Source organism: Persicobacter diffluens, from assembly GCF_036244895.1.
In the GTDB taxonomy this organism is placed as follows: domain Bacteria; phylum Bacteroidota; class Bacteroidia; order Cytophagales; family Cyclobacteriaceae; genus Persicobacter; species Persicobacter diffluens.
Map to the genome: position 1 here is coordinate 1,268,772 of NZ_BQKE01000002.1, position 115,343 is coordinate 1,384,114.

The following is a 115,343-nucleotide window of genomic DNA, read 5'->3' on the forward strand; positions in this document are numbered from 1 at the left end:
GAAGAGCGGGTGCTCCTGCAATGGGACAATTTCGGTTCGGATCCTGAGGATCCCGGAGCGATAGGAGTAGTGACTTTCCAATTGGAAATTCGTGCCGATGGTCGTATTTTATTCCATTACAAAGACGTAGAGACCTGGGGTGGTTTATTAATGTTTGGTTTGGAAAGCGCTGATCAGCAATACGTTTTCCATGATCCGTTAGCCATTATTCAAAGTTATTCCGGCATTACGGATGAGTCGTCTATTGCCATTATGCCACCAACAAGAGGGATTATTCCTGCCGGGGAATCCGCACAATTTGAATTGGAACTTTCGGCTGCCGATATTTTGCAAAGCGGTGAATTTGAAGATACACTTCATATTTTCACCAATAGTAATCAGCAGGCGCAAGAAAGTTTACCGATTGCCCTCAGCTATAGAGGGATGCCTGCTTTAGAAGGGCCAGCGGCGATTAACTTCGGTGAGGTGATCATTGATCAGAACCTGGTGCTTTTGGACAGTATCCAATTGTTTAATCCCGGACACGAATCTACCCTTATTACTCATATTTTTGATCAGGGACTGGAAGGCTTCCAATTGTTTGATGAAAATGGGGTTGCTTTGAATATTTTCAATGGAGAATTACAAAAGCCATTAGAAATTCCGGCTTCCAATAGTTACCAATTGAAAGTGGCAGTGGAAGTGGTGAGCACCGGCGATATCGCTGGTAAATTATCGTTCGACAGTAATGCCGGAGATTATGAGTTGGGCATTAATGCACAGGTGAAAGATTCCCCAGTTTTTGACTGGACACCGGAGGATCAGGAGTTTACCTTAACCAGCAGGGATACCCTTTCCTATGGTTTTGAAATCAAAAACCTGGGTGAAACCAAAATGACTTTTGAGGCTTTTGCGGCGGCCATTCCTACAGACACTTCTCTCCCCGAACCACAGGTGGTGGAAGAGATTGGGCGGATGCAAACGGAGAAGCCTTTGGAGGTTAAGCAGTTTAGCCAAGAGCTTAAAGAAAGTTTTGACGGTGTTTACACCCTATTTCAAGAGGCTAATCCTATGGCCTTCTCCATTAAGCTGAAGAGTCCTAAGGGTGGTTTCCAGTTGACGCATTTTAAGATGTTTAATAATTTCGTCAGGATAAAAGAGTATGCCCACATCTTCGTGTATTTCGATGGGGATACGCCAACCACTGGTACTAAAATGTATGACCAAAAGTTTGTCATTGACCGGGTTATCGAAGACGAATGGACATATTTTGAATTGGATAGGCCGCTTTACATTCCGGAAGGTCAGGAGTTTTATTTGGTATGCGTTCAGCCTGCCGGGGATTATGGAATTCCGAAGTATATAGGATATGAAACCACCATGGATTCTACCCGGACCAAAACTATGTATGAAAGCCTGAGAAGATCAGATGGAAGTTATTATTGGATTAACCCAGATCCATTTAGAAATAATCCTGGTAAAATATGGAAATTCCGTGCCGTTACTGCCGCTTCCGCCAAAGACACCTGGGTAGAATTAGACGCAGCTCAGGGCGTGATTGAAGGTGGAGCTGCACAAAAAGTGGAAGCGAAAATTATTGGGCCTAAAACCCAAAGTGGTAAGCAAACTACTTATGTGTATGTCAATACGGACGATACTTCCAACCGCAATAACCAGTTTGAAATTGTGGCCAATGTTAATGGAGCGCCGGAATTTGAGTTTGTACCGAATCAGTACGAGGATACTTTGCAGCTGCAGGAGACCGATGAGCAGATTTACAACTATCTGTTCTCAGATCCGGAGGGAGATGAGGTCACGGCCAGCTTCTTGGCAAGCAAAGAGGATATGGGCGACCTGAAAGTTCGTTTTAAACAAATAGATGGGCATACCGCTCAACTCAAAATAGAAACGGATTATGAAGACGAGGGGGTTTATACACTACCGGTAAAAATTGAAGATCCACTGGGTAACTTTACCGTGGACTCAGTGAAACTGGAAGTCACGCATAGAAACCGTGCGCCTGAACTAAATGAGGAGCACCGTGTGATTTACCTGAATCTCAAAGGAGAATCCTCGATTACGCTGTATCCGGAGGATCTGTTTGAGGATCCGGATGGAGATAGTTTCTCCCTATTGGCCGGCAACTATAATCCGGAAATCGTTGACCTGGCCTTTGGTGACCAGGTGATGGGACTTCATGCACTGCAGGAAGGAACGGCTGCTTTGATTGTGGCCGCCGATGACGGTAAAGAAGATGGATTCGTCTATGACATCATTTATGTGGTGGTCTTGAATGATCCTGATGCCGTTAATGGCAAGCCGAACGGCAATGAATTGTCGGAAATCGTGCTGCGCGATCATAATACCGATTGTGTGTTCTTCCCTAATCCGGTAACGGATCGCGAGCTGAACATCGCCTATGCGCTGGAAAACAATGGTAGCATTCAGTTTGATTTGTTCAACAGTATGGGCGGGAAAGTTTATTCTCATCGCAAAAATGTGAAAGGAAAAGGCGCCTTCCTGGAAACGCTGGAATTGGATCAACTCCAACCAGGGCTGTACATTGGGGTGTTTACCATTGACGGAACTTCAATATTAAGCCAAAAAGTACTGATTGAATAAGTCATTAATTGTCCTATAGTAGCGGGGTTTGGCATTTTGCCAAGCCCCTTTTTTAACTCCATATTATTTTTTCGAGGCAGTTTCAAATTATTTAAAATTTCAGGTAGACTGACCAAAATGAAGAGAAGAAGAAATTACACCGAAGAATCCCAAAAGTTGGCCATTGCCATAGAAATCGCTATAGAGGCTTTTCAACTCAATTGGCCCCAAAACCTGGAGCCATCGCATCAGGAAAACTTCATTTCTTGTTATGCCCAATGGAAAGCGCAGTGTTTGAATCCTCCGGTGGCGGTCAAAAATTTAAATGCACTGATGCATTTAGAGCATGATGTGTTCGCTTATTTTCAGGAAAGAACAGGAGCAGCAGTCGAATATTTTTGGAAAAAAATAAAGGAACATGCCCTGGACTATCGCCGGGAAAACAAACTGGAAAAGATTCTTCACAGAGGAAAAATCCTTGGACGGGTAGAGTTTGATTACGTCAATGAAATGATCCTGATTGCCGAGGAAATCGGCTTTACTTCTCGTCAGGAGACCAGGAAACTATCTGAGCTCCTGCAAGACTACACCAAAATGCAAACCAACAGACGAAAGCGGAAATTTTGAAACTTCCCTTGAAAATTATTCATTCAATATGCCATCATGACTATTGTACTTTGGGCGGGAAATAGCATAGACCAAATAATTCATCACAAGATGAAATGAGATTCGGTAATGGGGTATTTTTTAGCTCGTTAAGGGTGGTTTGGTGGTTTATCAAATAGCCCAGATTGGGATAGCCTTGCTTTCTCTCCTTTCTTCTGCTTTTTTGGAAAACATGGTAAATAAGCAACAAATCCTTCATTTTTTCCGCCCTGTAGCTAAACGAGGATTTAAGCATGAAAAATCCGGCTTAAGGGGGAATTAGCCGGGTGAATATATTCTTGCTTCCGGAGGATTGGTATAGCAAAATAGGCATAACTTTTGTCCCATTCTGGTATTCCTAAATTTTGAACAATTCAGTGCAATCAATTTCTACATTATACCAACAAACATTAAAATTATTTCGGCTAGAAGAGACTGATGCTCAGTGGCATACCCATCTATTTTATGCCTTAAGTCTGATTTTACCTTTTGTGATCGGCATTTACTTGCAACAGATGCAAAGCGCCATTATGGTTTTTGTGGGCATCATTACTATTTTTTTCAAGTCCATGAAAGCGCCTTTGTCAGAAAAATTACGGCAGATATTTTTTTCAGGAATTTTACTGTCCCTGTTTTTCAGCCTGGGGGTGCAGCTTGGGCCATATCAAAATGGCCTTTTTATCATTATCCCTCCCCTTATCTGGCTCATTTATAAATTGACCTCCTGGCTAAGGGTAAGCGCTCCTGCTCAGTTTTTCCTTTTCAGTATTTTCATGGTCGGTGCATACTCCCGCATTGAAGTAACCAATCAGCCACTTATATTGGCCACCATGGGCTTCATGATGGCGGGTACGCTGTTCGCTATGGTGGCGTCCAGTCTCTACCATTATTTCGCCCGCCCCAAAGTCCTGGAAAAAACAAGCCTTGCTCCCACGAGTCTTCAACATATCCTCGCCCTGGCCATTATTATTCCCCTGGCATTATTCGTTGGTAATGACATTGCGGAGACGCGCCCCTATTGGGCTCCGGTTTCCGCTTTTGCGGTTTTGGAGGGCATCGAGTTTTCACATATCTCTAAAAGAATGCTTCATCGGCTTATCGGAACGTTCATAGGCCTCTTGATCAGCCCGGCGATTCTGGATTTAATGACGGCACCGCTAATGGCCATCATTATCTTTTCTCTGGCCGTCTTTAGTCTCATTTTTTTCCTGTTTCGGAATTATATGTTGACCATGATTGTCGCTACGCCCCTCACGCTCATAATTTGTAGTGTCAGTAAAACCGCTGTTGGCCCGCTTTCTGATGCAATAGTTTGGGAAAGGTTGCTTTCTGTCATGGCCGGAAGCCTGATTGGTTGGGCAGGGGCATATTTAAGCCGAATTATTTACCGCTAGATTTAGTAATTCACCTTAACTGACTTATTGTTAGTTTGCTACACTCATGCCTGCTGATTTTTTTTATAGGCAAAATTTGGGCAAGCTTGCTTTCTCCTCATTCATCTGCTTTCCTGGAAAAAAATCGAAACAGGAAACCTTTGCTTCATTATCCGGCCTTGCAGCTAAAGGAGGATTGATGCATGAATAATCCGGCTTAACAATAGCGCTGCTATTCTTTTTCGTTACGAATTTTGGCTTTTAAAAATCCGCTTGAACCCGCTCCCAATATCATCATCCTTTCGATGGCATTAACTTATGTCAACTGAGGTTCATTAGTGGGATTTTTTTGAATGTATTCGGTTGGAGTAAGCCCGGTGTACTTTTTAAATGTTCTGTTGAAGGTAGTTTTGGAGTTAAATCCTGCCAATTCCGCCAAATGGGGAAGGGTATATTGTAAATGGTATTCCTGCTTAATCAGAGACATGGCTTCTTTCAGTCTCAATTCATTAATTATCTCATAAAAGGATTTATTTCCATAAAGGTTAAAAGCCTCTGAAACCCGCTTATAGGGCAATTGACTGGCCTCTACCAGGTCTTGCATTTTTAGGTTGTTTTTTAAATATAGTTTTTGCGTCAAAAGGAGGGTATTCAGTGTATCGAAATCGTTTTTGGTAAACTCATTATAAGCAGGTCTTTCTTTTGGGGTGGAAGTGGCAGGCGCCTTTTCTAAGGGGTTAAAAAGCGCTGGTTTTGTTACCGTAGAAATACTAAAGACCAAAGCCGTAAGGGTGAGTCCTCCATAGAAAAATTGAAACATATTCACCGGAGGTTGCAAACCAATAATTTCCAAAAATGCCCCGGAGGTTCCCAAAAGCCATAATACTATATTTATGCCAATGAAAAACTTGAGCCAATTTTCAAGGAATTTAGAGGGGGTTGAAGGGTTTTGGGATTGGTAATCCTGAATTTGATTCAAGGAAATGATGGAATAGGTCATCCATTGTAAAATGATGAAAACATTGAAAAAATTAGATAGCCAATGGTACCATTGCGGACCATTTCCATTCAGCCATTGGATTTTTTCTTCGGGATTAAACATAGATTCCGGAGCAATGGCAAGTAAATAGAGCAATGCCGGGAGGAAATGTAGAAAGTCCTTTTGCTTAATTTTTTTGAGCTGATGAAGATAAGTGTAGACGTATAAAAACATTAATGGACTAAAGCATAACACTAAAACATCCACCAATCCATATGCCGCGGGGTATTTCAGGAAAAATTCCGTGTTTTTAAAACTAAACATAAGGACGGTGAGTGACCAGGATAATACCAATACGCCCAATATTTTATTGGGGAAGAATTTTCCCGGATAAAACATCAGGTAAACGGCTAGAAAAAAGGCTAGTAGGGCTCCATTGGTTAAAATTAAGTCTGTATAATTATCCATATATTTTCATTGAATTCAATCCCCAAAAAGAACATGCATTGTTTAATGCTAAATTAATGTTTTAAGGTGATAGACTAATAAATAAAACAGGTAGCGCTCTCCCAACTTTTTGGAGTAAATAATTTCTGATTCGGATATTTATCTGAGTTAAAGACAATTTAAGACCCTATATGTCTTATTTTTAACCAGGGGCTTCTGGTTTTGAGGGTGAAAAGGGAATAAGATTTGGTTTAATGAGTGATTAAAAGGACTTTGTTCGGTCTTTGTTGGTATTCGAATTGAAATGTCATGGGTTTCACCGGATAATTGGTCAAATGGATTCTCGGCGTATTAATAGTTTTCAGCTTTTGAGAGTCGGGATTTTTTATGATCATCTATTCCCAATAATGGGGCGGCGCTTGATGATTATTGATATGATTGCAGGTTGGATTGTTGCATTAATACTGGAAATAGTTTGATTTGGGCTGCAGGTGTATGATTTGGGCCAGAATTTTTAACTAGTGTTCCGGGACAAGTCATGCCAGTAGGTGTCTGGGGGAAAAGTGCCCCAGCGGCATAAGGAAATGCTTAAAATAGCATACAAAAGTTCTGCAACATCAGATGCGGACCGTTTGGTGGGAATTAAATGACCTAAACCGAATTAATCATCGATAAATTCACTGGCCCGATTCAAGATGTTTGTAATCAGTTGTTTGTGGGTGTTTTTCTTTGGTTTTTAATAGCCCCAATTTGGCGAGCTTGTTTTCTTTCCTCTGTTTCGTTGGAAAAAACCCGAAATAGGAAAAATTCCATCACCTTTCCCGCCTATCCGCTATACGAAGATTAAAACATGCTAATTCACTTTTGCTAAATAAACCCCTATTAGGCGACCAGGAGGGCCCTATGTTAATGTTCTATTCCGGAAAAAGCACAAAAAAATCCCGCATCTGTTGGTGCGGGATTTTTTGAATCTTATGCTTTTAGACTGCTTTAGGATTCAGATTAGCTTTAATATTTTGAATTGCCTCCAGGACTTCTTTACTATTAATTTTCTTATGCAGGCCATCAATTATCGCTATGGTTCTTGTATAATTACCATTCGGAATATCTTGTTTTAATTGCTGGTAGTTTTGCTCCATGGAGAAAGCTAAGGTTTTAAATGCCTCTTGACTGAAAGCTTCTTCATGCCTCAGAAACTCTAGCATGTTTTCGTAATTGGAAATCAAGGCACTTTCATTTTGCTGAATATATTTTCTAACCGTTGCATCGTCGGGATTAACCGCCTCCTTTTTGATGAGTTGATTCCCATTTGCGAAATATACTCGTTGGGCATACAGGAGAAAGTTGGTGATTTTGGCTAACTCAAGGGGATACACGAATTTGTCCTGACTATTGCGTACATTATATTTTTCCCACAATGCCTGCGCCTGTCGAAAATACTTTTCACCCTTCTCTTGTCTGAATTGTAGGCCTAGCGCATCGTCTTCCAGAAAAGCATTAATGTTTTCAGTATTCACAAGTTTTGCAATAACTGGTGCCGTGAGGGGATCTGCATAATTCGGTAAGTCTTCCTCGAGGCTATTAAGCCCAAAGCGAATGTATTTAACAGCTGCCTCATAATCTTCGGCCTCCCATAGCGCTTTATCCATATGGTAGCGGTCGGTAAGCTTTTCGCCACAATTAGTAAGAAGGATTAATAAAGACAAAAATGGGATAAATCGTAAAATTATCATGGATTATAAATAAATATTAGTGTCTGAATATTTTTCATATTGTTGTAAAAGGCTGTCGATTTTATTCTGCCAATTTAGTTGTTCCCCAAGGAGTATGCCATGTGATGTTTGCTTGTCATACCGGGATTGTTCCTGATTAAGGTTTTCAGTATTTAATTTTTTAAGGTATTTCCAGTCAATAGATGGGGACTTTTCTAAAAGCGCTTTTCGAAGTTTTCTGGCGTAAAGTTCCGTTAAATGAAAGTGATAAAGTTCATGTGTTAAAAGCCGGTCTAAATTTGGTGAATCATATTTTGACCAGGATTGTGCAGGATAAAACTTGGCAACGACTTCAAAGTTGTCCCCGTCTTTATTCACGGTAATTTTGGAACAAATTCGAGCGCTATATTTTTGGTCTTCCGGTCGTGGGAAAGCTTTAAAGTCTTCTAAACTAATGCTTTCCCAGTCATGATGTGGAATTGGTTTTTGGTAATTTAAAAAGTTTATGTCCAATAAAATTAAATAGATTATCCCTAAAGTTGTGATTACAATCAGGCTGTACTCAGTAGCCTTCCAAATAATATTTAAGCCTAATTTATATTCTTTTCTGTATAGTATATAGCTGAGTATTAAAACCAATAGACTTATAGCACAACAGCCAAAAATAAGGGTATAAAAAGTCATGGGTTTTTAAAGGAAAATATAGAAAATAGTTTTTGAATAAATATAACCCCAATCATACTTATCGGGTGAAGGAGCAATAGATAATATAATCCACTGAATTCATAAGGGCTACTTTGATAAATCACAATATTGATCCAAAAATGAAGCAGGGTAGCAAGTAAGATAACAATGCTCCATTTATACCAATTATTTCCAATGGGGGGCAGGCTTCCTTTTCGTAATAATTTAAAAGTGAAGTAGGGGATGGCACAAGCAATGGGTACAAAAACCTGAATTTGGATCAGGGCTTGAACCGGGAAAAGGTTTACGACTTTGAATGCAAACACCTGCAGGAGGAAAAATAATAACTCCGTTGATATCTGTTCGAAAGTTGTTTCTTTTATGTCCTGAAGCACTTTTCTTTTCATGTTCAAATATAAATATAAAAGGCAAAAATTGTTTCTATTTATTTAAATTTGCGCGAAATGCAAAATATCATACAGGAACAGCTGCAAGACTTTCGGTTATGCTCAAACCTTATGCACTGCTTATCGCATGTTTCCAGAAGCACTTGTCGTTTAAAGACTTCACTGGTTGTATTTTGCAGTGTGGTGATTTTCAGTGTTTAGTGATAATGCCGCCCGGCGATGGACTGAGTGTACTCGTTTTTAAAATTTAGTGGTTGGTCTTAGTGATGGTCGTACTGCTCGCTGTTACACCAGGATTAGGCGGAATTTATCGCAATGAGAGGATCATTAGTCGTTGTGCTTCGCGCACCACGCTTCCGTGTTCAGTAATTATGTTGCTTGGGGAAACGACCAATATCACAAGCTTGTAAAATTTAATGATTGGTCTTAGTGATGCTCGCACTGCTCGCTGTAACACTAAGACCAGGCGGACCTCTTCTTGCGGCCTGATATGCCCCGAATTTTTGGGACGATCCAGGTATTTGCTATTTCCGCTTTATTTCTACCGCAATGTATGCGCTGCCTCTAAAGGCGGCGCTTTTTTTTACTTAATTATTCGATGTCCTGCTTGCTAAGGGAAAAATTTCCGCCCCTATGAGGTGGGGCTTGGGGAGTTGCAATTGCTCACGTGCAGGGATTTTTATTTTTGCGGAGGTTGGTAGTCAAAGGATTATGATCTCGACTTGGCTGTAATCTCACCGCTACGAACCAAAAATTTGGAAAATTTGTCCCTAAAACTTCAGGATAGTTGTTAATCATTAATTACCTGAGGAGCGCGTGATGTAGCGTCTCGGCTTAGGCTGAAGTTCTTTTGCACGCTATTTGATGGAAAATTTTGGATAAGCTGACCCTCAGTCTGGATTGATAATCCCTGACTCGTGTGGAACAGGTGATAAAAAGTCATTATTTCTCTGCGTATACGGTGGATATACGCAACTGTGTTTTGTTGTTGAGCAAACAAATTGGTCGCCCCCCTGAATACGCTCTCCTTGCTCAAAGTGGGAAAAGTACAATTTAGCTATTGAGCTGATGGGCGGTGGGGTTTTCGGAATTAGCGACTCCTAATTAATCCTGTTTTTCTTACCTGTATGTACTGGGAAAGCCATTAGCATGCCATCATCAATGCTAGTGGGCAGATTTTTTGCTATAGTAGAATCAGAGTGCTTGATTATTTACAATAGGTATCACCCTTTTTAATCATTAGGCAGGTTGGGGTATGTTTGAGCCTGAACATTGTGGGACTTAAAAAAGTCAAAATTTCGTGAGATCGACAATCAATATGATTATATTGGTGAATAAATAACTTATACAAATACGGTTGTGCAAATATGGGGGATATACGCAATAGGAGTTGAGTTTACACACAATCGTTGGCAGCAAGTTTAGGAACACCATGACTCTTAAGTAGATGATTAGAATCTTAATAATATTAGTTTTTTTTGTTCAAGGATTTCTGGTTGATTTAAAATCTCAATCTGATTTCCAAAATAGACATATTTATGGGCTGATTACAGATTACTATTATCTTGATATTTTACCTGATTCTCATTACTCTTTGAAAGTCGGAATGTATCTTGATAGATGCGTAAACGGTGATTACAAAATGAATGGAGATACACTTGAACTGATAAGTTTCGATTTTATTGAGACCGAATACAACTTGTCGAAAAATAAAAAGGCATTTGTTAAGAAGAGACTTTCACGATTTGTAATTAAAGATTCCTTGTTGATTCCAATAGCGTATCGAGACTTAAAGCCAAATTCTAGGACAATGCAAAAGGATTCAACGATTATTAAAGAATATATGCAAAATGATGGTCATGTTCATTTCAAACTGACACTTCGCGCAGATTCGACATTTAGATACAGGACTGGCTCTGATATGGACAGACATTCAACAAAGGGGAGGTGGAAACAAAACAATAATATGATTCAATTAATTCCTGATGATTCAGATAATCTTCTTCATTGGATTTGCACAGATTACCAACTCACAATGATTGAAAATTATTTGGTTGGGAAAAACGTTGATGAAAATGATAATATTGTCGAATATAGATACTTAATAGAATTATAACCAGCTGCCAACAATGTATAAATTTCACAGCCGAGATAGCAGAAAATTTGAAGTGTGTAGCCCGCATAAATTTTGTAACGGTTTGATAGGGAAGTGCCATGCAATCGGCTACGAAATTTATACTGAGCGTTAGTGGCAAGCCAAAAAAACAGCACTGCAAATAATTTAATCTATGATAGAGAAATTTCAACTTGAATATGATGCCTTTTTAAGGTCTTTTAAACGAAATGTTGATGTTCCACATTCTTTTTTGTTAGGAGCAGGAACATCAATAAGTTCTGGTATTCAAACTGCATATGACTGTATTTGGGAATGGAAGAAAGACATATACCTATCAAAAAACATTAATGCCGCAGATTACTATAAAAACTACAAAGATGAATCCGTACGCAAAAGTATTCAGACGTGGCTAGACAATCAAGGAGAGTACCCCTTATTAGACTCAATCGAAGAATATTCGTTTTACGCTGAGAAAGCCTACCCCATAGCTGATGATAGGCGAAAGTACTTCATGAGTTTGATTGAAAACAAGGAACCATACATTGGTTATAAATTACTTTGTTTATTAGCAGAATTTGGAATAGTAAAGTCCGTTTGGACTACAAATTTTGACGGCTTAATTGTACGCTCGGCACATCAAAATAGACTTACACCTATTGAAATAAACCTTGATAATTCAGATAGAATTTTTCGAAACCAGAGTAATAAGGAGTTACTTACGATTGCGTTACATGGTGATTATAAATTTACAAGTTTAAAAAACACAGTAAAAGAACTTGATAGTCAGAATGAAAGCTTTAAGGAACAATTAGCAAACTATCACATTGATAAAAATTTAATAGTTCTTGGGTATAGTGGCCGAGATAAATCATTAATGAATGCACTTAAAGACGCATTCACATGCAAGGGTGCAGGAAGGCTTTACTGGTGCGGGTTTGGAGACACTCCATTGCCTGAAGTAGTTGAGTTAATAGAGGTGATTTCTAAATCAGGAAGGGAAGCTTTCTATATATCAACAGATGGGTTCGACAAGACTCTAATTCATTTAGCAAAAGCGGGTTTTGAAGACAATCAAGATGTTTCTAAAATGATACAGGAGACTCTTGAGGTATCTGAAAATGAAGAATATTTCAAAACCGAATTTAGCTTAGATTTTAAGAAATCAGACAAGTATATAAAAAGTAACCTGCATCCAATTGTATTCCCAAAGGAAGTGTTTCAGTTTGAGATAGATTATAAAGATGAGAAAGCATGGAAGTACTTAAAGGCAATAACAAAAGAAAATAATATATGTGCTATTCCATTTAAGAGAAAAGTATTTGCATGTTGGCACATTAACAGATATTGGGAATATATTCAAGGATAGGATAAAATCAGATATTAAGAGAGAGCCAATTTCTAAGAATGATGTTGAGAATGTAGGTGCTTTTAAATCTCTTATGTTGCAGGCTGTATTAAAATATTTTTCAACAATAAAAGGAGTAGAAACAAACCTTAAAGATAAACTGTGGTTTACCAAATCCTTTAGCAGACAAGGTAATATTGGAATACACAAATCCATTTATCTATCTTTCTATTTTGATAAAAACTCGAAGTTTGCATATATAGCCTTAACTCCATCAATACACCTTTCCTCAAATAATGAAATATCGAAAGAACAGAGGCAAAGTATTAGCAAAAACCATTTAGAAAAGCTGTACAACAATAAATATGACGAGATTTTGCAGTCATGGAGAAATATTCTTTTTAGTCAGCAAAGAATAAAATTTGAATCCCCTGCATCATCAGGAACAGGTTTTAATTTTCTAATATCAGCTAATACTGCATTTGGAGAAATAGATGTGTTTGACCCGAACTTTAGAAAATATTCACCTCAAAATTATGACCAAAGACAAACGCAATTTAAAGGTGTACAGTTTCTAGAACCTCAATTGGTGTTTAAAAATGTTGCTACAGATGTCGATTTCAAGGATTATCATCCAATGAGAGGCCTTGTAAACAATCGACCTTACGATGTAAATTTAAATGGAGTAATTCATTCAAATGAAGTTAATTTATCTGCGATTTGTCCATCAAAATATTCTGAGAACTTTTATCGCTTCTTATCTGAATTGCAATTACAACATAAAACAGAAAATATTAATCCCGATTACCTTATTGATTATCCAGGTTTCGCTTCGGTTTTTAATATTTCATTAAACATACCTAATTATGATAATGATGAAAGGTGGCAGGACGTAAATTTCATAGCGGATTCTAAATTGGAGAATCATGAAAATGCAATTCGTTTAGCAAGGCTAATCACCTCAAAAATTGAACAAATTTCATCAAGTCAATGTAGAAGCACAGTTGTTGTTTTTATTCCTAAAGAATGGCAACCTTTTGAAAGTTACTTATATGAAGGTGAAAGTTTTGACTTACACGATTATATTAAAGCGTTTTCCGCTTCGAAAGGGATTTCAACTCAATTAATTCGTGAAGAAACATTAATTGATAAGCTTAAATGCCAAATTTACTGGTGGTTATCGTTGTCTTTTTACGTAAAATCTTTAAGAACTCCATGGATATTAAATAACCAAGAGAAAAATACAGCTTACGCTGGTATTGGTTATAGCGTGTCTAAAATTCGAGATAAATCTGAAATAGTAATTGGCTGTAGTCATATATATGATTCGAATGGTCAGGGATTAAAATACAGATTATCCAAAATAGATAATTATTTTTTAGACAAGCAAAACAACCCCTATCTATCATATAAAGATGCTTTTCAATTTGGAGTTTCAATTAGAGAACTTTTTTATCAATCATTAGATAAGTTACCAGAAAGGGTTGTAATACACAAAAGAACTAAATTTACAGAGGATGAGATTAATGGAATTAAATCAAGCTTAAACAAAGCAGGAATAAAGAAAGTCGATTTGATAGAAATAAATTACGACTATGATGCACGTTTTGTCGCTATGAATGTCTACCAAAGACAGCTTCAAGTAGATAGATTTCCTATCTCAAGAGGCACTTGTATTATAACGAATAAATACACTGCCTTATTATGGTCTCATGGTATTGTACCATCAGTTCGACAACCTAATTATAGGTTTTATTTAGGAGGTAGAAGTATTCCTGCACCTATAAAAATCACAAAACACTATGGCGATTCAAATATATCAACTATCTCAACAGAAATTCTTGGTCTAACCAAAATGAATTGGAATTCTCTTGACTTATACTCAAAACTACCATCAACCATTGATTCTTCCAATCAAATTGCTAGAATAGGTAAGTTGTTGTCTCGATTTGAAGGAAAGACTTATGATTATAGATTGTTTATATAAAGGCCAGCCACTAATAAATAGGAATACGAGCGGTCTGCAAGACCCAGCGAATATTCCCGGTTGAACTACACCCCTGAGCGCATTGAGCCCTCGAGCTGATACTATGTGTTTTGCGGTAAGTTTTACGAAGATTTCCCAAACCCTAAGCGTGGTTCGCGAAAATTAGAAGCTAAAAATCATCGCACTGGTCGTTGGTTTTCGTAATTCAAATTTCATCGCTTAGAAATCATGTTGAGCGGAAAAATGATCTAGTCCACAGGGTTTTAAGTTTTAGTGATTGGTCTTAGGTACTGTCATAAAAAGCAATTTTATTGATTGAAATATTTTAATATATTGCAAGCCTAAAGAGGAGGCTTTGCCTACCTCGCGTAGCTGTCTAATTTTAGGCAGCTACCACTGTTTTAAGCTGATTTTTTGATTGATTAGATTTGTCTCTTAGCCCATAATTATTGTCAAAATCTGTTTCATTTTTCCAGAGGGCATACATAATTCTTAACAATTTGGACTGCACAGCCACATAACCCTTCATGCTTTGTTTTGTCCTATTATGGATCCTTTCATAAAAAGGCTTGAATTGCCCCTGCTCGTAAGTTACCATATTGAAGGCCGCCATAAACATTATTCGTCGAATGTGCGCATTTCCCTTCTTGGTAATTGATGTTTTACCCTCTCTACTTCCTGACTGATTCTGGCGCACATCATATCCAGCATAACTGACCAATTGTCGTTCATTTTCTATTAGTGCGAAGCCATTAGTTTCAGCCGCCACCGTAACAGCTGTAAGCAAACCAACCCCTTTGATTGACATCATATGTCCGATTCTTTTCTTCAACTCCGGATCCTTTGCTACCGCTAAGGCTATTTCTTGTTCACATATTCTAATCTGCTCATCAAGCCCTTCAATTACTGCCTTCAGACCCTCCATCACCTTTTCAGACACAATTGCTTTGTGTTTAAGCCCTTTTAGCCTGCTTACCATCGATGTACGATCTTTTTGAAGGTCTTCCAAAAAGCGGGTTAGCTCCCTCAAAGTGTAAAAAGCCTTGCTAATGGGCTTCCATTTAGCCAAGGACTGACAAGCTCCCATGAATGCTAAACCTTTGGCATCCACCTTATCATTCTTTGTTTTAATCCCCAGGCTTTTCATATAGGCCTTTGCACGATTGGGTAAAACAATGCTCACCGGCACCTCATTATCTGAAAGAAACCAAGCCAATTTTTCATGGTAAACGCCAGTGGCTTCCATCACAAACTCCACGGGAAGATCCTCCTTCTGTTTCTTCAGACACCAATCTTTAAACTCCAAATGCCCTTTTTTACTATTGTCGAACTTACGGGAAGCGATGACCTTTGGTGTTTTGTCCAATTGACTCAAAACAAAAGCAACATCAAACTTATCTTTACTAATGTCGATGCCTACAACGTACTTGATTTTCATGGTTCCTGCGGTTTTATTAACATTTTTTTGATCCCCATCCTTCTTCGTTTTGTCTCATATTTGACGCTGGGTAGAAGCAATTAAAGCGACTCCCTTAGGTACTGTTCTAACTCTAAAGTTTGGTCAAAAAGAGGAGTTCCTACGACACTGGATTGCAACGAATCACATCCTTTGATGCGCTAGCCCCTTCCTCCTTTTTGATGATCATTACTTAATATAATAAAATTGCATTATTTTTGGCCCCCTCCATTAATTACAAAGGTATGAGTGATGCTCGCACTGCTCGCTGTAACACTAAGACCAGGCAGTCGAAAATTTGAAGCTAAAAATCATCGCACTGGTCGTTGGTTTTCGTAATTCAAATTTCATCGCTTAGAAATCATGTTGCTTGGCAAAATGACCAAGTCCACAAGCTTGTAAAATTTAGTGGTTGGTCTTAGTGATGCTCGCACTGCTCGCTGTAACACTAAGACCAGGCGGAGCCTTTCCCGATGGCTTATTTCCCCCAATAATGCTTTAGGTGAGCATTGGTGATCAATTATTGTGGGATATTTGTAGAAGGATCTCCTCAGTTAAGGTTTATCGATTACATCTAAGATCAGAATGATTTTCCAGTATCCGGAACCAAAAATCAGTCAATTTACTCACCACTGGCTGGCGAAGGGATGAAGGCAGAGGCGTCAGCCGCTTGTTTGAGCTCCTTTGGGGCAGCAGGATTTGAACCATTTTGCCGGCCATTCCGGCCCCAAAGAGCGAGTGCCGCCAGCCCGCCGAGCGTAGGCGAGGGCCCCTAATCTAAAAACCCCTGCTAAAAAAGCACAAAAAAATCCCGCACCAACAGATGCGGGATTTTCGGTTATGTTCAAATTCTCGCTTTGAGACTTACTGATTAAAGACCTGCGAAGAAATCGTTCCCTTTATCATCCACAATGATGAAAGCAGGGAAGTTCTCGATACGGATCTTACGAACCGCTTCCATTCCCAATTCCGGGAAGTCCACTACTTCTACAGACTTAATATTTTCTTTGGCCAGGATGGCCGCCGGTCCACCGATAGATCCTAAGTAGAATCCACCATGCTCCTTACAAGCATCGGTCACCTGCTGCGAACGGTTACCCTTCGCCAGCATGATCATCGATCCGCGGTGCGCCTGGAATTCGCCTACATAAGAGTCCATACGACCCGCTGTAGTGGGTCCGAAAGAACCTGAAGGCATGCCTTCCGGCGTCTTCGCAGGACCTGCATAATATACAGGGTGATTTTTGAAGTACTCCGGCATTTCCTCTCCGCGATCCAGCATCGCCTTGATCTGAGCGTGTGCAATATCACGCGCTACAATCAAAGTACCTTTTAACATCAAACGCGTTTTGATTGGGTATTTGGTCAATTCAGCCAATACCTCGTCCATCGGACGATCCAAATCGATTTCCACCGGTTTTTCCAAATGTGGAGGAGTCGCAGGCAATAGTCTGCCGGGGTTTTTCTCCAACTGCTCTACGAATAAACCTTCTGCAGTGATCTTCGCTTTAATGTTACGGTCAGCAGAACAAGAAACGCCCATTCCTACCGGACAGGAAGCCGCGTGACGTGGCAAACGAATAACGCGTACGTCATGCGTAAAATACTTACCGCCAAATTGCGCTCCAATAGCAGACTCCTGGCAAATTTCCTGGATTTTCTTTTCCCATTCCAAATCACGGAATGCGCGACCACCTTCATTACCGGAAGTAGGTAAATGGTCATAATAGCCAGTGGAAGCCAGCTTCACCGCCTTCAGGTTCGCCTCTGCAGAAGTGCCGCCAATCACAAATGCTAAGTGATAAGGAGGGCAAGCTGCCGTACCGATCGAACGGATTTTTTTATGCACAAATTCCGTTAATGACTTTTCATTCAATAGCGCCTTGGTTTCCTGAAACAAATAGGATTTGTTTGCCGATCCACCACCTTTGGCCAGGAACAAAAATTCATAGGAAGCGCCCGGCTTGCTATAAATATCGATTTGTGCAGGAAGGTTTGTGCCCGTATTTTTCTCCTCAAACATTGTCTGAGGCACCACTTGCGAATAGCGCAAATTACGCTCCGCATAGGTGTGATAAATCCCTTTGGACAATTGCTCGGCATCATCTACGCCAGTATAAACGTCCTCCCCCTTCTTACCCATCACGATGGCCGTACCGGTATCCTGACATGAAGGCAACTGCCCTTCCGCCGCAACGGTAGCGTTCTGCAATAGCGTGTAAGCCACAAAACGGTCGTTATCTGTTGCTTCCGGATCCTCCAAAATTTTCGCCACCTTCTCCAAATGCGCCTTACGCAAATAGAAAGACACATCCGCCATGGCCTCTTTCGCCAATAACTCCAATGCCTTAGGGTCTACCTTCAAAATTTTACGGCCGTCAAACTCCACGGTCGATACATAATCCTTGCTTACCAAACGGTATTCCGTATCATCTTTCTCCAATGGAAACGGCGCCTGATATTTGAAATCTGCCATCGTAATTTATCTTTTAAAAAAAATTGATGCTATCTGTCTTCGTGCGCTTGCACTTAACAAATATAATTCCCCACTGCCCGCAAAATTTATGAGCCACCTCATTAAAAAGCATGCATTTTTTATTTACAATCAGTCTAGATAGTAGTTTTTGGGGGCGCCCCGGCAAGCCGGGTCAGGCTTTCGGCAGTCGCTCTCTTCGACCTGCAGTCTGTAAACCCCACCCAGTCCCTGCCTTCCGAAGAGGAGCTCCAACAACCGGCTACGCCGCTGCCTCTATCCTTCGCCCTGTTGGACGCGAGGAGGGGGAATTTCTTATTTTGATCGTGATTTTATTATTAATATATTAATAAAAAAATTACTTTACTCTTATTAATGTGAGAAAACTGCTATTCCTTTTTCTAATCATTGTTCTACCCATGTTGAGTTGTGAAGATAATGGCCCTCAACCGGACTGTGGAACGCATAATGGGAAACAACTTTATCAGGGGCCGAGAGGTGGCTGCTATTATATAAATAGTAATAACAATAAGACCTATGTGGATCGGTCTGAGTGTGATTGTTAACGCCTGTTAGCTATGATGGAGATTTTTTCAATATTCACGGAGGTTTTAAGTTTGATACTCCGCTATCAAAAGACGGTTCTTCTTTTCGTCTTATTAGTACTTTTTGGTTTATTATATTTTTTAGAAATCAACAGGGAGTATGAAGAATCCAAAGTCAGAGAAAAAGATATTGCCTGGTGGAATATTGAAATTGGCGACAGTCTTTTTTGTAAGAGGCAGATGTATTTTGATTTTTATAAAAAAGGAAGAGAGGTGTTAAGTGAGTGGGATCAAAGGGAAATAAATTATAGGAGGGAGGATAGTTTAAACTTTATTAGGGAAAACAGCATTCATGAAAAATATTTTTTTGTAAACAGAACCTCCTTTATAGGTATTTGTATAGGCAAGGATTCTACCTTGACTAAAGAGGGGCGATTATGCTCTCATCGGTGGTTAAGAATTCTGCCTTCTAAAGAATTAATTCGGAATGCATCAAAAAGCAGTGGCGAATTATTATTGGCTAGTAATGCATGGCAAAACCGGACAAGAGGTTATAAGATTGCGGGTAACTTGAGTAAGGATTTTTATGTTAATTTTGAAGATGTTATGATGGTAAATAATGATAGTATCTTTTCCATGGATTAACAAAAATCTATAACTCTCCCGAATCAAAGACTCCTGTCTCCAATTTATTCCGGTATAGTTCTCTTTACTGAGATCACAAATAAATCTTCCTCTATTCGCCCGCAAAATCACTCCAAAGAAATAAAAAATCGAGGGGCGCAAACCCCTTGATTTAGCTTCCTGCCCGATGCGGGCGGTTTTAACCGGATCTTATTTCTTCACCATCTTCTGACTGAGCAGGCCATCTTTGCTCTGTACTTGTACAATATAAACCCCGGCGGGCAAATCGCTCAGCTCATAAACCCTTCGGTCAGTGGTCAGGGAGCGCATTAGTCTTCCGTCTAAGGAGAATATATTTAATTGTTCCACCTTTTCCTCGCCTTTGATGAATAATTGGTGAGAAAAAGGATTCGGATATAGCATCAGTTTTGCTTTTTCTGCCTCAACCTCCGTGACCAATTCATCCTCCTCTTCCACAAAATCCTGATAGTAGTATTTGAAGGAGTGATCGAGTTCCCACTGTCCCTGCTGCCATACATAATGATAGGACCACTTCAATTCCTGCTCATGATCATAATAGTCAAAGTCATCTCTTTGCATTAAATCCCATTGCCATTGTTGCTCATTCCAGTACCACTCCATATAGGAGGTGAAAACACTGGTATCAAAACGGTGGTGATCATAGGTGAAATTGTGCCTTTTCACCCCTCTCCAATCTTCTTTTTCATGATCCCAGCGGTATATGTTTCCTCCGGTTAAGTGGAAGGTTTCATCATAATAATTTTGGCGCTTGTTAATTCCTGTCCACTTTTGATTTTGACGGTCCCACTGATAACTTTCTTCATATAAAAAATCATCATTTGGTGTGACGGCAAAGGTCTCCTGGAAAGCGTTTTCCCATTGTTGTGCCTTCCCATTCCATAAGCTTCGGAGCGTAATGGTAAAGAATTGATCTATTCGATCCTGATAAGAATATTCGTATTTGCACAACGGGATGAGCTTTCCGTCAACGGCGGTATAGGAAGTATGCAATAACGGACGGTTTTGATCATCCACCACCAAACTGTCCACATCAATCAGGAAACTTTCCCGGCCCTCATATCCATATTGAGCGGTGGCAGTTCCATTGTGCGTCTCCAATTGAATCGCTTTATGGTAGATATTCCATCGGTTTTTCTTTAAATAATAGGATTCCTTAACCAAAATGGTATCGCCTACCTGATGCCTGTAAAGGATTTTTTCCTTTGGAAACCATAGGGGCTCGTCATAGGCATAGATGAGCTGTTCCCTTATTTGTTCTGACTTATAAACATTGGTGGTTCGAAGCTCGCCCAAAAAGCGTTGGTCTTCGGTGTTCCACCCCCAGTGTTCCCATTTCATGAGTTTGCCATCAGCCCTATACTTTTTATAACTTTTGTTTTCTCCCTTCCATGCCTGATCATCTTTAAGAAAATACCGCTCCTCTAATATACCTCCATCCAGATATTCGTTTATTTGCTTAAATCCTGCGGTGGTATCGCCAGCCAGGTTATATTCAAGAGAGCGCCAAAAAAGCGTCCTGTCTTCTTCATCTTTTTCATTTAAAAGCTCAGCACTTAAAGTCCAGCTTTCTTTTGCATTGTTCCAGTCAAAAGTCTCCAGCTGGTACCCATTTACATTTAGAAAAGAGGTGTTTCCTAAATGTCCGCCAATCTGTTTTTTTGACTGGGGATCAAACTCCTCCCGCTTGTTTTGGATAATTCTGTCTTGCTTATCAAACGCCAGCCTCGTCTTACTTTTCAGGCTTAAAAGGCTGTTTTCACCAACCGTGTCGGTTTGGCTTTGATATTGGCGACCTTTTTCATCATAGTCGTAGGAGATGATTTCCTGTCGGTACCATTTGTTTTTATCTTCTAACACCCCTCTTCTTACCACACTGTCCAGTCTTTTTGGAGAAGAGGTTTGCTGGAAGTGATGAGGGTATTGCGCCCAATCCAGCTTTAGTTTCGCTAGTTTAATGGAGTCGTTTTTGAATTTTAATCGTGCGCTTTCTTCGAAACCAAAATCCTGAAGATGCTTATTGCGATTGATTTGAGGCTGTCCCCAACAAAAAAAGGGAAAGGCGAGAATAAGGATAAAAAATGAGTAAAGTTTATTCATTTGATGTAATAATAGTATTTTTTTTATGCACTCATTATTCCCACAAAGATCTATCCTAAGCCCTGCTTATTTTTAATTGGAGTATTAATATATTGTATTAGGCTATTCTCCTTTTTTTGGAAACAGACCTATACAGCCATTTTGTCTGTTATGACTTTTCTGGTATCGAGTATTGCCCCTATTTTTTTAACTGAGGATTAAAACATCAAGGCTTTGTGGATTATTTGGATGATTTCCGGCCTGAAGAGAAATAATTGCGCGTTGATTAGTCTTAATTTTTGCCGCTAGATTAAGTGGTTTGTTTCTCAGGTAGATAAGAATGGATTTGCTAATTGATTAATAGCCCAACTTGGGGAGACGTGCTTTATCCTCATTCATCTGCTAGCTTGAGAAAAAAATGGGAACCATTCCTTCGTTTTTCCCGCTTTGCAGTTAAACGAGGATTGAAGCAGGCATAATTCGGGCTTAAAGTTTTGTGCAGTAATTAGTGTATAGCTATGAACTCGGCTTTTTATAAAACTACAAATGGGCAAATTATAGCAATGATCTAGTTCCCAATGATGGTCTGTTTGATTTGAGCGCTTGTTTATGAATTAGCTTTCTATCTTTTATAGCATTGACTTTATCGCATAAAATCTTCCACATCAACCCTCCGGCCTTGATCAATGGGCGAATAGACAAAGGTGCTGCTGGCGACAAGAATACATCACAGCGACATTTTAGCAATATTTCAGCAGTCTCTTGCCCTCTCCAAATGTCGCCTTGATGGATTCCGTCAGTAGGTTCTTTGTCCCGCCGACATTGATCACAGCCTTGATTTTTTTGTTTCGTTTTTTATCAATAAAAAATGAAAAGAAACGATTGATGATTAAATATAAGGTATTGAATGGCTGATCTAGCTTTTTATGAAAAAGCCCTGTAGCGATGGAGGTGTAGTGGTTAAGAAAGTGTTTAAAAGCACACCATCCGGCTGCAAATTCGAATTATTGGTAACGACTTTAGATAATTTCTTAACAATAGCGATGCTATTCTCCCAAAATAACCGGGTGTCGCTTCTGTCATCTTGAATTCAAATTTTCGCATCGAATTTTGACTTTTAAACACGTTCTAAGGGTCATTTAACGAAGGCAAAGCGCCCTATGATTTCGGTTTCCTGTTTTTGATTTTTCGCTCGATTTCCTCCCTTTCTTTTTTAGCAAGGGCCAAACCTTCCTGATAGCCCTTTTGATAAGCCTCCTCATAAGCGGTACTCCAAATGGCATAATGATCCCAATAATCTTTTTGTAAAATGCCCTTTTCCCACTGTTCCGGGCTAAGGATTTTTTCGAGGAATTCGACGAAAGGATGATCTTTGGGATATTTTTCGATCGCTTTTTTGACGTCAATGATTTCAAAAGGGTTGGCTTTCATAGGAAGAGTATTTGATTTTAAAATTTAACCCGAATTATTCACCGCTAGTTTTAAGTTCCGACAGAAGGAGTTGTTTATCAGGTTGATATTATTAAGTTTGCAAATTTCTGATAGCCCAAATTTAGGTAGGTTTGCTTTCTCCTCATTCATCTGCTTCGTTGGAAAAAACTCGAAATAGGAAAAATTCCTTCATTTTTTCCGCCTTGTAGCTAAACGAGGATTAAAGTATAAATAATCCGGCTTAACCACTAGCAAGCCTCATCGGTTTTCATATGCCCCAAATGCCGGCCAGCTCTGCGCATTATAGCCAAACTCTGAGGATTGCGTTTTGGTGTGGTACAAGGTTAATGCCCCTTCCGCATTAACCTGATACTCATTCATAATACATTGGGAATAATTATTTTTGGAAAAAGCCCGGTGAAAGGCTCCTTCTACATAAAACAGGTGACGGAAAGGGTTAGGTTGATGATCATAATTTTCAAAAAGGATTTCTGATCTTGAGATCAGTCTTCCATCCAAAGTGAAATGATTAGTTACTACTTTGCGCAGATTGTCATTTTCCATAAAGAAGGTTCTGCTGATATTTCCATCAGTATCCCGCGCTGTAATTTGATGACCCTCATAAGTATAATAAAATCCTTCATAGACAGGGAGCGGAGCTGCCTCCTTCACAATGCTTTTCAATTCGGATGCTCCCTCTATTGTAAAAATGATTGGGGGCATTTCGAAAAGTTCCTGACTTTCCATCATCGTTTTGGGGAAAAGGGTGATTTCATTGCCATGATAAACAATAGCATCTTAAACCGATGTTGAAAATATTTTTTGGCGAAGGTTGTTTGTGCCGGCGGGCGTATGTATAAAGCCACTGGTTATTTTTAAGATTTGATCATTGCCATGCTGATAGGTAAAGTAGTGCTCTTCCGGGGAATAAATTCGGTATTGGGAATGTGCCGGACAGGGTTGTCAGGAAGCAGGAGAGTGGTATGGCAGCTGATCAGTTGCAACTTTCCTGCGGGCAGGCTATCGGGTAATTCTGCTTCTGAAGCTGAAGAGAAATGTAGCTATGAAAATTGTAATGTGTAGGCTGGTGGCTCAAAAGTAAAGGGGGGGCGATGGTTGTTATTTTCTGTGGCTTTGGGTTAATGTATTAACATATAGTGGTTTAATGGTTCGCTAGTTATTTTATGCTATAAAAAATGATATTTTTAATTAAAATTATTACTTTTAGATATGAAAATAGAAATTACTAGACACCTACTCCAATTTGCCTTTTGCCTGTTTTTCCTTTCCTCCTGTCATCAGGAGATGGGTTCCACGCTTCAGATGGATGATGACAAAGTCAGCCTGATAGTGGCCCCTTCTGCTACTTTAGTGGATCTCAACCGATTCGCGGAGAGCCTTAAAAAAGAGAAAGGGATTGATGCTGATTTTTCTGAATGTGAATTTGATCAGGAGGGGAAGTTACGCCAGCTGAAATTAACGGTGGATTGCAATGATGGATTTTCCGGCACGGTAGTCCAACCCGCTCTTTTGTTGAAAGGGAATTCAACCGGCTTTGTCAGAGATTATAAAAACAAGGAAGTTCCATTTAAAATCGGGACCCTTTAAAAGGAGCTTCTATTGATAATGAAAACATTTTTTGTAAGAGAAAATGATATTATCGGGCGGTATAGCGGTGCCTTTTTCGCGATCATAACCTTATCTTTTTTAATTGTGTTACCGGCGATTGCTCAGGTCGGAAATGATGATATCGAAAACCGTTTGTTGTTGGATACCGAGGTGATTTATGATTCAAAAACGGATCATTGTACTGTGCAATGGGATTGCGTGGATGAATCCCTGACCGGTAAGTGTATTCAGTATCATAATGATCAGTGGTATCATTTTAATGCCGGCAGTGAACCAAAGCTTTACCTTAATATTTTCGATCAACATTGCCGTGATTTGTTTGGGGTGCAGGTCGTGGTGCTCAAAGGTACTCCCTGTCAACCGGAGACTTATCAGGTATTGTCTTGCGTGTCTTTGGAAACCCAGAATGATATTCATATTCCTTTGGAAGATCTGGTGGAAGGGCAAAATTATCTGGTGAATGTGGATGGTTATCTGGAGGATTTCTGTCAGTTCAAAATTCAGTTGTCAGCCGAACCAATAGGCCTTCCGGTGGATCAATTGCAGGACGTGGAGGTAACAAGTTCCCAACAGGGAGCAATGGCTACCATGAGCTGGAAACTGGATCAGGATTTGGAAAGTCCTGTCCGGGAATTTCAAATTTATCGTAGGATACAATACTCCGTAAAGAATTAGGCCGCAATACAGCCAAATCTCTCTATCTGGAGCATTTGCTCTGAATTATCGTAAGGTTCGGGGGCAATCCCGAACCCTTTAAATATTCTTTGGATATAGTTTCGATTAAAATATAGCATCTTAATACTTGATAATGAGAAGGGTTCCTTTTCTTCGGTTTTATTATCAAAATAGTGAAGCGCTTTTGCCACGGACACCGCCGTTAGGGACATATTGATGTGATTATGTATCTTATTTTTACTCCTTGCTTGGCAGTGAGTCAAACCGGTGAATTGTTTGGCATCTCGAAATAGAAACTCAATTTGAAATCGAAGTCGATAACGCTCAATTATTGCGGAACCGCTTTGATTAATGTCTGTACTGAATAAAATTTCTCGTCTGGTTTTCCCATTGTCAAGCTCAGTAACGACGACCACACACTTGATCCATCGTTTAAGACTTTTACTATGAACCTCTGCTTCGAAAGCCTCCGAGTTTTCATTTTTGAAACATAGTGTAAAGTGTCTTTGGTCAAGATTATTAAATTTCACTTTTTCTCCATAGACCTTGGGTCGCCCTCTTTTTCCGGTAGGTGGTTCGGTATTTCTGTAACGAAGAAATGCGTTTTTAGCCAATTTACTAATGACAATAAACCCTTTTTCTACTATTGGATCGACGAATGTAAAGCGCGAAAAGTAAGCATCAACAACCACACTATCTGATACTTGCTTGTACAATTCAACATTTGACAAAATCAAATTGGCATAAAAGGTCAGCAAATTAAATGACTCGTCCTCACTCTTAAAGGTTTGATGGGCCTCTAAATGCATTGCGGTTTTACTTTCGAGGCCAACACTTGCTATTCCAGTAATTTCTAGACCTCTTTTTGTTGAATTATCGCAGCCTGACCAAAAGTACCCTAAACCTGGGGTGAGTTGACCACTTTTGGAAACATAACTTGGATCAAAGGCAATGATGCGCAATTCATCTTTAAGTGTCTTAATGAGCTCAATATTGAAAAAAAGGTAATTGAAATATTTTTCATACCATGATCTAATCGTGGCCTCATTGTACCGCAGATACCGACTCATGTTGGTGAAATTATTACGACCACGGAAAGACAGTAGTCCTTTCAAATTTTCTATCATGAAATCCCTCTCCCATTTGTTAATGTCTAACATTTTATGGAATATTTGCGCTAGGAGTGTTTCGATGCTCTTGATGGTGACTTAGTATGTTGGTGTTTGGCGATACAAATATACAGGTCACCATTTTTTTTACAATAGCTCAAAACTCTACGGAGTATTGTAGGATAAGAGATGAGTTTAAAAATACCTGGCTAAGGCATATACCGGCTGTCACCAATGCTTTTGGGCAAGTTCAGCGAAATTATGAAGTAAGTCTGCCTTTGGAGGGCTATAAAAAGAATACCTTCACCGTCATTGCAGGGCTGGAAAACGGGGAATTCGTTCGGATTGGGAGCTTTGATTTTATTCAAAAGGCCCGGCCACAAATGGCGATTATCCCGATTGACCTCGGGAAAATAAAAAAGAAAAGTCAGTTCAGTATTCGGGTATTTGATGCTTCCAATCAGCGTCTGATAGGTCGATTTCAGTGCATGCACCAACCTAAGAGCACCGTACCTTTTATGCTGAATGTAAACTCCTATCGGCAAGCAGGATTGTCTGCTATTGTGGTGGAGGTCGTGAATGAGCGCAAAAAAGAGAAAAGAAGGGAAGTTTACCCACTTTAAAACAAGTGTAAAAAGAAGGGATTTGCCTTCCTCCTCTTCCTCCTCAGCAAAAAATGCGGGAGAAAAATTTTTTCATTTTTCCCGCCTTAAAGCTAAACGAGGGTTTAGAGCGGGTTTAAAAGCTAAAATTCGTAAGGAATATTTGATTATTGTAGAAGTGATACCCGATTATTTTGAGAGAATAGCAGCACTATTGTTGAGAATTTATCCAAAATTGCTTCCAATAATTCGAATTTGCAGTTGGATAGTGCGGTTTTAAATATGCTTTTAGGCATGAATAATTCAGGCCATTGCTAAGCAACTATTACTTCCAACCAGCTTTTTTCTCCCAAGGGCAATCTTTCACGATACTTTCTTCCTCAATAGGGTCAGATCCTTCTATTAGGGCATGGGTGGTCCAGAAATCCCAGGAGGCCTGACCCGCCTTTTTATCAAAGGGTTCTACCTCAGCCAAATGACCGAAAAAAGCGGTAATGATTTCCCAGTATAATTTTTTACGCCTCAAAATCACCACCAAAGTATCGGTTTCTATCTTTTTCCGGTTGCGTACAAAGCGGCTGTGACCATTTCTGTTCAGACGGCGGGCATAGAAAATATCATCTTCCTCGGTGGTCGGAACACATTCCTGATAACCCACCGGGTGGGGGAATTTGATTTCCTCTTCCAATAAATAACGTCCTTCTCCCTTTATTTTTTGCAGGGCAAAACTTAAGACATCTTCCACCCCCTGATGCAAATGACTGCCATAGGCCCGGTCGGCGACAGGCTCTCCATCGGCGGTATAGCGGATTTTCCGGATTTTATAAGCCCGGTCTTTTTGCGGTTTTTCAGCATCATGACTCAGCCGAAAGACCACCAGACCTTTTTCCTCATGGTTAAGATCCATCAACTCATTGAAGTGAAACCAAATGATATTTTCTTTCTGATCCTCAATAAAGCCATAGCGCTTTTCGGGGAATATTTTGATGATCTTGCCTGTTCTTTCCATTTTCCTATGGAACGAAATTAGGGAATTATCGGGGAATAATTGCCCGAATTGTTTGCCTGAAATTAGCTGAAATCGATTCCCAAAGATTGAATTTGGAATCGGAGCAAGCGGTTTTTAGCACGTATGAAAAAACTTAACGAGATTTTCGGATGACTTTTCCCTAATGAATAGGCTTCCATACAGTAATTAGGGCAAACGCATCAAGTTAAAAACTATTGAGAAATTGGTTTATTTTTGCCCTATGAATACACCCACGACTATTTTTTCAGGAGTAGAAGACCCTCGCCAAGAGTGGAGATGTCTTCATCCATTAGAAAATATCCTTTTTATCGCCTTAGCAACAATGATTTGTAATGGCGAAGATTTTGAAGATATGGTAATTTTCGGAGAGCAAAATTATGAATGGCTAGCCGAGTGCCTTGATTTATCGAATGGTATCCCCTCTCATGATACCTTTAATCGAGTTCTACAAAGATTACGACCAGACTCATTGCTGAATAGTCTCAAAGAAGATGGGCAACAATTACTGGACGTTGTAAATGAAAAGCAGGTGATTTTAGATGGGAAAAAATTAAGGGGAGTTTCTCCAAATCAAAAAGGGAATAAAGGTTTATACATATTAAGTGCTTGGGTTGGTGAAAATAATATTTGCATAGGCCAACAAAAGGTTAAAAATAAAAGCAACGAAATTACAGCCATTCCTGAATTACTTGATAGCATAGAATTGGCCGGCGCTACGGTGAGTATTGATGCGATAGGGTGTCAAAGGGAGATTGCTCAAAAAATAACACAAGATTGTGATGCTCAATACTTTCTTTCGCTTAAAAAAAACCAGAGGAACAGTTATCAGATTGTTGAAGATGCATTCCGCTTCCACAATCCTAGCAAATTTGACTTAATGATTGAAGAAGGGCATGGAAGAAAAGAAGAACGTAAATGCACTATAATTTCAATGGCATCTTTGCCGGAAGAGGAGCAATTAACTGGTTGGGAAGGGCTAAAAACTATTGTTAAGATTGAGAGTAATCGAAATGTTAAAGGGAAGGAAAGTAAGCAGGTTAGATTCTACATGAGTTCTGAAGAAATTTCAGATCCAAAATACTACAATTTATTGGCAAGAGGACATTGGAGCATAGAGAATCAACTGCACTGGCATTTGGATGTGACATTTAATGAGGATGCTTGTAGAGCCAGAAAGGATCATTCCGCTGAAAACTTAAATATCCTCCGAAAAATCGCACTGCAGAGAATTTCTAGAATGGATGATAAACTCAGTAAGAAAAAGAGGAGATACAAGGCTTCAATGGATCATAACTACCTTATATCCATCATCTCCTGATGCGTTTGCCCTATACAGTAATTGGAAGTGTTGTGATTGGTGTGGAGAATGCTAACTTTACATATTAGGGCTTTATTTTTTAGATTTAAATTTTTATATGAGTATACAGAAGGAACTGGAAGCTTTGCAAACCGCCGGGATTATCGATCAGGCGACGGCAGAAAATATCCGGCAATACTTTCAAACAGAAGGAAAGGCACCGGGAAACCGACTTTTGATGGTTTTTGGAATTTTGGGCGCCATTCTCATAGGTTTGGGCATCATTTTGATCTTTGCCCATAATTGGGATGACCTTTCTAAAACAACTAAACTGAGTCTGTCTTTTATGCCTTTGCTTTTGGGCCAGACCGCCTGCGGACTTAGCCTATTCCTATGGAAGGATAAACCAGTATTGCGGGAGGGCGCTGCGACTTTCACTTTTTTCGCCATTGGGTCGGTACTAGCACTGGTCAGTCAGATTTATCATCTTCCCGGGGAATTGGATGCTTATTTGTTGTTATGGATGCTCCTGGGATTCCCCTTGATTTACCTGATGAATTCCTCGGTTTGTTCCCTGCTGTATCTTCTGGGGATTACCGCTATGGCTTGCTATAGCGGGTATTGGACTCAGACTTCCGGCCTTTACCCCTATTATTGGGCTTTATTGGCGGCTGGCCTGCCACATTATATTCATCTTATTCGCCGCAAAGTTGGGAATTTCAGGACTTTTCATGATTGGTTGATTCCCCTTTCCATTGCGCTTTGTTTGGGAACGCTTGTTGAAAATTTTGGAGTCCTGATGAATATCGCCTACTTCAGCATGTTCAGTGCCTTTATGCTATTTGGCAGCGCGCCGTGGATGACCTTTAAATCTTCCTATCGAAATGGCTTCGGCTTGACAGGATTAGCGGGGATGTTTTTCATGCTGTTGATGTACAGCTTTGAATGGTTTTGGGAGGATTTAATAAAAACGCCTTTTGAAGCAGCGACTTTGATGAGCTCATCGGAATTTCTGCTTGCTTTTATTTGGACTGCTTCGGCTACAGTTTTATTATATTATCAAAAAAAGCGCGGGGAATCATTAGCAAGACTACTCCTTGATTCCGCCTTTTTAGTTTTTATTTTTCTTTTTATTATTAATGCTTACTATATGATTGGGCCGATTTTTATGAGTCTTTATATCATGCTTTTAGGGGTGGTTTTCCTTTGGGAAGGAGCCCAAAAATTCAGCCTTAGGAAAATGAATTTCGGACTATTATTAGCAATGGGGCTTATCGGTTGTCGCTTTTTTGATGGACAGTTCAGCTTTGTAGCCAAAGGAATATTTTTTGTATTTGTTGGGCTGGGATTTTTCCTAGTCAATTTTTGGATGTTAAATAGGAAGAAAGCACATGAATAAGATGAAAATAATAGTTCCGGCATTTATCATCATGGTCTTGCTTCAATGGTATTTCCCGCTTAAGGCTGTTTGGCAAAGTGAGCATATTCTGGCTACCGGCAACGAATATAAATTCAGGACCATGCCCGTAGATCCGAAAGATCCGTTTCGAGGGAAATATGTTACCCTAAACTACGAGGCTACAACTGTTCCTATTGATGAGGCGGATGCCTGGCAAACCATTAGTGAGGCTTATGGCATTATTCAACTGGATACTGAGGGGTATGCGCGATTCGTTGCGCTACAAAAAACGCAACCTGCTTCTTCCATAGATTATATGAAGGTGAAAATTGATAATATTAAAGCAGGTGAGGATCCCAAAGCCATTGTAGCGCTTCCTTTTAAACGGTTTTATGTGGAAGAATCAAAAGCCAAGGCGGTCGAAGATTTATACCGAAAGCATCAACGCGACCCAAATTCAGTGACTTATGCTTTAGTGGCGGTGAAAGGGGGGGAAGGTCAATTGAAGGATCTTCAGGTTAATGGCACTTCAATTTTAGAGCATGTGCAGGTAGAGTAAAGCATGATTGTGATGTTTTAGGGCGCGTTAGAAAGAACACCATCCGACTGTAAAAATGAATTATTGGCCACGATTTCGGGTAATTTTTCCATATATAGTGATGCTGTTATAGAAAAATAGGCAGGTTTCGTTGTGGCAATAATCAAGTTTTATGATGAATTTTGGTCTTTTCATCCACGTATTCTAAAGTACCAGTCCCATTGTAATCTCTAATTATAGGAAAATAGATTTGCCGATTTTCAGGCTTTTTAAAACGGCATCTGTTTAATGATTATGGCCACAATTAGACCTTAGCATTTATTCCTTTGTTATGAATATGTGTTTTTGAGTACGTTATTAGTTTTGTTAGAAGGATGCTTTTTGCTTCAATTCTGGTTGATAATAAGCGTTTTATTGTGTATTGAAGTCATTGTCTAGTTAATGTTCAGTCAAGTATTTATTGCAAAAACCCACATACGCTTAAATTCCTTACACTTTTTTAATTTAAATCGTGTTTATGTTTTTTGGAGTGAACAGTTTGCAGAGTGCCTTTCGACTGGTGAATGGTTTGGTGTTTGTTTTGGCGGTCGTGATGATGTGGTATGTGATTACCTTTTTATCCAAAACCCTAGAGGCTAATAGTGAATATAGAAGCTATGGCGAACCGGTTAGTTATTCTTGTCAGGTGATTAAGTCCGATGGGTTGGAAATCATATCACTGATGGGCTTTCATGCATTGGTACATGATGAGGCAAAGGTGAAAATAGTAAGGGAGCGCATGAACTCAACGGGGGCTCAGGTGCAGTTATTGAAGCAAAAATTAGGGGAAGGATTGGCTCCGGAATTTAAGGAAGAAGTGGAGGGTTTGGAAAGGTCCTATGCAACATTAGTCAGTAAGATGGAGGCGCAATACGAGAAGCCTAATGTGGAACAAATATTATTAGATGTCACCCCTCAAATTAACCAGATGGCCTTTCATATTAATCGGATGGGGGATTTGAATTGGAAGTTGTATGGCGCCAAAAGAGAAGGTCTCTTTAGAGATTTTGAGGGATTTCGTATTCGTTTTGGGGTTATTCTTTTAGCCTTCTTTTTATCGATTTTCTTAGTACTCTTTGTCCTGCATAAAGGGATAATGAGGTTAATAAATAGTATTCAAAATCATATACAAATATTAACCCGTGGTGATCTTCCTCAGGCATTTAAAAAAGCGTCTCATGAGCTCAATCCCATATTGATGACATTCAATGATTTGATTGTTAATTTGTCAGCGGTAAAGGCTTTTGCTATCGAGGTAGGAAAGAGAAATTTTAGTGCGCCTATACAAGTTTTTGGAGATCAGGGGGAGTTAGGCCAGGCACTGGTGGGTATGCGAGATAGCCTTAAGAAAGTGGAAGCAGAGGAGCTGCAGCGTAAATGGCATGTTGAAGGCATTGCGCAATTTGAGGTTTTACTTCGAAAACAGGAGGGGGATCTACAGCAGCTGACGGATCAGTTTTTATCGCATTTATGTTTTTTCCTTGAGGCGAGTCAGGGTACCTTGTATGGATTGGAACAAGAAAATGGACCAGTATTAAAGCGATGGTCTACTTTTGCTTTTGATCGGAAGAAATTTTTGGAGGGGGAAGTGTTTCCGGGTCATGGAATTGTGGGGCAATGCTATTTGGATCAGGAGGCGATTTATTTGACGGATGTGCCTTCAGATTTTGTACAAATTACCAGTGGATTGGGGGGAGCGAAACCCACAAATGTGTATGTAGCACCATTGATTTTCAATGAGCAGGTGATTGGGGTTCTTGAGCTGGCCTCTTTCAAGGATATCGGTCAGGAACATCAGGCCTTTATTTCCAGAGTGGGGGAGTCGCTGGCCGCAACAATTTTCAATGAAAAGAATAGTCTGGATAGAAAACAATTGCTGGAGGAAAGTCAACGATTAACCAATTCTTTGCGGGCACAGGAAGAAGAGTTAAGACAGAATACCGAGGAATTATTGGCGACTCAGGAGGAAATGGGACGAAGAATTGCGAACCTTGAAAATGAATTGGAACAGGCAGGAAAGAAGTTGCCAGACGTTTCAGGAATATTGATAGATGAGCAAGGCTAGGAATACAGGTGAGAATATTCTTATTCAGAGAAACTGAAAAGTAAATAAAAGAAAAGCTTCGGCACTAGATTCTGTAGAGCAGAGGATTTTACCTATTAACCCGGATTATATTGCTTTAATCCTCCTTTAGCTGCTAGGCTGGAAAATGAAGGGATTTTTCCTATTTCGAGTTTTTTCCAAAAAAGCAGGTGAAGGAGGAGAAAGTAAATCTATCTAAATTTGGGCGATTAGAAAATCAGAATAATCAATCTCCATGAACTCAGAGCACACCATCCGGCTGTAAGTTTTAGCTTTTAAACACGCTTTAAAATAAGGTGTCTAATGGAGATTCGCTGAATCTGACTGAAAAATACTTCGGCTTATAAGCAATCAAGGGGACCAATAAAGCTTTTTGGAGTCGTATTTCATTAAAAATAAGCTCTAGAAAAAACCTTCAATCCCCTCGAATTATAAATCTCAGTCCAATAATTCCGTATTAGATCCGTCAGGTTTATCGGTTAAAATCTTGTCATCCAATTCGTGGTTTCATTCCTCCTCCCCCCCCAACTCATTCCAAAATACTTCAACGCCCTTCCAATCGTATTATTCGTATCATTCGGGACAAAGACCTCGCGCACACTCATTCAAAAACTTGTAAAAACTGTGGCCAAAAACTCACACTCCAACAAAAAAATAGCACAAAAAAAAGTCCGGGAACCAACCGGACTTCAATACTAATACCAAACTATAACCTTATGAACCACTATGATTATACAAATTCAAATAGGGACGTTTTAAAAAGGAAGGATGCTTAATCAAGGTTGATCAAGCATCCGTTCACCCAACATCAACCTATGTTTGGTAATTTGCAAAGGCTATGCCAAAGTGATTTTAGGAATTGAATTATTTATAGACCGAGTCAAAAATTTAATTGCGAAATTTCGCCTGTTGATCATATAACATGATCAGCTTATTCCCTTCAGAGTAATTCGTGAAAATTGGTGTTCATTCGTGGTTTTATACCTCATCACTCCAATATACTTCAAACCCCTTCCAATCGGATTATTTGTACCATTTGGGATAAAAACCTGTCGCACCCTAAATTCAAAAAGTTTGTATCGAGCCATTCAATTTTCTCTCTCTTTTCATTTTTTCTTGATAAAAAACGAAACAAAAAAATCAAGGCTGTGATCAATGCAGGCGGTCCCGTTCACGATTGCCGGAACCCATCAAGACCGCCATTGGAGCGTATGCGGGATAGAAATTTATCTTTTGGAATGGCGCTTGCGATGGCTTCTCCATCGTCAATCGCGTCCGTGACTGATCACCTATTGATCAAGGCCATCATTGTTGTAGTGTATTTGCTTTGCTGAATATTTAATGGTTTCTTTTATCAAGTACTTTGATTTAAATCATTCGGGATTATTCGCGCCATTCGTGGCAAAACTAGCGCGCACACTCATTCAAAAACTTGTAAAAACTGTGGCCAAAAACTCACACTCCAACAAAAAAATAGCACAAAAAAAAGTCCGGGAACCAACCGGACTTCAATACTAATACCAAACTATAACCTTATGAACCACTATGATTATTCTCATTCAATAGGGACGTTTTAAAAAGGAAGGATGCTTAATCAAGGCTGATCAAGCATCCGTTCACCCAACATCAACCTATTTTAGTGTCTGCAAAGGCTATGCCAAAAGGGATATGTTAATGGGATTATTTATAGGGGAAGCCAAAATGACCATCGCGAAAATTGGAGGTAAGGCTTTCAACTTTCAGTTTTTCATTAAAATTTAAGTCGAATAAAGTAGGTATAAACCTCCATTTAGCTGCAATATGGGTAATAAAAAGAAATAGTTACTTGTGTGGAGTTTTGTTGCAAAGACGCTGGAAGTGAAAGCAGGTTTGTCCAAATTTGAGCTATAATAAATCAAAGAAATCACTTGTTACCACTTGAATATAAGTCCATTGAATTGATTCTCTAGCGGGGAATAATTTGGCCTAATCGGGCGGGCTCCTTGTCGTAACCCGTTCTTCTAACTTGATGAATTTGCGCCCATACTTCGCGCATTCCTAAATCCCGATGTATATTGTAATTCGTAAAATTACAACCTATGAAAATAAGAATCTCTGTAATCGGCTTTTTGCTAATAAGCTTGTTGGCTTGCCAAAGGGAAAAGGCAAAACCTATATCCAAGGTATACTCCAATTATCTGGAGAATTTGGTGGGCTTTTTTGAGGAACATGCTTGGGATGCGGAACGAAAAGTCTATTTGTCTGAAATAGATATAGCGGGTAAAAGCATGTCAAATCGGGTATACAATGTGGCACATAGCCGGATGATTTACGGCCTGGCATTGGCTTCGGATTATTATGAGGGAAATCTGGAAAGGGCCTCCGAGCTGGTTCAATTTCAATGGAAGCATTTGGTAAATATGGAAGAGGGTTATTTTTATCCGATGGTGGATGAGGATAACGCTCATGAACCGCAAATCGCCTGGGATGTATGGCAGCAGGCCTATGGCCTTTGTGGTTTATCGGAATATTATCGCAAAACCGGTGATGCGGCCCTTTTAAAGAAAATTCATGTGATGCATGATGGTTTTATTAACCGCTTTCATGATGAAAAAAATGGAGGATTTTGGGCTATTGTGGATAGGGAAGGCGGAGTGAAAGGAAGTAAGACCTTGCAATCTCTGATGTATCCGGTGACCGCCTATATGGGGAATCTTTGGCAGGCGGATGTTGCGCATGCTGCCTCCTATGAACCCTATATTCGGGAAAATCTGGAAATTGCTGCTCAAAGTGCGTGGAATGCAAAAACCAATTGGGTGAATTTTAAATTCGATGATGCCTGGAATCCATGTTTGTTGGTGGACGAGGAAAATCTTTGCTTTACGGTAAGTCCAGGTCATAATTTCCAGCTGGCATCTTTATTTCTTCGGGCCAAATATTTTTCATTTTTGGAGAAGGAGACGATAGGCCATTATGAGGAATTAGGACGGGCCATTTTGAAGGCCACTTTAGCCAAACCCATTTATCCTGAAGGAAATTTGGCCAATGGTTTTTACAGCAAAGTTAATCCTTTAACTAATGAGGTCCTGGACGACCGCAAAACCTGGTGGCAACATGCAGAAGCCATTTTAGCACTTTCTTTAGCTGGAAAAGAATTCGAGAAAGAGCGTCTGTTATTGGAAAGCTTCTTTTTCAACCATTTTGCAGATACAGGCCGTGGAGGAGAATATTTTTATGTGACGGCTGAAAACGCGCCCGTAATAGAGGAGTGGAAAGGCAGTGTAGGGAAGTCGATATATCATTCAGTGGAAATGATACGCTTTTTGATGGAGCAGAATTAAAAATAGTCTTTAAAAAATTAAATTTGAAGGAAGGCATTTTCCTTTTAACCTTTAAGGTCACAAGAGGATGCCTTATTTATATTATTTAGGGAATGGTTTTCAATGTTGGAAAATGATGGGCCGGAATAATGATGCTCTAATTATAGTTCACTTGAGCTTAAAGTACTGAAAACCAATCCGTTGATGGGTTTTTGTGGGGTGTTATGTTATGAAATAAATACAAAAAAAAAGCGATCCAATCGGATCGCTTAAAATGTAATGTTTATTACCATATATTGGTGGTTTATTTAACCATTCCGTCTTTAAAAAATAACCAATCAGTGTCCTAAAAAAATCTAATCTGATCAAAAAATAAAAGTGACAGTAAATCGCGGTTTCATTACCATCCTAAAAAATGTTTACCTTAAGTGAGTAACTTATCTCCCTTTCGGTAATGTAAAAGTGGGGAATTTTTTTTTACCAAACAATCATTTTCATAAAAAAAGCGGCTTTTTTCCTGTAATTTTTTCTAATCGAGCAAAATGATGGTGTTTTTGAGGTTAAATCTGACTTTTGTCATTCGTTGAGGCCGTATTCATTAGTTTTAGATTAAAGTCTTATATATTGTATAAGGAAAAGAAAGTAAAAAGTCACTCATTGTGTAGATGAGTTTCCATTTGTTCCTCAAAAAAAGACGCTCCACTCCTGGAAAGGATCGCTTTCAAGATTGATCGTTTTATTTGGTTAAAGCTTTTCGGTAGATTAGTTAAACCGAATTGTGCCTGTACTTATTTTCCTTTAATTGGAAGGCGGAATATTCTAAACATCGCCTCCTGTTTTGATTTTTGCCCAATAATGAAAATGAGCGAGGAGCAAGCGAGCCTGCCTAAATTGAGCCAATAAAAAACCGAATAAGCATCTGCTATATTTTGGGGATGAGTTCCTTTAGGTGTTTTTTTGATGGTGAAGTTGTATACTCCGGCCTAATTTCAGAGAAGATATGCCCGAAAGTGGTGATTGAGGGTTGAAAAATGGCGGCATAATGGGTTGATTTAAACGCGAATAAAAAACTATCCAAAAATAGAGTCTGCCTGATCAAAGAAAAGGATCTAGTTTTTGTTTTTCCCGATCTCAAAGAGTTGCTTCAAGTTTTTTCCTGTTTCCCCCACCCATTTGGAAACCACCATGCTCAGGTCCACCCGATAAACAGGCAGGTTAAAAGTCGTGCCGATCAAGGTGGTCTTCAGGGATTTCTCGCTACCCCAAGGTCCATGAAATAAAACGCGATAACCAGATTTAATTTTTTCATTTAAATCAGGATGTTTACTTAGAATAGCTCTTTACTTCATCTAAAAAAATTATTCCCTCTAAATTGTCCTGTGTATCATGTGGGATTACTGAATCTTCCCAATTCGCTGGTTTTTATTAGTGAAGTTAGCCCCAATTATTCACCGCTAAATTTATTAATTAAGCGCAAGGGGTTTGTTTTCAGTTTATTAATAATTTGTTTTCTGTGATTTATAATCGCCTGAATATGTGCATTCTTGCTGTCTCTTTATTAATCTGCTTGCTTGAGAAAAATGAAATAGGGAATGATTCCTTCAATTTTACCACCTTGCAGCTAAACGATGGTTTAAGCATAAATAACATGGGCAAAGGGCAACAACTTAATATGCCGGTATCACTCAGCATATAATGCCAATGTTAAAGCATGAGATCCACCAGAGTCTGCGCATACCGGCTGAAAAAAAGTTGCTTTTCATCCAAATGAATGATGATGAGGTTATCTTCTATACTAAGGTGGACAATATCGAAAAACCCCCAAAATACCCTCAGGTACAAAAATACTAAGTACTGACTTACTAATCTACATTTCACTCCTGCCACAATTTACACATTTTAACCCAATGCCTCGAAATTCGGAGTGGTCTATGGTGAGTTGATGTAAGGGTGCTTTTGGAGGTATCAGATAATGCATATTGTCAGTAATTAATATTCGTAAAAATTTAATTCAATAAATATTGATTTATAATGATTTAGTTAGTTTCTTTTCAATTTAAATGGATTATAAAGATGAACCGACTCCTCTATTTTTTTAGCTTAACCCTATTATTTGCCTGTAATCAGCCGGCAGAAGTAAGTGTTTACCCCGGTACGACGGAAGCGTCTCAGTTTTTTCGTTTTTCCTCAGCGGTCGATACGACATTGACCGGAGCAAAGGGTACAGTGTTGCAATTCCAGGCCAATGCTTTCCAAACACCACAAGGCACCGAAGCAGTGGGAGAGATTGAAATAGAATTGAAGGAGTTTTATACCATTGAGGATTTTATCAATAATGGATTAACTACCCAAACCACTGATGGAAGATTATTAGAATCCTCCGGAATGATTTGGGTGCAAGCCCGTTCAGGAGACGAGGAATTAGTCCTGAAAGAAGGGGCTCCCATGAACATTAAGTTTCCAAGGGTAGTGGATCGGCCCACTGCCCATCTTTTTGCCGGGGTAGGGGATAGTTTGAGTGGAATAAAATGGGAATTATTGGAACCGGTTTATCATGACACCCTGGTGTACCGAGATTTGAAAGGGATATTGCATCGAGCGTATGGTCCCTCGGTAGCGGAGACCGAAATTAGCTTTATTATTGGTGAAGATACCATTCTACTGACAGCGGAAAACGAAGAGGACTTTGCGCAGGTATTGGAAAATAATCCGGATTCGATAAATTATAACTTATTTTATTATTTGCTGATGAGAGAGCAAAGACCGTCTTCTGGAAATTTGCTTCAATATGATCATGTGTCCTCCAATGATTATCCGGAGTATTTAGCACGTTATCAGGTACATGTGGATACTGTATTCGAAAATGGATTTAGTGGAAAATATAATTATCAGGGATTTAATTTTTTAAATGGATATAGCTTAGAAAAATCCCAATATCTTCAAGATTCTTTATTCTATACCGGTTTAATAAGGGCATATTTAAGGGCGGAAGACTATCTACTACCTGATGAAATTATTGGACAATTGGATAGTTTAAGTAATTATAAAAATGATAGTTTATTTTATATTCAAAATTTTGGCCAACAATTCTATACTTTTGAGACACTTCAGTTAGGCTTTATTAATTGCGATTTTTTTCTTGATCAAGAGGTGAAACAGGTGTTGGTTCCCTTGGATAATAATACTTCGACGGTCTATGTAATTATTAATGGATTTAATACAGTCATGTCTTATGTACCCTGGAGCCATGCTGGCAATGAAGTCCTTTTTAATATTCCGGCAGGCATGGATATTACCATTTTCGCCTATCGGGAAGAGGAATGGAAACACTATCTGGGGATCGCTCAAGCCAACACCAATGATGAAATTCCTTTGATCGAACAAAAAGAAATGCCTATTGAGGATATTCATAAGGAGATCAAAAGGCTCGCCACAGAGGTCAAATAATGCCAGCGGAGCCCGTTTCAACTAGCAGGAGTGTGTGGGCTATGCGAATTACCGCTCACACACCCAAATACTCCTCGCAAATTTGGAATACCCTCTTTTCTCTACCGTACAGTAATCCTGCACGTTCAGCCCGGCCGCTTCGATGGTCGCGCTGATATCCACGATGGAGACAATGATCACCCTTGGCGACATACGCGCAGCCGCTTCAATGATGTGGGCAGTGATTTCATCGGTGGAACGGCTGTACAGATTATAGGGGAGATCAATGATGATGGCATCATATTCCTTTTCCACTTGCGCTACATCCGACAAATACAGATTCGGTTCATATTGGTAGTGCAGGAGGTTTTTCTTCGTGCCGTAATAGGTCTTGGGATTGATCTCGCTCCCCTCTATATTAAAACCACCGATACAGCCTTCCAGCAAAATAGTCCCCGCTCCGCAACAGGCATCCAACAGCGTTTTGGATTTATCTCCCTCCGATGCGATCCCCACCAGAGATTTCCCGATGTGCATGCAGATGGAATTGCTGAAGGAATAGGGTTTGTTATTGTGCTTGCGCCAGGCGCCATCATGTCGTTTCAGCTTCCCGAAATACCACATGCCTTCATGCGTGCAGATGGAATACACCATCGAAGGGTTTTTAAAGTCCGGGGCCGCAAAAATGCAAAAGCCCACCTCTTTCATTTTCTGCTTTCTTTCCTCAAATCGGGCAGGGTCGCCCTCGAGAGAGAGATAATCCACCTTAAAGCCTTCAGTGCGCAACAGTTGTTTGCGGATCAGGGGCAACAACTTATCGTAGCTTTTGGCCTCAGTGATGATCTCAAATCGTGCCAATAGAAAGGGGCTGATCGAAGGGTCAATCTCCACATCGGAAAACAGCACTTTCCCTTCTTCCTCTTGCTGAAACATTTGTCTGCACTCCAATCTGCACAGATCCCTGTGGTGGTAGTCGTAACTGAATGAATAAATAAAACGCGCTTCCGGCATTATCTCTCCTCTTTCTAAATGATTAAAATCCGCCGGCTGAAATAAGAATGTGTCCCGTTTGACTTTGTGGAGGCCAATGCCATCCTCATAAAGTTCCATCAGTCCCGATAATTATCGACCTCAGCGATTTGCGGGCGCAATATATCGAATTGAAACGGAAAAGGAAGTGCCTTTGAGCAATCTGTAGGCAAAGTGGTCGGTAATTTCTTTGCTTTTGAAAGGGGGCGGTCCGGTTTGTGACCTTAGCCTGAATTATTCTCCGCTGAATATAGTGGGTTGCGCTAAGCCGAATGATTCACCGAAAGATTCATTGAGGCGTTCTTAGAGCTTCCCTGGTAAGGTTTTAGAGTATGTTTAAGAGCGCACCATCCGGCTTCAAATTCGAATTATTGAAAGCGATTTTGGATAGTTTCTCAACAATAGCGATGCTATTCGCTCAAAATAATCGGGTATCGCTTCTGCAATAATCAAATTTTCGCTTCGAATTTTGGCTTTTAAACAGCTCTAAAATTTGTGTTCCCCCGATTTTCAATAGCCCAAATTGGGGAAAGCTCGCTTTCTCCTCATTCCTCTGCTTTCTTGGCAAAAAACCGAATCATAAAAAATCCTTCATTTTTTCCGCCAGTCAGCAAAAGGAGGATTTAAGTATAAAATACTCGGATTAGCATGCCGGATAAGTTCCATTGATTTTTTGTACCACAGGCATATTTTGGGAACAGCAAAAAAATAACCCCGGACAAAAAGTCCGGGGCATTTCAACCAATGTCGGGTGTTGCTCCCGACCGCTATTTATTATAAAAATTGGACTGTCAATAGGTGGAGGCTTAGCCCGAATTATTCACCGCTACATTCAGAGGAGGATTAAGAGGTTCGCTATCAGTCCTTTCTGATTGAGGCTGATATTTTAATCGCCCCGATTGGAGTGAGCTTACTTTCTCCTCATTCAGTTGCTTCCTGGAAAAAATTCTGAATAGGGAAAATCTTTTTTTCCGGCCATTTAGCTGAACGCCTGTTTAAAAGCACATCCTCCGGCTGCAAATTTGAATTATTGGAAGCGATTTTGGATAATTTCTCCCTAATAGCGCTGCTATTTTCTCGAAATGATCGGGTATCGCTTCTGCAATAATCAAATTTTCGCTGCGAATTTTGGCTCTTAAACACGCTATCAACGAGGGTTTAAGCAGGAGTAATTCGGCTTAGTAACCTTCGGTCTGACTTAAATTCGGGTTGGCTGAAATCTGGGCTGCGGGTAATGGCAGTACCAAACGTTTTTTGCCATCGGAGGCCTGTCCGGCATTCGGGCCATAAAGATTTTCAGTCACTATTTCATATACTTCATTAGTTTCATTCCACTTTTCATAGCTTACTTCAATAGGAGCCGTGTTGTTAGCGTCGGTTTTATTGGACCATTTGCCCAGATATTTACCGTGTCGAATCAAATCCTGTCGGCGGGTACCTTCCCAGAGCATTTCCCAGCCACGTTCGGCCAATACAAAATCCAGGGCAGAAACTCCCATATCTGTCTGATGCGTTTCGGCATTCAGATAAGGATCGCCGGCAGGGAAACGACCGCCTTGCTGTCTGAAGGCACTGATGGTGGCTAAACCTTCCGTATTTTTCCCCAAACGGATTTGTGCCTCTGCTTTCATCAGCAATACATCTGCATAGCGCAGGATGGCGAAATCGTTTCCTCCATCTCCTCCCCAGGAGATGCCGGCTTGTGCCGGATCAATATTATATTTCAAAACACGGACACCCTGGAAGTCGGAAATATCAAAGACGCCCATCTCCGGCTGGTGTTGCCAGCGGATGCCATCCACATCTGTAAATTCCGTCACCAGTTGTGCGCGGCGGTTGTCATGCTCGGCATAACTGTTATAAAATTCTGTATTTACCGCAAAGCCGTTCCATTTAGAGTGGGTGGCACTCACCGCCTGTCCGTTGATTTCTGCAGCGGCATAGTGCATCCACCAACAATTGCCATGATTACCAAAGTCGGCCTGAGCCAGATGCGTAGCCACGAGCAGATAATCCGTATTAGCAGCTTCCTCTGCCAGGGAGAAGGTTTGCAGGTAGTCCGGATATACCGAATGTCCCATGGTCCCCACTTTATCCGCATAGGCGATCACCTTATTCAGGGCTTCATCGGAAGGGGCATTGACCTCGAAATTGTCATTATTGTAAACGCCCTCGTTCAAATATAATTTGGCTAATAGTCCGTAAGCTGCTGCGGAAGAAATGCGTCCGTAGGAAGCCGTAGCCGGCAGGGCATCCTTAATGGCTTCCAGCTCACTCACCACAAAAGCATACAATTCGGAACGTTCGGCAGCGGGTAAATTTCCCGGATTTATGGCAGTAGTCACCAAAGGCGCCCGTCCAAACATATCCATGATTTCATAGTAAAAGAAGGCGCGGAGGAATCTCGCCTCATGCTGCAGGCGGCTTAATTCGGCACTACTCTCTAAGCTGGCAGAACGCTCAATAAGGGTGTTGGCCCGGGAAATCCCCGTCATTGGCCGGTTGTAGGTTCCTCTAAGGTGCGGATGATACTGATCCCAGGTGTGGGCATTAATTTGCAACCATTTTCCACCATCTACCCAGTTTCCACCCCGGCCGGGAACGACACATTCATCGGAGGATACTACATTATAGCCCCAGGTGTTTTCATGATGATACAGTCCGCGAAGTTGGGCGTAAACGGCATTCAATGCGGTATTCACCTCAGCAGTATTACGGTAATATTCGGTATCCGGAACAGAGCTGAACAACTCCTCATCCAAATTGGTACAAGCCACTCCGGTGCATAGTGACAGGAGCAATATCAAGCCAATAGAAATTTTATTTTTCATGATGATTTTCGCTTTTCTTAAAGATTAAAAAGTCACATTTACCCCAAAAGTGAAGGTTCTCGATCGTGGGTAATTATTATAATCGATACCATAAGCAGGTACCTGTCTTCCGCCGGAAGTCGGCGTGTTCACCTCCGGATCAAAGCCGCTGTAGTTGGTGAGGACGAATAAGTTCTGCCCGGTGAGATATACCCGTAGATGGGAGATGTTCTTCATATTCACCGTGTTAAAGGTATAGCCCAAAGTTAGGTTGGCCAGGCGCAGGAAGGAGCCATCTTCCACAAATCGATCAGAAAAGGCGGTTACCCCATTTGGCTGGTTGTCATCATAAACATTGCGCAGGGCGTTTACCTGCGAGCCATTGGCTTGTGCACTCGCCTTGTCGGAAAGTTCCATGGCCGTATTGTTCACCACATCATTGCCCATGGAGCCCTGGAAGAAGAAGCTGAAGTCTACATTTTTGTAATTGAACGCATTATTCAAACCTAATAGTACTTTCGGCATGGCAGTGCCAATGATCTGAGATTCTTCTGAAAGTAGTTCATTGCCATTTTCATCTATTCCCAAATATTTTTTGCCATAAATGGTCCCGTATGGTTCACCCGGAGTAATAATTTGCGCATAGGCACCGGTCAATCCCCGACCCGCCAGGTCACCCGTTTCAATCAGTTCTATCCCATAGCCCAGGCTTTGCACCTCATTTTGGTTGAAGGAAAGATTCAGTCCGGTGGTCCAGGTGAAATCATCCCGCTGAATATTCACCGTATTCAGCGCCAGTTCAATACCGCTGTTGCGCACTTCGCCAATATTATAAAAGCGATTATCGCCATTGGCCGGCTGGGAGGCGTCATATTGCAAGAGTAGATCGTAGGTGTCTTTGATATAGAAATCCAGATTACCATAAATGCGACCGGAAAGAAAATCAAAATCCGCCCCTATATTGATTTGACTGGTTTCTTCCCACTTCAAATCCGGGTTGGGGTTGTTCTTTGGCGCTACGCCGGGTGACACCGAATTCGGATTATCAAGTATTGCTCCATGGCCCAAGTCGGATCCAATGATGCCAATGGCCTGGAGGTTGGCGATTTCCTGGGAGCCCGTCACCCCCCAACCCGCTCTTAATTTCAAGTCTGTCAAAACGCTGTTGCCTTGCAGGAAGCTTTCTTCGGACAGGCGCCAGGCAGCAGATACCGCCGGGAAAATTCCCCATTTATTGTTGGGTCCGAATTTGGAAGAGCCATCCGCTCTCAGGGTGGCGTTCAATACATATCGATCCTTGAAGGTATAGTTGGCACGACCAAAGAAAGAAACCAGTCGGTTTTTCTCCTTATTAGAATAAGAAGTCTCCACCGTAGAGGATCCAATATTATCCACTCCGGTCTGGTCGAACTGAAAGGTATTGGCAATCAATCCGAACTCATCCAGCGTATATTCCTGGAAAGTATACCCACCTACGGCATTCAGTCGGTGGTCTTTCCACTGGTTTTTGTAGGTGAGTGTAGTTTCTAAAAGGTTGTTCATCAGGTCTTTTTGCTGCTGTCCGCCCCGTCCATTGGAGAACCACCAGTTGTAAGCCGGAAAGAATGATTTCCTTTTGGCGCCGTTCAAATCGGTACCAATGCGCACCTGAGCAGTTAAGTGTTGGGTGATGTCATAATCGGCAGAGAGGTTCGCCAGGATTCTTTTGGTATAGGTAAAGTCATCGGTGGTCTCAGCCATCGTATAAGGGTTTTTCAATTCCGGTAAGGTGGGCTCAAAGTTTTGATCCATCAGGGGAGAGACGCGCAGCATGCTGTTGATCACTCCGGAATTTCCGGCAGAGCCGGTCCCATAGGGCAGGTAATTATCGATCACATAGGAGGCCAGGACATTCGCTTTGATATTCAGGCGTTCATTCACTTTTTGATTCAGGTTGAAACTCCCGTTGAAGCGCTCCACCCCGGAGTTTATCAGAATACCATCCTGCTTAAAATAATTTCCGGAAAGCCGATATTGTGTTTTTTCGGATCCTCCGGTCATGGAGATATTATGGTTGTGCGTTAGTGCTTGTCGGGTCATGACGTCTTGCCAGTCGGTGGAGGCAGCCTGATCGTCTGCATTGGGATTAAACTCCCGGTATTCCTGCGCTGTGAGCACATCCAGTTTTTTGGCAATGGTGGAAAGCCCTACGGCCCCGTCATAGCTGACGGACGTTTTTCCGCCTTTACCGGATTTCGTGGTGATGATGATCACCCCATTGGCAGCGCGGGAACCATAAATAGCGGTCGAAGAAGCATCTTTCAGGATTTCAATGCTTTCAATATCATTCGGGTTAATGGTACTCAGTGGATTTCGGGCAGTGGAGGCGGAGTTTTCCAGTGTCGTTCCCGGATCCACGGAAGTGTTGTCAATCGGGAATCCGTCAATCACATAGAGTGGTTCATTGGAGGCAGTCAGAGAAGTTCCGCCCCGCACCCGGATGTTTACACCACCGCCGGGCTCACCGGTTGCGGGTGTCATCATGACACCGGCAGCACGTCCCTGGAAGAGCTGGTCCGGAGAGGAAACAGAACCGGTGTTAAAATCTTTGGAGGAGATCGAGCTGATGGAGCCGGTCACATCCTTTTTTTCAAGACTACCGTATCCGATCACTACAATTTCTTCCAGTTCTTCAATGTCCGGGCTCATTTGGATGCTAAAGTTGGTTTGATTGCCAATGATGATGCTTTGTGCCTTGTAACCAATAAAAGTAAAAATCAATTTGCTGCTTTCGGAGGGGACGGTTAATTCAAATTTTCCGTTCAGATCAGTGGCGGTTCCCTGCGAGCTCCCTTCGATCATGACGCCCACTCCCGGGAGGCCGGCCTTATTTTCATCGAATACGATTCCGCTTACTTTTATGCCCTGAGCAAAAATCGGCATAGCACAGCACAACTGAAGGAGTAGAATTACTCCCAGCGTAAATAATCTTCTCATAGGTTTAAGTTTTGGTTTTTGTGCTTATAAAAAAAATACAAAAAATAACGTTGGTTGAAACGAGCTCGTAATTCAATAAGGAGGAGATTTTTTACTTTTCAAAATTGTGAAATTTGAAAAATTTAATGCAAAACAGCCGCTCATATTAAAAAAATAAGAAAATGCGATTGGCGGTAAAATTAGGGTTTATTTTCCGCAAACGATTGTTTGTCTCGTTTTGACATCTTTTTTATGGTCTTCAAATTAATGTTCAGTACTGGAATTGAAATTTCGAAATCGTTTGAAATAGTGTTTTTGGTTAAATTTGGGGCTTTTTAGCTTATTATTTTGCGTGATTCGTTTTTATTGTATTTTTCTAATAGTGAAATTTTATATTAATTTTTGGAATATTTTTTCTTGTACAGAATTATTGAGCTGCCCGGGAAGGGAATGCCGACTTTTCGCATTTATTCCTTGCTCCCTTCAAGTGCGCTGTGTTCTATAAATGCAAAAATTATTTTCTTTGTGAGGGTTGGTCATTAAAGCCTGATTAGAAAAAAAGTTCTGATTATTTTGTAGTTTATTTAAATCGATTCTAAATTGCGCTCATTATTTAAAATAAGTCTAAATAAAAATAAAAGAAATGAGCAGGCAATTACTATTGATGACAGCCCTGATAATGACCATTTTTGGATGCCAATCCACCAAAAAAAGTGAGGGAAAAGTAAGCGGGGATCAGCCTAAAGTAGGGGTATTGTTGGTGAATCATGGTTCTGTTTCCAAGAACTGGAGACAGATGTTATTAGATATTGAAAAAGAGGTGGAAGGTGATATCATGGCGGACGGCCGAGTGTCGGAAGTACGTACCGCATTTATGGAATATACGGAGCCGTCTATTGCATCCCAGTTGAAGGCTTTTGATCAGGAAGGCTATGATGAAGTGGTGATTGTGCCGATCTTCCTGACGATCAGTTCTCATACCAATTCCGATATTCCCAACATTTGTGGCCTGGCGAATAATCCGGAAGTGCAAAAGGAGTTAGCCAAGGAAAAAATCGAAATTTATCGTGCCCGGGCAAGGGTAACGATTGCCCCACTTTTGGATTATCCTTCCGTATTGAAAAAGAATATTGCGCGCAGAGTAGCCGCCTTGTCGGATGGTTCCGGAAACGAAGGAGTGGCTTTGATTGCCTATGGAGATGCTGACTTCAACCAGCAGTGGGAAGAAATGGTGGAGGATATTGGGAAATATTTGAAAGTACAAACCGGTATAGGGTCCATTTCCTACGGTTGGTGCGGGCATTTAGTGCGATATTCCTCTGAGCCTACCAAGAAAGCCATTGAGCAGGTATTGGAGTTGGAGGAGAAAGCCATTGTGATCCCCATTTTGGTGGCTAATGATGAGTATTTTCAGGGGGAAATCATACAGAATGGAGTGGATGCCATCGCGGATTCGGAGACAAAAGTGGCTTACAAGCAGGATGCTATTCTGCCGGATGCCAATATTAATAAGTGGGTGGTGGACATTACCCAAAAAACAGTAGATGGTATTTTGAATCCGGTACAATAGTTTTTTTATAATGTGTTGCTCCGGATTTTAGGAGCAGCATTTCAATTTATTGATTGTTGATATACATGTTGAAGTCGGTACAGTTAGATATTCCAAAATCTATATTGACTGCGGTGGTTTTGGGGCTGGTCCTCTTTTTCACGATGAATGGCCCGCTGAATCCGCCATCAGTCCAATTCAATGCGAATCATGTAGACCAAACGTTTTTTGCGCCTAAAATTGTAGGGCAATCAAAAGGGAAGTCGGACTTTGGTTTATTGTCCGCAGATGCGGCAAAAGTGGATTTGGCCTATGGGATGATTACTCCGGAACAAAAACAGCAGCAGTCTCATGGGCTGATATCTTCTGACAAGGCGGTAGGCGAAATGCTCAACAATGCCCAATGGGCGTTGGAAATGGAGCAGCGCCTGAAGGAGCGTTGGGGAGGGGAACGTACTTTTCAGATCAAAATGTTCGAAGAGCATTGCTTTGCCGAGGTATATGATAAGGGGCGGTTGGTGTCCGTTTATTTGGAAAATCAGGTGAATAATCATGTGCAGGGCTATGCGGGTCCGGTTTATATTGGGGCATATATTGGTAAACACGGCCAGCTTTTGGGGCTTGATTATCTGCACTCTCTGGAGACGGAAAGTTATCTGCGGAAAATTTTTCGCACCGATTATATGGGGCAGTATGAACAACTGGATTTGGGTGCTGCCCATAGTATTGATGCGGTTTCCGGTGCAACGATTACGACCAAAGCCATTGCCGATGCGACCACCATGCTGGTGGAGGTCGGGGCGCCGATGGTGGAGTCTTATCTGACGGAAGCTATGTCGGATTTTGAGGTCAAAGCGAGTTTGAATAAGTGGTGGGTCGTACAGGCGGTAATCCTTGGGCTCTTGTTCCTTTTTCATTTTCAGAAGAAAATCAAGAGGAGTAAGAGCATTCGAATGGGCTTGGCGATTTTCACCCTGCTCTTTTTGGGTTTTGGCATGAATCAGTCGTTCACTTATATCACTTTTGTGCAGCCCTTTATGGGAACAGAGTTGTCGTATTTTATGGTGGCCTATTCGGTAATGGTCCTGCTTTCGGCCATTTGGGGGAAAAATGTGTATTGTAAATATGTATGTCCTTTCGGCGCGGCTCAGATGATAAGTCTGAAGTATTCCCCATTTAAGAAAAAGGACATCCTCATTTCCAACAAACAGGCTTCCCTTATACGCTATGCGGTAACGCTGGTTTTACTGTCAGGGGTGATTTACGGCTATCGGGATTGGGGTAATTTTGAATTATTTCCGGATTTATTCGGTTTGCAGTTCAGCAGTTACTGGTTCTTTGTGGCGGTATTGGTGGTCTTGGTTTCGATGCGCTTTCCCATGATCTGGTGCCGGCTGACCTGCCCCACCGGTTGTGTGTTGGATACGCTTACGGATGCGGCTGAATTTCGCGGATATAAAAAGAAAAAACCGATTGCTAAAAATACAGTTATGCCCAAAATTAAACGGAATAAACCGATGGTGGCCACAGTGCTGTTGCTTTTTATGGGATTGGGGAATGCCCGGGCGCAACAGTTCCACCTATCGGTAATAGACCTCGAGGACCAAAGGGCTATTCCGGCTGCGAATGTGCATTTGGTAGACGCCTCAACAGGTTTCGATAAATATATGGTAACCAATGAGCAGGGACAGATCTCCTTTGATTACCGTCCGGGTTTAGTTGCTGTGGTGAGTCATCTTTGTTATTTGCCCAAGCAGATGGAATTAGGATCAGCCTCCATGACCATTAAGCTGCAGCCGGATGTGCGGATGCTGAATCAGGTGGTGATGACGGCCCAGGCGGAACCGGTTTTGGCAGACCGATCTATTTATAAAATTAAGCCGATTTCAAATCAGGAAATTGAAAAACTGGGCGCGGTGAGTTTACCCGATGTTTTGCAGTTTCAGACTGGGGTCAACCTGATTGAAGACGGAGTGCTGGGGACTAAAATCATCATGCAAGGCCTGGAAGGCGAACATGTGAAGATCATGGTGGATGGGGTTCCCCTGGTCGGTCGGATGGATGGGAATATCGATTTGTCACAGATTAATCTGTCACAAGTAGATCATATTGAGGTCCTGGAAGGGCCCATGTCGGTGATTTACGGTTCCAATGCACTGGCCGGTACCATCAATATTATCACCAGGGAGATTCAGCATCAGTCCCTTCGGGTAAATGCCAAAAGCTATGCGGAATCTGTCGGGCAATTTCAAAATGCTGTCAGTGCTGAAGTGAAAAAGGGAAAACATGCTGCAGGCATCACCCTGGGGTATAACTACTTCAATGGGTATTCCGAAAATGCTTCCTCCAATCGTCGGTCGGATGATTGGCGCCCCAAGGATCAGCTACAAATTGCTCCTTATTATGCCTTTCGGTCAGGTAAATTGAAAGGGAAGGTTGGGCTGAATTTCTTCGATGAAACCATTAAGGCTTTGGGCGAGTATCCCAGTATTGGGGCATTGGCCTATGATACCCAATTCAATACCCAACGTATCAACTATTATTCAAATTGGAATTATAAGTTTTCGGCCCAGTCCAACCTTTCGGCAGTGCTTTCTTATCAGACTTTTGACCGCCTGACGGAGAATATTACCACCGATTTGGTCACTAATGGGGAGACGGTGACTTCCTCTTCTAGTGAGCTATTCGACACCTTCAATGGTAGATTGAACTATTTTTATAAAAGCGAACTATTTAACTGGCAATTGGGTGCCGAGGCAACCTTAGAGAATGGCAGTGGGGATAAAATGCCTGAGAATGATGGTATGCAGGAATATGCCCTGTACACCACCCTGGAGTGGAAACTATCTGAAAGTTGGTCGGCTCAGCCTGGTTTGCGGTACATGTATAATGCGGCATTTGATGCCCCATTTATCTATAATTTGCATTTTAAATGGGATAAGGACAACAAGTGGCTGGCACGATTCTCCGGAGCTACTGCCTTCCGTGCGCCCTCTTTGAAAGAACGCTATATGATATTTGTAGATTCTAATCACCGAATATTCGGTAATGAAAATCTACTTCCTGAAAATGGGTATAATTTCTCCGGAAGTATTTCCAGATTATTTTCAGTAGGAGCATGGAATGTGAAAGCCGAAGCCAAAGGATACTATAATCACCTGACGGATGGGATTGAACTGATGGTAATTCCGGCGGAAAATGAAGGGGATGCAGCCGATTATGTGTATGGCAATGTAGATGAAAAAATCACTTACGGTGGAGAGTTTGTGCTGAATTGGAATTATGAAAATCGGTTGATTTTTAATACTCATTATAATGTGGTGAATATAGGCTATTATATGCCGCAGCTGAAGGATTTGGCCTATGCGCCTAATCACAATGTGAGCTTGTCTGCTGAATACCGCTTACCTTCCCTGGGGCTGGGATTCAAAACCGATTTCCGCTACAGTGGTGAATTTACCCAACTCAGTGCAAATCCTGAGGAGGAAGAAGAGGCCTATACCTCCGCTGTTCGGGATGCTTTCGCCATTTGGAATTGCTCAGTGAATAAGTCCTTTTGGGAAAAGAAACTGACCGTGGTGGCGGGGGCTAAAAACCTGCTTGACGTCAACACGATTAACACCACCGGTAGTGGAGGAGCACACAGCGGAGGTGCCACTGCCCCTGTTGCATGGGGTCGCTCCTATTTTATAAGTCTCAACTTTAACTTAAATAAACGATAAGGAAATGTTTACAAATTTAAAATCTTCCGCTTTGATGATCGCTGTCGTGGCAGCCTCGGCTTTCGCTTGTAACAGTGAGGATGACTTCGTCCCAGTAGTTCCGGAAACCGAATTAGTGGCCAAAATTGGCGTTGATCATGGCGGGGAGACCGGTGTGACTTTTGATAACCAAATTTATTTCAACCTGGATGAGCCAGCGCAAGCAGCAGTTAGCCTGAATGTGGAGGCAGATGATCATTATGTGGCTTTTTCTGTGGAAAATAACATCACCTCCTCTGATGCCATGCCGGATTGGGATTTGGTTTTAACCAACTATCATGATTATGATTACGATTTAGGTGGAGGAAATATATATAAAGTGAAAGGTACCGGTGGCCTGATTAACGTGGATAATGGTACTATGGCTTTGGAAATAACCAAAGAAGAAGGTAATGAAGATGCCTTTGTGGCTTTTGAAGATATGGATATGGCGACCGCCGCTAGCCTGGAATTGAGTGAGGCCGTCGACGCTGTGGGCTATGCCTGGAAGCAAGTAGATATTAATACAGGATTGTATACTATTTCGCCTAATGTTTACTATATCATCAGAACAGCACAAAACCGTTATTATAAACTTGCTTTTACCTCTTTTTATGGAAAAAATGGTGATGATATTAAAGGAACCACAGTTTTTACCTATGAGGAGTTGAACTAATCCTCATTTTGATTATTGACTTTATAAAGGGGGAGGGCATTGGTCCTCCTTTTTGTTATGCTATTTCGAATTTTTTTAAGCGAAGCAGATAAATGGAAAGCAAGTAAATCGACCTCATTTTGGACGATTATAAAACCAGTAAAATCAATCATAATGAGCTAAAATAAAGTATACTAGGGTGTCTTGCTCGATCCGGAGGTGAAAAATATCGTGTTGGGGGCCTGGGCTTGCGCCCACCGGGCTGGCAGCAGTCGTTCTTTTTGCGAGCCGCTACGCTTTTAGGCTGCAAAAAGGAACTCCAACAACGGCTTCGCCTCTGCTTTCATCCCTGGCCCATGCTGGACTTGGAGATTTCAGTGGCTGGAGAAGTGTAAGGAGTTAAAGAGAGATCATTTTTAGTTAAATTATTTTTATTAAAAAACGTAATTATACATACTAGGGTATTTATAATGGATGTGTTTTATTTAATATATGATAAAAAAATCTGTCATTATCATTCATGATATGTTTGTTATTCATTAATAAGTACACCAAACAACCACCTAAGCTTCCTTTTTCCTAAGCTCAGTAGTCCACCTTTTCCAATTCCAACAGGTAATCCACCAATGATTTTTCCTTATTGGTCAGGGCCATTTTTTTACGCAGGCGATACCTTTTAATTTCGACACTTTTCACCTCAATATTGAGCAAGGAGGCCATTTCTTTAGAGCTTAAATTCATTTTCAAATAGGCGCATAGTCTCAGATCATGTGCAGTGAGATCCGGATGAATTTCCTTAAGCGTTTCAAAGAAAAGGCCCTGAGAAAGATCAAAATGGGCGTGTATATGGTCCCAGTCCTTTTGTTCGGCATTGTATCGCTTTACGGTTCGGTTGATTTGCTGGCATAATACCTCGAATTCAGTGCGGTATTGCGGACTGATTTCTGATATTTTATGTTGTAAGTCTGTTAAAACCTGTTTCTGTTTTACATTTTTCCATTCTGCTTTAGCCAGTTCCAGATTCGTGTTGCGTACATTTTCTCGTAATAAGGCAATGCGTTGTTGCTCCTTTCTGCGTCTTTCGGCAGCGAATTGTTTCCGGGCTTCCCTGATTTGTTGTAAACGATAGATTCTGGCCTTTCTTTTGGCCAATACCAATATCAGTTGGTAAAAGAGGAATAGCCCCAAGGTTGATATCAAAAGTAACAGGCCAAGCCCCCAAGACCTTTGATACCAATGGCCCAAGACCGAGATTTGGATGGTCATTGGCCTGGAAGGATAAGCAATATTATAGTAGGGGCGTACCTTTAATTCATACTGCCCCTTGGGAAGTGCCGGAAGGGATAGTTTACCTTCTTTACTTCTTTTTTGGACGCGTTGGCCTTTTAGCTGATACTCGTAATCCATCACCGGCTGAATGGCCGGAGAAACCAATTGGGCAATTTGTATTTCCAGTTCGTCCATCGCACCATCAATGGTAATGTTATTTTTTATGATTGTTGAAGGACTTTTTGATTTTACAGCCTGTATTTGAGGTTGGTATGGGGTTTTCTGATCTTTAAAGGCTTCTCTGAATTTAACGAGGCACAGGCCGTTTTCTAATGGGAATCCAAACCAATTGTTATTCAAAAATTTTATGGAAAGGAACTGACTGTTGATGGTGTAATTCGTGTTTTCAAAATTTATTTCATTAATATAATTCCAGTTTCCATTTTCTTTTTTTAATACCTTTAAGCTGTTTTTTTCGTATAAGCAAAAAAGATTTTTACCTAAATCTTCTCCTTTAAGAATAGGTTTGGTATATATCGCATGTTGATTTAATTTCGTATATGGTTTAATTTTTTCTTCAAAAAAGTCGTGGACAAAAAAGCCATTGTCTGTGGCGAAAACTGTTTTATGGGCCAGTTTAAATACCGAAGTTATTTTGTGATGATGAATATTTATGGAGTAAAATTTTTCTCTGAGGTCCTCTCCCCGCCATACATATTCGAATAAATTCTCCGGGATGAGCCAAAGGGTTCCATCCGCTCCCTGAATAATGTCCTTAATATTAGGCAGGGGATTGATCATCTTTAAGGCGGATGCCCTTAACTCATAGATCCCTTCCCGGCTGGTGAAAATGGTAGTATTGCCTATGGAAAAACCATTTAAATAGGCCCGCTTATGATCAATGGCCTTTATTTGGTGGTTTTGATCGATTTGAATTAAACCTTCATTATATCCCAGGTATAATTTTCCATTAATTTCCTTTAGGAAAACAGAATAATCCGAAACGCCCTTTATTTTTTCAAAGTTGGTAATTTTAAAATGGGGCAGGGCTTTGGCATTCAGTTTTTTTCGATAAAGGCCGGTATTGGTTGCCATGTACAGATAGCCATGATAGTATTCCAGCCCATGCGGAACGCCATATATGTTCTCCTTATCAATATGGAAACTTAAGGGGTAGTTAAAGTGAATAAGTGAGACCCCTCTATTGGTGGCCAGCCATAGTCGGTTGGCGCGGTCCAGATGCATCCCGTGAATAGAATTGGTTTGCAGGATATTGGTGATATTAATTGATCTGAAGTGGCCGGTGGCGAGATTCATGACCAGTAATCCCTTATTATTGGTGGCGATATAAATCCGGTCATTATGGGCTAATACCTGGGTAATTCTGGCGTCCGCTAATGGTTGATTTACGGCATGTTCATAGGGTGTAAATTGATTGCCCTGCATTTTGAAAACCCGTCCTCCCCTGGCAAAGCCGAATATGCCAAAATCTTTTAATTCGCACACAAAAAGGATGGCTTCTTCTGAAACTTTTTGAAGTCCCTGAGCGCTGCGTCGAAACAAGCCCTTGTCCTTTATAGCCAGATAGAGATCATCTCCCAAACTATTGATTTGGTAGAGGAAACCTTCATTGTGTTGGATAGAAATTTCTCCTTCTTGATAGGCCACTATCTTATGTCCGGTGTTAAAAAGGGTACTATTTCCATGCTGAATTATATTCCAGGAATCGGCATTTTGCAGGGCTTCTTTCTTCGCCCAGCTGATAGCAGGTTGATATTTATATTTATTACTTTCTTTCTCCCAATATCCTAAATTTCTTAATGCTCCGGTGAATATTTTGCCTTCCTTATTAATGCTTAAACCATGGAAAGCTTTATGATTCCATGGTTTTAATTCCCATTGAAAGCCATCAAAAATCAGAAGGCCTTCATTATTGGTGACAAAAATTTCTCCGGCTTCATTTTCTGCAATACGCCAATTGATATTACTTCCTCCAGTTTGTGTCGCCGGAAAATGACGCACAAAGTCTCTGGCCCGGGCCACATTGGCAAGGAGTAAACAAATGAGCAGAGCAATATAAGTCTTGATATTTTTCATAGGACCAATGGGAAGCCATTCACCAAAAATTATGCCGCTGGCATGGAGTGTTTTAGCTTATAAGCGATCGATGTAGGGGATAAATCACAATGGAGTATTTTATGGTTGTTTTTATGCTTTTGGAGTATTGTTTTGCTTTGGGGAAAGGGAAGGTGGTCAACTGGAATAGCGTATTTTTAGGTCTTCTTTGAGGCCTTTTTCCAAACGCCTGTTTAAAAACATACCATCCGGCTGCAAATTCGAATTATTGGAAGGGATTTGGCGCGCATTATTCAGGCTTTAATCCTCGTTTAGCTGCCAGGTGGAAAAAAGGAAGAAATTTTTTCTATTTCGAGTTTTTTCCAAAGAAACAGATGTATGAGGAGAAAGCAAGCCTACCCCAATTTGGGCTATCAGAATTGTGGCAGGTTAAACAACTACTGATTGATGGGTAGTCTTTTACGGTGGACTCTGAAACTAGCGGTGAATAATTTGGGTTAGGATAATTTCTCTATCATAGCGATGCTATTCTTTCAAAATAATTGGGTATCGCTTCTGCAATAATCAAATTTTGGCCGCGAATTTCGGTTGTTAAACGCGCTCGAAACGAGTGCTTTAGCGCGAATAGCCTTGGGTAAGTATGCATTATTTGGCTTATTCCAGCACTAAAATTCTTTAAGGAGGTGATCCAGCTTGCCGTTATAGCTTTTTATTTTCAAAATGAAGCGGTTTACCGTTCCAAGTCGTAGATCGATGGCTCTCGCGATTTCGGTTTGGTTGACCTTTAAATTATTATTGATCAGGTAAACCAGGTAGAAAGCTTTACAAATGTCAAATTTGGTGCTATGAAAAATGGTATTGGAACAAATCGACTCGCAATAACCACATTTCGAGCACCTTCTGGAGAATGGCTTGATCCCGTCCGCGTACTTTTTATTATTACATTTGGTGCATTTATAACCTTCCTGCCACTTAATTTTTTCCAAATACCGGAAGCAGGCAAGCTCATCGGGGAAGATGGTCTTAAATTCCCCAAAACTCATCAGTTGACTGGGGGTTGATTTTTCCATTGTCTGCTGTTTTTTCGCCTGCTGACCGACCGGCTTTGGCGTCGCAGTCCTTACTTTTTCAGGGATGGCCTGTTGCTCCAATTCATCAAAAGCACGCTTTAATTCCTGATTTTTCTGTGCAATTTCCAGCGTTCTTTCCCGGACTTTTTGCTCCAATTCCTGATTCAGCTGTTCTTTCAGGTCCATTTGGGCCTGTTGTTCTTTAATCAGCGCCTGATGCAGGACGTTTTTATCCTGTTGAGACTTTCCTGCCTCCATTGCCAAGGCAAAAAATAAGCTTAGGATATGAAATAGAAAAGCGACTGTAGAAGCATAATAGGTCAATGGAGAAAGCTCCAACAGGCCCATGCGTAATCCGGATTGCAATATGATACCGATAAATAATACCACCTGTCCGATAAATATGGGGCGGGCAATAGTAGCGGATTTACCTCCTGTTGGAAAGATGTGGATCAGCAGGCTGCCGTAGATCAATATGTTGAGGATGACCTCTAAAGGAAAGTATTCGTTTAACACCAGCCCCAATAGGAGCAGGATGGTTTTTGTTCCCAGTAATACGAGTAATAACAGGTGCATTTGAGGGTGTTGGTGCTTGATTTTAAATTTTTTACCGAACAGCCAGCTAATATTCAATACAATTAAGTGTTCGAATAAATGAGCAATCTGCTGGTTTCCCCCTGAATAGGAGGGCCAAAAATATTGAAAACCAATGCCGTCCCGATTAATTAGCCAAGCCAATAAGCAAAGAATGTAAAAGAGGATAATGCAATACACTTCATTGCGCATCGACATCAAAAGCAGCAGGGCGTAGATCAACAAAGAAATGAGGCTGCCGTAGATTAAACCGAAGTAGATATATTCTGTAGTCGCATAATGGATGAATCCGGAAGTGGATTTTATGCTGAAATGCGTGTCAGGTTGATGATCGGTGGACAATCGTGCATAAACGATCATGGATCCGGTGTTCGGGCTAGGAAGGAAGAAGGAGAAATTTTTATGTGCGATTTCTCTTTGGTTAAATTTTAAGTGACTACCTGCTTCGAATTCCTGATAAACTTGTTCTTCATTGGGAATGTAGACCGATAATCGGGGAATACTTTGGTTCATGAATTCCAATATGTAGCGGTCTCTCAATTGATCATTTTGCACAAAATGCAAGGGGATTTTCATCCAAAGATCATGGTGTTTTTTCATATCAGTCTTGTGGAATTGAGGGTTTTGTGTCCATTGATCCGCTGGCATGGCCGTTATTTGCGTAATGGTCTTGCTTCCTTCCTTACACTGAAAGAAAGGGACATTTCTGATCGAGAAAGCCTGAACCTGATCCATTTCCCCTTCTATTCGAATTTCCTGATGCTGCTGATCGGAAAATAGGAAGGAAAAGTAAATGAGCAGAAAAACAAAATGATGCATCACCTCAGATTTAGAATTTATGAATGAGTTGCTGCAAAACTACGCCTTGTGCTTTAAGGGTTATTTTTTTTAGGGTGATACCAGCTATACAGATTGTTTTTCTTCCTCTACATGACCTTTACAAGGGGCTTTAAGTTGTTGAAATGAAGGGGGTTGTTCTTGCGGTATACGTGTTTTTATGGTGGTTTTCTTTTGTTTTATTGTGTCCAATTTCATTGGGGATTGTATGCGGGAAAGTGTGATTTGGTTTTTTTTGAGAAATGTAACCCACCTCTAAAGCCTGTGTTTTAAAAAATGGAATTTGATTTTCAACCCAATGATTTACGCTCGGATTCCCTATGTCGACTTTTAGATCCTATTTTCAATGTAATCTGGTTTTCTTAGCTCTTTTTGTAGAGCACCAATTGGGGGGAGCCGGCTTGCTCCTCATTCAGTTGTTTCCCTGGAAAAAATTCGAAAAAGGAAAATTCTTTCTTTTTGCTCACTTTGTGCTAAATGGTAAACACCTTGGCATCTTCATCTTTATTTTACTATTCATTGATGAACTTCAGCTGATTTAGAGTGTGTTTAAAAGCCAAAATTCGTAGCGAAAATTTGAAGTATTACGGAAGCGATACCGGATTATTTTGAGAGAATAGCATCGCTATTGTTGAGAAATTATCCAAAATCGCTTTGAATAATTCGAATTTGCAGCCGGATGGTGTGCTTTTAAACACGCTCTTAGCAATAACATGGACAATGAACAAAAAATAAGAATTGCTGCTTAGGATGAGACTGTCAATATTATCGGAATATCCAATAGGATTCGACTGAAGGAATAGTAGCTCTATTCCTTCAAATCAACTCTAAACAACTTATACTAATTTAATTTAGCAGGCGGACGGTAGCATTTTAAACGCGCTTATTAAGGACTGTGTACTATCAGGTCACATTTTTAAGAGTGCCCTTTCTATTAGCTCTTCGGCCTCTTTGGATGATGGACGGGGAGCAAAGAAATCAACTACTTTTTTATTTGAGTCAATTAAAATTCCTCGAGGAATGGCAGTATTATTATAGTGCCTGAAAAATTCCTCCTTAGCTTGATTATCTTTTAAAATGACCTGAATACAATTTGCTGTCATTTTTTCCTGCACAAAGGATTTCCATTTTGTTTTATCCTGATCAAGTGAAAGCATTATGAAAACAATTTCATCATCATTTGAAAACTTTTTTTGTAATCCTGTTAAATGCGGAATTTCCGTAATGCAGGGACCACACCAGGTAGCCCAAAGCTCGATATACAAGTGCTTCCCCTTAAAGTCAGAAAGACTCACCGGCTCATCGTCTACATTTACCATTTGGATATCTTTTGCGTCTAATCCAGGTAATTGATTTAAAAATTCAGTGTAAAGAGCATTAAGCTTCAAATAGTATTTGGATTCTGGGTATTTCTTTTTAAAATCTTCATATACATTAGTTACTTCTGGAGTAATCCCACCGGATTGAATGGTTTTTGTTATATGCGTAGCCAAAAAGAACTCTTTAAAAATTTCAGAGAAGTCCTGGTTGTTAATAAAGTCAGCCACAGCACGAAAAGCGGAGAGGTTACCCTTACTTTCGGGTACTGTTTTAACCATCATGCGGTAGTAATAATAAAGACCATATTTATAATCATGATAATTACTCGCCAGTAAATCAGCATCTAAAAGAAAATCACCATCCTGATATAATGTTTTCCAACTCTCCGAATCATTAACGTCATGCAAAATTGCATACTCCATTTTTCCGATAAAGGAATAACACTGGTTCAGTGCAAAAAATTTTCTCTCATTTTCGGGAGAAAAAGATAAGGAATGTAATAGTACATCGTGCAGGCTATCCAAACCATTTTGATATTGTTGGAGGAAATTAATGTATTCATCCAAAGGTTGTAGCTGTTTATCTAAGAAAAAGGGGAATAATTTGTTTACTTTGTAATTTCTTACTGCCTGCCAATAAATATTCTCCTGGGCACCCTTTCCCTCAAATAAGAATGCCTGATTTGCTGTATCTCGTTGAATTTTCAAATTATAACCTGGCTCCAAATATAAATCGGTATAAGTGTTGCCACATCCTAATACTGAAAATCCCGCCGCTGAAATATTTATGGACAGAGGTTGGTTTCCCGCAATTGAATCTTCGGTTATTTTGTAAGATTTCGTTGCTGCTATATGAGATAAACCATCATTGACATAAATAGCGGCCACAGAATCCTTAGCCAGTGGGAAAAAAATATTGACAGAGGAGGAAACCTCATTAGAATTCATTCTAATCCCACAGGATGTCATTATTAGGATAAAAAATATACTAAATAAAAATCTCATAAATTAAATAGTTGCCGTATAAAAACCTATGCGTTCTATTTAGGGATATATATCGAAGAATCCAAAGACCAATCCCTTTTCAAATATTTTCCTACAAAATCAATATTGTAGCCCCAAAAATAGTCTAATGTTTATTATCAAACTAAAAGAGCTTAAATTTGTGTTCCTCATCTAACATTCCACCATACTGTTCTCACCTTGAAAATTATATGAATTGAATGAGGGAAATTCCTCCCAATAGGTGAATAATAATATGATATTTTTCTAAATAGTCAATTGAAATGCCCTTTGATTAAGGGAGAAGGGCTGACGAAAATGGTAGAATGTTTATTCTAAAGGAGTATTTGAGTGGGAGTATTTTATGGTTAATACACCCTTTTACGTATTTGACCATCTATCTAATGTTGGTGTTTTTGCTAATTTTTTAGCGCATTCATTTGAGTGAGCCAGCTTGCTCCTTATTCAGTTGTTTCCCTGGAAAAAATTCGAAAGAGGAAAATTCCTTCCTTTTGCACCCTTTGTTGCTAAACGCGTATGTTCGCTTGCATGCTGCGGCTTCATCCATCTACCCAAATAGTTAGTCGTTAATCTGATATTGGTGTTTTTGCTAATTTTTAAGCGCATTCATTTGAGTGAGCCGGCTTGCTCCTTATTCAGTTGTTTCCCTGGAAAAAATTCGTAAGAGGAAAATTCCTTCCTTTTGCACCCTTTGCTCCTAAACGCGTATGTTCGCTTGCATGCAGCGGCTTTACCCATCTATCCATATAGTTATATGTTAGTCTGATGTTGGTGTTTTTGCCAATTTTTAAGCGCATTCATTTGAGTGAGCCGGCTTGCTCCTCATTCAGTTGTTTCTCTGGAAAAATTTCGATACAGGGAAATTCCTTTCTTTTTCTCATCCTCCAGCGAAAGGAGGACTCAAGCATTTATCATGCGGCTTTAAAGCATGTTTAAAGGCATATCATCCGGTTGCTAATTCGAATTATCCCGAATTATTCACCGCCAAAATTATTGGTCAAGCACAAGTGACTTAATTTCAAGTATATAAAACTTATTTTCTTTGAATTACAATAGCCCAAATTTGGGCAAGCTTGCTTTCTCCTCATTCTTCTGTTTCGTTGGAAAAAAACGAAATAGGAAAAATTCCTTCATTTTTCCGCCTTACAGCTAAACGAGGATTTAAGCAGGAATTATCCGGGGTATAAGAAGCGATTTTGGATAATTTCTCAATAATAACGCTGTCATTCTCTCAAAATAATCTTTTATCGCTTCTGCGATAATCACATTTTTGCTGCGAATTATAGCTTTTATACACGCTGTAAAGGTTACAGGGATAAAAAAATGGCCAGCCCCGCAGGACTGACCATTTTATAATATGCTTGGCTATATAAGCGCGTGTTCAAAGCACACTTTCCGGCTGCAAATTCGAATTATTGGCTGCGATTTTGGATAATTTCTCCATAATAGCGATGCTATTCTTTTAAAATAATCCCATGTTACTGCTGGAATAACCCTGTTTTTTTGCAACGGTATCCCAGTTTTAGTAACCCGGATTTTGCACTAATACGCCATTGGAAATTTCTATTTGATTTCCAGGAATCGGCATGAGTTTATGCGTTTCGTAGTCAAAGGCGGTTTTACCATGTTTTTCCAACATTTTGGCCGCATAGCCTGGCTCTACCAAATCACAGCGGATTAAATCAAACCAACGCTGACGCTCCATGGCAAGCTCTACTCTTCTTTCATTCCAAATGGCATGACGAAGCTCAGTGCCTGAAGCGGTCACATCCGGCAAAATCTGCTGATTTTCTCCTCTGGCACGTGCTCTCACCATGTTCAAATAGCGGCGCGCCTCGCCTTCGTTTCCTTCTGCCTGTAAAGCCTCCGCGGCAATCAACAGCATTTCCGCATATCGGATCTCTCTTAAGTTAATCGGACCACTTTCCTGATTGGTGAACTCATCAATGGGAACATAAGCTTTATAATTAAAACCACGGGAATCGGGCTCATTGGCATTTTGAGGTTCATTGACAAAATGTCCATCAAAAGTAGTATCCCCAATGGCAATATAAGTAGCCTCTTTACGTGGGTCACCTTCTTCATAGGCATCCAAAAGTGCATCTGAAGGGCAATTCATTCCCCAGCCCAAATCTCTTGTGCTTCTTAAGCCCTGAGCCTGTGACCAACGGTTCCCCACATTGGCTTCCAGATTGGATGCCGCCTGAATTTCAAAGATACTTTCCTGGCAGTTTTGTGCTTCATTTCTCCATAGGGTACTGTAATCCTCCCATAGGGCATATTCACCGGAATGGATCACCTCCATCGCCATGTTCTTGGCCGTTGCCATATCATTACGGTACAAGGCAATGCGGGCAGAAAGGGCTTGGGCAGCACCTTTAGTCACTCTTCCCATATCCGCAGCGGGATATTCGGAACGGGAAGGTAAATGGTCCATCGCAAAATCAAGGTCCTCTTTGATCAGCTCAAGGATTTCTTCCTGACTGGCTCTGGGCTTTACCTGTTCCTCTGTGGTAGAAGTCATGGCAGGTACCCCGCCAAAATAAAAGGTCAGCTGATAATAATAAAAAGCTCTTAGGAAACGTGCCTCTGCCGTCATGCGATTACGCATTTCCTCTGTGGTCTGCGTAAGATGGATGTTGTCCAATACCAAATTGGCATTATAGATGCCTTTGTACAGTCCGGCCCAAAAGTTATTAAACAAAGGGATGTTCGGATGAATATTAAAGTAATCAATTTGGTTCAGGTCAGGATTTCCACCCGCACGGCCTCCCTTGTTCCCATCATCGGAAAGGATTTCTCCGATAAGGCCTGGAACGGAGGTGAGGTTATAGGCATTCAGTTGATTGTAAATACCATTCACTGCCAAAAGGGTATAGGTCTCACTTTCGAAAACCATCCCTGGATTGAATTCCCCCTGTGGCTTTCGGTCCAAAAATCCCTGACAAGCGGACAAGGACATCAACCCTAGTAGGATGCTGCTGATAATTTTATTTAATTTCATGTTGTGCTGTTTTAGAAAGTAATATTTGTCCCTACAGTAAAGGTGGCCGGAATCGGGTAAACCCCCATATCAATTCCTGCATTCAGAGGGTTGGCGGCTGTAATGTCCGGGGTGAAGCCCGAATATTGGGAAAAGGTCACCAGGTTGTTTCCGGAAGCATAAACTCTCCAACGGTCTACTTTGAATCGGCGCGTCCATTCCTGATCAAAAGTATAGCCCAGGGTTACGCTGGAAAGTCGAAGGTAGGAGCCATCCTCAATGAACCGGTCCGATACTTCCAGGTTTCTTCCTTGAGCAGTAGGGCGTGGGTAGGCGGCATTAGGATTATCCTCGGTCCAGTAATCCATCATGCGTTCTTCAATGTTGAAGAAGGCATCATTTCTTGCCTGTTCCTTACCATTATAGATTTTATTACCATAGGTTCCCTGGAATACCATTCCAAAATCCCATCCTTTATAGTCGAAGCCCAGGTGGAAACCGTAAATCAGGCTAGGTAGCGGAGAGCCCAGGTAAGTTTTATCATCTTCGGTAATTTCACCGTCCCCATTGGTGTCCAGGTATTTTACATCTCCAACCTGCGCATTGGGGAAGCTTGGGTTATTGTCCAGTTCTTCCTGTGTGCTATAAACGCCATCCGTCTTGTAGCCATAGAAGGCTCCAATAGGGAGGCCCACCTCTGTTCTGGTGGCCTGATTACCGCCATAAACACCTCCACCAAGGATAGGGTCATCCGATCCCAGGCGACGCACTTCGTTTTTAATGGTGGTGGCATTCACTCCGAAAGAGTAGGAGAAGTCGTTAACCGTCTCTTTCCAGTCTGCACTAAATTCAAAACCCTGGTTAGAAATCTCTCCAATGTTGGTGATCACGGAAGCAAAACCGTTCTGGCTCAGAATCGGCGTAGCCAAAAGCAGGTCATTGGTATAACGTAAATAATAATCCATCTCTACTTGCAGACGGTCATCCAAAAAGCCCGCATTGACACCAAAGTCATACTGCGTGGAAGTTTCCCATTTTAAGTCCGGATTTTCCAGCACATCTTTAAAAATACCGGAATGTATCTGGTTATTGAAGATATAATCGCCACCATAAACCATGGTTGCCAGGTGCTCATAATCTCCGATTCGGTCATTTCCGGTACGTCCTACAGATGCCCTAAGCTTTAACTCGCTCAACCAGTCCTGCGATTGTAAAAACGGCTCACGGCTGATGTTCCATCCAAGGGCAGCAGAAGGGAAATACCCTACACGGTTATTAATACCAAAACGGGAGGAAGCATCCGCACGCATGGAAACGGTTAATAAATACTTGCTGTCATAGGTATAGTTTACCCTTGCAAGACCTGAAAGCACTGCCGATTCAGATCCTGTGTGCTGAACGGACTGTCCTTCGGTGGAACCCATATTTAAATACCACAGGTTTTCGTCCCATGGCACATCGTAACGCTGTCCGTTTAGGCGGTTGAATTGATTCAGCTGGGCGGTCATTCCCCCCATGGCATTCAGACTGTGTTTACCAAAGTCCTTATTCCAGGTCAGAATGTTCTCCCAAAGGCCCATGAAATGCTGTTCGCGCGCAATCCACAAAAGGCTTCTTTGCTCATTTTGAATGTCGGATACGCGGTATTCCGGCGTGTAATCGGTAATATTCAGTGTATTATAGTCAATTCCGAGACTGGTCTTGAAGTTGAAATTTTTAGGCAGCTCAAAATTTAAATAGAAGTTACCGACAATTCTTCGGCTTTCGCGGAATTTATTGAAATAGTGTGCCGAAGCGGAAGGGTTACCCCCCACATAATGAGGAACGAAGCTCCCATCTTCCAAATAAGCAGCCTCTAAAGGAGAACTTTTATAAGCCTGGGAAATGGCATCCGGATGTGCTTCATCTCTTCGGAAAGTGGATAAACTCACATTGTTTCCAAAGGTAATTCGATCGGTAATTTTGAAAGTATTGTTAAAACGAAGGGTCAATCGGTTAAATTCGGATCCTTCCATCACCCCATCCTGATTGAAGGCGTTCAAAGACAGGTTGTAAGTCGCTTTATCATTTCCACCCATGGCCGATACGGTATGCGATTGCATCAGCGCAGGGGTCAACATCTGATCCAGCCAATTGAAGTTGGTGCCTTTTGCATCATGAATCCAGTCGTAATCCTGCCCGTCATTTGCCATTAGGTCGGTGGCAAATTGGTAATACTGATCGCCATTGGCCATTTTTGGACGTTCGTAAGCTGACTGTACCCCTACATAGCCATCATAGGTGATTGTGGCTTTTCCTTTCTCTCCTTTTTTGGTGGAAATCATCACGACACCATTCGCTCCGCGTGCACCATAAATAGCGGTAGCAGAAGCATCTTTCAGGACTTCCATGGATTCAATATCAGAGGGAGAGAGCCAGTTGATGTCATTCACAATCATTCCGTCCACTACATAAAGCGGATTGGAATCTCCCGTGGAGGCTACTCCGCGAACGCGGATGACCGGTGCCGCACCCGGAGATCCGTTGGCAGTCGTTACCTGCACCCCGGTTACACGTCCCTGCAATGCTTCCCCGGCATTTTGAACCGGCATCTGGGTGATTTCTTCCGCTTTCATGGAACTAACGGCTCCGGTCAAATCACTTTTCTTCACCACTCCGTATCCAATAACGACCAGTTCCTCCAGGTTTTGAACGTCTTCTTCAAGGATAATGTCAATCTGAGAAGCGTTGGCCAATACCTTTTGGTTTTTAAAACCGATATAGGAGATTTCCAAATAGGTTTCCCCATTGGGGACTTCGATCTGATAGTTTCCTTCGTAATCCGTGATGGTACCCTGAGTAGTACCGGAGATCACGATGTTCGCACCAATGATGGGCTCGCCATCTAAATCGCCGGTGACGGTTCCTTGTACCAGCATTGATTGGGCAAGGGAAATTTGGCTGACCAGCAAAAATGCCAGGGCCATCCCAACTTGCAATAATCGTCGAAATTTTCTCATTTGCTTATTTGTGTTTCAGTAACCAATGCAATAAAATCAATAGCTTTTTAGGGCAATTGCTTTTTGAGGAGAAAGCATAAAAGTTCGACCTTAAACCAATGAGTAAACTTCGTTTTTTATGCGTAAAAAAAACTATAGTTATGGCCTTTGACGTGATTTATTGACGTTTAGGAAGTGTCAGTCGGGATTAAAAAATCAACTGAATGATTGATCAGGAAAGGACAGGCGAATAAGGGGTTGGTGTGCAAAGGACATGCCTTTTACGAATGGCTTTGATAAATATGGAAAGTATGCACCATTCCCTGGTGGATAAGGGGGTGATGGGGCTTTAAGCCGAATTATTCACCGCTAGATTTAATAACCCACCGCAAACATTTTGTAGTCAGATCGTTATGGATTGTTTTGTCGAATTATCTATAGCTCAAATTTGGGTATGCTTGCTTTCTCCTCATTCATCTGCTTCGTTGGGAAAAACTCGAAATAGGAAACTATTCCTTCATTTTTCCCGCCTAGCAGCTAAACGAGGATTTAAGCATGAATAATCCGAGTTAACTTTGTGTTTTTGTGGTGATTACAGGGGTTTTTCGTGCATCTTATTTGAATGAAAAGCGCTTGTGGAATAGTTTTTTTTTGTAGGAAAGGGTGCGATTTATCAAATTATTTTGCGCCGCTGGGGCCTCCCTTGCTTAGAGGTGTTTTTTGATCCGGTTAAGCAGCCTGGAAGCGTGACGGTTTTTGAGAGGGGGGTATTTTTTAAGGGATAGGGAAATTGTATTTTCGGGGGGGGGAGCGTTTGGGGGCTACTCCATAAGGGGACTGATCAGGTAGGAGTAATTTACAAACAAAGGGAGGGAGAATCACCTGGAGAGTGGTCCTTGAGTGGCTGATTTAATTGACAACAAGGGGTAATTATTCCGAGCTCGAAATAGTTTTCTTTAAGCCAAATTATATGGGGTTGAATCCTCCTTTTTTGCAAGGCGGGGAAATGTAGGAATAGGCTCCTATTTTGAGTTTTTTCAAGGAAGCAGAGGAATGTGGATGAAGCATGCGTACCCCAATTGGGGTTATTATTAATCAAAGAAAAATACCGGGAATGGACTGTGGGGAAGTACTTTGGTTCAGTGTATTTGGTAGTGAATAATTCGGGCTAAATCTGCTGGTGAGTAATTCGGGTTAAAGGATGTTTTTTAGTGAATCATAAGCATCTCCCGGCCGGATTTGTCCCCAAAAGTGCGTAATTCGCTCAGGTGAGGGGTATTTCGCCCTCGGACACATAACTCCTTAGGTAATTTCAGTGGCTTCCCTTCAATGCCAGAATCAGAATGATCAGTAAAAATCTTCTCCTGTTCCAGTACCTTCCCATACCCCATTCGTGATAATTTGTGTCATTTGTGGCAAAAAAACACGCGCCCAAATTCTACCGCGATTTTCACCGGAATTCCCCTTTATGAGCAACACCAACAGCAGCTGCCGAAGTGGGCATTCCCGGGAATGGACTGAATTGCCGATTGTATTCCATTTTCTTTTGTGTGAAATAGGAAAAAACAAAGATTAGGGAATGGTTAGGTATTTGAAGTGATTTTTATTACTTTTTAAAATGATTGTAGGGTTTTGCGCTTTTTGTTTGATGTAGATAATTACCTGGAAAATTCATCAATAAACCATTGTTGGTGACCGATCGATTCCCTGATAATTTAAAATGCCTTCAAAAACACTTGTTTAGCCTGTTTTTTCATAGGGGCGTGTAGATGTCCGTTTTTATTTTTGTTGAGGTATGTTTTTCGGCTTTGCGTGATTAATCTGAATGTAATGTTTTATTTATTAAATCACCTAAATTCTTGCTTAAGTGTTATTTTTAGTTAAAATTAGTCTAATATTCGAAAAATTACTTAAGGTCATTATAGTTAATAATATAATTAAACGAAGAATTATGAAGATGGAATTTAATCCGGTGTTTATGCAAAAAAGCCTGATAGCCATGATGGCGATGGTTGTGCTTTTTACAGCTTGTGGAGATAATGGTGGAGATTCACCAGCGCCAACACCAACGCCAGATCCGGACCCGGATCCGGAAACAGAGATTGTACTTCCCGGTATGAAAGTAAGTGTGATGGAGGAATATCTAAATGAAGACGCCACCAATACCGATACCGACTGGCACTTATATGCCGATGTCATGAAGCTGAAAGTAGAATTCACCGCACCCACCGGTGAAAATCAGCAAGCGGCTAAAGTGGACGCGCCTGTATTAACCTTTACCGCAGGAGAAGAAGAAGTGACTTACACCTTATCCAAAGACGGTGAGGCCTATGTGACGGATGAAATTCGCGATGAATTCGCCGATGCCTATCGCACCGGCTTTGATATGGTGATCACCGCCAAGGTAAATGATGAGGGATATGAAGGCACAGCAACCGAGGTGGTGGAGGATATCACCGTGACTACCGGTAAGTTCGGCTCGGTAGTATTCGGTACTTTTGGGGAGTATACAGATAATTATCGTTATAAAACCGTGCAAGTTTGCGATGAAGATGGGGAGAATTGCCAGGTGTGGTTGGCGGAAGATTTGAAGACGGAGACAGATGAAACTGACGGAAGAACTTATGGGAATACGGATAATTTAACAAAGGCGGAGTATGTGGCGATTTTTGGGCACCACTATTCTGTACAAGAAATGGAAGCGATTAATACAGCTCTAAATGCTATTGGTTGGGGTGTTCCTACTGTGATTGAAGTTCAATCTATAGCTTCACGTTACGGAGAATTTGATCCATCTAGGAGTGGATATCCGGATATACAAGGCTATTTTCAAGATCTAAATCATTGGGATTATATAGGGTTTGATCCTAATAATGATACCGGCTTATCATTTCGCGGAGGAGGGTACGATCGTTGGAATAATGGTACAATGTATGAGTACAAGGAAACTTTTATTTGTCACATTAAAGGATCATCTAATGATGATTATACAGCGATGGGTTGTACGAAAACATCATTAGCATTGACTTCAATGCCCGAATTAGTAACACCTATCCGTTTAACTAAAAAATAAATAATTGAAAAAGTTATTATTTATATTAATTTATTTAGGGGCTATCGGAATCTGCTATTCTCAAAAAATAACAGGGCCCCTCTCGAGCCAATTCTCCTTGAATTCATCTGCAACAATAAAAGACGAGTCGATATTTATTGCAACAGGTGCTGATTTGGACCCGGCCGTTACGAATCCAGAAGACTACACCTGCACCCTCGCCTCTGTTCCAGGGGTGTGGGTTAAGGATGGAGCGGATTCTTCTTATGTCCCAAAAGGGGCGCTTTATTTGCTGCATAACGGAAGTTGGGGAACTGCTTTGGCTAAAGATGCTACCTGGACGCAGGAGGATATTAATCAGGGATAGCTTATTCCCGGGATACACCTGATTCCTCAGGATGATGCATATATCGCCGGAGGAAGCTTACTCCTTAGAAGTGAAATTGCATCTTCTACAATACAATGCTCATAAAGGCGTTTAAAGACCACCTCCTTCTAATACAAGCCAAGCCTCATTCCTGAATTGGTGTCCTTTGTGCCAAAAAAACACGTGCCCAAATTCTATCGCGATTTGCACCGGAATTCCCGTTTATGAGCCGAACCAATAGCAGCTGCCGCAGTGGGCATTCCGGGGAATGGACTGAATTGCCGATTGTATTCCATTTTCTTTTGTGTAAAATAGGAAAAAACAAAGATTAGGGAATGGTTAGGTGTTTGAAGTGATTTTTATTACTTTTTAAAATGATTGTAGGGGTTTGCGCTTTTTGTTTGATGTAGATAATCACCTAAAAATTCATCAATAAACCATTTTCAATGACCCATCGATTCCTTGAGAATCTAAAATGCCTTCAAAAACACTTGTTTAGCCTGTTTTTTCATAGGGGCGTGTAGATGTCCGTTTTTATTTTTGTTGAGGTATGTTTTTCGGTTTTGCGTGATTAATCTGAATGTAATGTTTTATTTATTAAATCACCTAAATTCTTGCTTAAGTGTTATTTTTAGTTAAAATTAGTCTAATATTCGAAAATTTACTTAAGGTCATTATAGTTAATAATATAATTAAACGAAGAATTATGAAGATGGAATTTAATCCGGTGTTTATGCAAAAAAGCCTGATAGCCATGATGGCGATGGTTGTGCTTTTTACAGCTTGTGGAGATAATGGTGGAGATTCACCAGCGCCAACACCAACGCCAGATCCAGATCCGGACCCGGATCCGGAAACAGAGATTGTACTTCCCGGTATGAAAGTAAGTGTGATGGAGGAATATCTAAATGAAGATGCCACCAATACCGATACTGACTGGCACTTATATGCCGATGTCATGAAGCTGAAAGTAGAATTCACCGCACCCACCGGTGAAAATCAGCAAGCGGCTAAAGTGGACGCGCCTGTATTAACCTTTACCGCAGGAGAAGAAGAAGTGACTTATACCTTATCCAAAGACGGTGAGGCCTATGTGACGGATGAAATTCGTGATGAATTCGCGGATGCTTATCGCACCGGCTTTGATATGGTGATCACCGCCAAGGTAAATGATGAGGAATACGAGGGGACGGCAACCGAGGTGGTGAAGGATGTCACCGTGACTACCGGTAAGTTTGGCTCGGTAGTATTTGGTACTTTTGGGGAGTATACAGATAATTATCGTTATAAAACTGTGCAGATTTGTGATGAAGATGGGGAGAATTGTCAGGTATGGTTGGCGGAGAATTTAAGAACGGCAACTAACCTTACAGCTAGTAGGAATTATGATAATAGTGATAATCTTTCCAATTCAGAATATGTGGATGTTTTTGGACATCATTATTCAGAACAAGAAATGAATGATCTTATTGATGAGTTAACTTTACTTGGTTGGGTATTACCTAGTTTTCAAAATTGTTATGACATCGTTTTGGATCTTGGATATACTTATGATCCAGTTGAAAAGAAATTTTCCGAAGGTAGCCAAGCTCCATTTCAGGCTTTAACAAATTGGGATTATGATGATTTTAACCCTACTAATTCGACAGGTTTATCTTTTAAAGGGGCAGGTATAACCACTGTTTCAATATCCTATAAAAAAATTTCAACTTGTTATATTGAACCAATTACACATGCAGATAATGAAGTTAGTAATTTGCTAAACATTCTTATGGATAGAGTAACTGTAAGTGAAAAATCCTCAAGTAGGTTGAGTCAAATAAGATTAGTAAATAAATGAGATTAATGAGACTTTTTTTCCTTTTTCTATTTGTTAGTCTTTGTCTCGAGGGGCAAACTCAAGTTTTAAAGCCTATTAATTATTCAATTAGCAATAATAGTAGTCAAACCATTTCAGATGAAATTCTTGAAATTGTTAATGAAACTGATTTTGAGGCCATCCCCAACCCCTCGGCCTACACCTACACCCTCACCTCTGTTCCAGGGGTGTGGGTTAAGGATGGAGCGGATTCTTCTTATGTCCCAAAAGGCGCGCTTTATTTGCTGCATAACGGAAGTTGGGGAACTGCTTTGGCTAAATATACTAGCTGGACGCAGGAGGATATTAATCAGGGATAGCTTATTCCCGGGATACACCTGATTCCTCAGGATGATGCATTTACCGCCGGAGGAAGCTTACTCCTTAGAAGTGAAATTGCATCTTCTACAATACAATGCTCATAAAGGCGTTTAAAGGCCACCTCCTTCTAATACAAGCCAAGCCTCATTCCTGAATTGGTGTCCTTTGTGCCAAAAAAAACACGCGCCCAAATTCTACCGCGATTTTCACCGGAATTCCCGTTTATGAGCAGCGCCAACAGCAGCTGCCGAAGTGGGCATTCCCGGGAATGGAATGAATTGCCGATTGTATCCACTTATTCTCTTGTGTAAAATAGGAGAAAACAAAGATTAGGGAATAGTTAGGTATTTGAAGTGATTTTTATTGCTTTTTAAAATGATTGTAGGGGTTTGCGCTTTTTGTTTGATGTAGATAATCACCTAAAAATTCATCAATAAACCATTTTCAATGACCCATCGATTCCTTGAGGATCTAAAGTGCCTTCAAAAACACTTGTTTAGCCTGTTTTTTCATAGGGGCGTGTAGATGTCCGTTTTTATTTTTGTTGAGGTATGTTTTTCGGCTTTGCGTGATTAATCTGAATGTAATGTTTTATTTATTAAATCACCTAAATTCTTGCTTAAGTGTTATTTTTAGTTAAAATTAGTCTAATATTCAAAAAATTACTTAAGGTCATTATAGTTAATAATATAATTAAACGAAGAATTATGAAGATGGAATTTAATCCGGTGTTTATGCAAAAAAGCCTGATAGCCATGATGGCGATGGTTGTGCTTTTTACAGCTTGTGGAGATAATGGTGGAGATTCACCAGCGCCAACACCAACGCCAGATCCGGACCCGGATCCGGAAACAGAGATTGTACTTCCCGGTATGAAAGTAAGTGTGATGGAGGAATATCTAAATGAAGACGCCACCAATACCGATACCGACTGGCACTTATATGCCGATGTCATGAAGCTGAAAGTAGAATTCACCGCACCCACCGGTGAAAATCAGCAAGCAGCTAAAGTGGATGCACCTGTATTAACCTTTACCGCAGGAGAAGAAGAAGTGACTTATACCTTATCCAAAGACGGTGAGGCCTATGTGACGGATGAAATTCGTGATGAATTCGCGGATGCTTATCGCACCGGCTTTGATATGGTGATCACCGCCAAGGTAAATGATGAGGAATATGAGGGGACAGCAACCGAGGTGGTGGAGGATATCACCGTGACTACCGGTAAATTCGGCTCGGTAGTATTCGGTACTTTTGGAGAGTATACAGATAATTATCGTTATAAAACTGTACAGATTTGTGATGAAGATGGGGAGAATTGTCAGGTGTGGTTGGCGGAGGATTTGAAGACGGAGACAGATGAAACTGACGGGAGAACTTATGGGAATACGGATAATTTAACAAAAGAGGAGTATGTAGCGATTTTTGGACACCACTATTCTGTACAAGAAATGGAAGCGATTAATGAAGAACTTCACAAAATAGGTTGGGCTGTTCCTACTGCAGACGAATTGAAGAAAATGGTATCTATTTTCGGAACATTTGATGAGACTACCAATTCTTTTACGGATGTTGAAAGTTATATGCAAGACATTGATCATTGGGAATATGATGGATATTCTGCAACTAATTTATCTGGTTTTACACTTAGGGGAGGAGGTTATGATGAAAGAAAAAATGGGACCATGCATCGTTTTAAAGATCTGTTTGCAGGGCATCTCGATTCAATAAATGATACGTCCTTCAATTGCTTCGGATGTGGAAAAGGTGGTCTAGAGGTACTCTCGATATATGGGTATACATTATCAATACGATTAATAAAAAAATAAAATTGAAAAAGTTAGTTTTTCTATTGGTTTGCTTGGGATTATGTTGGGAAACCTATTCTCAAGACTTATCTGGTTCTAAAAGTAGTACCATAAGTTTGTATTCGTCACGGGAATTTTTGGAGGATCATTTAAAAATAGGCCAAGGGGGAACATTTAACCCTCCCGTCACGAATCCAGAAGACTACACCTACACCCTCACCTCTGTTCCAGGGGTGTGGGTTGGGGAAGGTGAAGACGCTACTTATGTCCCAAAAGGCGCGCTTTATTTGCTGCATAACGGAAGTTGGGGAACTGCTTTGGCTAAAGATGCTACCTGGACGCAGGAGGATATTAATCAGGGCCGGCTACGCTATGATGCCATAGGGACAGGCCTTGCAGATGAGGATGTACTCACCTTTAAATTTAGCTGTAATCGTCCGGCGAAAACCAATGGAGAAGATGATGCGGGATGGGATTCCGGTGAGCAGACTTTCACGATTACAATAGGGGCTGAACCAGCTTTTGTAGCCCAATGGGATGGGGCGGCTTGGCCAGCCTCTAAGCCCTCTGTAGATTATGTGTATAATGATAATACTGCACAAAAGATAGTGTCGAAAGTTAGTCTTACTGAGGCTGACCTGATGGTAGCCGGGATGAGTATCACCCTCAACAATGCCAGCAGTGGAGATCGACTGATCGATAATTTGAGTGGTAATGCGATGGTGACCAAATATGGGATCACCAATGGCTCGTCTGTGGCCAATATTATCGAACTCTCAGGGGTGGCGCCTATATCTGTTTATAATACTATTTTGGGCAATATTGAATATATAAAGAATAGCTGTGATGGCCATTTTAATACTGGTAGAAATATTGATATCAAAGCTTTGCGCTTCGCCAGTGAAACCCCAGATCGCTTGGCGAGAGTGGGGTTGAGAAATTATGCTAAGCCCACTTTTAGTAGTGCTGCCTTAACCTTCTCGGTCAGTCAGGGCGGAGATTTGTTGTCCGAAGTTATTTCAGCAGTGGATCATTGCGGCGGGGCTACGACTTACCTCAGTGTTGACGGTACGCTTCCTGAATGGTTACATTTCGATGCAAATACCGGTACTTTAAAAGGTTTTGCCGGTACGGGCGTCAGTAGTACGGCCTTTGATATTCGTTGTAGTTATTTAAGTGATGATAATTTTAATAATTCCAAGACTTATTCAGTAGTCACGGTAAATGTTAATGTAGCCTCCGGGGCTTCCGGTTATGAATTAACAGTTTCAAACGGTCAGCCGGTTGAAGTTGTTCATTTTGAACCTACCACCGTGGGCACCTTATCGATGACGACCAATACTGCTTTTGCAGCGAATACGACTTATACGCTTACTTTGCCCCAGCATTATTATTTTGTGAGTGCACCTACTATAGATGTAGAAAAAATCACCAGTAATATTTCCACAGGTTCAAGTAATGTGCTGGAAATTAAGGCAGCCAGCGATTTTAGTGCCACCGGTATCACGACCATTCAGCTTAGCAATATGCGCGTGGCCTATTCCAAAAACGGCCCTAATCTGGACCAGCCCATCGCACCCATGTTTACGCTTAAGGATGCCAGTACGAATGTACTCCCTTTAGATCAAAATGTAAGTATTTTCCGAAAGACGGCGAATGCTTATTTGTCGGTAAGCAAAAGTCCCATTTGTACGCAGGAAATCCCTCAAATTAAGGTGGATATGATCGGGAGGGGCGATGCCTATTCCGTAGATTTAATTCCCCTGACGGAAGGTAGTACAGAAGTGGTGGAGATGAAAGATTTTTCCGCAACGGGCCTCCTTTCTTTTGATAAGAAAACAGCCGGGAGTTATCGATTCGATGTTTTCTATGGGAATGGTGAATACCGCACTAAAATTAACACTACGGTCAATTATCCGCTGGAGGTGAATGCCGGGCCGCCGATTGATTTATTGGGATCTAATTTTAATGTTAACTTTTCCGAAAACAATAAGGTGGAAATTTTTGCCGCTCCCTTTTTTAGTATTCCTGCAGGCACAGATTTAGATCAATATATATTCTTTGCTGAAAATGAAGGTGACAATAAGGTGATTTTTGAGAATGGAAAGTATTATTTGGAGGTTGATCCTAATGAAGTTTCCAATGGTCAAAAATTTAAAATCAATTATTATATAGGCGACAAGGATCCGGACAATTCCTGCGATGTAAATAATTCCTTTGAAATTGAGGCTCAAAAGTTTTTGGTCGCGAATAATTATATATGTTTGGTTGGAACTGGAGGGTCCGGCTTGGTGAAAAGAGGGGTTACGGAGGCGGAAAAAGAGGCCATTTCTATTGTTAGTTTTAATACCGATATTGTGGAGGGTTGGGTGCGAACCTGGTTTTCACATTATGGACCTTCTTACAGACTTACTACTGCTGATCGTGACTATTTATTAGGAAGATTAATCAGTTATGTGAATTATTCCTATACCTGGGGAAGGATGAGAGAAAGTTTAAAAAAAGGATTTTATATTAGTAACGGAGATTTGTATTATGATTATAATTTAGCCAGCACTACTTTCAATAATACTTTATTGTATTGGTTTTGGGGGTATTTAAAGGTCAATACAACTTCAGAATATCGTTATTATTATAATTATTATTCCTCTACTACTCCTCCTTCCACCCCATCTTATACTGATCCTTACTATCATGCTTCGGTGAGGATGTATTCAGCCTATACGTCTCCTTTTAATACAGAAAAAGGCATGGACTTCTCCTATAGATTAGATGGTCAGACCTTAAACTTAACCATAGGGGAGGATATCGAAGGTGCTACTGATTTCAGCAGTATTCAAAATAGTTATTGTAGTTCTACCACTGGAGCAAAATGGAATTTCCATCCCTTTATGGATGACATCCGAATTACGACCAAGGTCGGAAATAAGCCTTATACAATTGCCAGTCCGGCTACTTCAGCCCCTAATGGTTTGCAAAGTTATGACCTTGATTTTTCGGAAATTGCTACAGATTATTTTGAGGGTACCACTACCAAATCCATTGAACTAAAATTGGAACTGCTGTATAATCAGGGCGGTTGCGACGATATTGAGTTTACTAAAACCATTTATATTACACGTGGGGATCCTTCCCCAAGTATCATTTATAATGATCGGATTTATGCCTCTAATGGCGCCAGCCCGGTAAATCTGGTATACTGTAAGGGCGAGAGCAATTTGGAATTAGCCATATACGAGCCAGCGGTTCAGGAATATCTTTGGTCTTCGGATAATTGGGGGACCAATAGTGCAACGCTGAATGCTTCGGATCCTATAACCTACCAGCCGGGGACCAATAATCCGAACTTACTGGTGAAATATGCCAGTGGTTGTGATGCGCTCAATAACCGGCCCCAATTGGAAATTAGCTTTCAGGAAAGTAATGACGCATCTCTGGATCCGCTGGAGACGGATTATCCTTTTGAAATCACCAGTGCACAGGACGGTTATGATTTAAACGAAATTATCAGTCCCCTATTACAGGCGGATACTAATTTGGATCCTGACCATGTGCATATTCGGATTCAAAATTCGGAGTACAATATGGATACGGTGATTCGTTCTGATGAAGCTGAATTTTCTAATTTTGTGCCGGAAAAGCCCGGAAAGTATCAGTTTAGTATCATTCACGAAGTAGCGCAAACGGATGAAGGGAGCTCAAAGGGAGGGGATTCCTCCTTCTTCTGTGAATTCGAAGGAGAAGAAGCCACCTTGTCTCTTGCCCTGAAACCGACGTTAACGCTTCCGGGGCATTTATTACTGTGTGAGGGCGACAATGAAATCAATCTTTCGAATTTAGTCGACAGAATCTATCCCACCACGGCTTATACGGGTTCTTCCGGAGCATTCGAATACTTTTTCCGTAAAAAGGGGGAAACCAACTGGCAGAAGATGACTTCTGAGGTATTAAATCAAACCACTGCCGGCGTGCCGGGCATCGAATTTGGAATTTATGAAGTGCAGGTAAAATATGAGGAGGGGCAGGGACTAGACGCTTCGGTACTGTCGGAATCTAATATTTTAGAAATATCAAAGTCGGAAGTAGCCATAGAGGTTACGGAAAATTTGGCAGAAAACTATTGTTATTTCACTGTGGCGGCCAACTTTAGGGCCAACTTATCCATCAACAATCAGGCGGTGGCATTTGAGGCCGATTATCTGTCTGTTGGTTTATTCAAAGATGGAGAGGCCTTTCCGGTTGGGCTGTTGCAGGGAGCGGCCGATAATGAATGGGCTTTGGCAGAGGACCTACCGGCAGGGAATTATGAATTGAAATTTTCGCTTAAAGAAGAGTTCTTTAAAAGGAATGATTTACCGGATTGCAATTTATTGAAAACCTATTCCTTCTCTATTTTTGATAACCCCACCGCCCAATTGGTGGAGTTTGATAAAGAATTTTGTGAATATGACCAGCCTGTTGATTTGAATCCGCTGGGAATAGATACCAATGGACTTGCGGCCAACTTAACATTGGATAATACTAATTATCAGATCTTCAGTGGATCCAATGAGGGAGGTCCGGAGGTTGTTTCTCAACGCATTTTTACCCAAAGGACAGAGAAGGGCGCGACCCTTAATCTGGATTCCGCCGGTGTATTTCGGGTGGTCTTCCAATATACGGATGCCAATACTTGTACGGCCACCGCGGAGGCAACGGTGCAAGTCAACGGCAAACCCATTCCCTCCTTCACGGTAGACACCCTTGCCTGCCTGAATGACGGCGGTGCTTTTGAATTTGAAAGCAACAGCGCAATGGAAGCGGGACTTGATGCACAATTTGGGCAGATCAGCTCCTATTTGTGGTCCTTTGGAGATAATATCATCATTGCGGGTGCTCAGGGAGAGGCTTTAAGCGCTGAAGATCAACAAACCAATACCTCAGGATTTTATCATCAGCCCACGCATACCTATAGCAGGGCACGGCAGTATGAGGTGAACATGACCGCCATCACGGATAAAGGTTGTTTGGCTGCTTTTAAAGATAATATTGAGTTGGGCGCGAATCCGGTAGTGAATTTTTCTACCCATCAATTTACCAGCGGCCAACCCACCATTTTAAAAGAGGCGGTTGGCTTTGAGGTGGATCATGATCGGGAGGTTGATAGTCTCTATATTGTTTTTGATCAGGCTCAGGCGGGGCCTGCGCAGGAATTTTTATATGACGGCAGTGTGGAAGGAATGGCTTTTGAACATACCTATCCGCAAAGTGGCATTTATGAAGTATGCCTGCGAGCTAAAACGGATATCGGTTGTGATGCGACCACCTCTCAGAAAATTGCCATTTTCCCACTGGTTCAGGATACCCATTACCATACGGCATTCGATGATGCGGCAAAAGTGGAATGGTTCCATTCCGGGCAATGGGATAACGCCTCCGACTCGGTTTCCTGGGAGTGGAATCCTTCCCAAGGTTTGTGGACGACTACGGGCGGAAGCCATGGGGACAGTCTTGCCAATACCAACACCTATAATGCGGCGGAAAATTCATGGATTGAAGGCCCTACGGTTGACCTGTCATTAATTGAGTTGCCCATGCTGGAGCTGTATATCAAAATGAATACCGCCGAAGGCGTGGACGGGCTCAGCCTGCGTTACTCTGTGGATGAGGGAGACAGCTGGAATACCGTTGGTGAAGCGGGCTTTGGGATTGATTGGTATACGAATGAAAGTGTTTTGTCCTTACCACAGGATAAACTGAATAAAAAGCAGGGCTGGTCGGGACAGGACTCGCTCTACCGTTATGCGCGTATTCCTTTGGATGAGGTGCAAATTCAAGCGGCGCCTTCGGGGCAGGTTCGTTTCCGCCTTTGGTTTGCCTCCAATAATGAGGTAAACGGAAGTATGAATTACAGCGGGGTGGAGGTGAAGGAGTTTACCATTTCTTCCCGCAACCGCCTGGTAGTGGCGGAACACTTCACCCATGAAGATGCGGACCCAAAAGAGGCAGATGCGCTTTTTGATGCGGTATCGGTTTCTCCAAATGAATTGGTGATCATGCAATATGGCTTCAATAGCTTTGCGATGCCGACGGCCTATTTGTATGAAACCGGAGGCTGGAAGCCTTCCGGAGCACGTGCTTTGCATTATAGTATTCCGGAATTTGACCGGGTGATGGTGGACGGACACATCTATGAACGCAAAAAATGGACGGAGAGTGCTTATTTGCAAAAATCTATCAGTCAGGAAAAATTACAGAAAGCCCGGGCTTTTATTGATGATATTTCCGAAAGCGATTTCCTGGATAATCTGGATCCGAAGACCGGAACGACGATCATCAATGTGGGCTTTGAAACGGTGAAAAACCTGCCGATAGAGGAGGAAGATCGCCGATTGATATTACATACCCATATGGTGGCCGGGAAATTTGAGCTTCCGGAAACCGGACAGGTGTTCCGGAATATCGTAAGAGAAATGCTGCCGGATGCAACCGGACTCAATGTGAAGAAAGAAGAATTTGATGAAAATGGATATGTTCATTTTCAGGGGCAGGTGCCCTGGCAACCGGATGCGATCTGGGCTTATGCCGATGAGGTGAAGATGATCCAAACCGTTCAGGGTTGGGATACGGACATCATCTATCAGGCAAGGGTATTTGATATCCCTCAGGAATTGATCCCTCAACGTCCGCTGGATGCGGAGGCACTGGCGCAAAAGCTGCAGCTTTACCCGAATCCGAACAGTGGAAAATTCACTTTGGATTGGCAGGGAGAGGGCAAGGCTGACCATTGGGCACTCTACAAAGCGGATGGTGTTCGGGTGGCTTCCGGAGATTTTCAGTTCCCGGCACGATCCACCCAAAGCATTGAAGTAGAAGATTTAGCCGATGGGATTTACGTGTTGATGCTGATGAAAGAAGGTGCCTTATTAACGCATAAGCGATTGGTAATTGCGCATTAGAGCGTGCTTTAAAACACAGACTGAAGAATAATTGTAAAATGGATTTCGAGGGCCGGTGCTTAAAAGGTCGGCCCCTTATTTTCCTTTTTATTTTTCCCTGCTTTGATCGACGATAGGAGGGGGTGAAGATGGTCCGCCTGCGAACAATGCGCTCGCTTGCAGGCAAGCGGGCGGAATGTTCAATGAGCGATTGAATATTTCCATCTTCAATTTTAGTAAAATTTTGAGAGCCCGGTCTGAATAGCCGGGCTTTTTGCTGTTAGACCCATTGGAGTGGAGGTTTGGGGGTTTTTGTAGTGTTCCAGCCGTTTTCAAGCTGGATTTTCATGCTTAAATCCTCGTTTAGTTGTTTGGCGGGATAATGATAGATTAGTTTCCTGTTTTTTCCAAGAAAGCAGAGGCATGAGGAGAAAGCAAGTTTGCTTAAATTTTGGGTATTATAAACCAAAGAAATAATTCATAGTGAGCTAAAAACAAATCACTTATATCGAGGGGATAAATTTAGCAGGGAATAATTCGGGTTAATTATTCAAAGAGGGGGAGGTAGTAAGGCCAAGCCCCCCTTCATGAGTTTCTAAAGTGCAAAAGTTTATACTTCAAAAACTACTTTACCACCTCTTTAAAGCTCTTATTATAAGACTCCCCAAATAGTTTTAAATATTGATTATTGAACTTTTCATACTCATGGTGTGCCTGAACCGTTTTATCCATGAATAAAAGAGCTTTGATTTTCAGGGTTAATGCTTGCTCTTCCAGATCATCAAATTTGAAAATGCAATCCGTAATTTTTTCCACCCACAGCGGGTTTTCACAATTTTCAGCGTAGCGTACCAGGAAATCTATGGTCTCGGATTTAAGCTGACCGATGGAGTCTTCCAGCCATTCAATTCTTAGCCCCTGCACTAATTTTCCACTGGCCACTATGGCAAAAAATGCTTTGAATTCCGCCTCTCCAATGCCATCCTGAAATTTTAGCTGATCCTGATAGTTGAGAAATTCCTGATAATCACAATAAAAATCCTTCTCCATTTTCACTCGCCAATCTCCATTATCATGCTCAATAGAAATACCCTCGCATTTTTCTAAAATCAGGCGAAGCCTACGCACACTAATGGAGCGGTTGTTCTTCGTTTTTTCCCTGGCAGTGCCCGGCCATAGTAATTCGGCTAATTCGTTACTATGTACGGCGCGCCCCTGCAAGTGCGGATAAAATAATATGATGCAAAAGAGCTGTCGCAGTTTCTCCGTAATCAAATTACTGATCTCATTTCCTTCACGATCATATAGTTGAAACTCATTGAAAAGATAGAGCGAATTGGCCTGGGGTTCAAGTGGTTTTGTAATTAGGCTTTCATAATGCTTGATTTTTTGAGCATTAAAGGGCTTTGCTTTTGGCAAGTCTTTTTTCTTATTTCGATAGATTAAAAACCCACCCATACTGAGTAAAAGAAAGAGCAGGCCGCCGGCTACAAAATAACCTACTTTGGGCAAAGTATTTAGGATAAGGTGGCGTTGATTCATATCCTGGAGTTTTGCCAAAGAAATGGGAGGGCCCTTTAATTCATAAATGCTCAGCAATGATTGGTTTTGCTCATAATCCCCATGGGAGACGCAAGCATAGAAGTTTTTAGTGCTTTTTTGTTGAAACAGATGAATTTGGGTGTTAACATCCCGATATGGAGTGGGAATGGTATCACTTACCCATTTGACACTGCCGGTCTTGATAGAGATTTCGGCCAGCACCACTCCGGTATTGAATTGATGCGCCGGATGCAGCAAGGTATAAAATGAATCCCCTCCCTCTTCCACAATTAATTCTCTGGAGGGCAAGTATTCTGTTTTATGGAGATCAATATTCCATAATCGCTCTAAGCTGCGCTCTTTAAGATTAAGCTTCCAGAGGTCATGATAAGTTTTAGATCCCATGGATTGCGCTCCGGAGCTATTGCCCATTCCTCCAAAAAGGAGGGCTTCGTTTTCATTCGACATACCCATGGCCATTAAATAGCGTGGGGTCATGGTATCTCCCTGAAGGTTGATGTCATGCCATTGTCCCTCATCAAATACCTGCGGAAAATGGCGGAATTTGTAAACTCCGTAGCCATTCAGGGCAAGGATTTGATCTGTAGGTTCATGATAAAGATAATTCCTGTGCCAAAAATCCATGGGCCCGTCATTTTGGAGCTGAAAATCAGACTTCAGACTGTCAAATACCTGAGGTATGGCACCCCTCGCATCCCAAAAGAGCATTTCATTTTCTTTTTGGAAGGCATGGAGAATGGGAGTGTTTGGACTGTATAGGTGAAGTGGCTTTTCTTCTAATTTTTCGGTTTTTAGGGGGATTTTTTTGCTGCTGAACTGGTCCAGGATCTGAATGTATTCTCCCTTTTGGTTAAAAATAATGGCCGGATGAAAAGAAGTGCTTAATTCCCACTTTTTTTCCCAATAGTGATGCTCTTGAGCTTGCCAATGTGGATGTTCGATATATCCTTCCAAGCGGCCATGAGCCTCCATTATGACACTGCCTTTGGACTGATTAAGTGGCCAGGAATAATGATGCTTTCCATTCCAAAGTGCAATATTTCTAAGGGCAAAGGAGGGGATGTCCCTAAGCCCAAAGCCTTCTTTTTTGCAAGCCCCAAAATTGAGGGATATGGCGCTTCCTTTTGGGAGAGACAGTGCTTTGGTCCACTTTTGTTCTCCCATCTCAAAAGAGATTTTATCTTCCTGATATTGGATCGAGACAGATTGCCATCCTAATTGTTTTTGGTGGTTAAAAGCAATCGGCACTTTAGATAATACGATTTCTCCATCCCATATTAGTAATAGTTGAGCATCACACTCCTGATCCATGGGGTCGTAAATGAGGTCAAGGGTATGAGCATCGTTTACAATGGTCCGCATGATATGGCCCATGAGCTCCGTGGCATAGGGATCAAGATCAAAAGAAAGCTTAAAATCCCCTTCCAGCCTAATGTTTCCATTCGAAGGAATGCCTAAGCGGGAGGAATTTTGGCGAGCTAAAGCGGAATTTTCAAAAAAAATTCCCGTGGAGGTGCTAGCTCCATTCGCAAAAATGTCAAGATTGATAAAGGTGAGAAATAGAAGTATTAAAACTCTGGGCATTTACTCAAAAAAGATAAATAAAAAATAGTTGGGGCTGACAGAAAATAAGGGCAGCGCTTAATGCTTGCAATTTTAACTATTTTACCTAAAAGCGGAAAAATATTTTCGGATAATTCGGGTCCTTGACAAGGAGATTTTGGATTTTTTTCCTCCTAAGAAAAGCAGGTGCGTTCCTATTCCTAAATGAAATACCAAAGCAAGCTGTATTGATAAATTTTAAATATTACGACCTAAAAATGTAGGCAGATGGTGTTTTTTTTAAAAATTAACCCAAAAATCATTAGTGTAACCCATCGTGTATGTCAGATTGTTGCGGATTTGTTAGGCGGCACCCCTAGCATTGTGTCAAAGATATAGCGATCGGCTATATGCAGAGTCTATTTTTTTGTACACATTTTTCTGATTATGCTTAAACATTTATCATTTTTTGTGGGGATGGTACTCCTCACAGCAGCCCAATCTTTTGGGCAGACTATTGATGGAAAGGTGATTGATGCAGGTGATCAATCCCCTATTCCGGGAGTAAATATTGCGATTAAAGGAACCACGCGAGGAACTATTTCTGATTTTTCAGGAGCCTTTAATCTCTCCGCAGAGCCGGGCGATACCCTGCAGTTTTCTTTTATTGGTTATAAAGACGGCATGCTCGTAGTGGATGGGCAGTCTCATTATGAGATGGCACTGCAGCAGGATGTGGAAGAGCTGGAAGAAGTAGTGGTCACCGCTTTTGGTATTGAAAAAGAAAAAAAGGCGATTGGTTATTCGGTGCAGGAAGTGAAGTCGAGTGAACTGACTGATACCCGAACCACCAACGTTGGGGCCAATCTGGCCGGTAAGGTTGCCGGGGTACAGGTGAGTCCTTCCGGAGGGATGGGTGGCTCGATATCAGTGCGGGTTCGTGGATCCAGTTCTATTTCTGGTAATAACGAACCGCTGTGGGTAGTGGATGGTGTACCGATTAATAGTCAGTCCATGGGGCAGTTGTCCAATCCGGATGATGGCCCGGAGTGGGGTGGATCTATTGCTGATGGAGGTGTTTCGGATATTAACCCCGAGGACATTGAGAGCATTTCTATTTTGAAAGGGCCCAATGCGGCGGCACTGTATGGTTCACGTGCGCAAAATGGCGCGGTGATTATTACTACCAAAAAGGGGAAATCACAGCAAGGCGTTCGAGTGGAGTACAATGCCAATGTGATGTTTGAGCAGGCGCACTCTTTTTATAATTTGCAGAATGAATTTGGTCAGGGAACCAATGGGGTAGCGGACATCAATGCCATGGGAAGCTGGGGTGCCAAGATGGATGGTCATCAGATCCAGAGCTGGGTAGATCCGAATTTGACCTCTCCTTATTCGGCCAATGAACAATGGAAAGATTATTTTAAAACAGGATCTACTATTTCCAACAATATTGCGGTTTCCGGAGGGAATGATTTAGCCACTTTCCGTGTTTCTTTTATGGACCAACGCTCTAATGGAATCTTCCCCGGACAGGAGTTGGATAAAAATTCCCTGGACTTTCAGGGAGGATTGAAAACGGAGAAATTCACCTTAAATGGTAAGTTTACCTATATTAATCACAGAGAGGAAGGCGTACCTGCACAGGGGTATAACGGCACTGTCAATCAGTTTGTCCAAATGCCACGAAGCATTCAGACCAAGGATATTGAAAACAATTATATTCACCCGATTTATGGGCACCAGCTGAATTGGTCCGGGCTTTCTTCTCAGTACATTAATCCTTATTGGCAAGAGTACAATGCGACCTTGAATAATACTTCCAGAGATCGTTTTCTGAGCATGGTCTCGGCGGGTTACAAGTTCAATGATTGGTTAAGTCTTTCTGCTAAATCCGGTTTGGATAGTTATTCCGAAATCCGGGAGACCCGTGATTTGCCTTCCAATGAAACCATGACGGATAAGAAGTTCTTATTGGATACCTATAATGTAATGGAGATGAATTCCGACATTATGCTGAACGCCAATAAGCAATGGGGGGACTGGGGTGTAAGCGCCAGTGTCGGGGCTAATAATATGTACCAGCGTCGCCAGGGTATGGGGAATGAAGGTATTGGCCAGATTGTTCCGGGACTTTGGTCTATTCAAAATGCGGTTTCTGTGGTGAATCGCCAGAATTATTATGAAAAGCAAATTCAGTCGGTATTTGCCTTCGGTCAGTTCAGCTTCCGTAACTATGCTTTTATCGACTGGACCAGCCGAAATGACTGGTCATCCACGCTGCCGGCTGAAAACCGATCCTATTTTTATCCTTCTGTATCGGCATCTTTGGTGGTGAGTGATATGCTGGAAGATTTCAATACAACCTTGCCTTCCTGGATTACTTATATGAAGGTGCGCGGTGCCTGGGCAAAGGTGGGTAATGATACGGATCCCTATATGACAGCGGCCACTTACCGCGTGCAGCAGGGGGCAGGCGGCCCTATTGTGGAAGCACCTTTACAAATGCCTTTGGAAGGTTTAATGCCGGAAGAAACGATATCCAATGAGTTGGGGGCTGAAATGCGATTTTTGAATAATAAGTTATACCTGGATTTTACGGTCTATAAATCCAATACCTATAACCAAATTCTGACGGTCCCGATGACTTCCTCTTCCGGTTATTCTCATAAAATTATTAATGCCGGAGATGTGGAAAACAGAGGCTTTGAATTAATGCTGAATGCTAATTTACTGAAGAAGGGAGACTTTAGCTGGGATATGGGAGTGAACTTCTCTAAAAACCGAACCTATGTGAACGAGCTTGCCGAAGGGGTAGATATTTTCGAAATGGCTTCGGTAAACGGGGTAACCATAGTGGCGCAACAAGGCGAAGATTATGGAAATATTCGTTCTACACGTTCCTTCGTTCGTGATGAAAGTGGCAATATGATGATCGGCAATGACGGACTGCCTTTAACTTCAAATACGCCGGAGGTAATCGGGAATATCCAACCTGATTTTATGGGATCCGTGAATACCTCACTGGCTTATAAAAATATTTCTTTTCGAGCGCAGATTGATTACCGCGTGGGTGGGGAGATTTATTCCTATACCGATGCCATCGGAACCTTGCAGGGTAATGGAGAACGTACCCTTGCCGGTCGTGACGGGACGATGGTCGTGAGTGGTGTAAATGCGGAATCAGGTCTGCCTAATACGGTTGAAATCTCTTCCGAACAGTATTGGAACCATGTTGGCGGTGCCAATGCGGTGGGTTCGGAGTTTGTTTATGATGCCAGTTATGTGGCTTTGAGAGAGTTGTCCATTGGTTATGCTTTGCCAAAAACCTGGTTTGAAAGCCTGGGCGTTCAATCCGTACGAGTATCTGCGGTAGGTAGAAACCTTTTCTACTTCATGCACCATATGCCGGGCACCTCGCCTGAGGCTTTTGCCGGGCCTACCGATGGTTATCGCGGGATTGAAATGGGTGGATACCCGATCACCCGAAACTTTGGATTTAATGTGAATGTAGTATTCTAATTGGTCGACGAGATGAAAAACTTTTTAAATAAATCGATATTATTTTTCCTGGGGATTTTTACCCTTTCCTGTACTGATGGCTTCGATGAGATGAATGTCAATCCAGTGGAGCCCACGGAAATTCCTCCTGGCATGGCAGTAGGAAACCTGTTGGTGAATGGAAACATAGCAGAATGGTCCCGTTACCAGCAGGCCTATACTTTGTACAGCAGTTTGTATGCGCAGTATTTTGCCAATACCACCAATTATTTTGCTTCCGGCCGCTACATCATGAATCTGGGCTGGGTGGATTATGGTTATTTCCGTCCCCAGTACTGGGAAGCTACCCGCATGTATGAGGATATCAAGGCTTATGCAGAAAAGTATGAGGGTTATGAAAATCATTACTGGATTGCGAGAATTCAGTATGAATTGTCATCAGCCCGTACCACAGACCAGATCGGGGATATGCCTTATACTGAAGGAGGTAGAGGTTTCGATTATCCTCAATATGATAGTCAGGAGTTTATCTACAATAGTGTGTTGGCCGGACTGGATTCTGCCTATCAGGCATTGGGAGATTATCCGGATCAGGCCACTTATGGCGGAGAGGATGTCATCTATGGTGGGAATTTGGAGAAATGGAGAAAGCTGGCCAATTCCCTGATTTTGCGCTATGCCATTCGGGTAAGTAAGGTGGATCCGGAATTGGGAAGAAAGTGGGGGACATTGGCCCTGTCCCGTATGTTGTTTGCTTCTAATGAAGATAATGCCAGTATTATGACGGATCCGCATAGTTATATGCGTGGTCATCCGCTTTTCGAAGTGGCCTGGTGGAATGAGTTCCGGATGAGTAAAACCATGCAGGAGTATTTTACCCAGGAAAGTACAACGGTTGATCCTCGAATGTATTTGTACTTTAATAAGGTAGATAAAGAAGAGCTTACAGCGCAGGAGTTTGCCCAATATCAGAACCTGAATGATCAGGGAAGGTTAGTAGACTTCAGCTATGAGCAGGATGGGAATCTGTATAATGTTGAATTTTATAAAGGGGTAGAGAACGGCTTGTCTGCCAACCAGGTGCCGGCATTAGGAAATAATCCTGCGGATAATTCCAATATCGGGCCCATGTTCGCCAATAATTCTCGATATATGGTCATGTCCTATGCAGAGGTGTGTTTTTTGAAAGCCGAAGCCGCATTGCTGGGCTGGGGAGGAAACGCTGAAGAAAATTATTTAGAGGGAATTCGCGCTTCCTGGGATTATGTGTCCGGTCTTTCTGAGTCACAATCCTTTATTTCTGCCGCCAGAGATGGGCAGCTGGATATGGAGGCGTATATCAGTGGGCTGTCGCCTTTTGCCGGAAACGAAATGGAGCGTATTCAAACGCAGAAATGGCTGGCCGTCTATCCGGATGGCTGTGAAGGTTGGGCGGAATATCGCCGTACCGGTTTCCCGATAATGAACAAAATTGTTCAGGATGATTCCGGAGTGGATTTGGGCGATGGCTTTATTAAGAAGTTACCCTATACGGAATCGGAGATCACCATTAATGCGGAGAATGCATTGAACCCAGCCAATAATCAGGGGCAGGGAGATGGGATTCATGTGCGCGTTTGGTGGGATGTGGATTGATTCCGCCTGGTTTTATAATTTGAAATGAATCGAAAGGCAGCGCTTTAATAGGGCTGCTTTTTGCGTTTTAATAGTGAAATTTTCGAAAAATTGGGAATTTTTTAAAATGTAACCCGATTGTACGGCTACCTGTGTGTTGTAAAATTATCGGTGAAGCACATCTTTAAGATTAAATCACCACCGGTAGGAAGTGAAATTGAAAAGTAGAATTAATCCTTTATAATATGTTTCGGAATTTTTTAACGCTTGTTGTTTTTTGTTGTCTGGGTTGGACTTCTTCGCTGAAGGCGGAGGGGCAGAAGGATAGTCCTTTGAAACATGTGGATCCGATGATCGGGACCGGTGGCATTGTACATACCTTCCCGGGAGCTACGGTTCCCAATGGTATGATTCAGCTGAGTCCTGATGGAGATACTAATGGCTGGAACTGGTGTTCCGGCTACCATTATAGTAATACTTCCCTGAAAGGATTTTCGCATACCCACCTTTCAGGCACCGGCTGGTCCGACCTGGGAGATATTTTGTTAATGCCGGTTGTCGGTGAAATTCAAACACAACCGGGAACTTTGGAAAATCCCGAACAGGGTTGGCGGTCCGTTTTTTCTCATGATAGAGAAAAAGCAACACCAGGGTATTACCAGGTGATGCTGGATGATTATGAGGTGAATGTGGAACTGACGACCGGTCGTCGTGTGGGTTTTCATAAGTATACTTTTCCTAAGACACAGGAAGCGAGGGTAATCATTGATCCTTCCAATAAGATTTTTGGTCAGACCTACCGTACACAGGTTAAAATGGAAGATGAGCATACCGTAAGCGGATATTGTTATTCCAATGGTTGGGGAGGTAAGCGCTATGTTTTCTTTGTAGCGGAATTTTCCAGCCCGATTCAGGATTTTCAGGTGGCGACAGGAGATCAGCTCACCACTGAATCCTGGTTGACGGCAGAAGATGCCAAAGGCTTTGCTACCTTCAATACCGAAGATGGAAAAGCAGTGGAAGTTCGGCTGGCGATTTCGGCGGTAAGCCTGGAAAATGCCCGTGAAAACCTGGCTTCTGAAAAGATGAATTTTGATCAGGCTTTAGCGAAAGCGGAGCAGCATTGGGAAGAGAAAATTTCAAAATTTGAAGTGAAAGGCGGTACCGAGGAGCAAAAGCGTATTTTTTATACCGGAATTTATCATAACTATATTGCGCCGAATTTAAACAGCGATGTTAACGGTGAGTATGTTGCTGTGGGTAAAACACTGAAAGCAGAAGGTTTTGAAAATTATTCTTCCTTCTCTTTTTGGGATACCTTCCGCGCTACCCAGCCTTTGATGCATATGATGGAGCCGGAATTGTCCACAGACATTATGCAGTCTTTGATTGCCCGTCACCGGGATGCTGATGATCATTTGCCGCTATGGGAACTTTGTGGATTTGATAACACCTGTATGATTGGTTACCCTGCCGTTCCGGTATTGTATGATGCTATCATGAAGGGCGTACCGGGCATTGATAAGGAAGAGGCTTTTGCGGCCATGAAAGATATTGCGAATACGAATAAAGATTCCAGTTCAGATGGCGAGGGAGGCCTGGAAGAATATAAGGAGTTGGGCTATGTGCCGGCAGATATCCCGAAAAATGTGGCAAAGACTTTGGAATATGCCTATGCGGATTGGTGCATAGCGCAACTGGCTAAGCAATTGGGGAAAGAGGAAGATTATAAAACTTTCAGCAAGCGGGCACAGAATTATAAGAATGTATTTAATGCTGAGCGCGAAATGTTCTGGCCACGCAATGCCGATGGCAGTTGGTTCGGGGATATTAATATGAGTGACTGGCATGAATTGCAGCCGCATTGGGTGTCCGGAAACCTTTGGGCTTATGAGTATTTTGTGCCACATGATGTCAACGGTTTGATGGCATTAAAGGGTGGAGTGAAGTCTTTTCAGAAGCATTTGGATAAGTTGTTCACAGAAGAACTGAACATGGAAGGCGAAGAGCATGTGGATATTTCCGGCTTTATCGGAGGCTATGCACACGGAGATGAGCCGGGCCATGCGAATGCTTATTTATATAACTATGCCGGCCAGCCTTATAAAACACAGGCCATGGTTCGTCGCATTATGGAGGAAATGTATACCGACAAAGTGGATGGTATGCCGAATAATGAGGACTGCGGTCAGATGTCGGCCTGGTATATTTTCTCTGCCATGGGTTTTTATCCTTCCTGTCCCGGAGACGAGCAGTTTGTTTTAGGATCGCCATTATTTGAAGAAGTAAGCATGCAATTGGGGAATGGTAAAACCTTTACCATGAAGGCGCACAATCAGGGCGCATCCCATGTCTATGTGCAGTCGGTGAAATTGAATGGCAAGCCTTTGAATCGTTCCTATATCACCGCGGCTGAGATTCAGGCCGGTGGCCTTTTGGAATTCGAAATGAGCGCCAAGCCGAATAAAAAGTTTGGTAAGGCAGAAGGAAATCGTCCGGTAGCACCGGAAGCACGATAACATTGGTCGAGAAAAAGCGGGTGTTCATTCCGGTCTGATTTTTTAAAATAAATGGGACCGGAATTACACGCCCTCACCATATTCCCCAACAATTTTCCCTGCCGGGAAGCTTTAGAGCGTGTTTAAAAGCACACCATCCGGCTGCAAATTCGAATTATTTGAAGCGATTTTGGATAATTTCTCAACAATAGCGATGCCATTCGCTCAGAATAATCGGGTTTCGCTTCTGCAAAAATGAAATTTTCGCTGCGGATTTTGGCTTTAATACAAGCTCTTATCTCCCCCATATTAAGTCATTTTTTCTATATTTTTTTATACGATTATGCTCAAGAGAGTCCTCCTGCTCGCCATGGTTTTTTGCTATGGTTGTGCCAATGAAAATAGTCCCCTTTACCAAAATCCTGATCGCACTTCCGAGGAGCGAACAAAAGATCTTCTGAGTCGGATGACGGTGGAGGAAAAAGTAATGCAGCTGGACATGTATTCCTGCAATGGTATTATTGATAATGGAAAGCTGGAAAAGGAAATGGCCATGGCGACCCTGAATGGCATGAGCCCGGGTTCTATCCATGATTTCTATCCAAATTCGGCGAAAGAATCCAATGAACTTCAGCGTTTTTTTGTGGAAAATACCCGCCTGGGTATTCCGACAATTTTCATTGAAGAAGGCCTTCACGGCTATCAGGGCGAAAAGTCAACGGCTTTTCCGGTTTCCCTGGGATTGGCCAGTATGTGGGATGATGCCATGGTAGAAGAAGTGGGAAAGGTTGTGGGTACAGAAGCCCGTTCTGTAGGGGTGCATCTGTTGTTGGCCCCTACCTTAGGCATTGGCCGTGAGCCTCGCTGGGGTCGGGTGGAAGAGACCTATGGAGAGGATCCTTATCTGGCGGCTCAGAACGGGGTGGCTTATGTGAAAGGATTCCAGAAAGGCGATATCAAGAGAGATGATGCTGTGATTGCGGAGCCAAAGCACTTCGGGGTACATTCTGTGCCGGAATCCGGTTATAATACCGCCTCCATCAACGTTTCGGAGCGAGAAGCAAGAGAGAATTTCTTATATGTTTTCGAAAGAGCCGTGAAAGAAGGGGGGGCTTTAGGGATCATGGCCGCTTATCATGAGTGGGATGGCGTTCCTGCCGCCGGCGATGAGCGTTTACTCACCGGTATCCTTCGCGATGAATGGGGATTCAAGGGAATGGTGATTTCTGATTTGGGGGCCATTGCCAAGCAGGAAAATGCCCATCGTACTGCCGCAAATCCTAAAGAAGCCATCATTACTTCTTTGAAAGCCGGAATGAATATGCAGTTCTATGATTACAGTCATGAGGTGTTCATGGAAAGTATACTGGAGGCATTAGAAGAAGGTAGTTTTACTATGGACGAACTGGATCGTGCGGTATTTGATGTACTGTATTTGAAATTTGAATTGGGGCTTTTCGAAAACCCTTATATGGATGAAAGTCTGATGGCGAAGCGTTATCATACGGAAGAAAGTCAGCAGCTGGCCCTGGAAACGGCGCGCAAGTCCATCATTATGTTGAAAAACGATAACAGCATTTTGCCACTGGATCCATCGAAAAAGAAAATTGCTTTGATTGGTGAAATGGCCGAGGAAGCCAATCTTGGTGGGTATTCTCCTAAAAAAGTTGAAGGTGTATCCTTGCTGGAAGCCCTGGAAGAGTCGGATTTTGAGGTGAATTATTTACCTATTTCCACTCCTGCCAATGCGAAGGAAGAATTGCGAAAAGCGATTTTGCGTACCCCTGATGGGCAGGAAGGGGTATTGGCAGAGTATTTTAACAATGAAAAGCTGGAAGGCAAACCTTCTTTCAGTCAGGTAGAGAAAAAGCTGTCCAACTACTGGCACAACTTATCACCGGCAGGGGGTATTCAGCCGGATAATTTCTCCGTGCGCTGGTCCGGCTATATTGAGCCGGAAATTTCCGGACTTTATGATTTCTCCCTGGTAGCAGATGATTACGCCCGCTTTATTTTAGAGGAAGAAACATTGATTGATCAATGGGGGCCGGAGCAAAAAAATCAGTGGGGAAGTCATTCCGTGCAATTACAGCGTGGCAAACGTTATGCCTTCCGTCTGGAATTTGCTGAATTGGATCATTACGCCGGAGTGAAATTTAAATGTCAGATTACGCCAACGGTGAAAAAATCGGAAACCATGTATGCGGCTGCGGTAAAAGCAGTGAAGCAGGCTGATGTAGCCATTTTGATGTTGGGCGAAAGTGAGGATGAAGTAGGGGAAGGTAAAGACCGGCTGGATCTGCAGCTGAACGCCAACTCCAAACGACTGATCCGTGAAGTGCAGGCTTTGGGAACGCCTCTGGTTTTGGTATTGCAAAACGGCCGCCCATTGGCGATTACGGACGAATTACCCCATTTGGATGCCGTTTTGGAGACCTGGTATGTGGGGGAAAAACAGGGACAGGCCATTAAAGAAATCCTGACCGGAGAAGTGAACCCTTCGGGTAAATTGCCCATCACCGTGGCGCGCCATGTGGGACAATTGCCGGTTTACTACAATAAAAAAATCTCTTCGGCCGGAGGATATGTGGATGGCAGTAATCAACCCTTGTTTCCATTTGGCCATGGCCTGAGCTACAGTACTTATGAATATACTGACCTTCAGTTTGGAAAAACTAAATTGAATAAGGGCGAAAAGCAGATGGTTACTTTTAATGTAAAAAATACCTCCAAAACAGACGGAGAAGAAATTGTCCAGTTATATGTACGGGATGAGGTGAGTTCTGTAGCCACTCCGGGGAAAAAGCTGCGTAAATTCCAACGCGTGCATTTACCGGCCGGCAGCAGTAAGACGGTCACCTTTGAGCTGACGGATGAAGACCTGTGTCTGATGAATCGTCAGATGCAGCGCGTAGTGGAACCGGGTACCTTTAAAATTATGATCGGAGCTTCTTCAGAAGATATCCGCCTGGAGAAAACATTTGAGGTGCGCTAAGATTCCCTTTTTTGGATAAGGATATCAGGGTAGTATGGCATTCTTTCAATGTTTCCGGCAGCCGTATAGCGGTTCGGAAAAGGAATAATACTTAAGACGACTTGCGTCAGCTTCTCCCAAGGCGGACGCAGTCTTCTTGTAAACTTTGAGATGAAGAAAATGAGATTATTAAATACAGGGTTTTATTTGTTAATCCTTGTGGTCTTCGGAGCTTTTAAACCGGCCTCTGATTCCGTGCTGGATTATGTCGATCCGATGATAGGAACCGATGGGATCGGCCATACTTTCCCGGGGGCTACCACCCCTTTTGGTATGGTGCAATTGAGTCCCTCCAATGATTTTAAATCCTGGAACTGGTGCAGTGGTTATCACTATTCTGATGAGGTACTGAAAGGTTTTGCCCATACTCATATTTCAGGCGCAGGGCTGGCCGCTCTGGGAGATATTCTGATGATGCCCATGACCGGGGAAGCCACCACCAATCCGGGCACGGAAGAAAATCCGGAAAGTGGCTATCGTTCCCGTTTTACCCATGATAAGGAGTCTGCTGCAGCAGGTTATTATCAGGTGGAATTGCTGGATTATGACATTAATGTGGAGTTAACCACCAGTCCGCGTGTGGGCTTTCACCGCTATACTTTCCAAAATGCGGGGACGGCTCATGTGGTTATTGACCCGACTCACCACATCATGGAAACCATTTTTGATACTGAAATTGAACAGCTTTCCTCTACAACCATTCGTGGTTTGAAAGAATCGGAAGGAGAAGGCGGACGCCGAAAAGTGTATTTCTATGCGGAATTTTCCAGGCCACTTTCAGCCTTGAAATTAAGCCGCGACGGACAATGGATTTCCGATACTAAAGCTAATGGGGAAGATATCAGAGCGGTTGCTTCTTTTAATGATCTGGAAGCAGGAGCGCAGCTTTCGGTGAAGGTGGCGATCTCCAATGTGAGTTATGAAGGAGCAGAGGCTAACTTTATGGCGGAAGCTCAGGACCTACAATTCGATCAGGCATTGGCCGCAACGCAGGCATTATGGAAGAAGCAATTGGGTAGCATTGAGGTTGATGTTGTGGAAGAGGAGGACAAAACGGTATTCTTCACTGCCTTGTATCACGCTTTTATTTCTCCAAATATCATTAGTGATGTAACCGGAGAATATATAGTAGAGGGTAAAAAATATAAGACCGATATCCCGCAATACAGTAATTATTCTACCTGGGATACTTACCGTGCTTTGCATCCCTTGTTTACGATTATTGAGCAGGAACGCTCTGCTGAAATGGTGAATTCTCTGTCTTCTCGTACCAGTGTTTCAAATGTGGTGCTTCCAAAGTGGGAGTGTCTGGGTTTTGATAACGTCTGTATGATTGGTTACAATTCCGTTTCGCCCATGGCGGATGCCATTTTGAAAAACATCCCGGGCATTAATATTGAGGAGGCTTATGAAGCAATGAAAATGGCCGCAATGGATGAAGGCAAGCACAGCCCGAACTATGATGTAAACGGGATGCCGGACTATAAGAAGATTAACTTTGTCCCGGGAGAAATCGGGTGTTCAGTATCCAAAACGGTGGAGAATAACTATTTTGACTGGTGTCTGGCACAGGTAGCGAAGCAATTGGGCAAAGCGGAAGATGCCCGGCTTTTCGGGGAACGGGCTTTGGGTTACCGCCATCTGTATGATGAAAATACGGGCTATTTGTTACCTAAAAAGAGTGATGGAATTTCCCAGCCTCAGAATCTGACCATCTGGGATGATATCATTAAAAACTACGTTTCTGGTAATATTTGGGGATATTCCACTTACGCCCCACATGATGTATCCGCTTTGATGGCCATGCATGGTGGTCCGGATAAATTTGAGCAGTTTCTGGATATGATCTTTCAGGATACCACGGAAATTGTGGGCGAGCAACATGTAGACATTTCCGGCTTTATCGGAAAGTACGGACATGGTGATGAGCCTTCTCACCACATGCCTTATTTGTACACCTATGCCGGAAAGCCATGGAAAACCCAGGAAATGGTGCATCAGGTGATGGAGGAGTTTTATACCGCTCAACCGGATGGTTTGATTAACAATGAGGATCTGGGGCAAATGTCAGCCTGGTACATTTTTTCCGCCATGGGATTCTATCCGGTATGTCCCGGAGATTTACAGTATGTATTCGGCAGTCCGAAGTTGAAATCCGCGGAGCTTAAGTTGGAGAATGGCAAAACCTTCCGAATGAAGGCGAATAATATTGCTAAAAATAATATTTATATCAAATCCCTGAGTTTGAATGGGAAGCCTTATACGAAGACTTTTATTCGTCATGAAGATATCATGAATGGAGGAGAGTTGGTGTATGAAATGACGGATAAGCCAACCCTATTCGGAACACAAGAGGCAGACCTTCCAATGAAGTGGGTAAATGCAGAAGATTTGGTGGAGCAGGAAATGAAAGTAACCTATATGCCTTTCAGCCAGCAGGAAAAACAATTCTTTGCGAAAAGCCTTTTGGTAGACTTAAATGTAAACAGCGATAAAGCAGAGATCCGTTATACCCTGGATGGTACGGAGCCTACGGAAAATGCCGCCTTGTACAAGAAGCCGATTAAGCTGACGTGCAGTGCCACTTTAAAAGCACGTGCTTTTGAAACCGGAAAATTAGCATCAAAAGTATTTGAAAGAGATTACATTCAGTCCAAATCAGCAGGCCTGGCAGCCGGCTATCCGAAAATCACGCTGCTGGGAGCGAAAGTGGACAGTTATGGTGATGAGCAGGGGCTGAATCTGATTAACGGAAAGCGTGGAACGCCCGTGTTTGCCGATGGGCTTTGGACAGGTTTTACGAAAGATGATTTTGTGGCCCTCATTGATTTGGGAGAAGAACTTTCCTTAACGGAAGTGAGTTTAGGAACCCTGACCAATACCGGTGTTTGGATTTTTCCACCTAAATCCGTGAAAATCTATATCGGAAATGGAGAAAATATGGCACTGGTGGCCACCAAAACCCTGAATCCATTACCCGCACATGAAGTAAAAAGATTACAGCATGATTTGAAATTTTCCAAGCAAAAAGCCAGATATGTCAAGGTAGTGGTGGAAAACTATGGACCTCTACCCACATGGCATGGGGGCACCGGAAAGTATCCATTTGTCTTTCTGGATGAGATTTATGTCAATTAATCTGTTAATTCAATACTGGGAAAGAGGGAGTTTCAACTCCCTTTTTCTATTTTTAGAAAAAGAACACATTCCATGTTCAATGCCGCTAAGATTTTTAAGTTTTCGACTTTTATAAACAGTCCTGAGGAGCATTTCCATATTGCCCGTACTGCTATTGGAGCGGAAGGGGATTTGCAATTGCATGCCCATGATTATGCAGAATTCTTTTATGTTTCCTCGGGAAATGGTTGGCATTATATCAATGGGGCAGAACAGCCCATTGAAAAAGGTTCCTTTTGTTTTATTCGTCCGCAAGATCAGCATACCTTTAAAGGAAGCAGGGCCAAAGGGCTGGTGATTACGAATCTTGCCCTGCGTTGGGAAACCGTTCAACAATACCGGCAGCGCTATTTCTCTGATAGCGACTTTTATTGGAAAGCAGAGGATCAACCACCTTTTCATGGAAAACTGGAAGCGGATGTCCTGCAATCGCTGATCAAACGGGTGGATATTTTGCTCGGGCAAACCAAAGGGCTGATGAATCTGGACTTATTCATGCTCCATCTTTTTGACCGGATGAATTATGCGCAGGAGGAAAAGGCCAGTATACCGGCCTGGCTGTCCGCGGCTCTGGAGCAATTTCGATTCCCTGTGAATTTGCAGGCCGGGCAGGAAGGCTTTCTAGCCCTTTGTCAGCGGTCCGGAGACCATGTCAACAGGATGATGAAAACCTGTTATCAGAAAACCCTGACCGAAATGATCAATGTCGAGCGGATGAATTATGTCTCCCGGCAACTCGTCATGACCAATGCCCCCCTGAAGGCCATTTATACCGAAGCGGGTTTTCATAATCACAGCTACTTTTTCCGATTGTTCAAAAAGCAGTTTGGCCTGACGCCTTTGGAGTATAGGGAGAAGCACCATAAGGTGTTTTAACCCGAATTATTCACCGCTAAATTCATTGTGTAAGCGCAATCGGCTTATTTTCAGTTCATTAAAAATTGGTTTCTTTGATTTATAATAGCCCAAATTTGGGCAAGTTTGCTTTTGCCTCATTCATCTGCTGCATGGGCAAAATCACGAAATAATGAGAATACCTTTCTGTTTGTATCCCTTCAGCTAACCACTGTTTCCTCCAACCTCCCCATCACATACCTTTGCTCTAAAAAAGATCAGGAAAACAAAGGCAGTAAAAGAGGCTCATATCAGAAAATAGGAGATGAGAGGGGTGAGTCAGGCAGATTACTGTAGAAAAAATGGAATCCCTTCAGGGTCTTTCAGTGGGTGGTTAGCCGCATGGAGCATAGAGTAAGAGGGCGAAAAGTCAACCGAATCTAGTTTCATAGAGATCAAAACCGAAATGATTTCAGAAGAAGCAGCCCAAGCTTCTATTTCAGAAGGGATAGTATTTAAGCCTCCACTAGTCGTAGTCTTCGCACGCTGCATCAAACAGTCCAGTAGAAATCACCGCGGCGACTACGACTAAGTCCACGGAATTTCCGTTCCCGGATTCCACTTCAATAATCACCCCAACTGATTATTATGGCATGCCCAATCCTTATGGCTTGACCACCAGCCTTTCTCCTTATTCATCGGATGCCTTGGAAAAAAATCGAAATAGGAATCCATGCCATTTTTTTCGCTTTGCGGCAAAAGGAGGATTTAAGCACGAACAATCCGGATTCAGCCGAATTATTCACTGCTACAAACAGGTAAGTAGTATAAGTGACTTCTTTTTAGTTTGATGTAATAGGCTTTACCGATTTTCAATAAGCCCAAATTTGGATTTGGCGCACCTCCTGCCTGTTTCAAAAAAAACGACCGACTGAGACAGCCGGCCGTTGATAGGGAAAACAAATATTTATTATTACTTAGAAGCTTTTCTTCGCCCACCAAAGGTCATTGGAGAAATCATCCCGACCATTGGATAGCATCTGAACGCCTTGTGCCCAGTTAGGTCCGTTCACTCCCTGCTCAATTTCAGGGTATCTTAAACGACCGGGGATACGGCCCTGGGTTAAACCTTGTGGGTGGTTCACCTGATTGTCTGTGACAAAAGACGGTAAATGCGTTCTTCTCCAGTCTGCATAGGCTTCGTAACCATTGAACAATAGGGCGATCCATTTTTGGGTGTGGATTTCGTCCAATTGCTGATCTTCGGCCGTGCTTCCTCCATATTGTCTGCTATAGAAATCATTGGTACCCAAATCCGGTAATTGATCCATATACGCTTGAATGTCCCCTCTTGGAACCAGAGTTCCACCCTGATTAAACAAGTCTAACATTTCCATTGCGGCCTGCACCCCATTTTTATAATGGCTGTTCGCATCTCCACCGATTCCCCATTTCACTGCGGCTTCGGCCTGCAAGAAGGCGACCTCTGCATAAGTCATGAAAAGGGTTGGTGCTTCACGGGTTACCATGAATCGTTGGTTAGGTTGAGGGAATCCCATATGACCAATATCCTTCATATAGATATCGTCAAAACCGGCTTCTTTTGCTAAATCTCTTGCCTGATCAGACTCCAGTCCATTTTTCAATCCCATATAGGAATTTGGCTCAGCAGCGTCAAAATCAAATTCGTGAATAGTGGTATTTCCCTCGTTATCTGTTACCGATTGGTACACACGGGTCAAATAAGTCAGCCGTGGATCGATTGCTCCTGCATTGTAATCTTTCAATACATTCATATAGTGATCGGAAAAACGGAAGTGGTGTCCGGAAACGCCACCGTTTTCAAGGAATACCTGTGATACCCCATTGTTGGTAATTCCGTATGGATCACCCCCATTTTCATGGGTGATAAAAGCGGTATCGTCATTGCCTTGCATTACCCCACGCTCAATAGCACGGGTGATGTATTCTTTGGCAGTGTTCTCCTCCTGATTGGAAATACGCATGGCCAAACGCAGGATCATGGAATTGGCAAATTTTTCCCATTTGTTGATATTGCTCTGGAAGATGATATCTGCATTTCCGAAATTATCTCTGCCGGGATCTGATTCCTTTAAGGTGATCGCCGCTCGTTCCAGAATTTCTAATAAACCTTCATTTTCATCTGTGCCCAAATAGATGTCTCGCTCAGACTCATATCGTGGAGAGGTGATCCCTTCGGTTACCGCTCGACCCGCCTCATTGAAGGGTACCGGGCCATAAAGATCTGTCAGGCGATGGTAAATGAACACTTTCCAGACGTCTGCCATTGCCAGGCGGTCTTCCTGACGATCCGCATTGCCGTCCTCGGCTTGCTCAGCCTGCAATTTTTTCAAATCGAAGATCAGCTGTTCAATGTTACGAACCGGGTGCCCGAAGTTACGTTCCCAGAAGGAGTTGTTATAGCCAGAATTCAGCGTGTAGTAGTTTCCGGACCAGGAGGTGGAGGTTCCGGCCAACTGCTGCGTGAACAGGGAGGCATAGATCAGGTTAGATCTCCAGTTTTCATAGGAGTCGCCGGCAGTTTTGGCAATACTCCAGCCGAATTGCTGTCCGGGTTCAATGGTGCCCGGACGGTTAGGATCCTGATTTAATTCGTCAAAGTGATTGGTACAAGCGGACAGTGAAAGGCCCGCAGCAACCAATATGGTTTTTATTTTATTATTGAATTTCATTGTTTCCGAATTTAACTGGTGAACAGATTACAGACGTAGGTTGAGGTTGAAACCATAGGTTCTGATGGCCGGAGATCCGCCCATTTCATAACCTAAGCCATCATTTCCTGCAGACAATAATTGCGTTGGATCGATGTTTGGCGCTGCTCTCCAAATGAAGAAGGGGTTCCCCATTACGAAGGATACTTTCAGTGACTGGATGGCATTAATGTTCTCCATATTGAAGTTATATCCTACTGAAAGCTCTCGCATTCTGATGTAAGAAGCATCGTAAACGAACTCTGACTGAATGTTCGATCCGATTTGGCCGTACCAATCCTGTGGGTCAATTAAGTTAGCCTTGTCACCTTCTGGTGCGCTGTAGTATTGATCCCGTCCCGGCAAAGTATTAATATGTGTTCCGGAGGAGTACATCATCGCATTAGTGGAAGAGTAGATAGATCCGCCATGCTTCATGTCAATTAAGAAGCCTAAGTTCCAGTTTTTATAGCGGAAATTATTACTTAAACCGGCGGTGAAGTTAGGCACCACATGGCCCAATACACTTTGTTCGGCAGCTTGCATAGGAAGGCCCTCCTCATTAAGCATGATATTACCGTTTTCATCCTTTGCATAATCATAGCCTACGATAGCCCCATATTGCTCCCCCGGTCTGGCTTGTACCTGCACACTTCCGAAGTCCCCAATGACCAGTTGATCTACCCCGTCTATCAATTCTTCAACCGTATTCACGTTTTTGTTGAAGTTGAAATTCACGTCCCAGGAGAAGTTTTCGGTCTGCACGGGCGTACCGTAAATCATCAATTCAATACCCTGGTTTCTTACCGATCCGGCGTTTACCATTTGGTATTTATAACCGGTGGTTTCAGAAATCTGAACCGGTAAAAGCTGGTCAGTAGTCAGTTGATTATAGTAAGCAATATCGAACCCCACACGGTTGTTCAGGAAGTTCATGTCGAAGCCAAATTCGTAAGAATAGGTGGTTTCTGAACGAAGGTCAGCATTGGGCATCACATCATGCTCTATTCCCCCAAGTGGCGGACGGAATCCTCCCGAAGGAAATCCTGCGCCCCAATAATTGTAAAGCAAAGCCAATTGGTAAGGATCCGTATCGTTACCTACCATCGCCCAGGAAGCACGGGCCTTACCGAATGAGATCCAGGATGGTAATTCAAATGCTTCGGAAAAAACAAAACTGGAGCTTACCGATGGATAAAAGTACGAGTTATTCGCTGATGGCAGGGTCGAGGACCAGTCATTACGTCCGGTGACGGTCAAAAAGGCCATGTTTTTATAGCCAATATCGGCAGAACCAAAAACAGATTGGGTCTCTCGATTCATCACCTCACGTCGGTTTTCCACCGTTTGTGCATTGGTCCAGTGATAAAAATCATCAGAATTAAATGCACGCGCTACATAGCCGACTTTGTCCATGTGGTTGGTTCTCAGGTTACCTCCAAAAGTACCGGAGATATTCCAATCAGCACCAAAGTCCTTATTATAAACAAACAAAAGATCGTGGTTCATTTCGATTACCGTCTGAGAATTTTCTTCCAACTCTCCCGGAGAGTTCCATGGTGTACCCAAAGGCGCCAGATCGCGGTTTTTCAGGACATAACCGTCACCACCTGAACGGTAAGTCACCGTTAACCAGTCTGTGATGTCATAACTTGCTGAAATGTACCCTACCAAACGGTGGCGCTCATCGTTGTTTTCCATATTTTCGGCCAACCAATAAAGGTTTGGGGTGTAAGAATCATTGCTAATAGGAAGGTGAGCGTTGGCTTTCATCAAATCAACCGGCATGGAAGCAGGGATGATGCCCAGTGATTTACGTGCGTTGGCAGGATCCTGAGAACCCTTCATACGGTTGGTTCCGCGCTGAGTAGAGTAGTTTAATTTCGCATCTACCCGGAAACGGTCTGTCAGGCTTGCAGTAGAACGCAGGTTCAAAGAGTTTCTTTTGATCTCTTCATTTGGAACGACGCCTTTGATGCGCTCATCAGAGAAAGAGAAACGCGTCTGCACTTTATCATTACCACCGGTCAGGGCGATGGAGTTGTTCAGGGAATAGCCTGTCTCAAAGTAATCCATAGGATCATAGGCGGAAGTCATATTGTGCGTCTTTCCATCAAAATAAACCGCTTCCTGACCATTCATTTTGGGTCCCCAGGACTGGCGACCGGTATCAATCGCTTCCTGCTGATTACGAGGGGCATTTCCTCTGGTACCCTGTCCGTAGGTAGTTTGGCGGTCGCCGTATACCCCATACGCCTGAGAAAAGGAGTTGTTGGCATTGAATTCCACTCCGATACCATTTCGCGATTCTCCGCTTTTGGTAGTAATCAAAATTACCCCGTTCTGTCCACGGGAACCATATAGGGCCGTTGCTGCAGGTCCTTTCAGGACGTTCATGGACTCGATATCATCCTGGTTCAAACCGGAAATACCATCACCTAAATCTACGCCACCCCAACGGTCAGCGGAAGAAACATTGGTGTTGTCCAATGGCACTCCATCGACTACATAAAGGGGTTGGTTGTTACCTGAGATAGAAGTGTTACCACGTATAGTAACGCGGGAAGCTTGTCCGGGGGAATTACCACCCACTTCCACACCGGCTACGCGGCCGGAAAGTGCCGAGGCTGCCGAACCTGTGCGGCTTACCGCCAAATCGGAACCTTCCACCTCAGCAACCGCATAGGCCAGGGCTTTCTTTTCTTTTTTCAAACCGAAAGCGGTCACCACAACATCATCCAACTCCACTAAATCATAAGATAATGCAGCATTTATGACCGCCTCGCCATTGACAGCAATCGTTTGTGGGTTGTAGCCGATAAAGGAAAATTGCAATTCTGCATCTTCCGCTACCGTTAAGGTATAATGACCTTCAAAGTCAGAAACCGTTCCGGTTCCCTCATCTCCTACCACAATAATGTTTGCTCCGGGAATTCCGCTTCCATCGGTGGCATCCGTGACGGTACCCTTTACCTGGTGCTGTGCCATGGCTGCAAAGCTCGTACACCAGCATGCGACAATTAGTAAGAATCTCTTCATCTACTTTGGGAAAATAATTTCTGAATCAGGTTAAACTTCCGTTTAATATTCAATTCAGAATAGGTGAACAAAAATGTGTATAATCCAAATGGAGTCAGAAGAGGTTATTTCGTTCGACTTTGCATTGCTTTAGGTTCAAACAAATAGCGAACAGTTCAAATTTACGAATATTGAAAAATTAAGCACTATAGGGTGATTATTTTTACGATTTATTTAAATGTAACCCTGGTTAATCGTAAAATGTAATTCATTTACTTCAATTGATTAATCGTTAGGACTTGATTGATTTTGAAATTTTTAAAAAAACGAATCAAAATGCGTGCCTAAAATTTAATATTCACATTTTATTTCAGGGGAGTCAGGGGGAGTTTCATTTTACTTAATCCCATCTTAATGTCTTGAATAGGACGGTTTAATTTTTTGGGAGGAATATAAGGTGATTTTATAGGTTAGCGACTCAGGAAGGTTCAGAATAATTGTGCAGGATGTGCATAAGGTTGATTCACAAGGGCGCAAGGTGGCCAAACCAAGATGGAGCAGAATGCGAATTCGTTTATTTCAACTATGGCCACTATTGTTCTTCTATCTTTATATTAGGAAGGGGGCAAAATCAAAGCGGAGATTTAGTCTGTTCTGCCTAATGGTGGTTGTATCTATGGGTGCCCGCTCGGGTAATTTCTTCTAATGGTAAATGCTTTAATTTTGATTGATCGGCAAGGCGGGAAAAATGAGCGGATTTTTCCTATTTCATTTTTTTTCAAGGAAGCAGCGGAGTGAGGAGAAATCAAGCAACCCCAATTGGCGCTTTTAAATAATTAGTAAGCACAACCTTATTGATTTAAGAATAAACCACTTAAGGGGAGTGGCTAAATGTAGCGGTGAATAATTCGGCTTAAGGGCTTTAGGGTTTTTCCAGCTGTTTTTCCCATCTCAGGGAAAAGAATCGTTTTATGAAAAAAGTAGGTCTGTTGATTTTGATGATCATATTGGTTCATAGAGGTTTTGGACAAGACATCAAGCCGGAGGTGTCCACTCCTATGTTTATTCGTTGGAGTTGGTCGCATAATCATGTTTTGTCCTCTCCCTGGAATTTTCCGGCGCAGCCCGGAATGGGGGTTAATGCAGCTTTAGGGTTGAGAATTAATGGCCTGGGCGTGAAGTGGCCTTTGGAGGCCGCATTGGAGTACAGTAATTTCGGTTTCCACAATACTGCCGAACCCGCTCAGGTGTTCCCGGAAATTCAGCATCATATTGATTTGCTTGGACTTTCTTTGGTGGCTAAACCAACTATATTTTCTAAAGGCATGGGTAGGATGTACGGAATAGTTGGATTCAATCCTTCCGTTATATTGGGGCGGGAGTTACGTGTTGAAGGATTGGAAAATCCTTATGGGAGTCCAAAAATGGTGTGTCCGGTACGTTTTGGTGGAGGTTATGAGAAAGATAGGTGGGCAGTCGATTTGTATTACGATGTGTCGGACCGCCGTATTGGCGGGATATACTATGGTGCTTTAAGAGTAGGTTTTTCACTTTACTTCTAAACGCCTGTTCAAAACCCCAATACCCGTCGGATAAATCACTATTGGGGAGTAGTTCTCGAAAATCATTCGACAAGAGGGCTGCTGTTTTTCCAAAAAATTCCGGGGTCGTTTCTGTAATGATTCAATTTTGGGTGCGGCTTAGCGCATGTTTAAAAGCGCAGCACCCGGCTGCAAATTCGAAATAATTGGAAGCGATTTTGGATAAATTCTCAACGCTCTCAAAATATTTGGGTATCGCTGCTGCTATACTTCAAATTTTCGCTGCGAATTTTGGCTTTTAAACACGCTCTCAGGGTGTTCTGCTATATCTGGCGGTGAATAATGCCGGTTAATTTGAAAGGAATAAAAATGACGCGATCAGATGACAGCAGCCGGTCCGTGGGAGTGGCCTTGCTTTTTTTTATTTTTATTTGGAAATGTTTAGGTACAGCGAGCGCAACCGCACAGGAAGTGGTCGCCAATGATGTGAAGCTGTATCCGGAAAAACTGGACAAGAATTTCCATTTTATTCCTGTTCCTTACGGGAATTATGAAGAGGTCACCGGCATTTCTGTAGGCCTTGCTCCTCTGGTGATGTTTCATCCGGTGGCCGAAGATACCCTTTCGCCTGCCTCAGTGTTGGGCCTATTTGGAATGTATGCCCAAAATAAAAGCAGGATGGGGATGGGATTTACCCAACTATTTTTCAATGAAGACCGGTGGCGACTAACAGCAGCCTTTGGTCAGGCTCAGATCAATTATCAATTTGTGATGCGTCATCCGGATTGGGAAATTATTCCTTATGAAAGTGGGCTGAATTTTGGTTTTCTTCAGGTGGAGCGGCGTCTTTTTTCCAGACTGTACGGAGGGCTGACCTATTATCAAACCCAGTATAATACGCGCATAAAATCGCAGGAAGCCGATGCTTTTTCGTTGACCCAGGTCGGGATTGGAATGAATTTATCGCTGGATAAAAGGCCGGACTTTTATTATCCCCGTAATGGCTCTTTGGCACAGTTGAACTTTTATATTCATCCGGAATGGATGGGTAATGCGAAACCTGTCCGAATCCTGGAAATGGAATTTCAGCAATATTTTTCCCTCCGGAATGAGCAGGATGTGCTGGTACTTCGGTTTTATGCAGGGCTTAAAGGCGGGTATATTTCCTTTAATGATCAGTTTATTCTCGGAGATGGTAATATCCGTGGTTATTCCACCGGAGCGCATCGGGCTCACCATTTGCTCACGTTTCAGGCAGAGTACCGGTATAATTTCCATGCTAAATGGGGCGCTGTGGGTTTTGTGGAGGGGGCGACGCTTTTCCAGGCTGTAGACTCACGGGATAACGGGCAAATTTTTCCGTCGGTGGGCGCAGGGATTCGCTATGAGGTATGGCAAAAGCCCCGCTTTACTATTGGGATGGATGTAGCCATGGGGCGTCAGGACGGAGGGCTCTACCTGCGGATCGGGACTGCTTTCTGATCTTGCACTTTTCAGAGGGGGGTAATTCGACGGAATCCAAAATGAATTTTGATTACAGCTGATAGGAGGCCTTTTCGTCGGCTTATTCATATTAAAATCCTCATTTAGCGGTATGGCGGGAAAAATGAAGGAATTTTTTCCTGTTTTGTTTTTTTCCAAAAAAGCAAATGAGTAAGCAAGCATAGCCCAATTCGGGCTATTTGATCATCAGAAAAAAGAACAGTCGTATCCCACTAAAAAAGGTGTTCATTAGGGTGTCTTTCTAAAGTTGGCGGTGATTAATTCGGCTTAAGCGCTAGATCCGGTTCATGGGAAAGGGAGGAGCCGGTTTTTTTGTCCTGTCTTTAGGGGATAAGGGCGAAAATTTCCCATAAGGAGTGAAGGTAAAATTGAAAACGCAGGACAAATGATGAAAAACTTCCCACCACTTCCGCATTGGGCATGGCTTCTTTTTATATTGGCAATTTTGGCGATTTTACTCCTGAATGTGTCTATGGCCACCGCAGCAAATTTCCCACAAAGGGATTCTTCCAGAGTGGAACATCCATTTCCTCAGCAAATGGTGGAAAAGGAGCTGGAGGAAGCCTTTCAAAACCAACAAGAATGGCCCCATCAGTTGAAGAAGGAGCGTCGTTTGACTAATTTTGATCATTGGAATTATTCCCAAAAACGACATGCCTTTCTTTCCTATTATGGAGCAGGCTTCCAGCAGGGCTTTAATGCCCACCGGGGAACGCATAGTTTGAATCATAGTTTAGGCGTTTTTTATAAAGGTACCTGGCTGGAGAGGGCAAATTATAAAATGAAAGTACATGGAAGGGTGGAGCAAAATTCCCTTTTATCAGGGGCCTCTACGGCTCAGTTTTCAAAATATTTGGGCATGTTTTCCGCGGTGAATGGCTTTTCGGCCAGTGGTCATGAACTAAGTTTGGAGTATTTATATGTTCAGATTCTTTTTTTTAACGATAAGCTCGATATTTCCATCGGTAAAATTGACCCCTTATTTTCCACTTTGTTTTCAAGTTATTCGGGCTGGGACCGCATGACATTTTTCAGTAAAACGCTGGCCTCTGACCCGGTTCCCCCTATAGAAGCAGGCTTTGGCGTGCTGATGGAATATCATCTGACGGACTACCTGAGTATAGGGGCGATACGCAATAATTTGGAGGAGCGAAACCCGATTATGGATCCTGCTTCCTTTTTCTTTGGTAAGGGGGCAGTTAATACGCAGGGATTTTTACGATTCTCTTTGCCGAGTGCAAAAAACCGCTACTCTTACCATGTTTTGACCTATTATCAGGCTGAAGGCTTAAGGCAAGCAGAGTATCCGAATCGTAGGGAGAAAGCTACCGGATGGGCATACGTAGGAAATCAGGAGGTTGCAAAAAATCTGATCGTTGCAGCAAAAGCCTCCCGGGGATGGGGGAGCGTAGATAAATATCGTGCGGCCTATGCATTGGGATTGGTGAAAAAAGCTCCTTTTGGAAAGGTGGGAGACCAGTTTGGTGCCGGGCTGATGGTGAATGAAGGCGCAAATGCCTATGCTGGAAAATTGGAGTATGGCTTGGACGCCTACTATAAGGTTTACCTGCGACCCTGGATGACGATGAGTGCCAATTTCCAGGCTTATTATGGATTTAATCATCAAATGAATTATGTGCCGGGCATCCGTATCATGTTGACGTATTAAGCCGAAAGATGCATGCTTTTGTGCCCTGCAAGGCCATACGCGGAGGAATAAAGGGATTTTTCTGGTTCGGTTTTTTTTCAGGGGAAGCAGATGAAGGAGAGAAAGCAAGCTTGCACAAATTTGGGCTATAATAATTCAAAGAAAATATGCTTTAAAGAATTGAAAATAAGTTGATTAAGATCGGTTGGTGAATGTTGCGGTGAATAATTCGGGTTTATTCTCAGCCGTTCTGCTCCATCCCTTTGTATTCGAAAAATGAGTGGTCTTTTGGACAGAAAGCCCAGCCTTATTCCTATGAAATGCTTTTTCCGCAATAGAATTTTTTTGTTGTGGAGGTCAATAGTTGGCTTCAAATCCATATGGCTATTGCCCATTCTCCCCTTTCTGTTAAAATTCAGTCCATTAAGAAAACGGGGGCTTTCGTGGCAAAACACCATTCCAATTTATTAATCTGAAGACCGTGGGAGGGATGCAAGGCAAAAACAGGGTGATTTTTTGAAAAGGGGAACAGGGTTTTTCGAGACTAATCTCCCCTTTGAGGGAAAGCAAATGAAATTGTGATCATGAAAAAATTATTCTTATCTGTATTGATGTTGGTGTTTGCCTTTCAGGTATTTGCACAAGATCAGGAAGCCGCGATTGATGCTTCCAAGCCCACCAACTTTTATACCTTATTGGACAACCAATTGGAATATAATGCGGGAAGTCAGCAAGTGGGATATCGTGCCTCTATCATGTATTCGCCAAGAGAAAAACACCTCCTGATGGGGGAGCTTCCGATCCTGCACAATTTGAATTCAAAATTCACGGGATTGGGTGATATTCGGATGCGCTACTTCTATTTACCGCATAAGGATTACTCGAAAGTATTAGGCGCTTTTGGGCCATCGATTGATGTTTATGCACCGACAGGGGATTTCAATAAAGGATTGGGGAGTGGCCGGTGGATTGTAGCGCCGGGGATTACTGCCGGAATATTGGTGACAGATTGGATCTCGTTTTTTCCGGTATTATCCTATATGTACCAGTCCCAACGAATGGTGGCTACCGATCCGGAAAGTGTGAAAAAATTTGGCGATCCCCGGGAAATGCATGGGATGTCTTTTCAGCTGATCACCCCGATTGTGTTCTCGGAAAGGTTCTTTAGCATGATCACTCCGGTTATACAAATGCCGGATTTTCGAAATGGGCAGACCAATTTAGCCTGTGAGTTTATGGCACAATATGCCCTGACTCCCAAAGCTCAGATTAGCGGATTCTATAAAACTGATCAGCGGATGGGGAATATATTCCGACTGGGGATGACTTTTTATTTATAATTACTTCTATATAACACTCAATTTTCGGGAGGCTGCTTCGGTGGCCTCTTTTTTATGCTTTTCAGGAAGCGCCCTTTTTTTGACAGCGCCATAATAGGGTTTTGGAAGCTTTCTTACCCAGCTCTGAGTGAAGCAAGAAAATGACAAAACAATGAGAACATTTACTATTATCATAGGACTGATTATCGCTTTGGTGTCGGTATCGAAAGCACAGGGATTGGAGACGGGGCATTATGGTTATGCCATCAATGGGATGCGTTCGGCACATGCACCGGCCCCCGGTTTCTCGCTCACCAACATTAGTCATATTTACAACGCCAGTCAGATGCGTATGGAGAATGGAGAGGTACATGAAATGGGGAAGTCGGTGATGGCCTTTGCCAATATCACTTTGTTAACCTATGTGCATGACAAACCGGTTTTGGGCGGAAAATATTTCGCCGCTGCCGGAGTACCCATTGCAAATTTAGCCCTGAACCCTTCCAATTTTTCCTTAAATGGACAACAAGCGGGCATTGGAGATATGATTGTTTTTCCGGCAGCCCTTTCCTGGACTTTTGATCGGATGGCACTGACGGCCCGGATTGGTTTTTTTGCCCCAACGGGAAGGTATAAGGCCGGAGCTTCGAATAATTTGGGGAAAGGGTATTTCAGCCATTTCTATACTTTCAATACTCCGTAAAGAATTAGGCCGCAATACAGCCAAATCTCTCTATCTGGAGCATTTGCTCTGAATTATCGTAAGGTTCGGGGGCAATCCCGAACCCTTTAAATATTCTTTGGATATAGTTTCGATTAAAATATAGCATCTTAATACTTGATAATGAGAAGGGTTCTTTTTCTTCGGTTTTATTATCAAAATAGTGAAGCGCTTTTGCCACGGACACCGCCGTTAGGGACATATTGATGTGATTATGTATCTTATTTTTACTCCTTGCTTGGCAGTGAGTCAGACCGGTGAATTGTTTGGCATCTCGAAATAGAAACTCAATTTGAAATCGAAGTCGATAACGCTCAATTATTGCGGAACCGCTTTGATTAATGTCTGTACTGAATAAAATTTCTCGTCTGGTTTTCCCATTGTCAAGCTCAGTAACGACGACCACACACTTGATCCATCGTTTAAGACTTTTACTATGAACCTCTGCTTCGAAAGCCTCCGAGTTTTCATTTTTGAAACATAGTGTAAAGTGTCTTTGGTCAAGATTATTAAATTTCACTTTTTCTCCATAGACCTTGGGTCGCCCTCTTTTTCCGGTAGGTGGTTCGGTATTTCTGTAACGAAGAAATGCGTTTTTAGCCAATTTACTAATGACAATAAACCCTTTTTCTACTATTGGATCGACGAATGTAAAGCGCGAAAAGTAAGCATCAACAACCACACTATCTGATACTTGCTTGTACAATTCAACATTTGACAAAATCAAATTGGCATAAAAGGTCAGCAAATTAAATGACTCGTCCTCACTCTTAAAGGTTTGATGGGCCTCTAAATGCATTGCGGTTTTACTTTCGAGGCCAACACTTGCTATTCCAGTAATTTCTAGACCTCTTTTTGTTGAATTATCGCAGCCTGACCAAAAGTACCCTAAACCTGGGGTGAGTTGACCACTTTTGGAAACATAACTTGGATCAAAGGCAATGATGCGCAATTCATCTTTAAGTGTCTTAATGAGCTCAATATTGAAAAAAAGGTAATTGAAATATTTTTCATACCATGATCTAATCGTGGCCTCATTGTACCGCAGATACCGACTCATGTTGGTGAAATTATTACGACCACGGAAAGACAGTAGTCCTTTCAAATTTTCTATCATGAAATCCCTCTCCCATTTGTTAATGTCTAACATTTTATGGAATATTTGCGCTAGGAGTGTTTCGATGCTCTTGATGGTGACTTAGTATGTTGGTGTTTGGCGATACAAATATACAGGTCACCATTTTTTTTACAATAGCTCAAAACTCTACGGAGTATTGATACTTTGGGCGGAACTTTTTATTTCGGAACTGATAACCGCTTCCACTTTACGGGAATGAATACTTATCAGCTGAGCAGCAGGCAGGCCGGGACGGGAATTACTGCCGGAAATACCAATACTTTTGAATGGGGCTTAGGGGTGACCTTTGAAAAACGCTTTAACGTAGGCCTGGTGGGCTTCCATCAGTACCAGACCACCGCACAGAAGGGCGGCCCGGAGGTGCTAAGAAAGATGTTTCACCAGCAACATGGTATTGGTTGGGGGATGAGTTATGCCACTACCGAAAAGTTTTCTTTCGCTATTCGCTCCTATTGGGAGATGATGGCGGCATACCGTCCACAAGGAAATGCCTTCCGCTTGATTGTCAATTATAATTTTTGACAGCCTGCTTTAATGGCTGAAATGGCTGATCAGGTTCGGGAAATTAGAGGATCGGGGGGAATCAAGAGGTTTTTAAAAATTAAAATTCGCAGCGAAAATTTGATTCTTGCAGAAACGATACCCGATTATTTTGAGCGAATAGCATCGCTGTTGTGGAGGAATTATCCAAAATCGCTTTCAATAATTCGAATTTGCAGCCGGATGCTGTGCTTTTTTAGACAGTACCTAAATCGAGGGGTGAATAATTCGGCTTAAAAATCTTTTGGGTGAACCCACAGCTGCGATGGGGGATGTGCTGTGGTGTTAATTGGGGGTACCGCTTATTCGAGCAGGTGCCCCCTCCTTTATTGCCCGTAAACCTGATAAGTCTGCCACCATTTTTTGGCATCTTCCCGGCTCCAGGGGTTTAATTGCTGCAGGTTTTCCAGCCTTTCGATAAGGATGTCGATATCTGAAATACGTTTTTCAGGGTCAAACCGAATACATTCCATTAAGAGGTTTTGCAAATCTTCCGGGATATCATCTCTCTCAATGAGTTGATTTTTCTGAGAAGGAGGCAGGGTGTCTTCCCCCATAAAAACCTTTTGAGAAATGAGCTCCACCAGGAATTTGCCGGAAAGCATATACAAACCCAGGGTGCCCATCGCATAAATATCTACACGGGCATTATTATTAAAAGGATCCCTTAAGCGTTCAGGAGCCATGAACAATGGAGTGCCTCCAATTTGTCCCGCTTTGGTTTGTAGCGCCGTGTCCAGATCAAGGTCTTTCACCAATCCAAAATCCAGTAATTTCACCTGATCGAAGGCCCCTCCCTGTTGGCTCAGCATAATGTTCATCGGTTTGATGTCCCGATGAATGAAATGTTTTCGGTGTGCTTCCTGCAAAGAATAGCATACCTGAAGCAGAACGTGCAGGCATCGGCCCACCGGGAAAGATTGGTGAAACTCCAGTACTTTATTCAGCGGCAGTCCGTCGATGAATTCCATCACGTAATAGAAACTTCCCTCGGCAGAGGTGCCAAAATCATAAACGTTTATGGTATTGGGATGCTGTAGGGAGGCGGTAATGGTGACCTCTTTCTCAAACCTTTTTATGGCATCCTCATTGGCGACATTTTTTTTCAGCATTTTGATGGCCACCGGAATTCTAAGCATCGCGTGTTCCGCCCGATACACTTCGCCAAAGCCTCCCTCCCCGATTTTTTCGAGGAGTCGGTATTGCCCTAATTGATCCAACTGTTCAATTTTTTTGGAAAAACGAGCCAGGTCAATCCTGGAATTATATAGCAGGTAAAGGAGAATAGCGATAATCAGATAAAAAATTCCCAATATAAGGTCTATCCGTCCCATGATCGCCATGACTTCTGCTTCATCTTCTTCGGCAATCATGCCAAAGTCATATTCCGGCAACCAGCGCCAGGCACCAATCACCGGGACCCCGCGGTAATCCCGATAGGCATAGGGCACATTGCCTGAAAAAGTACTGTCTTTTTTCAGTAATTGGGTCTGAATGTCCATAGCGAGGGCGGTCAGAGGCCATTTGAAGGCAGGCTCCTCCGGGCTATAGCCTTCCATCACATTTCCACCGGGATCGGTAACGAAAATATTATAAATGGACTGTTTACTGCTGTCGAAATCCAATAAAATGGTTTTCTGCATCTCCTTGGTAAAGCGACTTTCTGAAATCATCCGGCCTTTTCTGTCCAGGGCATAAATCTCGGAGCTTTTCCCATGATGGGCCATTCTGAAAATATTGGAAAAGGATTGTTCGGGAAAGCTGACGCTATAGAGGTAGGCGATCACCCCTCCCTCCGGGGATTTTATGGGACAGGCAAAAATGCAGTTGGAAGTATTGCCAAAGGATTCCGGTAAATCATAAACGGCCTCCTCATCCGAAATAGGGGGGACAAAGACCGTTTCTCCGGATCGAAGTTGGTTAAAATAGGGGTAGAATCCCTCCCCAATAGCCTTTCCATTGAGGGGAGAGGTGGTGGAATCGGAGGCATCTACCGTAGACAACAAGATTTCCGGCCGGTCCGGGAATAATAATCCCAACAATCTGAAATCTGCTGCCCTTTCCAACCTTCTAAGTTTTTGGGTCAGTAACAGCATTTGCGATGGATCCTCTGTTGCCTTGATCAGGTCCTGGCTTAATTGCAGGGTAAAAGAATCCATGGC

General features: G+C 42.1%; 61 protein-coding genes (2 of these 61 cut by a window edge). 37 read left to right on the forward strand and 24 right to left on the reverse strand.

The window, feature by feature from the left end; translation table 11 throughout:
* From AAA970_RS18860 to AAA970_RS18870, 3 genes are all read left to right on the forward strand, one after another.
* Positions 1-2,601: the final stretch of a S8 family serine peptidase gene (locus AAA970_RS18860; protein WP_338238449.1), read on the forward strand. The gene continues 4,920 nt to the left of window position 1, outside the view; the window shows 2,601 of its 7,521 coding nt (coding positions 4,921-7,521); its start codon lies off the left edge, out of view; its stop codon occupies positions 2,599-2,601.
* A gap of 117 nt (positions 2,602-2,718) precedes the next feature.
* On the forward strand, positions 2,719-3,207 hold the full coding sequence (locus tag AAA970_RS18865; protein WP_338238450.1) for a hypothetical protein: 489 nt from the start codon (positions 2,719-2,721) through the stop codon (positions 3,205-3,207).
* Between the two features lie 383 nt (positions 3,208-3,590).
* Positions 3,591-4,619 (forward strand): FUSC family protein, encoded by a 1,029-nt coding sequence (locus AAA970_RS18870; RefSeq protein WP_338238451.1) that lies wholly within the window; start codon positions 3,591-3,593, stop codon positions 4,617-4,619.
* Positions 4,620-4,914: 295 nt separating this feature from the next.
* On the opposite strand, the gene AAA970_RS18875 is transcribed toward AAA970_RS18870, so the two are convergent.
* From AAA970_RS18875 to AAA970_RS18885, 3 genes are all read right to left on the reverse strand, one after another.
* A complete protein-coding gene (locus tag AAA970_RS18875) occupies positions 4,915-6,045 on the reverse strand; it encodes a helix-turn-helix domain-containing protein (protein WP_338238452.1) in 1,131 nt (376 codons plus the stop codon).
* A gap of 959 nt (positions 6,046-7,004) precedes the next feature.
* Positions 7,005-7,673 (reverse strand): hypothetical protein, encoded by a 669-nt coding sequence (locus tag AAA970_RS18880; protein WP_338238453.1) that lies wholly within the window; start codon positions 7,671-7,673, stop codon positions 7,005-7,007.
* An 87-nt stretch (positions 7,674-7,760) separates the two neighbouring features.
* Positions 7,761-8,420 carry a hypothetical protein gene (locus tag AAA970_RS18885; RefSeq protein ID WP_338238454.1) on the reverse strand — a complete coding sequence of 220 codons (660 nt, stop codon included), beginning with the start codon at positions 8,418-8,420 and terminating at the stop codon, positions 7,761-7,763.
* A gap of 1,854 nt (positions 8,421-10,274) precedes the next feature.
* Between AAA970_RS18885 and AAA970_RS18890 the strand changes: the two genes are divergently transcribed.
* The 3 genes from AAA970_RS18890 (at position 10,275) to AAA970_RS18900 (ending at position 14,275) form a co-directional block, all read left to right on the forward strand.
* A complete protein-coding gene (locus AAA970_RS18890) occupies positions 10,275-10,943 on the forward strand; it encodes a hypothetical protein (RefSeq protein ID WP_338238455.1) in 669 nt (222 codons plus the stop codon).
* Positions 10,944-11,115: 172 nt separating this feature from the next.
* The gene (locus tag AAA970_RS18895; protein WP_338238456.1) at positions 11,116-12,309 is read left to right on the forward strand and encodes an SIR2 family protein; all 1,194 of its coding nucleotides are present in this window, start codon (positions 11,116-11,118) and stop codon (positions 12,307-12,309) included.
* Entirely contained in the window at positions 12,236-14,275 is a 2,040-nt protein-coding gene (locus AAA970_RS18900; protein ID WP_338238457.1) for a hypothetical protein, read from the forward strand. The genes AAA970_RS18895 and AAA970_RS18900 overlap by 74 nt, the downstream gene beginning before the upstream one ends.
* Before the next feature lie 382 nt (positions 14,276-14,657).
* Here AAA970_RS18900 and AAA970_RS18905 read toward each other — a convergent pair whose 3' ends face one another.
* Positions 14,658-15,713, reverse strand: a complete 1,056-nt coding sequence (locus AAA970_RS18905; protein ID WP_338237047.1) for an IS110 family RNA-guided transposase — start codon at positions 15,711-15,713, stop codon at positions 14,658-14,660.
* An 889-nt stretch (positions 15,714-16,602) separates the two neighbouring features.
* Positions 16,603-18,207: a fumarate hydratase gene (locus AAA970_RS18910; protein WP_338238458.1), complete on the reverse strand. Its 1,605-nt coding sequence runs from the start codon at positions 18,205-18,207 to the stop codon at positions 16,603-16,605.
* Between the two features lie 575 nt (positions 18,208-18,782).
* Between AAA970_RS18910 and AAA970_RS18915 the strand changes: the two genes are divergently transcribed.
* The gene (locus AAA970_RS18915) at positions 18,783-19,394 is read left to right on the forward strand and encodes a hypothetical protein (protein WP_338238459.1); all 612 of its coding nucleotides are present in this window, start codon (positions 18,783-18,785) and stop codon (positions 19,392-19,394) included.
* Between the two features lie 189 nt (positions 19,395-19,583).
* On the opposite strand, the gene AAA970_RS18920 is transcribed toward AAA970_RS18915, so the two are convergent.
* From AAA970_RS18920 to AAA970_RS18930, 3 genes are all read right to left on the reverse strand, one after another.
* On the reverse strand, positions 19,584-21,512 hold the full coding sequence (locus tag AAA970_RS18920; protein ID WP_338238460.1) for a T9SS type A sorting domain-containing protein: 1,929 nt from the start codon (positions 21,510-21,512) through the stop codon (positions 19,584-19,586).
* A 1,137-nt stretch (positions 21,513-22,649) separates the two neighbouring features.
* Complete coding sequence (locus tag AAA970_RS18925; protein ID WP_060688282.1) at positions 22,650-22,922, reverse strand: hypothetical protein; 273 nt, start codon at positions 22,920-22,922, stop codon at positions 22,650-22,652.
* Positions 22,923-23,180: 258 nt separating this feature from the next.
* Positions 23,181-23,672 carry a hypothetical protein gene (locus AAA970_RS18930; protein ID WP_338238461.1) on the reverse strand — a complete coding sequence of 164 codons (492 nt, stop codon included), beginning with the start codon at positions 23,670-23,672 and terminating at the stop codon, positions 23,181-23,183.
* A gap of 480 nt (positions 23,673-24,152) precedes the next feature.
* On the opposite strand from AAA970_RS18930, the gene AAA970_RS18935 reads away from it, so the two are divergent.
* Both AAA970_RS18935 and AAA970_RS18940 read left to right on the forward strand, forming a co-directional pair.
* A complete protein-coding gene (locus tag AAA970_RS18935; RefSeq protein ID WP_338238462.1) occupies positions 24,153-24,530 on the forward strand; it encodes a hypothetical protein in 378 nt (125 codons plus the stop codon).
* A gap of 18 nt (positions 24,531-24,548) precedes the next feature.
* Positions 24,549-25,226 (forward strand): hypothetical protein, encoded by a 678-nt coding sequence (locus AAA970_RS18940; protein ID WP_338238463.1) that lies wholly within the window; start codon positions 24,549-24,551, stop codon positions 25,224-25,226.
* On the opposite strand, the gene AAA970_RS18945 is transcribed toward AAA970_RS18940, so the two are convergent.
* The gene (locus AAA970_RS18945; protein WP_338237823.1) at positions 25,223-26,386 is read right to left on the reverse strand and encodes a transposase; all 1,164 of its coding nucleotides are present in this window, start codon (positions 26,384-26,386) and stop codon (positions 25,223-25,225) included. The genes AAA970_RS18940 and AAA970_RS18945 overlap by 4 nt on opposite strands.
* Positions 26,387-26,439: 53 nt before the next feature.
* Between AAA970_RS18945 and AAA970_RS18950 the strand changes: the two genes are divergently transcribed.
* Complete coding sequence (locus AAA970_RS18950; protein ID WP_338238464.1) at positions 26,440-26,958, forward strand: hypothetical protein; 519 nt, start codon at positions 26,440-26,442, stop codon at positions 26,956-26,958.
* A 304-nt stretch (positions 26,959-27,262) separates the two neighbouring features.
* Here AAA970_RS18950 and AAA970_RS18955 read toward each other — a convergent pair whose 3' ends face one another.
* On the reverse strand, positions 27,263-27,946 hold the full coding sequence (locus AAA970_RS18955) for a hypothetical protein (RefSeq protein ID WP_338238465.1): 684 nt from the start codon (positions 27,944-27,946) through the stop codon (positions 27,263-27,265).
* 241 nt (positions 27,947-28,187) lie between these two features.
* Here AAA970_RS18955 and AAA970_RS18960 point away from each other — a divergent pair, with 241 nt between their 5' ends.
* From AAA970_RS18960 to AAA970_RS18980, 5 genes are all read left to right on the forward strand, one after another.
* Positions 28,188-29,285, forward strand: a complete 1,098-nt coding sequence (locus tag AAA970_RS18960) for an ISAs1 family transposase (RefSeq protein WP_053404476.1) — start codon at positions 28,188-28,190, stop codon at positions 29,283-29,285.
* Between the two features lie 97 nt (positions 29,286-29,382).
* Positions 29,383-30,663: a DUF2157 domain-containing protein gene (locus AAA970_RS18965; protein WP_338238466.1), complete on the forward strand. Its 1,281-nt coding sequence runs from the start codon at positions 29,383-29,385 to the stop codon at positions 30,661-30,663.
* A 1-nt stretch (position 30,664) separates the two neighbouring features.
* Positions 30,665-31,222 carry a GDYXXLXY domain-containing protein gene (locus tag AAA970_RS18970; RefSeq protein WP_338238467.1) on the forward strand — a complete coding sequence of 186 codons (558 nt, stop codon included), beginning with the start codon at positions 30,665-30,667 and terminating at the stop codon, positions 31,220-31,222.
* Between the two features lie 496 nt (positions 31,223-31,718).
* The gene (locus AAA970_RS18975; RefSeq protein ID WP_338238468.1) at positions 31,719-33,305 is read left to right on the forward strand and encodes a GAF domain-containing protein; all 1,587 of its coding nucleotides are present in this window, start codon (positions 31,719-31,721) and stop codon (positions 33,303-33,305) included.
* A gap of 2,096 nt (positions 33,306-35,401) precedes the next feature.
* Complete coding sequence (locus AAA970_RS18980) at positions 35,402-36,643, forward strand: AGE family epimerase/isomerase (protein ID WP_338238470.1); 1,242 nt, start codon at positions 35,402-35,404, stop codon at positions 36,641-36,643.
* A 1,088-nt stretch (positions 36,644-37,731) separates the two neighbouring features.
* Here AAA970_RS18980 and AAA970_RS27840 read toward each other — a convergent pair.
* Positions 37,732-37,956, reverse strand: coding sequence for an AAA family ATPase (locus AAA970_RS27840; RefSeq protein WP_420916735.1), 225 nt, complete (start codon positions 37,954-37,956; stop codon positions 37,732-37,734).
* Between the two features lie 739 nt (positions 37,957-38,695).
* Here AAA970_RS27840 and AAA970_RS18985 point away from each other — a divergent pair.
* Positions 38,696-40,069: a hypothetical protein gene (locus AAA970_RS18985; RefSeq protein ID WP_338238471.1), complete on the forward strand. Its 1,374-nt coding sequence runs from the start codon at positions 38,696-38,698 to the stop codon at positions 40,067-40,069.
* A gap of 48 nt (positions 40,070-40,117) precedes the next feature.
* On the opposite strand, the gene AAA970_RS18990 is transcribed toward AAA970_RS18985, so the two are convergent.
* From AAA970_RS18990 to AAA970_RS19000, 3 genes are all read right to left on the reverse strand, one after another.
* Positions 40,118-41,158, reverse strand: coding sequence for a TRM11 family SAM-dependent methyltransferase (locus AAA970_RS18990; RefSeq protein WP_338238472.1), 1,041 nt, complete (start codon positions 41,156-41,158; stop codon positions 40,118-40,120).
* A gap of 1,097 nt (positions 41,159-42,255) precedes the next feature.
* Positions 42,256-43,908 (reverse strand): RagB/SusD family nutrient uptake outer membrane protein, encoded by a 1,653-nt coding sequence (locus tag AAA970_RS18995; RefSeq protein WP_338238473.1) that lies wholly within the window; start codon positions 43,906-43,908, stop codon positions 42,256-42,258.
* A 24-nt stretch (positions 43,909-43,932) separates the two neighbouring features.
* Positions 43,933-46,863: a SusC/RagA family TonB-linked outer membrane protein gene (locus tag AAA970_RS19000; RefSeq protein ID WP_338238474.1), complete on the reverse strand. Its 2,931-nt coding sequence runs from the start codon at positions 46,861-46,863 to the stop codon at positions 43,933-43,935.
* Between the two features lie 622 nt (positions 46,864-47,485).
* Here AAA970_RS19000 and AAA970_RS19005 point away from each other — a divergent pair.
* From AAA970_RS19005 to AAA970_RS19015, 3 genes are all read left to right on the forward strand, one after another.
* Entirely contained in the window at positions 47,486-48,412 is a 927-nt protein-coding gene (locus AAA970_RS19005; RefSeq protein ID WP_338238475.1) for a sirohydrochlorin chelatase, read from the forward strand.
* Positions 48,413-48,477: 65 nt separating this feature from the next.
* On the forward strand, positions 48,478-52,113 hold the full coding sequence (locus AAA970_RS19010; protein ID WP_338238476.1) for a TonB-dependent receptor domain-containing protein: 3,636 nt from the start codon (positions 48,478-48,480) through the stop codon (positions 52,111-52,113).
* A 4-nt stretch (positions 52,114-52,117) separates the two neighbouring features.
* Entirely contained in the window at positions 52,118-52,807 is a 690-nt protein-coding gene (locus tag AAA970_RS19015; protein ID WP_338238477.1) for an HmuY family protein, read from the forward strand.
* Positions 52,808-53,371: 564 nt separating this feature from the next.
* Here the strand turns inward: AAA970_RS19015 and AAA970_RS19020 are convergent.
* The 5 genes from AAA970_RS19020 to AAA970_RS19040 form a co-directional block, all read right to left on the reverse strand.
* The gene (locus AAA970_RS19020) at positions 53,372-56,152 is read right to left on the reverse strand and encodes a ligand-binding sensor domain-containing protein (protein ID WP_338238478.1); all 2,781 of its coding nucleotides are present in this window, start codon (positions 56,150-56,152) and stop codon (positions 53,372-53,374) included.
* 644 nt (positions 56,153-56,796) lie between these two features.
* On the reverse strand, positions 56,797-58,614 hold the full coding sequence (locus tag AAA970_RS19025) for a 7TM diverse intracellular signaling domain-containing protein (RefSeq protein ID WP_338238479.1): 1,818 nt from the start codon (positions 58,612-58,614) through the stop codon (positions 56,797-56,799).
* Positions 58,615-59,540: 926 nt separating this feature from the next.
* Positions 59,541-60,956, reverse strand: coding sequence for a TlpA family protein disulfide reductase (locus tag AAA970_RS19030; RefSeq protein WP_338238480.1), 1,416 nt, complete (start codon positions 60,954-60,956; stop codon positions 59,541-59,543).
* Positions 60,957-62,496: 1,540 nt separating this feature from the next.
* Positions 62,497-63,978 (reverse strand): RagB/SusD family nutrient uptake outer membrane protein, encoded by a 1,482-nt coding sequence (locus AAA970_RS19035; RefSeq protein ID WP_338238481.1) that lies wholly within the window; start codon positions 63,976-63,978, stop codon positions 62,497-62,499.
* A gap of 11 nt (positions 63,979-63,989) precedes the next feature.
* Positions 63,990-66,956 carry a SusC/RagA family TonB-linked outer membrane protein gene (locus AAA970_RS19040; protein WP_338238482.1) on the reverse strand — a complete coding sequence of 989 codons (2,967 nt, stop codon included), beginning with the start codon at positions 66,954-66,956 and terminating at the stop codon, positions 63,990-63,992.
* 1,930 nt (positions 66,957-68,886) lie between these two features.
* Here AAA970_RS19040 and AAA970_RS19045 point away from each other — a divergent pair.
* The 6 genes from AAA970_RS19045 to AAA970_RS19070 all read left to right on the forward strand — a co-directional run bounded on the left by AAA970_RS19045 (position 68,887) and on the right by AAA970_RS19070 (position 81,279).
* Positions 68,887-70,008 carry a fibrobacter succinogenes major paralogous domain-containing protein gene (locus tag AAA970_RS19045; protein WP_338238483.1) on the forward strand — a complete coding sequence of 374 codons (1,122 nt, stop codon included), beginning with the start codon at positions 68,887-68,889 and terminating at the stop codon, positions 70,006-70,008.
* A 97-nt stretch (positions 70,009-70,105) separates the two neighbouring features.
* Positions 70,106-70,354, forward strand: a complete 249-nt coding sequence (locus AAA970_RS19050; protein WP_338238484.1) for a hypothetical protein — start codon at positions 70,106-70,108, stop codon at positions 70,352-70,354.
* Between the two features lie 706 nt (positions 70,355-71,060).
* The gene (locus tag AAA970_RS19055) at positions 71,061-72,194 is read left to right on the forward strand and encodes a fibrobacter succinogenes major paralogous domain-containing protein (protein WP_338238485.1); all 1,134 of its coding nucleotides are present in this window, start codon (positions 71,061-71,063) and stop codon (positions 72,192-72,194) included.
* Positions 72,195-72,199: 5 nt separating this feature from the next.
* Positions 72,200-72,532: a hypothetical protein gene (locus tag AAA970_RS19060; protein WP_338238486.1), complete on the forward strand. Its 333-nt coding sequence runs from the start codon at positions 72,200-72,202 to the stop codon at positions 72,530-72,532.
* Between the two features lie 708 nt (positions 72,533-73,240).
* Positions 73,241-74,362: an FISUMP domain-containing protein gene (locus AAA970_RS19065; protein ID WP_338238487.1), complete on the forward strand. Its 1,122-nt coding sequence runs from the start codon at positions 73,241-73,243 to the stop codon at positions 74,360-74,362.
* Positions 74,363-74,364: 2 nt separating this feature from the next.
* Complete coding sequence (locus AAA970_RS19070; RefSeq protein WP_338238488.1) at positions 74,365-81,279, forward strand: T9SS type A sorting domain-containing protein; 6,915 nt, start codon at positions 74,365-74,367, stop codon at positions 81,277-81,279.
* A 603-nt stretch (positions 81,280-81,882) separates the two neighbouring features.
* On the opposite strand, the gene AAA970_RS19075 is transcribed toward AAA970_RS19070, so the two are convergent.
* A complete protein-coding gene (locus tag AAA970_RS19075; RefSeq protein WP_338238489.1) occupies positions 81,883-84,405 on the reverse strand; it encodes an AfsR/SARP family transcriptional regulator in 2,523 nt (840 codons plus the stop codon).
* A gap of 405 nt (positions 84,406-84,810) precedes the next feature.
* On the opposite strand from AAA970_RS19075, the gene AAA970_RS19080 reads away from it, so the two are divergent.
* The 6 genes from AAA970_RS19080 to AAA970_RS19105 all read left to right on the forward strand — a co-directional run bounded on the left by AAA970_RS19080 (position 84,811) and on the right by AAA970_RS19105 (position 99,063).
* Positions 84,811-87,885 (forward strand): SusC/RagA family TonB-linked outer membrane protein, encoded by a 3,075-nt coding sequence (locus AAA970_RS19080; protein ID WP_338238490.1) that lies wholly within the window; start codon positions 84,811-84,813, stop codon positions 87,883-87,885.
* A gap of 12 nt (positions 87,886-87,897) precedes the next feature.
* Positions 87,898-89,499: a SusD/RagB family nutrient-binding outer membrane lipoprotein gene (locus tag AAA970_RS19085; RefSeq protein ID WP_338238491.1), complete on the forward strand. Its 1,602-nt coding sequence runs from the start codon at positions 87,898-87,900 to the stop codon at positions 89,497-89,499.
* Between the two features lie 224 nt (positions 89,500-89,723).
* Complete coding sequence (locus AAA970_RS19090; RefSeq protein ID WP_338238492.1) at positions 89,724-91,997, forward strand: GH92 family glycosyl hydrolase; 2,274 nt, start codon at positions 89,724-89,726, stop codon at positions 91,995-91,997.
* A 322-nt stretch (positions 91,998-92,319) separates the two neighbouring features.
* The gene (locus AAA970_RS19095) at positions 92,320-94,971 is read left to right on the forward strand and encodes a glycoside hydrolase family 3 N-terminal domain-containing protein (protein WP_338238493.1); all 2,652 of its coding nucleotides are present in this window, start codon (positions 92,320-92,322) and stop codon (positions 94,969-94,971) included.
* A gap of 159 nt (positions 94,972-95,130) precedes the next feature.
* Positions 95,131-98,148 (forward strand): GH92 family glycosyl hydrolase, encoded by a 3,018-nt coding sequence (locus AAA970_RS19100; protein WP_338238494.1) that lies wholly within the window; start codon positions 95,131-95,133, stop codon positions 98,146-98,148.
* Positions 98,149-98,220: 72 nt separating this feature from the next.
* Positions 98,221-99,063, forward strand: a complete 843-nt coding sequence (locus AAA970_RS19105; protein WP_338238495.1) for a helix-turn-helix domain-containing protein — start codon at positions 98,221-98,223, stop codon at positions 99,061-99,063.
* A gap of 935 nt (positions 99,064-99,998) precedes the next feature.
* Here AAA970_RS19105 and AAA970_RS19110 read toward each other — a convergent pair.
* The gene (locus tag AAA970_RS19110; RefSeq protein ID WP_338238496.1) at positions 99,999-101,735 is read right to left on the reverse strand and encodes a SusD/RagB family nutrient-binding outer membrane lipoprotein; all 1,737 of its coding nucleotides are present in this window, start codon (positions 101,733-101,735) and stop codon (positions 99,999-100,001) included.
* Between the two features lie 27 nt (positions 101,736-101,762).
* Positions 101,763-104,792, reverse strand: a complete 3,030-nt coding sequence (locus AAA970_RS19115) for a SusC/RagA family TonB-linked outer membrane protein (RefSeq protein WP_338238497.1) — start codon at positions 104,790-104,792, stop codon at positions 101,763-101,765.
* A gap of 950 nt (positions 104,793-105,742) precedes the next feature.
* On the opposite strand from AAA970_RS19115, the gene AAA970_RS19120 reads away from it, so the two are divergent.
* From AAA970_RS19120 to AAA970_RS19140, 5 genes are all read left to right on the forward strand, one after another.
* Positions 105,743-106,333 carry a hypothetical protein gene (locus tag AAA970_RS19120; protein WP_338238498.1) on the forward strand — a complete coding sequence of 197 codons (591 nt, stop codon included), beginning with the start codon at positions 105,743-105,745 and terminating at the stop codon, positions 106,331-106,333.
* Positions 106,334-106,681: 348 nt separating this feature from the next.
* Complete coding sequence (locus AAA970_RS19125) at positions 106,682-107,794, forward strand: BamA/TamA family outer membrane protein (protein WP_338238499.1); 1,113 nt, start codon at positions 106,682-106,684, stop codon at positions 107,792-107,794.
* Between the two features lie 406 nt (positions 107,795-108,200).
* Positions 108,201-109,484 carry a hypothetical protein gene (locus AAA970_RS19130; protein ID WP_338238500.1) on the forward strand — a complete coding sequence of 428 codons (1,284 nt, stop codon included), beginning with the start codon at positions 108,201-108,203 and terminating at the stop codon, positions 109,482-109,484.
* A 563-nt stretch (positions 109,485-110,047) separates the two neighbouring features.
* A complete protein-coding gene (locus AAA970_RS19135; protein WP_338238501.1) occupies positions 110,048-110,803 on the forward strand; it encodes a hypothetical protein in 756 nt (251 codons plus the stop codon).
* Positions 110,804-110,954: 151 nt separating this feature from the next.
* Positions 110,955-111,485 carry a SphA family protein gene (locus tag AAA970_RS19140; protein ID WP_338238502.1) on the forward strand — a complete coding sequence of 177 codons (531 nt, stop codon included), beginning with the start codon at positions 110,955-110,957 and terminating at the stop codon, positions 111,483-111,485.
* Between the two features lie 4 nt (positions 111,486-111,489).
* Here the strand turns inward: AAA970_RS19140 and AAA970_RS19145 are convergent, their stop codons facing one another.
* Positions 111,490-112,653, reverse strand: a complete 1,164-nt coding sequence (locus tag AAA970_RS19145) for a transposase (RefSeq protein WP_338237823.1) — start codon at positions 112,651-112,653, stop codon at positions 111,490-111,492.
* Positions 112,654-112,785: 132 nt separating this feature from the next.
* Between AAA970_RS19145 and AAA970_RS19150 the strand changes: the two genes are divergently transcribed.
* A complete protein-coding gene (locus AAA970_RS19150; protein WP_338238503.1) occupies positions 112,786-113,163 on the forward strand; it encodes a transporter in 378 nt (125 codons plus the stop codon).
* Between the two features lie 344 nt (positions 113,164-113,507).
* On the opposite strand, the gene AAA970_RS19155 is transcribed toward AAA970_RS19150, so the two are convergent.
* Positions 113,508-115,343: the 3' portion of a protein kinase domain-containing protein gene (locus AAA970_RS19155; protein ID WP_338238504.1), read on the reverse strand. 456 nt of this gene lie beyond the right edge of the window; the window shows 1,836 of its 2,292 coding nt (coding positions 457-2,292); its start codon lies beyond the right edge, outside the window; the stop codon is at positions 113,508-113,510.

Coding starts and splice junctions, on each gene's coding strand:
- AAA970_RS18865 (WP_338238450.1), top strand. CDS start 2,719: ATGAAGAGAAGAAGAAATTACACCGAAGAATCCCAAAAGTTGGCCATT.
- AAA970_RS18875 (WP_338238452.1), bottom strand. CDS start 6,045: ATGGATAATTATACAGACTTAATTTTAACCAATGGAGCCCTACTAGCC.
- AAA970_RS18880 (WP_338238453.1), bottom strand. CDS start 7,673: ATGGATAAAGCGCTATGGGAGGCCGAAGATTATGAGGCAGCTGTTAAA.
- AAA970_RS18885 (WP_338238454.1), bottom strand. CDS start 8,420: ATGACTTTTTATACCCTTATTTTTGGCTGTTGTGCTATAAGTCTATTG.
- AAA970_RS18890 (WP_338238455.1), top strand. CDS start 10,275: ATGATTAGAATCTTAATAATATTAGTTTTTTTTGTTCAAGGATTTCTG.
- AAA970_RS18895 (WP_338238456.1), top strand. CDS start 11,116: ATGATAGAGAAATTTCAACTTGAATATGATGCCTTTTTAAGGTCTTTT.
- AAA970_RS18905 (WP_338237047.1), bottom strand. CDS start 15,713: ATGAAAATCAAGTACGTTGTAGGCATCGACATTAGTAAAGATAAGTTT.
- AAA970_RS18910 (WP_338238458.1), bottom strand. CDS start 18,207: ATGGCAGATTTCAAATATCAGGCGCCGTTTCCATTGGAGAAAGATGAT.
- AAA970_RS18915 (WP_338238459.1), top strand. CDS start 18,783: ATGATGGAGATTTTTTCAATATTCACGGAGGTTTTAAGTTTGATACTC.
- AAA970_RS18920 (WP_338238460.1), bottom strand. CDS start 21,512: ATGAATAAACTTTACTCATTTTTTATCCTTATTCTCGCCTTTCCCTTT.
- AAA970_RS18925 (WP_060688282.1), bottom strand. CDS start 22,922: ATGAAAGCCAACCCTTTTGAAATCATTGACGTCAAAAAAGCGATCGAA.
- AAA970_RS18930 (WP_338238461.1), bottom strand. CDS start 23,672: ATGATGGAAAGTCAGGAACTTTTCGAAATGCCCCCAATCATTTTTACA.
- AAA970_RS18935 (WP_338238462.1), top strand. CDS start 24,153: ATGAAAATAGAAATTACTAGACACCTACTCCAATTTGCCTTTTGCCTG.
- AAA970_RS18940 (WP_338238463.1), top strand. CDS start 24,549: ATGAAAACATTTTTTGTAAGAGAAAATGATATTATCGGGCGGTATAGC.
- AAA970_RS18945 (WP_338237823.1), bottom strand. CDS start 26,386: ATGTTAGACATTAACAAATGGGAGAGGGATTTCATGATAGAAAATTTG.
- AAA970_RS18950 (WP_338238464.1), top strand. CDS start 26,440: ATGTTGGTGTTTGGCGATACAAATATACAGGTCACCATTTTTTTTACA.
- AAA970_RS18955 (WP_338238465.1), bottom strand. CDS start 27,946: ATGGAAAGAACAGGCAAGATCATCAAAATATTCCCCGAAAAGCGCTAT.
- AAA970_RS18960 (WP_053404476.1), top strand. CDS start 28,188: ATGAATACACCCACGACTATTTTTTCAGGAGTAGAAGACCCTCGCCAA.
- AAA970_RS18965 (WP_338238466.1), top strand. CDS start 29,383: ATGAGTATACAGAAGGAACTGGAAGCTTTGCAAACCGCCGGGATTATC.
- AAA970_RS18970 (WP_338238467.1), top strand. CDS start 30,665: ATGAAAATAATAGTTCCGGCATTTATCATCATGGTCTTGCTTCAATGG.
- AAA970_RS18975 (WP_338238468.1), top strand. CDS start 31,719: ATGTTTTTTGGAGTGAACAGTTTGCAGAGTGCCTTTCGACTGGTGAAT.
- AAA970_RS18980 (WP_338238470.1), top strand. CDS start 35,402: ATGAAAATAAGAATCTCTGTAATCGGCTTTTTGCTAATAAGCTTGTTG.
- AAA970_RS18985 (WP_338238471.1), top strand. CDS start 38,696: ATGAACCGACTCCTCTATTTTTTTAGCTTAACCCTATTATTTGCCTGT.
- AAA970_RS18990 (WP_338238472.1), bottom strand. CDS start 41,158: ATGGAACTTTATGAGGATGGCATTGGCCTCCACAAAGTCAAACGGGAC.
- AAA970_RS18995 (WP_338238473.1), bottom strand. CDS start 43,908: ATGAAAAATAAAATTTCTATTGGCTTGATATTGCTCCTGTCACTATGC.
- AAA970_RS19000 (WP_338238474.1), bottom strand. CDS start 46,863: ATGAGAAGATTATTTACGCTGGGAGTAATTCTACTCCTTCAGTTGTGC.
- AAA970_RS19005 (WP_338238475.1), top strand. CDS start 47,486: ATGAGCAGGCAATTACTATTGATGACAGCCCTGATAATGACCATTTTT.
- AAA970_RS19010 (WP_338238476.1), top strand. CDS start 48,478: ATGTTGAAGTCGGTACAGTTAGATATTCCAAAATCTATATTGACTGCG.
- AAA970_RS19015 (WP_338238477.1), top strand. CDS start 52,118: ATGTTTACAAATTTAAAATCTTCCGCTTTGATGATCGCTGTCGTGGCA.
- AAA970_RS19020 (WP_338238478.1), bottom strand. CDS start 56,152: ATGAAAAATATCAAGACTTATATTGCTCTGCTCATTTGTTTACTCCTT.
- AAA970_RS19025 (WP_338238479.1), bottom strand. CDS start 58,614: ATGCATCATTTTGTTTTTCTGCTCATTTACTTTTCCTTCCTATTTTCC.
- AAA970_RS19030 (WP_338238480.1), bottom strand. CDS start 60,956: ATGAGATTTTTATTTAGTATATTTTTTATCCTAATAATGACATCCTGT.
- AAA970_RS19035 (WP_338238481.1), bottom strand. CDS start 63,978: ATGAAATTAAATAAAATTATCAGCAGCATCCTACTAGGGTTGATGTCC.
- AAA970_RS19040 (WP_338238482.1), bottom strand. CDS start 66,956: ATGAGAAAATTTCGACGATTATTGCAAGTTGGGATGGCCCTGGCATTT.
- AAA970_RS19045 (WP_338238483.1), top strand. CDS start 68,887: ATGAAGATGGAATTTAATCCGGTGTTTATGCAAAAAAGCCTGATAGCC.
- AAA970_RS19055 (WP_338238485.1), top strand. CDS start 71,061: ATGAAGATGGAATTTAATCCGGTGTTTATGCAAAAAAGCCTGATAGCC.
- AAA970_RS19060 (WP_338238486.1), top strand. CDS start 72,200: ATGAGACTTTTTTTCCTTTTTCTATTTGTTAGTCTTTGTCTCGAGGGG.
- AAA970_RS19065 (WP_338238487.1), top strand. CDS start 73,241: ATGAAGATGGAATTTAATCCGGTGTTTATGCAAAAAAGCCTGATAGCC.
- AAA970_RS19075 (WP_338238489.1), bottom strand. CDS start 84,405: ATGCCCAGAGTTTTAATACTTCTATTTCTCACCTTTATCAATCTTGAC.
- AAA970_RS19080 (WP_338238490.1), top strand. CDS start 84,811: ATGCTTAAACATTTATCATTTTTTGTGGGGATGGTACTCCTCACAGCA.
- AAA970_RS19085 (WP_338238491.1), top strand. CDS start 87,898: ATGAAAAACTTTTTAAATAAATCGATATTATTTTTCCTGGGGATTTTT.
- AAA970_RS19090 (WP_338238492.1), top strand. CDS start 89,724: ATGTTTCGGAATTTTTTAACGCTTGTTGTTTTTTGTTGTCTGGGTTGG.
- AAA970_RS19095 (WP_338238493.1), top strand. CDS start 92,320: ATGCTCAAGAGAGTCCTCCTGCTCGCCATGGTTTTTTGCTATGGTTGT.
- AAA970_RS19100 (WP_338238494.1), top strand. CDS start 95,131: ATGAGATTATTAAATACAGGGTTTTATTTGTTAATCCTTGTGGTCTTC.
- AAA970_RS19105 (WP_338238495.1), top strand. CDS start 98,221: ATGTTCAATGCCGCTAAGATTTTTAAGTTTTCGACTTTTATAAACAGT.
- AAA970_RS19110 (WP_338238496.1), bottom strand. CDS start 101,735: ATGAAATTCAATAATAAAATAAAAACCATATTGGTTGCTGCGGGCCTT.
- AAA970_RS19115 (WP_338238497.1), bottom strand. CDS start 104,792: ATGAAGAGATTCTTACTAATTGTCGCATGCTGGTGTACGAGCTTTGCA.
- AAA970_RS19120 (WP_338238498.1), top strand. CDS start 105,743: ATGAAAAAAGTAGGTCTGTTGATTTTGATGATCATATTGGTTCATAGA.
- AAA970_RS19125 (WP_338238499.1), top strand. CDS start 106,682: ATGACGCGATCAGATGACAGCAGCCGGTCCGTGGGAGTGGCCTTGCTT.
- AAA970_RS19130 (WP_338238500.1), top strand. CDS start 108,201: ATGATGAAAAACTTCCCACCACTTCCGCATTGGGCATGGCTTCTTTTT.
- AAA970_RS19135 (WP_338238501.1), top strand. CDS start 110,048: ATGAAAAAATTATTCTTATCTGTATTGATGTTGGTGTTTGCCTTTCAG.
- AAA970_RS19140 (WP_338238502.1), top strand. CDS start 110,955: ATGAGAACATTTACTATTATCATAGGACTGATTATCGCTTTGGTGTCG.
- AAA970_RS19145 (WP_338237823.1), bottom strand. CDS start 112,653: ATGTTAGACATTAACAAATGGGAGAGGGATTTCATGATAGAAAATTTG.